Raw genomic sequence first — 115343 nt, forward strand, 5'->3', positions numbered from 1 at the left:
GGCCGTGGCTACTACCGTCACAGTGGCCGTAACCGGGGCCGACGTAGTGTTGGTGGCCGTAAAAGCGCCGATATTGCCCGTACCCGTCGTAGCAAAACCCACATTGGTGCTGCTGGTGTAGCTGAAGGTAGCACCCGCCGTGGGGCTGCCGAAGACAATGGCCGGGGCGGCCGCTCCGTTACAGTAGGTTACACTGCTGACGGTATTGACCGCCGGACTGGGATTCACCGTCACGCTGAAGGTCTGCACCGGTCCGGCACAGCCGTTGGCTATGGCCTGTACCGATACGGTGGCGACCACTGGGGTCGATCCGGTATTGGTCGCCGTGAAGGCCCCGATGTTGCCCGTGCCGGATGTACCGAAACCCACATTGACCGAGCTGGTGTAGCTAAACACGGCACCGGCCGTGGGACTGCCGAAGACAATGGCCGGAGCCGATGCACCACTACAATACGTCACGCTGCTGACGGTATTAACTGTCGGGGTGGGGTTGACCGTGATGGTAAAAGTCTGCGTAGGTCCGGCACAGCCATTGGCGGTGGCCTGCACCGTCACGGTCGAAACAACCGGTGTTGAGCCGGCATTCGTTGCGGTAAACGCAGGGATGCTGGTTACGTTGGTACCGATTGTAGCAAAGCCTACATTATTGGTAGCGGTATAGCTGAACACGGCCCCCGGCGTAGCACTAGTAAACGGAATAGCCGGGGCGGCCGCTCCGTTACAATACGTCAGGCTGTTGATATTACTGACCGTTGGGCTCGGGTTCACCGTAATGCTGAAGCTCTGCACCGGTCCGGGGCAACCATTGGCGGTAGCCTGCACCGTTACGGTAGACACTAGCGGGGTTGAGCCGGTATTGGTTGCGGTAAACGCCGGTATACTCGTGCCGTTGGTAGCAAAACCCACGTTCACCGAACTGGTATAACTAAAGGTAGCACCCGTGGTTGTACTACTAAAGTTAATAGCCGGAGCCGATGCGCCGGCACAGTAAGTTACACTGCTGACGGCGTTGACGGTAGGACTGGGGTTAACTGTCAGCACAAACGTAGTAGCCGGTCCGGTACAGCTCCCGAGTGTGGCCCGCACCGTCACGGTTGTACTGACCGGGGTGGTACCGGCATTCGTCGCTGTGAAGGCCGGAATACTGGTAACGCCGGAGCCGGTAGTCCCGAACCCAATATTGGTGGTGCTGGTATAACTAAAGGTCGCACCGGGGGTCGGGCTGTTGAGCGGAATACCCGATACGGCAGCACCGGCACAATAGGTGGCGTTATTAACCGTACTGACAGACGGTATAGGATTCACCGTTACGGTAAATGTCTGCACCGGCCCCGCACAGCCATTCGCGGTGGCCTGTACCGACACGGTTGCTACCAATGGGCTTGAACCGGTATTAGTAGCCGTAAAGGAAGGAATACTCCCCGTACCGCCGGTTCCAAAGCCCACGTTAACCGAACTGGTGTAACTGAATGTTGCACCGGACGTCGGGCTGCTGAACGAAATGGCCGGGGCCACCGTTCCGGCGCAGTAGGTCACACTGCTGACGGCATTAACGGTAGGCGCGGGATTAACCGTTATGGTGAACGTACGAGCCGGGCCTTGACAACCATTGGCGGTAGCCCGCACGGTTACGGTAGTCGTTATGGGTGCCGTCGTCGTATTAGAAGCCACAAACGAGGCAATATTACCGGTACCCGTTGTCCCGAAACCTACATTTGTCGAACTGGTATAACTAAAGGTTGCACCGGCGGTGGGACTACTGAACACAATAGTCGGTACAGTCGCTCCGCTACAGACAGTCTGGTTATTGACGGAGTTGACTGTTGGGCTGGGAAAGACCGTATAGGTAAAAGAAGTAGGCGTTCCGGAACAACCGTTGAATACCGGAGTGACCGTCACAACAGCCGTTTGTGTGGTGGTGCCGATATTGGTTGCTGTAAATGAAGGTATATTGCCCGTTCCGCTGGCCGCCAATCCTATGGAAGGATTCGAGTTGGTCCAGTTATAAACAGTACCGACCTGAGAGCCGGTGAAGGTAACAGCCGCCGTGGGTGAGCCGTTACAGACCGACTGACTGGCTACCGCATTTATTATAGGTATTGGGGTGGAGGTTAGTACTATGGTATCAGCGGATAAAACATTACAACCAGGGTAGATTCGCCCCTGCGTAATATAAGTACCCGGGGTAGCTACTGTGATTTGATTACCCTGGGTGCCCGTGATAATTCCGCCGTCGGTTGAAAATGTATTATAAAGCAGAATATTGGCTTCGCCGGTTATAATAGACTGGGCCGTTAAGACATACGGAAACTCATTGGCGCAAACGGCCAGCGTAGGCGGGCCAAAGTCCGTTACCGCGCTTGGGAAACCGATAAAATCAAAAGGTCCTACAAAGTCCTTTAAGGCAGAGGTAAACGAACCCGAGGAGCGCGTTTTCGACATAAACCTCTGAAAAGCCGGTTCGCAGGCATTTCGTCCGGGAATGGTTGAAGGATCTACTCCCAGGGCTGATAAGTTCAGCGAAAATTCGAGTAACTGGTTGGGCTGGTAATCCGTAACATAGTTATTAGCCTGGCCATAATACCCCCAGGGGGCCGCAGGCGTGACTGCTGTATTTACAAAACCCGTATAGAAAACAGTACCAGACGTTCTGGGGACAATAGAGGCATAGCCAAATGTCGCGTTCGGGTTTGGTTTATCATAGGCACCGGTTAAACTGAACGCCTGGGGCTGGGTAGTCGTAGTCAACCGGTTAAAATCCGTCTGGCTAATCCAGATACGAACGTCCAGTTGAGTTAAACCGGTGTTATCGAAACTGGCGGCTACAATCAGGTCACCAGGTCGTGTAACAGCGCCTGTTGAACTAAATAACCAGGCGGTGTGCCCCGCATCCGGCCCTTCACCGGTGAAGGCGTTACCTACCCTGGTCAGACGGGTCTGGAAAAGCTCAAAGTCGAAATAGCTGGCCCCGGTAGTTCCATCGGTAACCACTCCACCAACCAGCCACAATGGATCGTTAACTGTAGTACCATCCCGGCGGGCGTGAACGTAGGAGTCGATGATATCGTTCTTGGGAGTTACCTGTGTAACACCAGAGGTCCAATTGGCTGGGTTGTCCCCATTTTTGTTACTGGTAGCAAAAGAAGTAGAATCAGTTTTGGTGTTATCTCTGGCGTAAACGGCATCCAGCCAGAGCCTGTTGTTAACAACCGTATACAACGGAGTCGACATCCGACGCGTAAACGAGATATTCCGGTTATTCGCCGTGTTTTGATAAAACGCCCGCAGGGCAGCCGCCCCGGTGGTATCAATGACATTTCGACCTACGCCAGGGTAAATAGTCCGGAAAAACCAGTCATCCGTTCCGGCCGCGGTGAAGGTACCCGCCTGCCGGAAGTTGGCATACAAGTCGGCCTCAACACCAAAGTTGGCAATGACGGTGGGCTGGGTTGTCTGGGCGAAGGAACTTACTATAGACAAAAGCAAGAAAATGCACGTAACGGCACACCTTACTCCTACTCCGTAAGTTTTTGTATTCGCCCAAAAATTTTCTGGAACGTATAGTTTTTTCATCAGCTCCCGAGGATAGTTCTACTCCGAGCCTGTTTTCTTGCAAGAAGTATACCAGTGAGGGAGGAAGAAGTCAGTATCTAATTAAGTGGCGTAAAATCTTATTTATTTTGGAAAACTCATTTTGACCCTTACGCTAAGAAAAACCCCTAAGTAGGTGAAATACATAAATTAACTCTCATTTAAAGGACAAAAGCAGGAGACATGGCTACTACTTTATCGAAAAGATGATCTTCAAGTAAAAGCATTCAAAACAAATATTTTATCTTCTTGAAACCCTCCATCATAAAAAATGCCAGACTTTAAGCTATCTGTTGACTCGTACCGATTCACTAACGACGTATAGCTTAATACGTTAAGGACCCGGTAAATTGTAAATTTTGTTGAACAGATAGCGATAGCCGTACGTTGACGCTTTATCTTTACTCGGCTTTTCTCATAAGCACGTATTCAATGCATACTCAGCCTCAGCCTGGCAAACGGTACTGGTTTTCCTGTGCTGTTTGTTAGCTGACGGGGTCAACGGCGCTACACACGCTTCGGAGTAGCCTTTGTAATTGCCCCCGCCCCGGTGAACACTGATGAGCGCCTGACCCCGCTGGGACTTGAAATAATCCTGAAAGCCGCCGTCCGGCACCCTAATCTGCGTCCTCGGCGCACAGGCAGCGGTTACCAGGAGAAGTACAATAATGAGCTTTTTCATACTCTTGGATAAAACGCGTGATAGAACGCGGATGACGCAGATTGGGCCGCTCCGGCGTACCGGGATTTATACATATTTTATTTAGATTTTATCCGTGAAAATCCCGGTACGCCGGAGCGGCCCAATCTGCGTTATCAGCGTTCTATCTCCGCGTTCCATTAAACAACAACATTCACAATCCGCTTCGGTACCACCACTACTTTTTTAGGGGCTTTGCCTTCCAGCCACTTCTGCACCGTTTCATTGGAAAGTACCTCTTTTTCGATTTCGGTCGGAGCGCGGTCAATGGCAAAGGAGATCGTGGTACGCACTTTTCCGTTAATCTGGATCGGATACTCAAACGCATCCTCAACCAGATACTTCTCCTCAAACGCCGGAAAGCCGGTTTTGGTGACGGTGCCCGGCTCATTACCCAGCACAGCCCACAACTCTTCTGTAATGTGCGGAGCAAACGGCGACAGAATAACGACCAGGTCCTGCAAAATGGCCCGCTTGCTGCATTTCAGACTGGTCAGCTCATTCACGCACACCATAAAAGCAGGCACCGTTGTGTTGAATGACATAGCCTCAATATCGTCCTGCGTCTTTTTGATTGTCTTGTGCAGAACCTTCAACTCGGCCGGCGTTGGGGCGTCATCCGTAACGATCCACTTGCTGGTATTATCGGCTTTTTCTTCGTAGAACAACCGCCAGAACTTCCGGATGAAGCGGTATACGCCATCAATGCCGTTGGTATTCCAGGGTTTAGCCTGCTCCAAGGGGCCGAGGAACATTTCGTACAGCCGCAAAACGTCGGCTCCGTAGCGCTCTACGATATCGTCGGGGTTCACCACGTTATATTTCGACTTCGACATCTTCTCGATCTCCGCTCCACAGATGTACTTGCCGTCTTCCAGGATAAACTCCGCCGGAATACCATCGGGGCTTTCGGTCAGATCGGGTCGCGACTTGCGAAACGCTTCGATATCCAGTACATCATTACTGACAATGTTCACATCGACGTGTAAGGCCGTTACGGCCATAGTTGGCCAATCGGAACTCTCCAGCAACCCGGCCGAGACAAACACCGGTGCTTTGCCCTCGCCGACGGATTCTTTTACCCGGTACACAAAATTGGACCGGCCCTGAATCATACCCTGATTCACCAGTTTTTTGAACGGTTCCTCCTCGGGTACATAACCCCGGTCCTTCAAAAACTTATTCCAGAAACGGCTGTACAACAGGTGGCCTGTTGCGTGCTCGGAGCCGCCGACGTACAGATCCACATCGCGCCAGTAATCAACTGCTGCTTTCGACGCGAACGCCTGGTTATTGTGCGGGTCCATGTAGCGATACCAGTACCAGCTTGAGCCGGCCCAGCCAGGCATCGTACTCAGTTCATACTCGTATTCACCCTTATACTTCCAGTCTTCGGCCCGGCCCAGGGGGGGCTCTCCGGTTTCGGTAGGCAGGTATTTATCAACGGCCGGCAACTCCAGCGGCAGGTCAGTTTCGTCGATCAGGTAGGGGAGCCCGTCTTTGTAATAGACCGGCACCGGCTCGCCCCAGTAGCGCTGACGACTGAACACGGCGTCGCGCAGACGGTAGTTGGTCTTGGCCTTACCAATACCGTTTTCCTCCAAAAACCGGATCAGCACCGGAATGGCCTCCTGATAGGTCAGGCCGTTGATAATGCCGGAGTTTACATAGCGGCCGTCCTTGGTGGCATCGGCCTGTGTATCGAGGTCTTTCTGGGCATCCAGAATCCGAACGATCGGCAAACCAAAATGCGTAGCAAACGTCCAGTCGCGCTGGTCGCCCGACGGAACCGCCATAACCGCACCCGTACCATAACCAGCCAGCACATAATCGGCCAGCCAGATGGGGACCTTCTCGCCGTTGAACGGATTGATGACGTAGCTGCCCGTAAACACGCCCGACACTGTTTTCACATCAGCCATCCGGTCGCGCTCCGAACGCAGCTTAGCCGCATTTACGTATGCTTCTACGGCCTCGCGCTGCTCCGGCGTAGTCAGCTCCGGCACCAGCTCATGCTCCGGGGCCAGCACCATGAAGGTAACGCCGTAGATGGTATCGACGCGGGTGGTGTAAACTTTGATCGTCTCCTCCCTATTCTCAATCTGAAACGTCACCTCCGCCCCGACCGATTTGCCGATCCAGTTACGCTGCTGCTCTTTCAGCGATTCCGACCAGTCGATCTGATCCAGGCCGTGCAGCAACCGGTCGGCATAAGCCGTAATGCGCATCATCCACTGGCGCATTTTCTTTTGCTCCACCGGATAGCCGCCCCGCTCCGATACGCCGTCTTTCACCTCGTCGTTGGCCAGTACCGTGCCCAGGGCCGGGCACCAGTTCACCACGGCATCGGCCACGTAGGTCAATCGGTATTTCAGCGTCATATCGTACTGCTCCTGTTCACTCATTGCCCGCCACTGCTCAGCGGTGAACGTTGGCGTATTGTCATCGCAGGGAGCGTTTACCGACTGATTGCCGTTCTGCTCAAATTTAGCGACCAGCGTTTCAATGGGTTCGGCCCGGTCGGCTTCATTGTTGTACCAGCTCCGGAACAGCTCCATAAAGATCCACTGCGTCCATTTATAGAAGCCAGGGTCGGAGGTGCGGACTTCGCGGCTCCAGTCGTAACTGAAGCCGATATTCTTTAACTGCTCAATGTACCGGATAATGTTACGCTCGGTGGTCACGGCCGGGTGCTGCCCCGTTTGAATGGCGTACTGCTCCGCCGGTAGCCCAAACGAGTCGAAACCCATGGGGTGCAGCACGTTGAAGCCTTTTAGCCGCTTGTAGCGGGAGAAAATGTCGGAGGCAATATAGCCCAGCGGGTGCCCCACGTGCAGCCCCGCACCCGATGGATACGGAAACATATCCAGCACGTAGTATTTAGGTTTCCGGGAGTCGGTCTCCGTTTTGTACGTTTGATTTTCTTCCCAGAAGCGTTGCCACGTCTGTTCGACCTCGCGGTGGTTGTATTCAGCCATACGTCTGTTCATACGGACCTGCCTAAGTCAGGCAGCAACCGCACAGTTTAGATTTTTTGCAAAAATAGCCGTTCCAAACGACTTTCAACTCCTCTTTTCCATCTACTCCGCCGATGGCCGCACTAAGCCCTCCCCTTTAGTATCCTTCCTGTCTTACCTTTCCCCCCTACTCGGTTCCTACCATCTCTCTTCGTCTTTTCTCCCGGCACTTTTCACCCCCATTTTTCGTTATTATCCAGCGACCGCTTCGGCGGACCGATAAAAAGATTAAAAAATTGCGCTGGAGACTTTTTTCAGCCACCCTCCTGAAAGCAGGACTACTGGCTGCATTAGTAAGCTGTGAAACCGACCGGGTGGTAGAGCCCGCGAGTGACTGTCTGGTGAAAGCCTCGGACCGCAACGGTCAGGTGGTTGCCGGCTCCTACATTGTTACCTATAAACCGGATGAAGCCCTGCCCGCTGCCCCGAACGCCCGCGTAGGTGCCGTGGTGGAGCGTTTTCTGGCTAAAAACAAGGTAGCCGACACGGATGCCGACGTTTTGTTTTCGGGCAACCACACGGCGTTTGTTGCTCACCTGAGCCAGGCCGAAAGCGAACGGTTGCGGCAGGACCCGGCCGTAGAAATGGTAGAACCCGACCGCATCGTATCGATGTGTAGCTGCGTGGATGTGGTGACGCCCACCGCCATTCCCTGGAACATTCAATTCACCGGCTACGGCCGTGGCGATTACAAAGATCAGCTTACCAAAACGGTCTGGGTCATCGACACCGGCATTGACCTGGACCACCCCGACCTGAACGTCGACAAAGACCGGAGTGTATCGTTCATTACCGGCAAAACGCCCGACGACGAGAACGGCCATGGCACGCACGTAGCCGGCATTATCGGAGCCCTTAACAACAACATTGGTGTACTGGGCATCGCGTCCGGCGCTAAACTGGTGTCACTGCGGGTACTCGATCAGGTCGGCGAAGGCCGCTTGTCGGGCATTATCTCGGCGGTCAGTCATGTCGCACGCAACGGCAAGGCGGGTGATGTGGTTAATATGAGCCTGGGCGGAGAAGGCACATCGGCCACGCTGGAACGTCAGATTCAACTGGCCGCCGACAAGGGCATTTTGTTTGCGATTGCCGCCGGCAACGAAGGCGAAGCCATTAAATCATCTCCTGCTCGTTTTAACCACCCCAACGTGTTTACCGTATCGGCAATGGACCGAAGCGAGAACTTTGCCTCGTTCTCCAACTACGGTCCGGAGGTCGATGTCTGTGCGTTTGGCGTACGGGTGCAGTCGACCTACAAAGACGGCCGGTACGCTACGCTCTCGGGTACGTCGATGGCGGCCCCCCACATAGCCGGTCTGCTGCTCATACGGGGGACTAAAATCCCGAAGCGGGGCTTTGTTAAGAATGATCCCGACGGCCAGGCTGACCCTATTGCCGGTGAGTAATAAACGGGCATTGGCCCGATAAAAACGCCTGCTTCCGGTACACGAGCAGGCGTTTTTTGTATATTAGAGGGAGTATCAATTCTGAGCTGCTATGTCTGTACGTGCCGATGTTGCGATTAACCTGACTAATCTGGTACTGGAAACGGAGCGTATGCACCTGAAATCTATTCAGCTGTCTTACGTCGACGACATTTTCAGGGAGTTCACGCCGGAAGTTGCCCGGTATATGTACCCGCGCCCGGCTACAGTTCGCACCGAAACCGAAGCCTTTATTTTAAGCTCCATACAGGAAAATAGAGATCAGACCAGCCTGACGGTGGTCCTGACCAACAAAGCTACCGGAGCGTTTCTGGGCTGTGCCGGTCTGCACAAAATTGATACGCCTGAGCCGGAGTTTGGTATCTGGTTACGCCGGTCGGCGCACGGGTTCGGATTGGGCCGGGAAGCCATTCACGCGCTGAAACACTGGGCCGACGAAACACTCGATTACGATCGGCTGATTTACCCGGCCGACGAGCGCAACCTGCCGAGCCGGAAAATACCGGAGTCGCTGGGGGGTAAAATTGCCCGGCGGTACGGAAGTCAAAGCGGACTGGGTATGGCATTACACATTGTTGAGTATGTCATAGATTAGCTGGATACGTGGGCCTCAAAATCGGAATTTTCCTAAATTATTAGTAGTCAGCCGCTATTTTTCCAGAAAAAGTATAAAAATCTGTTTTTATTTCGTTACCTTGATGAATTATTCATAAAAACACACGGTTTATGTCACTTAACCCCACGGTTAATTATCTCAAATCCCGGACTTATAAAGGAGCTAAGCCGGATATGGCTGAGAAATTTCCTTATCTTGTCAAAGGACAAGGCAATACTATAAAATACCTGACCGCCAAACAGGCCGCCGACCGCGATGATATTATTCCGCAGTTCAACCAGCAGCAGGTAAATTCGAAATAAAGCAGGTTACGTGCAAAGCCCAAAGCTCTCTTTTGAACGACGCAGGTTATTCAAAAGAGAGCTTTGGGCTTTGGAAAGGCGGAACAGAAGAGAAAATCAACGCAATGAGCCGTTATTTACTCCTTCCTGTTACATTTGTTAAATGCCCAGCGTCTATGGAAACAAAGACCGCAAAACAACAACCTGAATCTCCTCTGGTACCCGGCTATCTGATTAAAGAAGTGCTGGACGGTAAACCCGTCTATTACAATGGGTATAAGGCCGTTTTGAGCGGGGGTAAAACGATAGACGAAATCATGGGCAGCAGCAGTTTACAGCGCCTTATTCTCTGGTATCTGTCCCGTATTGTACTAAGTAGCAAAAACCTCGACGACAGCCAGTACTTTGTTTTTACGGGTGAGCCCGGCCTTCATGTAGAGAAGAGAAACAACCTTTCGGGTGATTTAATGATTTACGACCGCAGTCAGGTATCGCTGTTCAACGTTCATTATTTCCAGACGCCCCCGCTGGTCAATGTCGAAATTGACGTAAACATCGATAACAGCACCTTCTCCGATTACGAGTATATTCAGCGTAAGACTTCCAATCTGCTTACTTTCGGTGTACAGCGTGTCATCTGGATTCTTACAACCTCGCAGCAGGTTATTCTCGCCGAACCTGCCAAAGACTGGCTGGTCATCGACTGGCACAAAGACATTGAACTCTTCAACGGTATTACGTTTAATATCCCGGCTTATTTCGAGCAGGAAGGATTGAGCCTCTCTCCTGAACGCGAAGCTTAAAAACAACAAAGCCGCCCCGGTTGAATTTAGGGCGGCTTTGCGATTAGCCGCTCGTCCGCGACTGTATCGCGAGACGGGCGAGGTTCGCGTTTGTAGCGCGACTGGTTATACTCTCCTTAATCGCGTTACAAACGCGGACGAGCAACAGACAGTTTTGCGATTGGCTAAAGCTTCTTACGGCTTCATCAGCTTCTTCACCTGGCTCTGCGCCGGTGTACTCACCCGCAGCAGCAACACACCCACCGGGGCCTGCCCAAGCTCCAGCCGCTCGGTATGGTCCGGCGTCACTACCTCCAGGCTGCGTTCAGTCACCACCCGGCCTGTCAAATCCAGCACCTGCATCGTGATCGGCTGCTGTGCCGCCCCCCGAATCTGCACCCATACCGTGCCCGACTGCACCGGGTTAGGGAACACCTCCACCTGTAAAGACCCTGGCACCTCGGGTGCTCCCATCCGGGCCCCATCGGCGGTGGTAATCAAAGCTGCCCCGTTGCGCACCTCCAGGATAAAACTGGCGGTAGCTGTTCCGCAGTCGCCGGTTACCACACAGGAGTAGCTGCCAGAGGCACTCGTTTTCACGTTGCTTAGCTTGAGACTCGCGGAGGTGGCCCCTCCAATTTTACTCCCGTCTTTATGCCATTGGTACTTCAGGTTGCTCCCTACTGCTGTTACCGACATGGTCACGGTAGAGCCTGGCGCTACGGCAGTGGCGCTGATCTGCTGAGCCGTAATGACCGTAGCCGGCAGGATGCTAAGGGTAGTAGAGTTGGACGTAACGCTACCACAATCTCCCCGAACCACGCATAGATAGATACCAGCCCGGTTAGCAACCTCCGGTCCCAGCGTCAGCGTAGCCGAGGTCGCCCCGCTGACCTGACTACCGGCGACCGTGCTGCCTTTGTACCACTGATAGCTCAAGCCGCTACCGCTCGCCTTCAGGGAGATACTGACCGGACTCTCCGGACAAACCGACAAGCTGGCCGGCGGCTGAGTAGTAATGGTTGATGCCGGTGCAATGGACAAACTAAAGGGCGACGAATTGACCGTAATGCCGCAGTCTCCACTCACCGCACAGACGTACGACCCGGCCTGAGCCAATTGTACCCCCGTCAGCACCAGCGTGGCCGACGTAGCCCCATTGATGCGTTTGCCGTCTTTATTCCACTGGTACTTCAAATTAGTACCGGTAGCCGCAACGGCAAAGGAGACCGCCCCCCCGGCACAAACGGCGGTAGCGGTGGGCGGCAGGCTGGTAACGACTGGTCCGGGGTTAATGCTTAGTGTAAAGCCATTAGAAATTACCTGGCCACAATCACCAGTTACCACGCAGGAGTACGATCCCGCCTGAGCCGCCTGCACATTGTTGAGCGTGAGCGTGGCTGAGGTTGCTCCCGTAACGATGTTGCCGTTGGCGGTGCCATCTTTATACCATTGGTACTGCAAATTGGTACCGGTAGCCGTAACAAACACACGCACCGTGGTAGCCCCGGCACACACCAGCGAGGAAGCCGCCGGTTGGGTTGTAATCACCGGAGCCGGGTTGACCGTTACAGCGGCAGTAGCCGTATTTGAACAACCGCCTGTAGCCGTAACGGTGACGGAGTACGCTGCTGTAGCGGTGACACTAATGCTCTGGGTAGTTTCACCGGTACTCCACAAATAGGAGTTTCCGGCCGATGCTGCTAACGTAGCCGTCTGACCAGCGCAGATAGCGGTGCTGGACGGCGTGATGCTAACCGTAGGCAGCGGACTGACCGTTACGCTAGCGGTAGCGGTACCCGAAGCACTGCTCGCATTGGTCACCGTTACCGATACTGTTCCTCCAACAGTGGTGGTAATACTTTGGGTGGTTTGGCCCGTACTCCACCAATAAGTGAACGGTCCGCCTTCGGGGCTGTGGACAGCCGTCAGTAACGCAGGCTGACCCGCGCAGACAGCCGTAGTGCTGGGGCTAACGCTCACCGCAAGAGCCGCTGCCGGATTCACCAGCAAACTAACGCTGGCGGTTTGGGTGATGGTGCCATCTGTGGCCGATACGGTGATGGTGTACGGCCTTGGCGCAGCTACCGTAGGGGCCGTAAAGCTGGGAGTAGCCCCGCTGCCGCTGAAGCCGGCCGGCTGGCTGCTCCAGGTGTAGACTGTTGGCGTAAAACCGGTAGCGGTAGCCGTCAGGCTCAGGCTACCGCCCGATACCACAGCCGCCGGATTAGCCGGGTTAATGATGACCGCCGGCTGAGCCGCACTGCAATTGAGCAACAGCGATACATTATTGCCGTTAAAATTGGTCACGGCTAAATCGCTCTTACCGTCACTATTTAAATCGCCTATGGCTATGCCAAACGGATTACTACCGACGCTATAATTGATGGCATTACTGAAAGTGCCGTCTCCTCTACCGACCAGCACCGATATATTGTTGCTGTTGTAGTTAGTGATGGCCAAGTCACTTTTCCCATCTCCATTCAAATCCCCTACCGCAATCTGCGTGGGAAAAACGCCAATGCTGTATTCGGTGGGCAAACCAAAGTTGCCATTGCCGTCGCCTAATAAAACCGATGCACTACTGCCGTAGTAATTGGCTGTAGCTAAATCGAGTTTACCATCGCCGTTGAAGTCTCCCACCGCTACAGAATGGCAAAGGTTACCTGCTGTAAAGTTAGTGGCAGCGCTAAAGCTGCCGCTACCGTCACCTAGCAGTATCGAAACATCGTTGGTGTAATTATTGGCAACAGCGAGATCAGGTTTACCATCACCATTAAAATCGGCGATAACCACTGAACGAGGACCACTACCAACCGCATAGTTTGTGGCGGGGCTAAAACTTCCATCACCATTATTAAGTAGTACTGATACGTTGTTCGTTCCCCAATTAGCCGATACCAGGTCAGGCTTACCATCCCCATTGAGGTCGCCGATTACAACTAGGCTTGGGTATATACCCACACCATATGTAGCCGGAGTGCCGAACCCGCCATTGCCATCACCCAGCAACACCAACACATTGTGGTCATTGTTATTGGCTACGGCAAGGTCAGCCTTGCCATCTCCGTTCAGGTCACCTATAGCTACAGAATAGGGGCCGCTGCCCACCGAATAATTTACAGCCGCCTGGTAACTACCATTCCCGTTGCCCAGCAAAACTGAAACGTTATTTCCAGTATAGTTTGCTACTACTAAATCACTCTTCCCGTCACTATTGACGTCGCCGACCGCTACAGAGATTGGGTTGCTGCCCACCGGTAGCGAGAGATAAGAAAGGTCAGAGGAATTAGGTAGACAAAGACCTTCTTTTAGCTCATAAATTGATACAACAGCACTATTCGAGCACCCTGAGGCTGCTGTGACAGTAACTGAATACACGTCAACTGTATTAACCGCAATTGCTTGGGTAGTCTCACCCGTACTCCATTTATAAAAACTTCCAGCAGTAGCCGTCAGCGTAATCGCCTGACCAGGACTAATAGCTAAAGCCGAGGCCGAAATACTAACCGCAGGCAACTGGTTAACTTCTACATTGGCGGTAGCCGAATTAGAACACCCTCCAGCCAGCGAAACAGTTACGGAGTAGCTTCCGGTTGCGGTGACGCTAATACTTCGCGTGATTTCACCTGTACTCCAAAGATAATTGGTTCCTTCTGTTGCCGTCAGTGTGGCCGTTTGACCGGTACAGATGCTAGAACTAGAAGGTGTTATTGCAGGCAAAGGGCAATCTCCGGTAGAGAAGAGTTCAGCCCCGACTTCCGGAGTATAACCTTGAAAAAAATATTTACCATTAAACTCGCCTGACCGTCTCGTGTTGTAAGAAATGACAAATCCATCTCCAATACCGGGATTGAGGTCTTGCACCAGTTGTGTGCCAACAGAAGTTCCATCACTTTTCCATACTTCAAAGCCGTGTACCCCATCATCGGCAGGGAAATAGCAGTTGTCATTAATGACAGTCAACTCAAATGGTTTAGAACCTTCACTACCCGATCGAATATCTTTAATCAAAAAGGTTCCGGCTTCGGTTCCATCACTTCGCCACAGTTCACGCCCATGAACAAGGTCAATCGCCGGAAAGAAGAAAATGTTTTGGTATTCTGTGAATTGGGGGCTTCCAGGATTCGGGTATCGAAAATCATTAGGAATATCTCCGTCTATAATTTTGATTCTCCAAGCTGAGGTCCCATCCGTTTTCCATATTTGATTGTAAGTAGACAATCCGTTCTGATTGGACTGGCCAATAAAATATAACCCATCGGCTGCCGGGTAAAGGGTTACAGTATTACCGAACGCAAAATACTTATCGCTGTTTTCAAACGGACTGTCAGATACTAAGGTTGTAGATGTAGGGCCAGATAGCTTTATAAGGGATTGGATTCCCCCTTTACCCTCAATAAAATATAATTCATTCTTCCACAAGGTAAATGCATAAATATTTTGGCCACTTCGAATATGCGTGGTACCTTCAGCGGTTCCATCCGTTTCGTAAATTCCATCCGGATTTAACAGGTATGCTTTAGTACCTGTAGATACTACACTTCGGATAAAGCTTATATCAGAACGTATTAGAGACGTTCCTGTTGGTGTACCATCACTCTGCCAAAGCCCGTCTCCGTTATTAGTAAATAACAGCTTCCCGTTTACCTCCACCATAAATGAAGGACTTCCGACAGCTTCGGTCAGGAGTTCATCGGCCCCTGTTGTTCCATTGATGCGCCGAAGGCCATTAGCCGCATAATACAAGTGTCCTCCTACTTCTCCACGGCGTTGAACATATCCATCAAATTGATTAGAAGTCACCAACGATGTGCCGGCAGCCGTACCATCAGTCCGATACATACCAGGACTACAGCCCTGATTAACAATATTATTGAAATACAGGTAATTGTTAAACCTAATAAAATTGTTAGGTGCGCTACTATTTTGACCTGGACATAGGTCCTTTACAATGTGAACCTGTGCCCTAGCGGAACTGACTATCATTAATTCAGCGAGGCAAAATAGGATTCGAAGCGTAAATCGGTATACCATTTTAGTAGAGATTTGGGTAGAAATACATATAGCTTTTCCCTCAAATCTCTCTGGTTAGCTCCGCCTATGCCATCCCCCAATTGGGTGATTTTTACTATACTTAGGTTTATACGTTATTTGTGGTAAACGCTGACAGAATGAGACGGCTGGCCTTTTTGGGACTTTTGCTTATTGCCTGTCCAACGGCTCGGGGACAGCACATCCTCATGCCTAAACTCCAGCGGCTTCAGGTAATCGACTCTCTCAAGATTGTACTTAAAAACCTCAATCAGCAGAAACCAAGCTTCAGACGCGACACGGCTCTCTTCTACACCCTGGACCGCTATTTCTATCACTACTCTCAAATCAATCACCCCCATTATGAACTAGCCAAAGTTCAAGCACTATTTGCGGATTCTTTGTACAGAATCGCCACTCGTACCCATTGGCAACCAGGTATCGCCATTGCTACGGTTTGGGGAGCGGAGGCATTGCTCAATCGGGAAAAAGATGAACTAGCGTTTACGGAATTCATTAAAGCGGAAGAATTATGCGAAAAGCAGCAGTTGGCCGCTGAACAGGGCCTGGTACTTATTCACCTGGCAGCCTGCCTGGTCTATCGAAAAGATAATACGCAACAGCAGTGGGACAAAGCCATGAGCTATATGAAGAAGGCACTGCATATAGCGCAACAGCACAACCTGCCTGTCATTTTCCACCAATACCACAATTACATGGGTGATTTTTATGTCATCCGCCAACAGTACGCTGAGGCCCTTCGATTTTACCAGGCCGAAGAGCCGTTGTTTGTCAAATACCCCAACCTGTTCGGAAAAGCCACCAATACGGCCTACCTGGGTATTTGTTACCTCCACCTGGGCTATGACCAAAAAGCGCAGCATTATTTCGACAAGTTTTTCAAGCTGGTAAACCCCGACTACGGCACCTACGCCAATTATCTCTACCACACCGTCCTGTCCGAAATCGGCAATTACTACCTGCACAACCGCAAAGACTACCACAAAGCCCTGTTCTACCAGGCAAAATATGAACGCATTCTACCCGAACGTCCGTTGTTCCAGCAAATGACGCACTACGAGGCTATGTATCAGATATATGAAGGCCTCGGCAACCACAAACAGGCGCTCCGCTATTACCAGAAGTTTGCGACCCTGCGGGCTCAGGCCAAAACGGATGAGGTCAATCACAAGCTGAAAGAAATTGAAACCCGTTTTAACGTGCAACAGAAAGAAGCCCAAATCCGCACCCTTCAGAATCAGCAGCTACAAGCCGAAAATGACCGGCAACGTACCGAACAACTCCTGTTATTCACCCTAACCGCTTTGCTCATACTGTTTCTGGCCTTTCTGCTCCGCGCCAACCGGCTGGCCCGAAAAGCCGCTCAGGCTGAATTACGCTTATCCGAAGCTCGTGAAGAAACCACCGTCCGCACGCTCGAAGCGCAGGAAGCCGAACGCCGTCGACTGGCCACTGACCTGCACGACGATATCGGCACTTCGCTGGTGGCGCTGTGCGGACAACTGTCGGCCAACGAACCCGCCCGCCAACTGCTCAACACAATCATTACCGATGTGCGCACCGTCTCCCACAACCTGATGCCCACTGAACTGCATGACCTGGGCCTTACCGATGCGTTAGACGAGGTGGCCCGGCGGCTGGAGACGGCATCGGGTATCCGGTTTCTGTTTCTCAGCGCCGGGCAGCCGGTCGCCCTCAGCCCGGCGGCCGAACTGACCCTCTACCGGCTGGTGCAGGAGTTGATGACCAATATTGTCCGGCACAGCGGGGCTACCGAGGCAACGGTGCAGTTTGTTTACCACGAAAAACACCTGAATATCACCGTCGAGGACAACGGCAAAGGCTTTGATAGCGAATCGACAAAAGGCGGCAGCGGCATAGGCCTGAAAAGCTTATCGTCACGAGTAGCGTGGCTGGAAGGCCAGGTTGCTATCGACTCCGGCGCTACCGGCACCACCATCCGGCTGGATATTCCGTATACGCACAAGGGCTAATTGTTAAAAAAGCGTTTGCCCTTTTGGCTTGCCCTTACAGGGCAGAGAGTGCATTCGAGATTGGTGACGTAGCTATAAACCGCTGACCCCTCCGGGGTAATTTATGGTATCTTTATACCCCGGAGGGGTCAGCGGTTTATAGCACCAGCCGTTCGCACCCTGCTCTCTGCCCTGTAAGGGCAAGCCTATTTTGCTCGCTTGATTATTTAAGATCAATATCCCTAATTCGGCGCTGTTCGGAGTAAGCCCTCGGCTGCCAAACGCGGCCAAATGGTATTAATGTCGACCACCCGAATGCCCGGCCGGAAGGGGTAATCCCCGGCAGATGGGGTTACCACCAGCAGCGGTACCCCACCCATATCTTCCTGGGCGATAGTAACCCCGCGACTGAGCGTTGGAGAATTTGACAGCTTTACCTCTACGGCCAGGATCGGCGCATTACCCCTGACCAGGACCAGGTCTAATTCTGCTCCCTGCTGGGTCCGGTAAAAATAAGGGGTAACATTATCGGCTAACTGGTTGATGATTTGCTCAATTACATACCCTTCCCAGGAGGCCCCTACTTGAGCGTGTAAAAGCAACGCATCGGGCGAAGCCAGGTTTAGCAGGTGGTGTAATAAGCCACTATCGCGCAGGTAAAACTTAGGGCTCTTTGTGAGTCGTTTCCCAATATTGACGAAATACGGTTCCAGCCGGCGTACGATGAAGGCTTCTTCCAGCAGGTCGATGTAATTCCGTACCGTGGTGACACTCACCCCCAGCGAGCCGGCTAGCATCGAATAGTTGAGCAAGGCCCCCTGTATGGTCGTCAGCATCCGCAGTAACCGGCTTAGCAAGCTAGCGGTAACCGAAACCCCCAGTTTGCCAAGCAGGGGCAGGTCCCGCTCAACATAGCTTTGAATAAAGGAACGATACCATTGTGTACGGATGCGGTCCGAGTCCATCAGAAAGGGTTCAGGAAAGCCACCCCGGAACCAGTGTGTCTGATAGGGCGTATCGGCTACTTCTGTCCGCAGAAACGGCGTGAGTTCCAGGAAGCAAATACGCCCGGCCAGGGTTTCTCCACTTTGTGCCAGTAGATCGGGGGATGCCGAACCCAGGAGAATAAAGCGGCCCGGCACCCGATGGTCATCGATGAGTGCCCGGAGTTGCGGAAAAAGCTGGGGCATGCGCTGAATTTCATCCAGCACGACGGTATGGTCGGTATATTGCTCCAGTAGCCAGGCGGGCCGGTCACCCAAACGGGCCTGGTCTTCGGTTCGCTCCAGGTCCAGATACAAAGTGGGTTTGGGTAGGCCGGCGGCTAAGTGGTGGGCCAGCGTCGTTTTTCCCACTTGACGAGGGCCAACCAAGGATACCGCCGGGAAGTACTGAATGGCTTCTAACAAGGCGGGGGTTAATAGGCGCTCTACTCCGTTAACCATGTAAATCGAAAATTTTTTTTTCAATTTACCTGGTTAATCTAAAACTTGTGGCAGCTTTTGTCTAAAAAGTTTATATTCACAGGTAAAGTAGCTGGACGACCAAGTAGGCATCGACACCTTAATCCTGGTACCGGGATTTTTAAACGGCCAATACCCCGGCCGGTTGATACCCGGCCGTCGCTGCCGCTAACTGGCAAACTGTTTTAAAAGTAAAAGCGTTATTGTTTAAACGTCGCGCGTATGGTACTGACTAATCTGCAAATAGAGTTGCTGAAAACCTTTGCTTACTCGCTGCCGGAGGAACAGATACAGGAGATTCGTTCCCTACTGGCTGATTATTTTCTGACTAAAATGGATGTCGAACTGGAGCGGCTCAGTCAGGAAAACCAATGGGATGAGCAGACGTTCGAGGGGTGGGCTAATGAACATAATCGTAGTCCTTATTCGCCTGGCCCTCATGCGAATCGTCCTTGATACCAACGCGGTTCTGGCTGCCCTGCCCAAATCGTCTCGTTATCGTCTCATCATTAACGAACTTGTTGAGCATAAATTTGAACTGGTCGTCAGCACCGCAATTTTATTGGAATATCAGGAGGTAATCAGCAATAAGACCAACGACTCTGTAGCCTTTAACTTTCTCGAATTTCTCACAAAGCAGCCTTCCGTAATACAAGTCGAACCACCTTTTTTCTGGTGGCTGATTAAAGCAGACCCTGACGACAATAAATTTGTGGATGCGGCTTTGATTGCGGGTGCAGATTATATTGTAACCAACGATGCTCACTTCAAGGTGCTAAAGGACATACCTTTTCCGTCAGTCAATGTGATTAGTTTACCTGAGTTTTGGGCTATGCTAAACACCCAATAACCCAATGACCGAAACCCGGAAGATACGCGTGCTGCTGGCGGATGACCATGCGTTGTTCAGCGATGGGCTGGTGCTGCAACTCTCGGCCGGAAACTCGCCGGTAGAGGTGGTTGGGCAGGTATTTCGGGGTGAGGATGTGCGGCCCGCCGTGCTGCGCCATGCGCCCGATGTGGTGCTGCTGGATATCAACCTGCCGACGCTGAACGGCATCGACTGCGCCCGGCAACTGCGCAAAGACGCGCCGACCGTCCGGCTGATTATGCTGACGATGTACGCCTACCGCAAGTTTATCGACGAATGCCGGCAGATGGGCGTATCAGGGTACCTGCTGAAAAGCGAACGGGCCGACGTGATTATCGGCACTATCTGCCGCGTGCAAAACGGCGAAACCGTTTTTCCGGAGATGCCAAATAACCATGCTCACGACAAGGACGAGTTCGTCCGGCGGTTCAAGCTTACCCCGACCGAAGTAAAAATCATCCGGCTGATCCATCAGGGTTTATCGAGTCAACAGATTGCGGAGCGACTCTTCGTCAGCTTCGATACCGTTCGCTCTCATCGCAAGAACATCTATCGCAAACTGGAAATCAACCACTTATCGGAGCTGTTAACATTTGCCGGCGAATTTGGGCTGGTAGCCGATACCGGCAAGACAGTATAACCGTTGGTTATTGTCCATAACAAATAGTAATCGGAATTCCGGAAAAGCGGGAACAGTTTCGGGACTATATTTGTCTGGTAAATAACCATTCACAACGCCGGAATCGACCGGCGTTTTGCACAAATAAATAGTCTTTTAACTCTATAGACTTTAGTATATTATGTCAGTGCAATTCACCGAACAGGTTAGCGCGGCCGCCCGTCGCGATATTCTGGACCTCGAAAAGAAGATCAGCGCGTTCACCACCGGGGAGATGACCGACGAGCATTTCCGGAAGTTCCGTCTGGCCCGTGGGGTGTACGGTCAGCGTCAGCCGGGTGTGCAGATGGTCCGGATCAAGCTGCCCCACGGCCGCATTACCGCCGACCAGCTTGTTCGAATTGCCGACATGTCTGACCGATACGCCACCGGTAATCTGCACGCCACCACCCGACAGGATATTCAGCTTCATTTTGTGAAACTGGCCGACACCCCCCAGCTCTGGGCCGAACTGGAAGACGCCAGCATTACCCTGAAAGAAGCCTGCGGCAATACCGTGCGGAACGTAACCGGCTCGGCCAGAGCGGGTATCGACCCGGAGGAGCCCTTTGACATTACCCCATACGCCTACGCCATTTTCGACTATTTCCTCCGCAATCCGATCTGTCAGGAAATGGGCCGGAAATTCAAAATATCGGTTTCGTCCAGCGAGAAAGACTCGGCCTACGGCTATATGCACGACGTAGGACTGATTCCCCGCATTCAGGACGGCAAACGCGGCTTTAAAGTGCTGGTGGGTGGCGGTCTGGGTGCCCAGCCTTTTCCGGCCCAACAGGCTTTTGAGTTTATACCGGAAGAAAAAGCCATTCCGTTTATCGAAGCCGTTATCCGGGTGTTCGACCGCTACGGCGAGCGCACCAAGCGCCATAAGGCCCGGATGAAATACCTGCTGAACGACATTGGTCTGGACGAGTTTCTGAAGCGCGTGCAAGAAGAAACCCCGGCGCTGAAAAACAAGACCTACCAAATTGAGGATACCTCGGTTGAAGTTCAGCCTGAGCGGCCGGAGGCATCCGGCTTCCAACTCCAGACGGAAGATGCGCGGCTGAATGCCTGGTTTAAAACTAACGTATTTGAGCAAAAGCAAAAAGGCTGGTACGCGGTCCAACTGCGGGTGCTGCTGGGCGATATGCCTTCCGACACAGCCCGCAAGCTGGCCGATGTTGTGAAGCGCTACGCGGCCGACGATATCCGGGTAACCGTCAACCAGGGTTATATCCTCCGGTACATTCGTCCGGAAGACTTGGAGGCTCTCTACCACGAACTGAACGCCCTGGGCTTAGCCGAACCGGGCTTTGATACCACCGCCGACATTACCACCTGCCCCGGCACGGATACCTGTAACCTGGCTATTTCGAGCAGCTACGGTATTACGCGGGTGCTGGAAAAAATGATGAAGGAAGAGTTTCCGGAGATCATCTACAACAACGACATCAAGATCAAGATTTCGGGTTGTATGAACGGTTGCGGCCAGCACTCCGTCGCCAACATCGGTTACCACGGCAGTTCCCTGAAAAACGGGGCGCTGGTGCTGCCGGCCCTGCAGGTATTGCTGGGTGGTGGTTTCAACGGTAAAGGCGAAGGTTTGATTGCCGATAAAGTCATCAAAGTACCGGCCAAACGCGGCCCCGATTCCTTACGCCTGCTGCTGAACGATTACGAGGCTAACGCCTACGAAGGCGAATACTACAGCGATTACTACGGCCGTCAGGGTAAGAATTACTTCTACCAGTTGCTGAAGCCCCTGGCCGACCTGAAAACGCTCCAAGACAGCGACTACATCGACTGGGATCATACGGAGCAGTTCGTGACCGAAGTTGGCGTCGGCGAGTGCGCCGGCGTTATGATCGACCTCGTGGCTACAACGCTGTACGAAGCCGACGAAAAGCTCAACTGGGCCTACGACACCCTGGCGAACGGCAGCTATGCCGATGCCATCTACCACGCCTACAACACCTTTATCACCGGTGCCAAAGCGGCTCTGATGACCAAAGACGTACCGACCAATACGCAGCATGGCATCGTCAGCGACTTCGACAAGCATTTCGTCGGCGAGTTTGGCTTCCACCAGGCAGAAGGCGAGTTTAAGACGGTGGTGTTCTCGATCAACAAAAACGAGCCGACAGAGGCTTACGCCCGTGAACTCGTCGGTCTGGCAGCCTCCTTCCTGGAGTCAGTCAAAGCCTACCGCCAAAATCAGCTTCTCATTGAAGGCATGCCCGCTCTGCGAGAGCTTACGCAGGCGCAGGACAGCTAAATTTTAAGTTAAGAATTAAGAGTGATGAGTTAAGAGTTATGTGTGTTAGGTTATTCAAACACTCATTGCTTTTAATTCTTAACTCTTAACTCATCACTCTTAATTTACATGAAATTAACCCTCGTTGGAGCGGGTCCCGGCGACCCGGAACTTATATCACTCAAAGGTGTGAAGGCGCTGCAGCAGGCCGATGTGGTCATGTACGACGCGCTGGTACACCCTGACTTACTCAACTACTGCCGGCCCGACGCCCTGAAGGTGTATGTTGGCAAGCGGCTGAATGAATACTCCTGCACGCAGGAAGAAATCAATCCGCTGATTGTTCACTACGCCCGCACCTACGGCCATGTGGTCCGGCTGAAAGGCGGTGACCCGTTCGTCTTTGGGCGTGGTTACGAGGAAATGGAATACGCCAGGGAGCACGGCATTGAGGCCGAGGTCATTCCGGGCTTGTCGAGCAGCTACACGGTGCCGGCGATGGCGGGTATTCCGCTGACGACGCGCGGTATGAGCGAAAGCTTCTGGGTAGTAACCGGCACCACTAAATCCGGCAGTTTGTCCACTGATTTACCGCTGGCAGCCCAGTCCACGGCTACGGTGGTTATCCTGATGGGCATGCACAAGCTGGCGGAGATCATGCAGCTTTTCGGCGAATACGGCAAAGAAGACACGCCCGTTGCGATTATCCAGAACGGTACGTTGCCGGAACAGCGGGTGCTGGTTGGCCAGGTTAGTGACATGGTGGAGCGGGTAGCCGACAGCGGTCGCACCGGCACACCTATCAGTTCACCGGCCATTATTGTAGTGGGCGAAGTAGCCCGGCTAGGAGCACAAGTAGCGGCAGAGTTGATTAATCAGGCTCAGATGCGGAGCTAATTCGACTAATTGATAAGATAATTGGGCCCAAATACGTTTTATATAGCGTTGTTTGGGCCTTTTTTATATGTTTGGTTCCGACGTTGGTCAGCCTGACAGTCTATGCGTAAACACCTTTTGTTCTTTCTGCTTCTTTTTACTGTTTTCCATACCTGCACGCGCGCCCAGCATCCGCCTAAACGAGAGTTTCGGGGGGCCTGGATCGCTACCGTTGCCAATATCGACTGGCCCTCGGCAAAAGGGTTACCCTCCTACCAGCAACAGGCCGAGTTCATTACCATTTTAGATCAGTTTCAACAGACCGGTATCAACGCAGTGGTGGTTCAGATCCGCAGCGTGGCCGATGCCCTATACCCCAGTCCGTATGAACCCTGGTCTGAGGTGCTCACCGGACAGCAGGGCATTGCTCCTCAGCCCTATTATGATCCGCTGCAGTTTATGATTACCGAGGCTCACCGGCGCGGTATCGAGTTCCACGCCTGGTTTAACCCCTACCGGGCCGTCAGCAACATTCAGACAGCCAGGCTGGATTCCAACCATGTCGTTAATCAGCATCCCGACTGGCTGCTGAGCCAGGGCAATCTGCGCATCCTGGACCCTGGACTGCCTGAAGTGCGGTCGCACGTTATCCGGGTGATTATGGATGTGGTTCAGCGATACGACATTGATGGCGTTCATTTCGACGATTATTTCTACCCCTATCCGCAGGCCGGTGCCACGTTCAACGATGATTCGACGTTTGCGCTTTACAAGCGCGGTTTCACAAACCGGGCCGACTGGCGACGCGATAATGTGGACCTCCTGGTAAAGGCCGTTTCAGATAGTATCCGGTTGACGAAGCCCTGGGTTAAATTCGGTATATCGCCCTGCGGTGTGTGGCAGAACTGGTCCCCGGCGCAACCGTTGGGAAGCGAAACTCGCGGGTTGCAAAGCTATCATACGCTTTACGCGGATTCCCGTAAATGGCTACAGCAGGGCTGGATCGACTACATTGCCCCGCAACTCTACTGGCACATTGGCAATGCCTCTGCCGACTACAGCGTGCTGCTGCCCTGGTGGGCTAACAATACCTTTGGGCGGCATCTGTACATCGGACAGGGTGTTTACCGGGTCAATCCTACCGGCGACAGTAACTGGCGCAATCCCTCGCAGAAGCCAAATCAGTTGCGGCTGAACCGGCAGTTCTCCACCATTCAGGGCAGCATCTGGTACAATACCAAATCGCTGCTGCGCAACCCGCTGGGTATTCTGGATTCGCTGGAAACTGACTTTTATGCTTACCCGGCTCTATTGCCCGCTATGCCCTGGAAGGATAATGTGCCTCCCCAGGCTCCCACGAAGCTGATGACGACCACGCACCCGCAGGGCGTTGGCTTGTACTGGCAGCAACCCAAAACAAAGCCCGGGGAGCTAAACCGGATTCGCCAATACGTTGTCTATCGCTTTGACGAAGATGAGCCGGTCAATCTGGCGAAAACAGAGGCTATTCTGAGCATTACGCCCACGGATACGTCGGCCTTTGTGGACGAGACGGTGGAGGTTGGCCGCTCGTACCGGTACGTTGTTACTGCCCTCGACCGGCTGCATAACGAGAGTCCGGCTTCGAATTTGGTGACGTCGAAACCGGCACTGGGTACGTTGGCCACCAATGAGCCGCTTATCATTCATACTGAATTGAAAAAGAGTGCGCCGAACCTCATCCGGATTCAGAGTCGCATCCGGTATCGGGTGCCGCAGGATGGCTTTGTGGTGCTGACGGTGATGAACGCCTACGGCTGGGAAATATCTACGCTGGTAGAAGAGAAGCAGAAGGCGGGCGACCATACGGTCATTTTCCAGGCCGAAAACTTTCCGGCCGGCACCTACTACGCAGTCCTGCGCACGGGCGACGGCCGGGAAAGCCGGAAAATGCTCTTACAGTTGTGATGGTGAGAAGAGGCTAATCAATTCATCGGCGGTCTGTTTCTGCTGCTCACCGCTGACCATATTCTTGACCGATAGCAACCCGGTCTGTACTTCCTCGGAGCCGATCAGTACCACGTATGGTATATTTTTCTGGTTGGCGTAATCGAGCTGCTTTTTAAGCTTCGTTATGTCCGGGTAGGCTTCGGCCGTAACGCCTTCCTGCCGCAGACGGCTCAGTAAGGGTAAACCTACCGCTCTGGCCTCAGCGTCAAAGTGTACAATGAGCACCTGTGTGCTTTGCTGAGAGCCGGCCGGAAACAGGTTCAACTCCTCCATGACATCGTAAATCCGGTCGACGCCGAACGAGATACCCACGCCCGACAAACCGGGCTGCCCGAAAGCACCCGTCAGGTTATCGTACCGACCGCCCCCGCTGATGCTGCCGATCTGCACGCCATTGGCTTTTACCTCGAAGATGGCACCGGTATAGTAGGACAGGCCACGGGCCAGCGTCACATCGAGTTCCAGCTGCGAATCGGTCAGGCCATACTGGTTTACCAGTTGCCACACCTCCTCCAGTTCGGCAATACCCTTTTGCGCAGTGTCAGAAGACGACAACCAGCTTTTCAGGCTTTGCAGCATCTCCGCGGCCTCTCCGCTAAAACCAAAGATCGGCTGCAGGCGGTTAATAGCGTCCTCTGAGAAGCCGCGTTCGCGCAGTTCGTCAAGCACTTTCTCCTGACCAATTTTATCCAGCTTATCAATCGCCACCGCCAGCACTCCCTCCTGCCGACCCGTCGGACCGCCCGGCATACCAATAATCTCCGCAATACCTGTTAAAATCTTGCGGTTATTAATCTTCAGCGTAAAATCCTGAATACCCAGATTGCGCAGTACCTCGTGTACCATCAGCACAATCTCTGCTTCGCACAGCAGCGAATCGGTACCGACCACATCGGCATCGCACTGGTAAAACTCCCGGTAACGGCCCTTCTGCGGCCGGTCGGCCCGCCAGACCGGCTGCATCTGGTAGCGCTTAAAGGGCATGGGCAGGGCGTGGCGGTTCATGACCACGTAGCGGGCAAACGGCACCGTCAGGTCGTAGCGAAGGCCCTTTTCGGCGATTTTCTGGGTGAGTTTTTTGGCGCCGGCCTGCCAGTCGGCTTCGGTCAGGCCACCGGCAAAGTCGCCGGAATTCAATATTTTAAACAGCAGTTGGTCGCCCTCCTCGCCGTATTTCCCCATCAGCACCGACAGGTTTTCCATAGCGGGCGTTTCCAGCGGCTGAAAGCCGTAGCGCTGAAACGTCTGCCGGATGGTATCAAAAATAAAAAGCCGTTTGCTCATCTGCTCCGGCCCAAAGTCGCGTGTTCCCTTCGGAATACTCGGTTTCTGCATGTGTGTTTCAATTGGTGGCGCAAAATTAAGCCTGCCTCCGGAAATTTTGGCGATAACGTTTACAATTTCAGCGGAAAAGCATTAATTTTGCGTTCCATTTTGAGAAACGACTAAAAGACATACAATATCATGGGAATAACGGAACTAAAGCGGAAAGGCCGGAAGAATCGCGCCAGAGCTAACAACGCCACCAACCGCATTAAGCAACTGACGCGTAAGCCGGAAATCCGGAATGTAGATGTCGAAGCCATCAAGGCTTCCTTCGCCGAGAAGAAAAATAGTTAATTGGTTCATTCGTTGAATGGTTTATTAGTTTGCTAATTGTTAGGCAGACTAATGAACCAATTAACCAGTTAACCGATCAACAGATAAACTACCCTAAGCCTCGTTCCGGTTACCGAACGAGGCTTTTCGTTTTTGGCGGCTTTTTAGCTCCTTTTTTAACTGCCGCCGAATGATCTGCCGTGTATCCATCATTACCCGCAACCGGACAGCATGACCGAACAATGAAATACCGCCGTTGATCAACACCAGACTGTACGTTCCCAGAATAAACCACTGCGAAAAAGGTTGCCCGTTATGCATGGCGTTTGCGGCCCCGCTAAACACACAAAGACCGTAGCCAATCAGCATCAGGCTGAATGGTGCCAGCAGGAGCCACTTTGTACGAGTGCTCATGCGCTTCAGCAATTTACGACCAGGTGGTTTTGCAGGGTTCGCCATAGATTATCTCCAAAAAAGCCAATACAATTTTAAACGTATATAGGTTAGATTCCTAATTCAATGCACTTTTTCAGGAAGGATAGTCCATATTGACGCCGGATTCCCGATGTGTTTTCGGTTCCCGTAGCCGCTTCCAGCCTTCACTTATAAAGCCGACACCATAAGCGATCAGCTGGATGAAAGCCGCAACGACACTGAGCAACCCTACCTGCATGTTTTTCTCTTGCCCTGTAGCATCTACGAAAATCAACACCGAGAAAAGGACCAATATACCAATTGCCGGCCAGAATAACAAAGGACTGATGAGCGCCCAGACCGGAACAGACAGCACGAACAGGGTGAACAAAGCCGGAAATGTGTGCACCAGTTTTAGCTGAGACGGATAAAACCGGGAAATATTGATCCGTGCCCGCCCAAAGAACCGCAACTGCCGGAAGAACTGACCAAAATTTGTCCGGCGCTTATGATAAATAAACGCGTTGTGTATCAGTCCTGTTTTAAATCCATTCTCGATAATTCGGATGGCAAACTCAATATCTTCGCCCATGCGGCTGATGCGGTATCCGCCGATGGTCTCCCAAACCTTCCGCGATAAACCCATGTTGAAACTCCTCGGATGGAACTGCCCTCCCAGGTTCTTTTTACTACCCCGAATACCGCCGGTGGTGAAAGGCGACGTCATGGAGTAGCTAATAGCCTTCTGAATCGGCGTAAAGTCCGGATGGGCGGCATCGGGTCCGCCGTAGGCATCAAGCCAGTCAGTAGCCAGATGCCGCGCTACCGTTTCAAAGTAATGCGGAGGCACCAGGGCATCGGAGTCGAAAATTACAAAGTAATCGCCGGTAGCCCGCTCGAAGCCGAAGTTGCGGGTGAATCCCTGGCCGGTATTTTCTTTAAAAAAATAATGGATATTAAGCTGGTTACGGAACTGCTCAGCTACCGTATCTGCTTTAATTCCGGAGCCGTCTTCAATCACCAGCACTTCATAGGGTTTTAGCGTCTGCCGGGTGAGGCTGTCCAGCAGTTCATGCAACTCGTCGGGGCGGTTGTAGACGGGGATGATGACGGAGAATCTGAGCATTTTTTATGCGTTCATCACTTCCCCCAAAGCCTCCTCATTCGCCCGAATCACCTCATCCACCAACTCATCCGTCAGCGCCGTAGATAAGAACAGGCTTTCAAACTGCGCGGGAGCCAGGTACACCCCCCGCTTCAGCATGGACTGGAAATAGCGCCCGAATAAGGCCGTATCGCAGGATTTAGCCGATCCATAGTCCGTTACCACCTTATCGGTCATAAACAGTGTAAACATAGAGCTAATGTGGTTGATGGTGAAGTTCAGCCCCAGCTTTTCCAGACTGCTCCGGAAGCCGGTTGTCAACTTCTCGCCAATAGTATCCAGCCGCGTGTACACCTCCGGATGCTCATTCAGGTAACGCAGCATAGCCAGACCCGCCGACATGGCAATAGGGTTGCCCGACAATGTACCGGCCTGATACACCGGCCCGGCGGGCGATACCATGTTCATGATGTCGGCCCGGCCACCGTACGCGCCAACGGGCATACCGCCCCCGATGATCTTCCCCATTGTGGTCAGGTCGGGGCGGATATTGAAGCGCTCCTGCGCTCCGCCTTTAGCCAGCCGGAAGCCCGTCATCACCTCGTCGAAGATGAGCAGAATATCGTGCCGATCGCAGAGGTCACGCAGCCCCTCCAGAAAGCCGGGCTGGGGCAGCACACAACCCATATTGCCGACTACCGGCTCCAGAATGATGGCCGCAATCTGGTTTGGGTTGGCGTCAATTAACTGTTCCACAGCCGCCAGGTTGTTGTACGGAGCCAGTAGGGTATCATGGGCCGTAGCGCGGGTAACACCGGGGCTGTCGGGACTGCCCATCGTCATGACTCCGCTGCCGGCGGCAATCAGAAACGAGTCGCCGTGGCCGTGGTAGCAGCCTTCAAACTTGATGATTTTGTCGCGTCCGGTAAAACCCCGTGCCACCCGGATGGCTGCCATCGTGGCTTCGGTGCCGGAATTGACCATGCGCACTTTCTCCACCGACGGCACCATATCAATAATCAGTTCGGCCATCTCCACCTCTTTGCGGGTCGGTGCGCCAAACGAAAACGAATGCTGAATAGCCTCCCGCACCGCTTCCTCCACCGGCTCAAAGGCATGGCCGAGGATCATGGGTCCCCAGGAGTTAATTAGCTCAATGTAGCGGTTGCCGTCTTCATCGTAGAGGTAAGGTCCTTTGGCTGATTTAATAAACAAGGGCGTGCCACCCACCGCCCGAAAGGCACGGACGGGCGAGTTTACGCCCCCAGGCATCAATGTTTTGGCTTTCTCGAAAAGTTGTTCGCTGGTCGTCATCTGGTCTTCGGTAGTCACTAATTTACTTTAATAAACCGCCCGTCGTTGAATTTGACGATCGGCACGATCTCGTTTTCATTTGAGTTGCGATAATCAAACCCAGAGAGCAGGTAATCATCGCCCTCGGCTCGCAGGGTGGTCCGGCGCTGAATCTGAGGGCCGTTTTTGGCTAACTGCCGGCCGAAAAACAGCATCATATCGTAGCCCTGAAAGGTAAATACTGACGGAATAATATTCCGTCGGCCCAGGTAGGCTTCCTGAAACTGGTCAACCTGTTCCCGGCTGAAATCAACATAGTCCGGATACAGCAGGTAAAGTTCGCGCCGGCCAAACGTACTGGACGAGTTCTTATACATATCAAATGCCGAGGCTGTAACAATGACCGGAGCCGTAATGCGAAGTCGGCTAAGAGCTGCCAGGAAACGCGAACCATCATCGTCGCTGCTGCTGGAGAAAAAGACATGATCTGGTTTATTCAGCTCTGAAATACGCATGATAGCCGCCATAGATTCGGCGGTGCCGCTCAGCTTCTTCCGGTCTATCACCTGAAAGCCGGCCTCTCTCAGCCGGGTCTCGTAAAGGCTTGCCAGGGTAGAATCTTTCCGGGAACTGCCATAATAGATAGCCGCTTTTCTGGAGACACCCAGCGACCGCACAAAGGCCAGCGTTTTGTCGGCCTGCTTCTCCAGCGACGGCTGCGCCAGAAAGGCCAGCGGCTGCTCCTGAATCAGATCACTGCTCGTCGCCAGCGGATTCACCAGTACCATGCCGTTCTCACCGGCGAAGCTGGTCACCACCTTGTTTGGCTCGGCATACAAGGGACCAATAACCAGATCACTTTGGGCAAAGCCTGGATTGGTGATCAGTTCCCGCGCCTTTTCCGCATCATTATCCAGGTCGTAGGCAAAGACGTTTACGGTTATACCCTCCGACTGCAGCTTTGCTTTTGCCATCTGAATACCGTTGTACAGATCAATGGCGTACTGATTAGTACGCGCCCGCCGGTTAGCATCAAACTCATCGATCCGGAACGGAAACAGCACAGCCACGTTGAAATAGCCTTTGTTCCGGTTTCGTTCCGTACGGACTGCGGCTGCGGTTTGACCCGAACCCGTTGTGCCGGGTACCCCAAACCGGTTGGTCAGCCGGTCCGACAGCTCCAGATCCGCCTTGTCGGATGAGGTACGCTGAATAAGTGATACCAGGGCAAGCGCCAGATTGCGGTTTTCGGGAAACTCCCGCTGCAGTTGCTTCAACTGCCGCAGGTCGGTTATCTGCCCGAAGAAATGCCGTTCCAGCTTATCGACATCGTTGCGCAGGGAGGCATCGCTGATGCGGCTCAGGTAGCTCAAAGCATCCTCATACTGACCGGCTTCCATAGCGGCACTAGCGTAGAGGTAATAGGCATCCTCCATCTTTTGCCAGTCCGGAAAGCGGTCAATCACTTGCTTCAGCATATTGCGGGCCTGGCCGTAGTTTTTCTGCCGGAAAGCGGCTACGGCATAATAATAATAGGCGTAGGGCGCCAGCCGGTTGCTGCGATCCATCAGCGACTGCAGTTCTTTTTTGGCCTGATCGTACTGACCGGTCTGCACCAGCCGGACGGCCGCTTTATATCGTCGCTCGTTGGCATCGCCGGACGTCTGCCCGTACGATGGCTGCCAGAGCAGGCAGAGTATCAGTCCGACAACTGGCCTGTGTCGATTGAGGAAAATTTTCATAGGACAAAACAACTAACAATACATTTAACACACAAAGAGCAACGTCCGGACGTTGCTCTTTGTTGAAATCATACCAAAAACCAAGGCAATGCAGACGCCGAAATCCAGCAGTAACTGCTTTGGCAGGGATCGGCAGGTAATACACCAACCAGCCGTTATTTTTTCTGCTTAGGCCGCTGCTCGGCATTCCGCTTGGCTTCTTCGGCCTGCTTACGGGCTTCTTCAGCCGCACTCAGTGACCGCTGGAGGATCGACTGGAATTTTGACTTCTTCCCCTCTCCTTTCTCGAACTTCTTCCGGTTCTCTTCCAGCACCGCCTTGATCTTATCTTCATCCACAAACTTCCGGATAAGCTGCTGCTGCGCGATGGTCACTACGTTGGACACAAAATAGTAGAACGTGAGACCGGCCGGGAAGGAGTTTAGCACGAACATGAACATCAGCGGGAAGATGTAGCTCATGGCCTTCATATTGACCGGTCCAGGCTGCGTCGGCGTCATCTGGTTGTTATACCAGGCATAAGCAATACTGGACGCGGTCATCAGCACTGTAAACAAGCTCAGGTGGCTGCCCAGGAACGGAATGGTAACCGGAAACTGCAGGAAGGCATCGTAGGTCGACAGGTCATTGGCCCACAGGAACGGCTTCTGCCGCAATTCGATCAGGTTGGGAAACAGAAAGAACAGCGACATCAGGATCGGCATGGTGGCCAGCACCGGAATACAGCCGCTCAAGGGGCTTACACCTACCTGCTGGTAAAGCTTCATCTGCTCCGATTGCATCTTGGCCATATCGTCGCCTACCTTCTCCCGAATTTCGTTAATCTCCGGCTGCAGTACCCGCATCTTGGCCATACTCACGTAAGACTTGTACGTCAGCGGAGTCAATACCAGCTTCACAAACACCACCAGACAGATAATCAGTAAGCCGTAGTTGGAAATAAATCGCTCCAGCAGGTTGAATACCGGCACAAAGAAGTATTTGTTGATGGGCTTCAGGATTGCATAACCCAGATAGACGTTCCGGTCGAACTCCGGGGCCACGCCATCCACAATCTGGTAGTCATTGGGGCCGAAATAGAATCGGTAGTTGCCTTTCCCCTGCTTCACATCGGCCATCGGCAGCGCAACGTCAGCAATACCGGTTTTAACGAACTCGGTATCATTCGGATCGACCAGGGTTTTCAGCGAGGCATTTTGCAGCGGACTGTTTTTGGCAATGAATCCAGCCAGAAAGTACTTGTGCTTCAGGGTATACCACTGTAGCGGCTCCTGCAAAGAGGCTTCGTGGTTCCCGCTCGCGTCGAGCGACAGATTATCAAAATTGCCGTCGGCGGTCAGGTAGTTGATGGTGGCCGATTTTCGGTTCTCGGTCAGGTCGTTCTCGAACTGCCGCATCTTATCCAGCCACAAAAACCGGATGTTATCGTTCCCTACGTTGGTGAGGCCGTTCAGCCGGAGATCATAATCGATTACATATCCTTCAGCCGGAAAGGTATATACCTGCTCAACCGACTGACCCGGCGCTACCTCAACCCGGAAGACCAGTTGCCGGGGTCCGCTGCGCACCATCCCCCCCTGCGCGTTTGTTTGGTAATAAAGCTTGTGCAGGTCGACCTTACCCCGACTGGTGGGTAATTCGAGTATGGTCTGAGTACTTTGTGGATCGACCAGCACCACCGGCTTGCCGGTATACGTATCATATTTTTTCAGCAGCACCTCTTTCGGCCGGCCCCCATAGGTGCTGAACGTCACTTTCATCTCGTTGTTTTCGACCACAATATCCTGGGCCTGACCCGTGCCGGCTGCGGCAAAGTCACCATACTGTGCCCGGGCGGCTACCGAATCGAGCGTTGGCGGAGCGGCCTGTGCCTGCGCCTGATTCGCGGCAGTAGTTGTTGGCTTGGTGGTTTGTGTCTGTTGAGCGGGAGCCTTTTCGGGAGCCGGTTTGGGCACCAGCAGTTGGTAGCCTACCAGCATCGCCAGAATCAGCACAATTCCAATAATCTGATTACGATCCATTATTTAACGGTTTCAAGTTTATACCTCCAGGTCCCCAATTTTCTTTTCAAGCTGAAACCCTGTTGTATAAACTATTTTCTGACAAAACAGGCCGTTGGAAAACGGCCGTTTTTTGGGTGCAAAGGTACGATGAATTAGCTGCTTAACCAACTATAGTGGGGAGCGGCACGGACGCGGTTTCAGCGGATGGTTCTGCTTCTGAGCGTTTCCGCTGGGCATAATCCAGCGCAGCTTTCACAAAATAGACAAATAGCGGCTGCGGGTTCATCACCGTACTTTTCAGTTCAGGGTGAAACTGCACGCCCACGAACCACGGATGATCGCGTAACTCAATAATTTCGACCAGTCCGGTCTCCGGGTTGATTCCGGTAGCCCGCATACCGGCTTTCTCATACTGATCCAGAAAGGCGTTGTTGAACTCATACCGGTGCCGGTGACGCTCACTAATCTGCGTTTTGCCGTAGATCTGATGCACAAGCGAATCTTTTTTGAGCTTACAGGGATACGCCCCAAGCCGCATGGTGCCGCCTTTATTGGTCACTGCCTTCTGGTCTTCCATCATATCGATGACCGGATAGGCGGTATCCGGGCTCATTTCTGTGGAGTGGGCCTCTTCCAGCCCCAGTACATTCCGGGCAAACTCAATAACGGCACACTGCATACCCAAACAGATGCCAAAGAATGGAACGCCATTTTCACGAGCGTAGCGAATGGCATTGATCTTCCCCTCAATACCCCGCTCTCCAAAGCCCGGCGCTACCAGCAGTCCGTCCAGTTCACGAAGCCGGTGTACACAACTCGCGTAATCGGCCAGCGTTTCCGACTGAATCCATTCAATCGTCACCTTGCATTCGTTCTGCGAACCGGCATGGATAAACGATTCGGCAATGGATTTATAGGCATCGTGTAATTCAACATATTTCCCGACCAGGCCAATAGTCACGGCGGCAACGGGGTTTTTCAGGCGACCCAGAAACGTTTTCCAGACATCCAGGTCGGCATCCTGATCGTTGTAGAGATCCAGCATATACAGCGCCCGCTGATCCAGCTTTTCTTTCCTCATCAGCAGCGGCACATCGTAGATGGTTTCGGCGTCGATGGCTTCAATCACCGAATTGACCTGTACATTGCAGAATAAGGCAATTTTCCGACGAATATCCGGCGGCAGCGGGTGCTCAGTCCGGCAGACGATGATATCCGGCTGCACCCCGGCTTCCAGCAACATCCGTACCGAGTGCTGCGTCGGCTTGGTTTTCAGTTCACCGGCCGATTGCAGGTAGGGCACCAGCGTCAGGTGCACAAACAGTGTATCGTTTTCGCCCAGTTCAAATTTCAGTTGCCGGATGGCCTCGATAAACGGCAGTGACTCGATGTCACCAACGCAGCCCCCTACTTCGGTAATGATGATGTCGTACTCACCGGTTTCGCCCAGCAGCCGGATGTTGCGCTTGATCTCGTCGGTGATGTGCGGCACTACCTGAACGGTTTTCCCCAGGAAATCACCCCGTCGTTCGCGGGTGATGACGTTGTAGTAGATACGTCCCGTAGTGATGTTATTGGCCTGCGAGGTCGAAATATTCAGAAAGCGCTCATAATGGCCGAGGTCGAGGTCTGTTTCAGCCCCGTCGTCGGTAACGTAGCACTCGCCGTGTTCGTAAGGATTAAGTGTTCCGGGATCGATATTGATGTACGGATCGAACTTTTGGATCGTCACCGACAAGCCCCGTGATTGAAGTAATTTGGCCAGCGAAGAGGCAATAATGCCCTTGCCGAGAGAAGATGTCACACCGCCCGTAACAAAAATGTACTTTGCGGTTTTCTGACCGGATGAAGCCATGTCTGAAACCTGTTTTGGTCGTTACGGGATATAAAGGTACGAAGTTTTTCGGGGAAACAGGCCAACTTATAGAGGAAAAAACCAAAGATTTGCGGTAAGTAGTTGGTACTCAAAAAAGACACCGATATTTGTAAGCAGAACATTATTAGCACGTAGCAACTCTTCCATGCAGGTACAAACCTTTCCTTCCTACGACGATCTTTCCCGGCATACCGCCGAACATATCGCTGATATGGTTCGACAGAAGCCTACGGCTACCCTTTGTCTGGCCTCCGGCGAAACACCCATCAGCACCTTTCATCACCTGGTAACGCTGGCTCAGTCCGGTCAGGTCGATTTCAGCCGGTGTACCTTTATCGGCCTTGACGAATGGATTGGTTTCGGGCCGGAAGATGAAGGCAGTTGCGCCTACTATCTCTACCGCGACTTGTTCGGCCCGCTGAGCATCCGCCCGGAGCAAATTCACTACTTCAACGCCAAATCCATCGACCTGCCTGCCGAATGTCTGCGTATTGATGCGGCCATTGCCGAATGCGGTGGGCTCGATCTGATTCTGGTGGGCATTGGCATGAACGGCCACATTGCCCTGAACGAGCCCGGTACATCGTTCAATCTGTACGCCCACGTGAGCGATTTGGCAGAAGTAACAGTGCAGGTAGGCCAGAAGTATTTCACGCAGGCAACGCCCTTATCGAAAGGTATTACGCTGGGCCTCCGGCACCTGATGGAGGCCCGCGAAGTAATCCTGATGGCGAGCGGTTCCCGGAAGGCGGCCGTTATCCGCCACGCCCTGCAAGGCCCTGTCACGGAAGAACTACCAGCCAGCATTATTCAGCAGCACCCCAATGCTCACGTCTGGCTTGATGCCGAAGCGGGGAGCCAGATCTAAGTACTGTATCGGCATCATGATTCAAACCGTATCCGACAAAAAGGTTACTTCCCGGCGGACCGAAATCCTGGCTGGCGTCTCTACGTTTCTGGCTACCATGTACATTATCGTGGTCAACCCGGCTATTCTGAGCCAGGCAGGGCTGCCATTTAGCGGGGTGCTGACGGCCACGGTGCTGCTGTCGTTCTTTTGCAGTCTGATGATGGGTCTGTACGCCCGTAACCCTATTGTGGTAGCGCCGGGTATGGGGTTGAACGCCTTTTTTACTTTTTCGGCCGTCAAGGGTATGGGTATTGCGCCTACGGTAGCCTTAGGTGCTGTTTTCTGGGCGGGCATCCTGTTTCTGATTTTGTCGCTGGCCAACATCCGCACGGCCATAGTCCGGGCCATTCCGAAGCCGCTGCGGTATGCCATATCAGCGGGTATCGGGTTATTTATTACACTGATCGGGTTTGAGAACGCCCGCTTTATCGTAGCCAATCCCGCCACGCTGGTGAGTATTGCCAGCCTCAGTGACCCAATCATTCTGACCTTTATCCTGGGGCTGCTATTAACCGCTGTGCTGGTGGCTCGTCGAATAACAGGAGCCATTATTGCAGGAATCACCCTGACCACCCTGGCTGCTGTGCCGATAGGCCGGCTCTGGGGCGATGCATCAGCCGTTACTTTCGGGCAGAAGACGCTCGTCAATTTCCAGGGGTTGTTTGCCGCTCCGGATTTTAGCCTCATCGGCCGCCTGGATCTGTTGGGTGCCCTGCAATGGTCACTCTGGCCGGTGATTTTCGCCTTTGCCTTCACCGACCTGTTCGATAGCCTCTCCACCTTTGTCGGCGTAGCCGAAGCCGCCGACCTGTACGACGAAACGGGTGAACCGCGCAACGTAAAGCAGTCCCTGCTAACCGATGCCGTGGCTACCACTTTAGCCGGTTTTTTGGGAACCAGTCCCGGAACGGCGTATATCGAATCGGCAGTGGGTATCGAGCAGGGTGGCCGTACGGGCCTAACCGCTATTGTGGCCGGGTTATTATTTCTGCCGTTTCTTTTTTTGTCGCCCCTGCTGTCGGTTATCCCGGCCATTGCCACCGCGCCGGCGCTGGTGCTGGTCGGTTCGTTTATGATGCGGCCCGTCACAAAGATCAACTGGGGTGAGCTGGATGAGGCCATCCCGGCATTTCTGGCGCTGGTATTAATCCCGTTTAGCTATTCCATCACGCAGGGGATTATCTGGGGCTTTCTGTCGTGGACGGTGGTTAAAGTGGCCGTGGGTAAATTCCGCGAGGTGCCGGTAGGGTTATGGGTGGTGGATGTGTTTTGTGTAGTATCTTTGGTGGCTGGACATTGACTATGCTAAGACTACTGTTTTTCCTGTTATCCATTCAGGCCGCCCAAGCGCAGCTCTATAAACCGAAGCCGGTTACAGCCCTGCTGGGCGCGTTTGATGAAGAGGTAAAGCTGGTGCAGCAGTCCCTGACCAGGCCTAAAACGGTAATCCACAATGGCATCCGGTTTACTACCGGCCGCATTGGCAACCGCAGGGTAGTGGTAGCCGAAACCGGTATCGGGAAGGTAAATGCGGCCATGACTACAGCCCTGGTAATGGCGTATTTTAAACCGCAGCAGGTCATTTTCACCGGTATTGCCGGCGGTACTAACCCGGACCTCCAGCCAGGCGACCTGGTGATTGCCCGTCAGACCGCCCACCACGATTATGGGTACATTACCTTCAGTCAGCAGAAGACCAATCAAACCCGCAACGCCATTACCAAACAGTTTAACCCAACGTACTTTCCCGGCGACTCCCTGCTAATGCAGAAGGCCCTGGCAGCCGCCAGAGTGGTAACGTTTGAATCAATTCCCTCAACGTCGCGCCCCCCGTCGCTGGTGGTCGGAACGGTAGTAACAGGTGATGTGTTTGTGTCTTCAGACGAGAAAGTACAGAGCTTACGGAAGGAGTATAATGCCGATGCCACCGAAATGGAAGGCGCTGCGGTAGCGCAGGTTTGCTACCAGCAGCAGATTCCCTGTCTGGTCATTCGGAGCCTGAGCGATAAGGCTAATGCCAATGCCCGGCAGGATATGCTAACGTTTGTGAAGATTGCCGCCCGCAACTCCGCCAACCTCGTTATGGCTATTGTCCGCCAACTCCCCTAACCTCCTTATCTTCTACTCCCTTCCTCCTTTTCTCCCTTCTTCCTGCACAAGTACCTTCCCTGCCCGCTCTGCCATCCACTTCCGGATAATCTGGCTAAGCGGTTTAAATTCAATGAGGAAGCCGTCGTGGCCATACAGCGAGTCTATTTCCTGGTAAACGGCATCGGGGATATGACGGGCCAGAAACTGCTGCTCCGACGGCGGGAACAGAATGTCCGATTTAATTCCAACACTGAGAGTGCGGGCTTTGATCTGCCCCAGCGCGTTGAGAATACTGCCCCGGTTGCGGCCCACGTTATGCGAGTCCATAACTTTGGTCAGTGTCCAGTAGGTAAACGCATTGAACCGGCGCACCAGTTTCTCGCCCTGGTATTGCTGGTAGCCGGCAGCCTTGTACCCATCCAGTTGTTCGTTGTTGTCCAGCGCCTGCGTAAAACCGTAGGTATCGTAGTTGCGGTAGGAAATCAGGGCCATTGCCCGGGCCGCCTTCATACCCGCCTGTCCGGCGTCGGGCCGGCGTTCGCGCCAGGTGGCATCGGCTTCAATGGCCATGCGCTGTGACTCGTTAAAGGCAATACCCCAGGGAGAGAATACCGCATTGGAGGCCAGCAGCACCAGATTCTCAATCAGATCGGGTTGCATAATCCCCCACTCCACGGCTTGCTGCCCACCCACAGAACCGCCAATGCAGGTATGTATCCGATCAATACCGAGCTCCTGCCGCAGCAGGTCCAGGGCACCCACAATATCCCGAACGGTTATCGTTGGAAAATCATGAAAGTAAGGATCCCCGGTTTCCGGATTGATCGACAGCGGACCGGTAGAGCCATAGCAGGAGCCGAGAATGTTAGCGCAGACAATAAAATACTGCTCCGGATCATAAAACCGGCCCGGCCCTACCATACCGCTCCACCAGTCGCCGGGATCAGCATTGCCGGTCAGGGCATGACAAATCCAGACAACATTAGAACCATCGGCGTTTAACGTTCCGCGCGTGGTATAAGCCAGCCGAAAGCCGGGTAGTGAGGCCCCCGCTTCCAGCGAATAGGTGTACTTGTAATCGAAATACTGCAATTGTGAAATGGGTTTGAGGTTTGAGCCGGCCGCCCGGCTCAAACCTTGAACTAAATTTCAGGCTAACGCCGGCTCGGCTATTTTGGCAAACGCCTGTTCCAGATCGGCTTTGATGTCATCGATATGCTCAATACCGGCCGAAATACGCAGCAGACCGGGCTCTACCCCGGCACTGGCCTGCTCATGCTCCGATAACTGCTGGTGCGTGGTAGCCGCCGGGTGAATAATCAGCGTTTTGGCGTCGCCTACATTAGCCAGGTGACTCACCAGTTTCAGGCTGTTGACAAACTGCTCGGCAGCCTCACGACCGCCTTTAACCTTGAACATAAACACCCCCCCAAAGCCGCGTTTCAGGTATTTCTTCGCCAGCTCGTGGTATTTGCTGCTCTCCAGACCAGGATAGTTTACGTACTCGACCTGCTCGTGCTGCTCCAGCCAGCGGGCCAGTTCCAGCGCATTCTGCACCGTCCGATCTACGCGCAGCGACAGGGTCTCCAGGCCCTGCAGCAGCAGGAACGAGTTAAACGGGCTCATACTCGGACCCCAGTCCCGCAGCCCCTCTACCCGGGCGCGGATGATAAACTGGATGTTGCCAAACGGACCGTTCACCCCAAACACATCGCTGAACACCATGCCGTGGTACCCTTCGGCCGGCTCAGAAAATTGCGGGAACTTGCCATTGCCCCAGTTGTACTTACCACTGTCTACGATAACCCCGCCGATGCTTGTGCCGTGGCCGCCAATCCACTTTGTGGCCGATTGAACCACTACGGCTGCACCATGCTCTATCGGCCGGAACAGGTAACCGCCGGTGCCAAAGGTGTTATCCACAATCAGCGGAATATCATACTTCTGCGCCAGCGCGGCAAAGGCCTCAAAATCCGGAACATTGAATTCCGGATTGCCGATGGTTTCCAGGTAGATGGCTTTGGTCTTCTCATCAATCAGCCGCTCAAAGCTCTCCACCTTATCGCCGTCGGCGAAGCGGGCCTCCACGCCGAGTCGTTTGAAAGAAACCTTAAATTGATTATAAGTGCCGCCGTAGAGGTAGGATGTAGTGACAAAATTATCGCCGGTCATCAGGATGTTGTTCAGGGCGATAAACTGAGCCGCCTGCCCCGATGCGGTTGCGAGAGCAGCCACCCCTCCCTCCAGGGCGGCCATACGCTTCTCAAACACATCGGTAGTGGGGTTCATAATCCGGGTGTAAATATTGCCGAACTGCCGCAGCGCAAACAGATCGGCCCCGTGCTCGGAGCTGTTGAATACGTACGACGTAGTCTGGTAGATAGGTACGGCCCGGGCGTTGGTGGTGGGGTCGGTTTCCTGACCAGCGTGGAGCTGCAGGGTTTCAAAATGCAATGAATCGGCCATGACGTTTAGAAAGGTGAAAAGGTGAAAAACTGAATGAAGATAGCATCTTCTGAAAACCAGAAGGTTAGGTAGTTATTATTCGGCAAAGCAGGAGCCTGCCCGGCAGGAGTGGGTCGGATAAAGCATGTGTAGTGACAGACGCAGAAAGCGCCCGTCCATTCGGCGGAGGTACTGGCGTGTAAGCATGAGGTTGTGATTTATAGGCCCTAAATTGCTTTAGGTGGGAATTAGCACCTTGTCCCAGGTATACAGGATAGGTTGCCAGAGGTTCGCAGAGCCCAGTCTCTCCCCTCTTCTGTATAAATCAACGCGTGATCCGACCCGGCATAGCGGTCGGCGGAGCTATTGACTTGATGCTGCAAGTATACGACCAAAACAGCCGACACGCAACTATCGTCCGGTATTTTGGCCGGAAACGCTGAAAAATAAATAGTGTGTAAATGGGCTTTACTCCTTGCGCACCGTTGCTTACTTTTGTAGGAAGACACCTCCACTATGAACAATACCTACCGTCCCTATAAAGATACGGCCCGCAAAGCCGGCATCACCACGCTTAAAGATGCCATTGATCAGATGCTTAAGTCGTATCAACTACAAAGCCGCTTCAATGAGACGTACCTGGAAGCGTTCTGGGGGAAAATGATGGGTAGTGCTATTGCCTCCCGCACCAACCGGCTATACGTGCGCGACAACATTCTTTATATTGAAATTGCCTCAGCCCCACTCCGCAACGAACTGGTTACGGCCAAGCACAAAATGATTCAACTCATCAACAAAGACATTGGAGCCGAGGTAATCCGGGATGTAGTATTTATCTGACCAGTTCCGGTACGCCTGGTGCCGCGTTGAAGGTGTGTAGCACCAGGAAGGCTTATTGGGTTACCAGTTGATGTGACAAAAGGGAACAAGCTACTTTCTGCATAGTCTGAAAATCACCATGTTCTCCCAGAAAGCGTAATAGATTTTCGGTGCGGTCGAGCAGCCGCTCGTTGGAGTACCGGCGCACAAACGGCGCAATCCGGCTGTATTCAGATAAGTCGGTAAACTCCCAGGGATGCACATAGAGGTTTAGCAGACCATCGTGCCGGAGGGTTTGCAGGCATAACCGCTTATAGAGCGCAAACGGAAAATTCTTCAGACTCAACCAGAACAGCGGTATCCGGAGCCGGGGTGTCACCGAAGCCGGCATCTGCAATACACCATTCTCCACAAACGGCGTTCGGGGTGCCCGCAGATTATTGTATTTACCGGGCAGAAATGTCGGATGCAACGACGAGTTATAGACATAGCCTGCAGCCGCCACATCGCCGGCATCCACCTTCGCCATATTAGCCATTCGAAAACCAACCACCGGGTTCCCGGTGAGGTTTTCCAGAACAGCTTTTGACGACGCCAGATCAGCCGGCTCAAACGTCCAGTGGTGGTAGCCATGAGAAGCAATCTCATGTTTATGGGCCAGTCGCCGGATCAGCCGGGGTTCATGGAGAGCATAGTTGGCGGTGGTAAACAGAGTAGTACGGGCGTCTACTACTTCAAACCGTTCGGCCAGCAAGAATAGACCACGGGTTGAGACCGCGATCTGTTCGCTCATCGGAATGTCGTACCCGTACCGGAGCGCGGTATCAAACTCCTCCACGTCGACCGTAAACAGGATGCTTCTTGTCTGGTGTTGCATTACCATCCGGCTACTACAGTTTCTTCAATATCGCTGGTATGCGCAATGATATAAGGCGGACGCTGTTTTACTTCCATAAACGTCTTACCCAGATAAACACCGATAATCCCGATTACAATAAATTGAATGCCCCCAATCAGTACCATCAGGAGAATAATGGAAGTCCAGCCCGAAACCGTAGCATTGGTGAAGTACTTTTCGTACAATACCTCCATACCGAACAGACAGGCAAACAAGGACATGGCAAAGCCCAGCAGCACCGACAGATACAGCGGACGGGTTGTAAAGGAGGTGATCCCCATCGTGGCCAGTCTCAGCATCTTCCCAACCGAGTATTTGGTCCGGCCGGCGTACCGGGCCGCCGGTTCATACAGGACCCGACATTGCCGGAAACCCATCCAGGAGATAGTACCCCGCAAAAACAAATCATTTTCCTTAAATTGCTTTAGGGCGTCGATCACCTTCCGGTCGAGCAGCCGGAAATCGGCGGCTCCGTCTTCCAGTTCCAGGTCAGAGGCTGCCCGAAGCAGGCTATAGAAGCCCTTGGAGGTTTTGCGTTTGAACCAGGACAGGTTGGGGTCGGGCCGGCGAACAGTATAAATCACGTCGTAGCCTTCCCGCCATTTGGCAATCAGCGTGGGAATCAGCTCAGGCGGATGCTGCAGATCGGCGTCGAGGCTGATGACGCATTCGCCACGGGCGTGTTCGTATCCGGCCCGCAGCGCCATCTGATGGCCGAAGTTACGGGAAAACGACAGGTAACGAACAACCGGATACGCCTGCGACAGTTGGCTGAGTACAAACTGAGTCTGATCGGTACTGCCGTCGTCAATAATCAGAATTTCATAATTACGGTAGGGCTCCATAACGGCCATCAGGCGATGGACCAGAACAGGGAGGTTTTCTTCTTCATTGTACGCCGGAATTACCAGGGAAATCTTCTCCGGGGCTCTCATACGGTACGGTTAAGTTTCAAAGATGGATTGCAAGGCTAAGATACAGCAAGTACAACTACTTACTTTCAATTTCTTTGTAAAACTATTTATATCCTATGCTCATCTAATTTAAAAGGAATTAAAATCAACTTAGAATTGTATTAGATAGACTAATTTGAGCGCATACGGCACTATGCAGAGCAAAAACCTGTTGAATCAATCGGCAAAGTCTGATTCGAAGCCAGGCAAAAAAGGAAGCTTTACCCTGGGACAGCGAAGGCCGGGGGGCCAACACAACAGTACGCTGGTCGAGCAGGAAGAGAAAAGACAGGACCTGGGATTCGGCACCCGAATCAATGACTCTTATTCGCGGCTCATCAATAAAGACGGCAGCTTCAATGTCAACCGGGTTAATGAGCCGTTCTGGCACCGGCTCAATCTCTATCACCGGCTTATCACAATGCCCTGGCCAAAATTTTACCTCCTGGTTGTTGCTGCTTACATTACCACGAATGCCTTATTTGCCTGTTTATACCTGCTGGCGGGGAAAGAGCATCTGAAAGGACTGTCCGAAAGTGATACCGGCAACGGATTCTGGGGGGCTTTCTTTTTCAGCGCTCAAACCCTGACTACGGTTGGTTACGGCCACGTAAGTCCCTCCGGCTACCTGACCAGCGCTATTGCCGCTTTTGAGTCGATGATCGGGCTGCTGGCGTTTGCGCTGGCAACAGGTTTGTTATACGGTCGGTTTTCGCGGCCGGTGGCACATGTACGTTTTTCCCGTCACGCCGTCTTTGCCCCTTATCTGGACGTCAACGGCTGGATGTTCCGGATTATCAATGAGCGCTCCAATCAACTCGTTGATGTAGAAGTTGAAGTGTCTCTTTCCCGGCTGGAAAACAAACCGGATGGTACGCCCTATCGACGCTACTACAACCTGAAGCTGGAGCGCAGCAAGGTAAACTTTTTTCCGGCCAACTGGACGCTGGTGCATCCCATTACCGATAGTAGTCCGCTCTACGGCTGCACACCCGGGCAGCTGGACGAATCGGATGCCGAATTTCTGATTTTGTTGCGGGCCGTTGATGACACCTTTTCGCAGATGGTACACGCCCGGATGTCGTACCGCGCCGATGAAGTATTGTGGGGCCGTAAATTCAAACCCCTGTTTGACACTAGTGACAACGGTAATTATTGGCTGGATATGAATAAACTGGATGACACCGAGGAAATGCCGCTAAACTTGTAATTTGCCGGCTCTATTAACCCGCACCAGCATAGCGGCTGGTACTGATATGGTATGATCCAACCACCTTTTCTGTGTGCCGGCGATACCGTCGGCGTAGTAGCTCCGGCCAGTCGTTTTTCGTATGCTGATTTACTCCCCGGTCTTGCCGTTCTGCGGGATCAGTGGCACCTGACTGTCGTGGAAGGCGAGAGCCTGAAAGCCCGGCACGGCTCCTTTGCCGGCACCGATGACCTGCGCCGGGCCGACCTCCAGCGAATGCTTGACGCCCCGGCCATTAAGGCTATTTTTGCGGCCCGTGGCGGCTACGGCTCCACCCGCCTGGTTGACCAACTGGATTTTACCCAGTTCCTGAAACAGCCAAAGTGGCTGATCGGCTTCAGCGACATTACCGTGTTGCACTGCCACCTGCATCGGATGGGGGTAGAAAGCCTCCACGCCATCATGCCTAAGCTTTTCGGTGCCGACGATGTGAGTGAAGCGATTGAAACGCTGCGGAAATGGGTCTTTGGCGAACCAGTCGGTGCGTACCGTACCTCTCCCCACCTGCTGAACCGCGCCGGCCAGGCTACAGGTCCGCTGGTTGGGGGTAATTTAACACTGCTCACCCACATTATCGGCACGCCTTCTGATCTAGCCCTGGACGGTAAGATTTTGTTTATTGAAGACATTGAAGAATATCTGCATAACCTGGACCGGATGCTGCGGCAGCTTCAGCGGGCAGGCCGGTTTGAGAACCTGGCCGGGTTGCTGATCGGCCAGTTTACGGATATGAAAGATAACCCATCGCTACCCTACGAGCAGTCGCCGTACGAAATTGTGGCTGAAGTAATCGCCAATTATGACTTTCCGGTTTGCTATGATTTTCCGGTCGGGCACGTAGCCCGCAATCTGGCCTTACCGGTAGGGCATGACGCTATGCTGGAGGTAACCAGCGAAGGCGGTATTTTATCATTTACCAAAGCAGAAACCATTATTTAGTAGGCAGTGCCCACTGAAAATTCTAAGACTATGTCTGTTTTCGCCCAAAAAGTAGTTTGGATTACCGGCGCGTCCTCCGGCATCGGCGAAGCGCTGGCCCTTGAACTGGCCCGGCAGGGAGCGCGGCTGGTGTTGTCGGCCCGCCGGGCAGATGAATTGCAGCGGGTGGCGGGTCTGACCGGTTTGCCAGCTTCGGAGGTGCTGGTGCTGCCAATGGATGTGATCGACATTGATACCTTTTCCGGCAAGGTCCAAACTGTGCTCCAACGCTTTGGGCGCATCGATTATATGGTCCAGAATGCCGGTATTACGCAACGGGGTACCGTAGCCGAGACAGAATTTGCGGTATACCGGCGGCTGATGGAGATCAACTTCTTCGGGGTGGTGGCTCTGACCAAAGCGGTGCTGCCCTATATGCTCCGGCAGCAGAGCGGGCATTTTGTGGTGACCAGCAGCGTAGCCGGTAAGATCGGCGTTAAGCAGCGGTCGGGCTACTGCGCCAGTAAGCACGCTCTGCAGGGCTTCTTCGATTCGCTCCGCGCAGAGACCCATGCGCAGGGCCTGCGGGTGACAATTGTCTGTCCGGGTTACATCAAAACGCCGATTTCACTCAGCGCCCTCAACGAAAAAGGCGAAACCTACAACCGCATGAACACCAACCAGGCACAGGGTATGGACGCGAATGTGTTTGCCCGCCAGGTAGCGCAGGCCGTGGCCGATGGAAAGGAAGAAGTGTATATCGGCGGCAAAGAAATTGGGGGTATTTACCTGAAGCGCTTTTTCCCCGGCATTATTTCCCGCCTGGTACGCAGCCGGGCGGCTGAGTAATAAAACGAAAGCGTCCCGCAACCGTAGCCCGGAACGCTTTCGTATATGTATTCCCGTTGGTGTTACCGGGCACTGGCGGTCGACTTAGAGGTGCGCTGCTCCATATAATCAACGGTCAGGTGGCAAAGTGCCTTAACGCCCAGGGTAAATCCGCTCTCGTCGATCTGGAAATCCGGGGTGTGGTGCGGGGCAGCCTCTTCCAGCTTTTTGCCTTTCGCCATACCGCCCAGGAAAAAGAAAAAGCCGGGCACCTTCTGCTGATAGAATGAGAAGTCCTCAGCACCGGTCCAGGCCGGCGTTATCACCACTTTATTTTTACCGGCTACGGCCTCCAGCGTAGGCACCATCTGATCGGTCAGTTTGGGATCATTATAGGTTACCGGGTACATGACGTCGATCTTAACATCGGCTTTGGCCCCGGCGCTCTCGGCAATATGACCGGCAATTTCGTTGATGCGCCGGTGAATGGTTTGCTGCATATCGGGTGTAAACGAGCGAATGGTCCCGATCATGTTTACCTCTTCCGGAATGATATTTTGCCGGATACCACCATGAATAGCACCCACCGTTACCACCGCAGCCGCATCGGTCAGCGGCAGATTCCGGCTGACAATAGTCTGTAGGCCCATAACAATCTGTGACGAGGTCACGATAGGGTCAACGCCCGACCAGGGGTTAGCCCCATGAGTTTGCTTGCCTTTTACCTTGATGCTGTAAGAGTCAACAGCCGCCATGATGGCACCGGGCCGGTATTTGATGGTACCCACTTCGGTTTGGGAGTTAATATGCAGGCCAAAGATGGCGTCTACCTTCGGGTTCTCTAACACACCTTCTTTCACCATCAGTTCGGCACCGCCTTCTTCGCCTTGCGGAGCACCCTCTTCAGCCGGTTGAAAAATGAATTTAACCGTACCTTTCAAATCACTTTTGACGGACGCCAGCACCTCGGCCACGCCCATCAGAATGGCCACGTGACTGTCGTGCCCGCAGGCGTGCATGACGCCGGTTTTCTGGCCATTGTATTCCGTAGAAACCGTTGACTTAAAGGGTAAATCGACTCGTTCGGTCACCGGCAGGCCGTCCATATCAGCCCGCAGCGCTACTACCGGGCCGGGCTTTCCGCCTTTCAGAACACCGACAACGCCCGTTTTGGCCACGCCGGTTTTTACTTCAATACCCAGCGAGTGCAGATGAGCAGCAATTTTAGCGGCTGTCTGAAACTCCCGGTTACCCAGTTCCGGGTTCTGGTGAAACTCCCGGCGCCAGGTAATCACCTTTTTCTCCAGCCCCTCGGCCAGTTTATCCATTCGGCTGTTCAGCGGCTGAGGCTGAGCCATCAGGCTGGGAATCGCCAGCGCGATGCCGAACGTAGTTGCTAACGCATACTTGATAGGTGTCATATAAAATAGGTTAGTACGAGAAGAGCCAAAGATAATAGTCAAATTTTGCCGATAACCAGTTTTAATCAATTTACCGCCAGAATCAGGTCAACAGGGGGCAAAGACCTGTTAAAAATACTTATTAATCGGTTCGACTCCGCACCGGAATCAGGCCATTTCCTGTAAAGTACATCTTTTTTCTGAAGGGTTCAAATCCAAATAAAATTTGGTATTTACCGAATAATAAAAACAGTACGAATTTTGACTCTTAAAAGTAAATTTTAAATTAAAAAATCATTAAAGCAGGATTAGAGCTCCTAGATTCGTTGATTTCGTCATAAAGAATTTACACAAATGGTTAAAAATTTAAAATGAAAAGCCATATACGTTTAAAATTTACAAAAAAACTCATATCAAATTTCTTGCCAGAGTTTACCGGCGCAAGTCCGAAATTTTATTATCGAATTTTCCTTTTGTTAACTTTCGCATTATTTTCGCACCCGTTTTCTTACTTAAACAAAACTTTATACTAATTCTATGAGAAAACTTTTATCGGGTTTCTGGCTCTTGTGTGTGCTGACACTGCCCGCCCTGGCCCAGGACCGTACCGTAACTGGTAAAGTCACTTCATCAGACGACGGCACTCCCCTACCGGGTGTCAGTGTGCAGGTAAAAGGTACGACCCGTGGAACGTCGACCGACGCAGAGGGAAACTACCGGATAAACGCGGCCGAGAATGCACGGCTTGTATTTAGCTTCATCGGCTTTAACTCGCAGGAAGTGGCTATTAGTAACCGGTCTACGGTAAATGTCACGCTCCAGAGCAACACCACAGAGCTAAGCGAGGTTGTTGTAACGGGTTATGGCGGAACACTCAGCAAACGCGAAATCACTGGCTCTATCTCTAAAATTAAAGGTTCTGACATCGAAAATATGCCGATTCAGAGCTTCGATCGCGCGCTACAGGGCCGGGCGGCTGGTGTGCAGATTTCTTCAGCCAACGGGGTACCGGGTGGTGCCGTACAGGTACGTATCCGGGGTGTTGGCTCTATTGCCGCCGGTACTGATCCGCTTTACATTGTCGATGGTGTGCAGTTGAACAGCAACCGAACCTCCTCGTTTACGAGTACCAACCCGCTGTCGTTCCTGAACCCGAACGATATCGAGTCAATCGAAATATTAAAAGATGCGGCTGCGGCTTCCATCTATGGTTCTCAGGCTGCCAACGGGGTTGTACTGGTAACCACCAAGAAAGGAAAAGCCGGCAAAACTCAGTTTAATCTGAATACATATTATGCCTTTGTTGAGCCGGTAAAATACCTGGATGTTCTGAACACGCAGCAGTGGCTCCAGATGCGTACGGAAGCTGTTTTCAACCAGACGGCTGCTACCAACCCGGCTTATACTGTTGATCAGGCTCGCCGGGCAGTACTGTCGTCGGTACGTCTGAACCCTGAGCTTTCAGAAGCTGAAATCGCTGCCCTGCCAACCTATGACTGGCAGAAAGTGGGTATCCGCAACGGCCGTGGTCAGAACTACGAATTTTCGATGAACGGAGGTAGCGACAAAACCACCTTCTTTATTTCAGCCGCTTACAACGATCAGGATGCCAGCTTGTTGAACGTCGACTTCAAGCGCGGTACCAGCACTGTCAACCTGACACATAAGATCAACAACCGGCTGACACTGGAGCAGAAACTGAACCTCAGCACTATCACGCAGCGGGGGCAGTTTGGCTCGCCTAACGGCGGTTCGTTCCTGGGTGCAGCCGCTTTTGCCGGTCCGCTGATCGTGCCGGTTAACCCCATTTATAACCCGGACGGCAGCTACTACGGAACACCGGCCACCGGCGGTATAGCAGGGATACTTAACCAGAACCCGCTAATGGTTAGTGAGCTGAACGATATTCGGGCTACTACCAACTCGGCGGTGGGTAACCTGAGCCTGACGTACCGGATAACGGACCACCTCACGCTGAAGCCGTTTGTGGGTATAGATTATCGCATGACCAAAGGCCGGAACTTCAGTGATCCGCGTACGGCCGACGGTATAAACGTACGGGGTCGTATTCAGAACCAGTTCGACGAAATTACCAACTTTATCAGCAACGTTACGCTGAACTACAACCGGACATTTAATTCAGTACATAACGTCGGCTTCCTGGCCGGTGCCGAGTACCGTAGTGACATTCGGCAGGGTATCAGCATCGTTGCCGAGAACTTGCCGACGCCCGACTTCCGCTACGCCAACTCAGCCGCTAACCCGATCTCTACGGGTGGTTTCTGGACCGGCTTCCACAAAGACGCGTTATTTGCCAACCTGAAGTATGAATATGGGGGCCGGTACGTACTGAACCTGATTGGCCGGTACGACGGTTCGTCGCGCTTCGGTCGCGAAAACCGCTACGGTTTCTTCCCGGCAGCCGCTGCTTCGTGGTTAATCTCGGAAGAAGGCTTCCTGAAGGGCAGCACGGTGGTAAACGCGCTAAAGCTGCGTGCCAGCTATGGCTCTACGGGTAACGACCAGATCGGAAACTTCCCCTCGCTGGGTCTGTTTGAAGGTGGCTTCGGTTACAACAACCAGGCCGGTATGGCCCCCACTCAGTTGTCGAATCCGAACCTGAAATGGGAGCAAAACATTACCGCCAACTTTGGTTTGGACTTTGGTTTCTTTAATAACCGGATCAGCGGTGCCGTTGATGTGTTTGAGCGTCGGAGCAAAGACCTGCTGCTGTTCAAGCCGGTTCCGTTCGTAAACGGTTTCAGTGAAGTTGCCCAGAACGTAGGAGAAGTCAGAAACCGCGGTATCGAGTTCGAGATTACTACCACAAACGTTGACCGGGGTGGTTTCAAATGGTCAACCAGCCTCAACTACACGTTTGTAAAGAGCAAGGTAACGAAGCTGTTCGATGGTATCCGGCCACTGGCTACGCCGGATAGTCTGGTCGCCCTGCCGGGTAATACGAGTGTCATCATCGGCTACCCGCTGGGCACAATCTTTACGTCACAGTATGCGGGTGTTAACCCGGCTACCGGCCGCGGTATGTGGTACGACGCCAACGGCAATATCACCTACGCTCCGCGTAACCCGGCCGACTTTAGAGTGATGGGGTCTAACATTCCAACAACCTTTGGAGGTTTGACCAACAACTTCTCCTACCGTGGTTTCGACCTGAACGTACTGTTCCAGTATGAATTTGGCCGGAGAGAATTTAACAGCCAGGGCAGCTTCCTGTCGGAGAATGGTGGTCGTCTGTTTAACACGTTGACCGACGTATACAACCGTCGCTGGCAGCAGCCGGGTGATATCACCGACATCCCTCGTCCGTACAACGGCAACGCCGAAATTCGGGGTTCCAGCAACCTGTCCGGTACCCGTACGCTGGAAGATGCGTCGTACATCCGTCTGAAGCAGGTTGATTTTGGCTACAACATTCCGGTTACGTTTGCCAAGCGCGTACGGGTATCAAGGGCTCGGGTGTATGCCCAGGCCGTTAACCTGATTACCTGGAGCAAGTGGACCGGCTACGACGCCGAGTTCCTGAACCTGGGTGCCGGTAACAATGGTGTTGTACCCATCTCACGTACCTACACAGTTGGTATTCAGTTAGGCTTCTAAATTTTTGATTGACCATCATGTTTCTGAATCATACATATCAGTTTTCCAAATGGCTGCCGCTGGTAGCTCTCCTTTCGCTGAGTGCCTGCGACCAACTGCTGGATGTGCAGCCCCGGCAGTCGATCAGCTCTTCTACCGCGCTGAGTACCCCTGAGGGTATCGATGCGGCTCTGAACGGTATATACGACCGCCTGCAAAGCCCCCGTCTGTACGGTCGGGATCTGATTGCCATTCCGGAAGCCTTGTCTGACAATGGGCGGGCTACCAATAAATCAGGTCGTCTGAACGCCGAATACCTGAACCAGGTAGGCGCTCATTTTGCCACCTGGCAGTTGTCCTACTACGCCATTAACCAGGCGAACCTGGTGCTGGAGTCCCTCCCGAACATTACGGATGAGGCCACCCGGGACCGGTACGAAGGTGAAGCCAAGTTCCTGCGGGCGCTGCTGTATTTTGACCTGATGCGGGCGTATGCCTATGAGCCTGGGGTAGAGGTAGCCGAATACAACCGGGGTGGTGTGCCACTGCTGGTAAAAGGAGTTTTGACCCCCGACCAGATCCAGTTCCCGGCCCGTGCTCCCATTGCCGACGTGTACAAGCAGATCTACGAAGACCTGACGGTAGCATCGACCAAGCTGAACAACGCCCGCGGCCAGTTCTACGCGAACCGGGGTGCCGCCCTGGCGCTGTTCTCCCGCGTAGCGCTGTATAATAAGGATTATGCCAATGCGGTGAAATACGCTACCGACGCGCTGGCTGCTGGTCCGGCCCGGTTCCTCGACCGCGACAGTTACCTAAGCGGCTGGCGGGCCAACCGTCACCCGGAATCGTTCTTCGAGGTTACTTACACCACGCCGGAGAACATCGGGGTAAACGAGTCCCTGCAAACGACCTATACGACTCTGGTAGCGCTGGGTGACCGTACGCGAACGGGTGGTTTTGGCGATCTGGTCCCGTCAGCCTCTTTGCTGACAGCGCTGGAGGCCGAAAAAGGTGCAAACAATCAGGTGCTTGACATCCGCCGTCAGTTGTACGAACTGGGCACAACCGGCCGGGGTACTGCCGAAATCGAGACTACGAAGTTCTTTGGTAAGAACGGGGCCGTAAACCTGGACAACGTTCCGGTAATCCGCGCATCAGAGATGTACCTGAACCGCGCCGAAGCCAATTACTTCCTGGGTAAGGAAGCAGAGGCCCTGGCCGATGTAAACGCCATTCGGACCCGCGCTGGTCTGCCGGCCCGGACCGACCTGAAAGGCACTGATCTGCTGACCGAGATTCTGAGACAGCGTCGCATTGAGCTGGCTTTTGAAGGACAACGCTGGTTTGACCTGAAGCGCCGGGGAGTAGATATTGTGAAGACACCAACCACGGTTCCTTACATCGACTTCCGCTTACTGGCCCAGATTCCGGTTCGGGAAATCACCAACAATCCAAACCTAAGACAAAACTTCGGTTACTAATTGCAGAGACATAAAAACTATGAAGAATATTTTAGGCTTTGCCGTAGCGCTCCTGATGCTGTTCGGCATGACCTCGTGCTTTGAGGATCTGGACAAAACTTTTGACGAAAAAACGGTAGTTGAGTTCCAAACGGCTATCACGTCGACCCCCGCCGTTGGCCGTACATACCCGCTAATCAGTGCCGGTAACTCCGCCACGGCTGTTACCCTTACTCAGCGCATTAACCTGGTTGGTAAGCAACGGTCTGCTGACGAAACCATCAAGGTTTCTGTGGATAAAGAAAACAGCACGGCTGTAGAAGGCACTCATTTTACGCTGGCCAACGGGGGCAACGTGGTTATTCCGGCCAATTCCAGCTTCGGAACGGTTACAGTTACGGTTCCTCGTGGTACCGCAGCCGCCAGTGTACCGGCCGTTAACCTCGTGCTTGTAATTGAAGGAAATGGCAGAGATATACTGCCGAGCGAAAATTACAAGCGCGTCGGGTTTAGCATCCGGCCTTAAAAACCGCTTCAAAAAAAAGCCCGTCCAGATCTGGACGGGCTTTTTTTGTATAGGCTTGAATAAAGACTCTTCTACTCAACAAAAATAAGTATATAACCCAACCGGCTTTCTTTAGATTATTCAAATCAGACAATTCGTATAGCAGCTTGGCTTCGTAAAAAATCCCTAGAAGTGCAGTAGAGATACAAATTAAAATTTACTTAAAAAACAATTAGAGTGCCAACTATTTTATTATTTCTTACAATAATACCCCCAAAATATTGAAAAATTATCAAAGATAAGCCCCATCCTAAAATAATTTCATAGCACTATAATATAGGTACGTATATAGAGCATTTACAGGCTTAACTAATTTTAAAATACAATTTTCACTTTTACACTTTCACCTTATTTTAGCGACCGTTTTAGTACTTAAACCAAACATTCTCCTATCCAATGGGAAAATTTCTATTTAGTTTTTGGCTTTTGTGCGTGCTCTGTATGCCCGCACTGGCCCAGGACCTCACTGTAACTGGTAAGGTTACTACAGCCGACGACGACACCCCGCTGCCGGGTGTTAGTGTTCAAATTAAAGGCACCACCCGTGGTACCACCACCAACGCCGACGGAGCCTACCGCATCAGTGTTCCGGCAAATGCCCGTCTTGTTTTCAGTTTTATCGGCTATACGTCGCAGGAAATAGCCGTCAACAACCGCTCAGTGGTTAATTTAAAACTGGAAACCAACTCTTCTGTGCTGAACGAAGTGGTAGTTGTGGGCTATGGTACCCAGAGCAAAAAGACTATTACGGGTGCAGTAACGTCGGTGGCCGGCGATGTGATTGCCAACAAGCCGGTCCAAAGTTTCGATCAGGCCTTGCAGGGCCGGGCCGCCGGGGTCAACATTGTTACGCCCAACGGCGTGTTGAACAATGCACCGGTGATCCGTATCCGGGGCGTATCGTCCATCAACGGTAGCTCGTCGCCCCTGATTGTGGTGGATGGGCTGCCCATCAATTCCGGTGATGTGTCGGCTGGTGGTTTTACGGTGAACAACCCACTCGGTGATATCAACCCCGCCGATATTGAATCGCTGGAAATCCTGAAAGATGCATCGGCCACGGCTATTTATGGCTCCCGGGCTGCCGCCGGGGTTATCCTGATTACCACCAAAAAAGGGAAAGAAGGGAAGGCTCAGGTAAGCTACGATGGCTGGGTAGGAGGCACGCAGGCGTTCCGGTTCTTCAAGATGCTGGACGCGCAGCAGTATATGGATTACAAGAATGAGGCCGCCCGAAATGCCGGTCTGCCGAATCAGTTCTTCCCCACACTTAATCCGGACGGCAGTGTTGTTAATACCAATTGGTATGACCTGATTTACCGCACCGGACTATCACACAGCCACAACATCAACGTCAACGGCGGTACTAAAGACACTCGCTACGCCTTCTCGCTGGGCTATACCAATCAGGAGGGTATGATCCAGAAGAACGACTTTAGCCGTCTGACGGGTCGGATGAATATTTCGCACCAACTGAACAAAGCCGTCAAGCTGGGGGCTAACATGACGCTGGCCAACAGTTTCAACCGTTCACCCAATACAGGAACTACGGGGGCATTCAGCACGGGTGGTCTGGGACGTCTGCCGCTGGTACTGGCTCCGAACCTGGCTCCGCGCAATCCCGATGGCTCCTACAACATCAACCGGGCGGCCAACGCCATGGGCCTGGGCAATAACCTGACGGGACCGGGTGGCTATTACAACCCCCTGCCCGACCTGGATCTGAGCAAGTTTACCTCGGAAAATAACCACCTGCTGGGTAACGTGTTCGCCGATATTAACCTGTTAAAGGGTTTGTCGTTCCGGACCTCATACGGCATCGACAATACCACGGTCGAAGACATCGACTTCCGGAACAGCATTCACGGCGAATCCGGTAACAACGGTCTGGCGGTAAATATCTATACCAACATCAAACTGTGGAACTGGCAGAACTACTTCACCTATAATCTGGATTTCGGCAAGAATAACTTCACCCTGACCGCCGGCTCCGAAGCACAGAAGTACACCATCAACCGCTGGGGCGGCTCGCGGCAGGGCCTGACCGATCCGTTCTTTACCTCCTACCAGGGCAACTTCACCACCAACAATCCGCCGGCCGGTAATTTCCAGAGCCAAAACGGCTTCCTGTCGTACTTTGCCCGTCTGAACTACGATTTCGACCAGAAATACCTCATTACCCTGAACTTCCGTCGTGATGGCTATTCGGCCTATGCCTCGGGTCGCAAGTACGGTGACTTTCCGGGTGGCTCGGTCGGTTACCGGATTTCGCAGGAAGATTTCTGGAAGAATTCGGCCCTGGGTAGCATTGTCAACGAGTTCAAGCTGCGGGCAAGCTGGGGCCGGGTTGGTAACGTAGGGGTGGGGGATTTTGCGTCCCTGAGCCTGTTCAACTCTGGTCTGTACAGCACGGTGCCGACCTTCGTCTTTGCCCAGGCCGGTAACCCGGACCTGCGCTGGGAAAGCAGCACCAAAACTGACCTCGGTATCGCTTTCGGCCTCTTTGGCGACAAGATTACGGGTGAACTGACCTACTTTAACAACAAAGTAACCGACCTGGTACTGCCTGAGCCGCAGGCCCCGTCGCGGGGTATTCCCGGCAACAGCATCGCCACCAACGTAGGTTCAATGGTAAACAAGGGAGTTGAATTTGCGATAACGTCCACTAACATTCAGTCAGGGCCATTTAAGTGGACGACCAGCTTTAACCTGACCACGCTGAAGAACGAAGTCCTGGCGCTGGCGAACAACAACGCCGATATTCTGGCGCAGACCGGTGGTCTGGAAAGTTCCAACATCGTTCGGGTAGGCGAATCCATCGGTAGCATCTTTGCTGTGCGAACGGTAGGTGTAAACCCGGCTAACGGGCAGCGGATCTTTGTGAACGCCAAGGGTGAGCAGGTGCAGTATGACCACTCAGCGGCTCCGGCCCGGCGGTGGACCTATGTGCAAACCGGCGAAGTTGCGCCCGCCATTACCGGCTCCGACCGGGTGGTAATTGGAGCGGCCATTCCGAAGTGGTATGGTGGTCTGGACAACACGTTCACCTACGGTAACCTCGACCTGGGCATCTTTCTCCAGTATTCGGGCGGCAACGTAATCTACAACGGTACCAAAGCCGGTCTGCGCGATCAGCGCCCCTGGAATAACCATACCGACGTGCTGAACCGCTGGCAGAAAGCGGGGGATGTGACCAATATTCCCCGGCCTGTGCTGAACGATAATATCTCCAACGGCTCCGCTACCCCCATTTCGGAAAACGTAGAGAAAGGTGATTTCATCCGGGCACGCAACATCTCGCTGGGCTATAACTTCAAAAACGCGCTGCTGCGTCGGGCTAATATCTCGTCGCTCCGCGTATACGCGCAGGTGCAGAATGCCTTCCTGATTACGAACTATACCGGTGCTGATCCGGAAGTTTCGACCAACCGGAACTCCAACATTGCGCCGGGTGTCGACCGGAACTCTACTCCGCAGGCTCGTTCGTATACGCTGGGTGCCAGTATCAATTTCTAATCACAACTTCCGAAACAACCGTAATGACTATACTTACTTCCTTTCACGCTCCAACCCGGCGCACATTGCTGAAAGCCGCCGTGATGGCCGTCTTGTTTACACCCCTGGTTACATCCTGTAACGAAAAAGAACTGCTGGAGCCCAGTCCGCTGACGAGCCTATCGGACCGTGATGCCTTTGCAAACCCGGATCGGGTGCTGGCGCAGGTCAACGGCTTATACGCCAGTACCAAATCCGGTCAGTTTCTGGGTGGCCGCTACTATGTGTATGTCGATGTACGGGGCGAAGAGTTCCTGAACGTCACCAATAACGGCGTTACGGCGCTACAGACCTGGAACCACTCGAACAACTCACAGTCCAACGAACCAACAAACCTCTGGAACGCAGCCTACCTGGCCATCAACCGGATAAATCTGTTTCTGGCGGGTCTGGACGCCAATCCGAGCGTGGTAGAGGGCACGCTGGCCAACCAGTACCGGGCCGAAGCCCGGTTCCTGCGGGCGCTGTCGTATCTGAACCTGGTACAACTGTACGCGCAGCCGTATACCAAAGACAACGGTGCCAGCCCCGGCCTGCCCCTGCGACTGAAAGGCGAAGTGGGCAGTGGCAATAACGACCTGGCCCGGAGTACGGTAGCAGAGGTGTATAAGCAAATTCTGGACGACCTGAATTTTGCCGAACAGAACCTGCCGGCCAACTACGCCACCGCCCTGCTGAACACCACCCGCGCGCACAAAAACACGGCCATTGCGCTGAAAACCCGCGTGAACCTGATTATGGGCAAATGGGCCGATGTGGTTACCGAAGCCAACAAGATTGTGTCGGCAGCGACCCCCTTCCGGGCCGCTACCGGGGTAGCTCACCAGTTGCAGGCCTCTATCGGTACGGTATTTACCAACTACACCACCACCGAGTCGATTCTGTCGATGCCGTTCAGTGACAACGACCTGCCGGGCACTCAGAACGGGCTGGCCAGCTATTATATGCCCGTTATCGGGCCGGGTGACTATAGCCTGAACCCGAACGGTATTCTGGCCAATACCGCCTTTACGGCCACCGATGCCCGCCGGACCAGCCTGATCCGAAATGATATTGCCGGTGATGCCGGTCGGTTCCGGTTGGCTAAGTTCCCGACCGGTCCGGTTCATAAAGACTTTGCGCCGGTTATCCGCTACGCCGAAGTGCTGCTGAACCTGGCCGAAGCCAGGGCCCGCCTGGCTACTGGTGTTGATGAGCAGGCGCTGGCGCTGCTGAACGCCGTACGCGGCCGGTCGGCCCCGAACGCGGTTTATAAAGCCGAAGACATTGCCGGCAAAGATGCATTAGTCAATGCCATCCTGCTGGAGCGCCGGATTGAGCTGCTGGGCGAAGGCTTCCGGTCGAACGACTTGCTGCGTCTCAATCAGCCGCTACCGGCTAAGGGTACCATACAAGCCGTGCCGGCTACAGCCTCCGTATATATCTGGCCAATTCCGCAGGGCGAAATCAACGTTAATAAGCTAATTGTGCCAAATCCATAACAAAGCGGCTTTTGAAGTAGCCGACAAGCGTCTGACGTTTGACCCCGAAACACGGATCGACGGTCAGAACGACCTGCCGGTACCGGTAACGAAAATCGTAACGTTCGGTCTGAACATTGGTCTGTAAATTTAGGGTGACCGGCTGTACGATCTGAGCCGCCTGAAGCGGCCGATTGAGCGAGGCACTCGGTATCCGGCCGCTTCGTGGACTATCTCAGCCACTTGATGCCCGCCGAATCATGCCGATTCCGCAGGTTGAGCTGGATGCCAACCCGAAGATTCAGCAGAACAACGGGTACTAATCTTATAATTTTTTGTGCAAAAAAGTCCGGCCCACAAGGTCGGGCTTTTTTGTTGGCCGAAATCCATGTATATACAGAAGTGCCCGTACTTTTTACGTAAATTAGCAGTAGTTTCTTTACTGTTCCCTTTTTTATTACTGCTTACGTATCAAAGCATTTATGAACAAATTTACCAAACGTATATTGACTTTCGCCATCATACTGGTTGTGGTTAGTATGGCCTTTTACCCAAAGCTGAAATCGCTGAGGAATGAGGAGTCAGCGGGGAGCAATGCCAGGGCGGAGTCCAAAGACGTTGCCGGTACACTGACCAAAACGGTTTCGCAGACCGGACCGGCCGTAGGGGCTGCTACCCCGGTAGAGGTGATGGTGATAAAAGCTAATATACTGAATGAAAAAATCCTCACCACCGGCACCATTATTCCCAACGAAGAAGTTGATGTCCGCAGCGAAATCGCGGGCCGCGTTACCGGCATCTATTTTCGCGAAGGTGACTATGTGCAGCAGGGCGCGGTGCTGCTGCGCATCAACGATGCCGACTTACAGGCGCAGTTACAAAAACTCAACTACAACAAAAAACTGGCCGAAGACAACGAAGCCCGCCAGAAACGCCTGTTAGAGAAAGAAGCCATCAGCCGGCAGGAGTACGAAATCAGCCAGACCAACCTGAACAGCATCATGGCCGATATTGAGAATCTGAAAGCCCAGATCGCCAAAACAGTTCTCCGGGCACCCTTCAACGGCACCATTGGTCTGCGGTATATCAGCAACGGCAGTTACATCTCCCCTACCTCCCGCATTGCCACGCTTACTAACACCAACCCCGCCAAGCTGGACTTTTCTATTCCGGCCAAGTATGCCTCCGTCGTTCGCAAGGGCAGCCGTATCCAGTTTATCGTAGAAGGGTCGGACGATCCGCATACCGGCACCGTCTACGCAGTTGAACCCAAAGTCGACCCTAATACCCGAACCATGCTGCTCCGGGCTGTCAGTCCCAACCCGAATCAGATGCTGGTGCCAGGGGCCTTTGCCCGGATTGAACTGGTGCTGAACGCCAGGAGTAACGCCATTGTGGTACCAACAGAGGCAGTTGTTCCGGAAGTAACCGGCCAAAAGGTATTTGTAGTACGCAATCATAAAGTAGAATCGGTAGCGGTAGAAATTGGTACCCGCACCGACCGGAACGTTGAAATTCGCAAAGGCCTTCAGCAGGGCGATTCCCTGATCACGTCCGGCATTCAGATGGTGAAACCGGGCAGCGAAGTGGCAATCAAAAACATACTGTAATGCATGGCTACATTATCTACCACCAGTATTAAGCGGCCGGTGCTGGCCGTGGTTATGTCACTGCTGATTATGGTATTCGGCGGCATTGGTTTTTATTACCTGGGCGTTCGTGAGTTTCCCAGTATTGAATTACCAGTCGTTACCGTAACGACCAACTACACCGGGGCCAACGCCGATATTGTGGAGTCGCAGATTACCGAGCCGCTCGAAGAATCGATAAACGGTATTGCCGGTATCCGCACCCTGTCCTCTTCCAGCCGCGATGGCCGGAGTACCATCAACGTCGAGTTTGAACTAAGCGTCGATATCGAAGCAGCTGCCAACGACGTGCGCGACCGCGTATCCCGCGCCGTGGCCCTGCTGCCACCCGAAGTAGATCCGCCGGTTGTTGCCAAAGCCGACGCCGACGCCAGCCCAATTTATTTTCTCCAGCTTTTGTCTGAAAAGCGGTCGCTGATGGAAGTAAACGACATTGCCGTCCGGCAGTTTAAAGAGCGATTCCAGACTATACCGGGCGTGAGTGGCGTTCAGCTCTGGGGCGAAAAAAAGTTTGCCATGCGCCTGCGCATCGACCCGGTCAAGCTGGCATCGTACCGGCTCACGGCCGTGGATGTAGCCAATGCACTCAGCCGGCAGAACATTGAATTGCCATCGGGTAGTGTAGAAGGCCAGACCACTGAACTAACGGTACGGACGCTCGGACGCCTGACCACACCAGAGGACTTTAACAACCTCATTCTGAAGGAGCAGGCTGATCAAGTGGTTAAATTCCGTGATGTTGGTTACGCCGAGTTGGCCCCCGAAGCCGAACGGACATTGCTCAAACGCGACGGAGTCCCTATGATCTCGGTAGCCGTGATTCCGCAGCCAGGGGCCAATCAGATCGAGATTGTCGATAATCTGTATAAAAAGCTGGAACAGATTAAACGGGATCTGCCTCCGGATATAAAAGTGGTAATGGGTTTCGATTATACCCGATACGTCCGGCGCTCGATTGAAGAGGTACAGGAAACGATTCTGATTGCGTTCATTCTGGTTGCCCTGATCATCTTTATCTTTCTCCGTGACTGGCGCAGTACGCTTATTCCGCTCACTGCCATTCCTGTTTCGCTGATTGGTGCGTTTTTTATCATGTACGCTTTTGGTTTCTCCATCAACGTACTCACGCTGCTCGGTATCGTACTGGCCATTGGCCTGGTGGTCGACGACGCCATTGTGGTGCTGGAGAACATATATACCAAGATAGAAGAAGGCATGTCGCCGTTCCAGGCAGCCGTGAGCGGCTCAAAAGAGATCTACTTTGCCGTTATTTCCACTACCGTTACCCTAGCTGCGGTGTTTCTGCCGGTGATCTTTTTGCAGGGTCTTACGGGGCGTCTCTTCCGTGAATTTGGTATTGTAGTAGCCGGATCAGTCATTATCTCGGCCTTTGTGTCGCTCACCCTAACGCCGATGCTATCGGCGCGGCTGCTTAAGACCCGCCACCGGCAGCCCTGGCTATACCGGGTAACCGAACCCTTTTTTGAATGGGTGGTGGCCGGTTACGAGAACTCGCTCAGCAGCTTCCTGCGCGTTCGCTGGATGGCCTGGGTACTCATGGCCGGCTTCATCGGAATTATTTATCTGCTCTTCAGAACAAACGCCATTCCGTCTGAACTATCTCCGCTCGAAGACCGGGGTAGCTTCCGGATTCAGGTTACGGCCCCCGAGGGTTCTACCTTCGAGTACATGCTGGAGTATACCGACAAGGTAGCCAAATATATGCGGGATATGTTCTCAACGAATGAGATAACGGGCGTTACAGCCATTACCTCCCCTACTTTTGGCTCAGGCGCTACCAATACCGGAGCATTCCGGATCATTTTGAATGAGAAACCACTGCGCACTAAATCTCAGCAGGAAATTGTAGACGAACTGACGCCCGTAGTGAAACAGTTTCCGGGGGCGAAGGCCATTATAGTACAGGAGCAAACCATCACAACGGGTACCCGCGTTGGCGGGGGCGGTGGCTTGCCGGTTCAGTTTGTGATTCAGGCCAGTAAGTTTGAAGATCTGCGCCGGGCTGTACCGGAGTTTATGAAGCAGGTACAGGCATCGGATAAATTCTCGGCGGCCGATGTCAACCTGAAATTTACCAAGCCTGAAATCAAACTGGAGATCGACCGGGAGAAAGCCATGAACATGGGCGTTTCGGTGCAGGATGTAGCCCAAACCCTCCAGTTGGGGCTTTCGGGCCGGCGGTTTGGGTACTTTATCAAAGCCGGTAAACAATACCAGGTGATCGGCCAGATCGACCGGCCCGACCGCAATGATTTGACCGACCTGCGTTCGCTGTTTGTCAAGAGCAACCGGGGCGACCTGATTCAGCTCGACAACCTGGTACGGATGAGCGAGCAAAGTACGCCACCACAGTTATACCGTTACAACCGCTACGCTTCTGCTACCATATCGGCCGGTCTGGCAAAGGGCGTTACCCTGGGCGAAGGTATTGAGGAGATGGAACGCATTGCTAAGGAAGTCCTCGATCCATCGTTTTCGACCGCTCTGGACGGCACCTCCAAAGAATTTCGGGAGAGTTCGTCGTCGCTGTACCTCGCCTTCGGTCTGGCACTGCTGCTGATCTACCTGATTCTGGCCGCACAGTTCGAGAGTTTTATCGACCCTATTATCATTCTGTTAACAGTACCGCTGGCCCTCTGCGGAGCCCTGGTTTCGCTCTGGGACTTCGGTCAGACGCTGAACGTCTTCAGCCAAATCGGAATTATTACGCTGGTGGGCCTGGTCACCAAAAACGGAATTCTGATCGTTGAATTTGCCAATCAGCGCAAAGAGCAGGGACAGAATCGGTACGAAGCCGCCCATGATGCGGCCGTTTCCCGCTTCCGTCCCATTCTGATGACCAGCCTATGTACGGTGCTGGGCCTGGTACCCATTGCCCTGGCGCTGGGAGCCGGCTCCGAAAGCCGGGTATCAATGGGTATTGCCGTAATTGGTGGCCTGCTGTTCTCTACCCTGCTGACGCTGTATATTATTCCGGCGGTATACACCTACCTGTCTAAGAAAACGATTGAAAAAACACCGGAAGAGCTGACGCTGGAAGCAGAGGAAGAAGTTGCCTGATCGGTTTCCCTTCTCACAAAAAAGCCTGTTTGCACGTGAAGGCAAATAGGCTTTTTTGTGAGAAGGGGGTACGCCTTACCACTCTGCCTCGCGCTTATCTTTCCAGAACTTACCCGTTTCGGTCAGGGGAGCCCCGGTAGCCAGCCAGACAATAGTTTCCGCTCCGCTTTCAACCGGCCGGGGTGCGTGGGCTCCGCCCATATCCGTCTGCACCCAGCCGGGATCAACCGAGTTGACGGCAATGCGCCGGTCATGCAGGCAGGCGGCAAACTGGCGGGTCACCGCATTCATAGCCGTTTTGGAGATACTATACGCCGGCGCATACGTTCGCATCCGATGCAGAGAACCGGCTCCGCTCGATACGTTGATGATACGGCCCCCCTCAGGACTTTTTTCCAGATAGGGCAAAAAATCCTGTATAACAATAATGGGTCCGTAAACATTGGTCGTCATCGCCCGTTCGAGTGCCTCCACGTTCATTTTGGTGATGGGCACCTCGGCATTTTCCAGGATACCGGCATTATTCACCAGCACATCGAGGTGGTCGGCTTTCTGGGAAAACGTACCCACGGCGTTTTTGATGCTAAGCGGGTCGCTAACGTCCATGTGCAGAAAAATAGCCTCGTGCCCCTGGTTGCAGAGTTCTTCGGCAGCCTCACGGCCGTCGTGCATGTCTCGCGAGGCAATAAAAACGGCAAAGCCCTGCCGGCAAAGCTGCCGGGCTACCTCGTTGCCAATGCCCCGGTTTGATCCTGTCACAACGGCGGTTTTAGAATGATTGGTTGTCATATGCAGGGTTGAGATGATACACCTATAAGCGGTTAACGGCTTCGGTTGTTTACGCCTTTTTACCGATAAATCAGTTGGCATACCGCTTCCTCAGCCATTAGTTGATAATTACCGGGTTTCTCGTCACATTTGCCTAAAAGCCAATTAACCCAGGTCAATGAAACACACGCTTTGTCTTATCCTGATAACCTGTAGCTCCGGGCTATTGCCGGCGCAGCCCAGGCTGTCATCTGCCACAGCCCGGCCGACTCCTTCGGCGGCCAAAACGCCCGCTCGCTCACAAGCGGTAGCGCCAACCCGGCCCATAGCCGGCCGCTCCGGTTTTAGCGTCGGTCTGCGGGGGGGTGTCAACCGCAGTATGGTAACCCGGGAAGACCTCAACAATATTGAGGGGGCGCAGCAGGAATATACCCCCGGTTATCACGCAGGCCTGGTGCTGAACATGGGGGGGCCAGTGTTTTCGGTGCAACCCGAAGTCTTACTCAACCAGTATAATTTTCGCTATACGCTGAGCCAGGGTAGCCGAAGCGGCTTTGCCGAGGGAACCATCAACGCGCTGGAGGTGCCGGTGCTGCTGAAAGCTTCGTTCGGCGGACGTACGCTCCGGTTCTTTGTCAACGGCGGAGCCTTTGGCACGTATTTCCTGAACGGCCGGGTCAAGGGTGTAGCCACGCTGAACAACCTGGCGATAGACCTCTCCGGCCCTATTGAGCGGGAAGGCTTCAGCGAGCGGTTCGGCTACGGGGTTACCGGCGGGCTGGGATTATCGGTCCGGTTAGGCCCCGGCAACCTGCTGCTGGAAGGGCGCTATAACTACGCCATCGATAATACCCAGCGTACCAGCGAGGGGGAGACCAAAGCCAGGTTATACATGGCCTCCCTGGGCTACCTGATTCCTTTAGGTGGCCGGTAATTTACGTGAACAGTAGTGTTTATGATACGAATAGTGACGGCTTATGGCCGTCATCTATTTTTTCAAGCGCCCCGGTAATTTGGTGACTTTGCATCCGGCTTTGCCGGCAAAAAAGACAATCTAGCCTAGGATATTACCTGCCCATCAGCCCTGAAACGCCGGCGCAAAGTTGGTACGGGCAAAATCTTCCAGTTTGATTTTTTCGAGGGTGGTGCGGTTCTGCCAATAGTCTTCCTGCATAATGCCGGTCCGCATGGCCGCACCCATCTCCGTATAACTGCGGGCAACCTCTTCGTTGAGCCCGGCCTGTAGCAGTCCCTGTAGGTTTTGTTCATCGGAAAACACGATCCAGGGGATCTCCGGCTTGCCGATAGCCTCGCCTAATACCCTGGCGATTTCGTCGCCGGTGCGTTCGTCACCCACGATATAGCGAACACGCTTACCGGTAAAATCGAGATTCAACAGTTCGTGCAGGGCTACTCCGGCAATATCGCTGGGGTGGACCAGCGCCACTTTTTCTTCCGGGTTGCCAAAATTACCGCCCAGAATACCCGCATTCTTTACCATCGGAATCAGCGACATGAAGTTGGGCATGAAATAAGCCGGACGCAGAAACTTAACGTTCAGCGCATCAATGGTTTTCAGCTTTTCTTCCAGATCATGCAGGCCGCTTATTGGCCCAACCCCTTCGCGGTGAGCGCCGATGCTGCTGAGCACAACCGCAAACCGGATGTCATTTGCCTTAAGGGCTTCAACATAATTGTCGTTAATGACATTTTGCCAGGCGCGCCAGTTGGTAGGGTTCCAGTTAGGAGGTACCATCAGGTACACGGCATCAGCGTCGGCAAACGCCTGCTTCACAAACGCGCCGTCTTCCAGGCTACCCACGGCGGCTTTTGCCCCCAGGGCTTCAATTTCGCTGGTGTTTTCGGCTTTGCTGGTAATTACCGTAACGGAATGCCCGGCCTTAACCAAGCCTTCGGTAATGGGTCGGCCGGTATGGCCCAGTGACCCGGTGATGGTGTAGTTCATGTGTGTAGCGTAAAACGGAGCGGATCGCCGAAGCGATTATATTCCGTTTAGAAACGATCCCAAATGAAATATAATTCCGTTTTACTTGCGTGGCAGATGCACTTCCGCCATCATGCAGCGGGCAGAGCCTCCGCCATTGCCTTCAATCGTTCCCAGGTCGAAATGCAGCAGGGTAGCGTAATCGTTGAGGGTATCAATCTGGCGGAGGGTCAGCGATTTATAGGCCTGGGTAGACATAACCAGCAGCTTCTCCCCCTTCCGATTATGAATCAGCAGCATATTACCGGCAAAACTGGCCATCTGCTCCAGGGATAGCTCAATGATGTCTTTACCGAGCTTCTCCAGTTCGTGACGTACCAGTAGCCGCTCATCCAGGTCTTTGATGGCCCGCAGGCAGATAACGGCAAACGTGTCGCCCATGCACATCACCACATTGGTATGGTATACGGGCATTCCCCCGACATCATACGCGTGGAAAGGCACTACCCGGTAACCGGTTCGCCGGCTGAACTCCATGAGCACGTCCTCGTGCGTGCGGGCCGACAGGCAGGCGAAGGCCACGCGGTTCATCCGGTCGAGCACCAGGCTGCCTGTTCCTTCCAAATACTTCCCCTCCTGCTCAAACGGCGTGAGGTCAACCACTTTAGACACATGGAACTGTTGGCTGAGGTCGTCGATAATGTCGTTGCGCCGTTCGAGCCGCCGGTTTTCAGCCTGCATCGGGTACAGTACGACCGTACCGCTGGCGTGAAAGGAGATCCAATTGTTGGGAAAAATGGAGTCCGGGGTATACGGCTCCTGGAGATCTTCATACACAATCACATCCACACCGAGCGCGTTCAGATGCCGCACCATTTCGTCGAACTCCCGAAGGGCATTTTCCTGAGCATTATCTTTTGTCTGAACCGCTACAACCGGGTCCTGAAAGGCGTTGGTTCCTGCGGTTTGCTCGTTAAAAGCAAAACAAACCGGGCGGATCATTAGAATGCGTGAAGTGGCTTGCGATTGCATAACGTTCTTTACAGTTCGGGGGTTAATCAACTAATCTGGCCTCAATTTACGACAAAAATTGCATTTTGGGGCTATAGCTCATCCCGGAGCAGGGGCAAACTCATGCAGTGTGACCCGCCACGCGCCCGCGACAACTCAGCCGACGGCAGCATAATGAAGGTATTTTCGATGGTTTCGGGCGACGATTCGCCCCGTTCAAACCGGTCGAGCAGATCGGCAGCCGACACCACATCGAAACCGGCCTCCCGGAAGGCTTCGGCGGTTTTGTCGTTGCGGTCGTAGCCAATCACTACGCCATCTTTCAGAGCCAGCAGGTTGCAGGAGTCGGTCCATTGCTCCCGTGCGCCAAACGGGAATTCGTTGTTCCCCGAATAAACAAACTGAACCGGATCCTTACAGCCCAGATCGTTTTTGCTAATGTCGGCCAGCAGATCTTCCAGGTTCTCCATTTCAATAGGCTTATGCTCCAGCCCTTTGATAAACTGCAGAATCCGAAGGTCTTCCGACACATCTTTAGGCGCAAAAAAGTGAATCACATCCCGCTGTTTAGCCTCGTCGCCCAGGCGGCCCAGCGAGGCCAGCAACACCCATACATTCCGCTTTACCTGCGTAAAAATGGTGTCGATATGCATGTAATCCCGCTTTTTCGGAATCCTGATGATCGTCACCGTATCCACCAGATTTTTTTCGAACACAATCCGCATCACCTGCTCAGCCGCATAGAGCGTGGTACGTTCGCTGCAGCCGATCAGCAAATGACGCTTTGAAATCATCATCACATCGCCCCCTTCCAGCGTCGAGCGGGTCAGGTCTTTGTTAGCCTCCCCGTCGGCCATCAAGAAGGCGTGTTCGTTATCGGGTATCTCAATAATCTTGTCCTTATAATCGGCAAAGATCGGGTGATTAAAAAAGATATACTGTGCCAGCAGCGCTTCGCGGGTGCGGGCCAGTTTGGCAGGCTTGTTGAGCAGGATATGGTCGTTGATAACAATGCCAATATCGCGGGTAAAGATGAAGTTAGGTAGAGGAGCAAACAGCATGGTCCGGTCCGGCAGCGAGCCTGATATCAGGATTTTAGCCAGCTCTACAGGGTCAAACTCCTGCAGCAGTTGCTGCGTTTTGACGGAGGCACGCTCTACGGCGCAGATGGATGCAATCAGCTTGATCCGGATCAGGTTATCGGTCAGAATGTCTGACAGCAGGCACTGTAAATCGATAACCTTATCGGACTTGAAGTATTCCGGGTGGTCGGGCTTAAAAAACGCCCGGTCTTTGGTTGGTGCCAGATCGGCAATACGGCCCCGAACCTTGTCGGGATCCAAAAAGTACAGCAACAGTTTTACGTAAAAATCATATTCATCCCGGCGCATCATGTCGATATGCACGATGTCTTCAAACAGCCAGTCCTGAGCCTTGGAGGGAATTACTTTGCCCAAGCCCCGGTCGGGGCTGTGGATCAACAAACGGCGGAGCGTTCCGATTTCCGAAGAAACCTGTATGGGCTGAGTAGCAACAGATAGTTTTCCATTACGCATAAAAGCAGGTGGTTATTAGATTCGCAAAATACGGTACTACTTTACAATTAAGTGCAGGGGCCATCAACTTTTAGCGGGGCAATATTGTTATCTTACAAGGTACATAAGTATTCATCTGTTACCTTTGCAGCGTTAATACAGCCGTTACAATTAACCTACTATGCTTTCTATCAGCAATTTACAAGCCTCAATCGGCGATAAGCAAATATTAAAAGGGATTAACCTGGACGTAAACGCCGGCGAAGTTCATGCCATTATGGGTCCGAACGGTTCCGGTAAAAGTACGCTGGCTTCGGTATTGGCCGGCCGCGAAGATTACGAAATTACCGAAGGCAGTGTCCTGTTCGACGGCAAAGACCTGCTGGACATGGCCCCGGAAGAGCGGGCAGCCGAAGGCATCTTCCTGGCCTTTCAATATCCGGTCGAAATTCCGGGGGTCAGCACGACCAACTTCCTGCGCACCGCGCTCAACGAAATTCGTAAATACCGGGGACAGGACCCGCTCGACGCCGTGCAGTTCCTGAAACGGATGAAAGAAAAAATGAAGCTGGTCAATATTGACCAGTCGCTGCTCAGCCGGGCTCTGAACGAAGGGTTCTCCGGTGGCGAAAAGAAACGGAACGAGATCTTCCAGTTGGCCATGCTGGAGCCGAAGCTGGCTATTCTCGACGAAACGGATTCGGGTCTGGATATTGATGCACTGCGGATTGTGGCCGAAGGCGTCAACAAACTGCGCTCTCCGGAGCGGGCAACCATTGTGGTAACGCACTACCAGCGTCTGCTCGACTACATTGTGCCTGACTTTGTACATGTGCTTTACAAAGGCCGTATTGTGAAATCCGGCCCGAAAGAACTTGCCTACGAACTCGAAGAAAAAGGATACGACTGGATTAAAGCCGAAGTAGAAGCAGCATAAAAATATCGTTTGAGGTTTGAGGTTTGAGATTTGAAGTTTAAAAACGCCCAAACATATGGAGCGGTTACAACTTCAAACCTCAAACTTCAAACCTCAAACTTCAAACGCAAATGACTCCATCAAATCAATCCTATAACGATCTGAAGAACCGGCTGGTGACGGCGTTCCGCGAAGCAGAAGAACGCATGAACGGCGAGAGCAAAACGCCCCTGCATCAGCTACGCCGGCAGGCGCTCCAACAGTTCGACCGGCTGGGTTTCCCGACCGTCAAGCATGAAGAATGGAAATATTCCAACGTCAGCGGGCTTACCAAAGAGGTATTCGACTTTAACGCCGACGGTACGCTGGAAGCCGATGCCCTGGAGGAACTGCAAATCCCCAATCTGGAAGGCAATATTCTGTATTTTGTCAACGGCACTTACCATCCGGAGCTGTCGCGTGTGGTTAGCTCCTCCTCCCAGTTGCAGATCCTAAGCTTTGCCGATGCGGTAAAAATGGACCCCGAACTGGTGGGTAGTTACTTCGCCCGCTACGCCGACTACCAGGACAATGCCTTTACGGCGCTGAACACCGCTTTTGCCAACGACGGCGTGGTGGTGTGGGTACCCGACAACACTACAGTGGAAACGCCGATTATTCTGCGGTATATTAACGACGCCCGGCAGAAAAACGTAGCGGCCCAGCCCCGTAACCTGATTGTGGCCGGCCGTAATTCGGAGGTTATTGTGGCCGAATCGTACCGGACCCTGGGCGACCGGGCCAGTTTTGTCAATACAGTGACCGAGATTGTGCTGGCGCAGGATGCCCGCGTGCAACACTACAAAGTACAGAGTGAGTCTGACAAATCGTACCATATCGGTACTACCCAGGTCAATCAGGCGGATAACAGCCATTTTTACTCCGTTACGGTTACGCTGAACGGCAGCTTTGTGCGCAATAACCTGAACATTGTTCTTGACGGGCAGCATTGCGAAGCGTTTATGTATGGCCTGTACCTGCCCGATGGCCGGCAGCATGTGGATAACCACACGCTGGTTGACCACGCCAAACCGAACTCGTACAGCAACGAACTGTACAAGGGAATTCTGGAAGACCGCTCTACCGGTGTTTTCAACGGCAAAATCTTTGTACGCCCCGATGCCCAGAAAACCAACGCTTACCAGTCGTGCAAAAACGTGGTACTGTCGCCCGACGCGTCCATGAATACCAAGCCGCAGCTGGAGATCTTCGCCGATGACGTGAAGTGCTCACACGGTACTACTACGGGCAAGCTGGACGAAGAAGCGTTGTTCTACCTGCGGTCGCGGGGTATCCCGAAAGCCGAAGCGCAATCGCTGCTGATGTACGCCTTCGCCGAAGACGTTCTCAGTCAGATCAAGATCGGCCCTATCAAAGAATACCTGGAGCGCATTGTGGTGGAGAAACTCTCCAAATAATGATGAATGATGAATGATGAATGATGAATGTTTATGCGCCAGCCCATTCATCGTCTATCATTCATCATTATTAATGCACCTTTCCCCTACCATTGTTGTTGTATTTCTGTACAACTTACTCGACTTTTCATGCAGACGGCAACGGATATATTAGACATTCAGCGGATACGGAACGACTTCCCGGTGCTGCATCAGCAAATCAACGGCAGACCTTTGGTCTATCTCGATAACGCAGCTACCACGCAGAAGCCGCGCCCGGTACTGAATGCCCTCATCCACTATTACGAAGGATATAACGCCAACATTCACCGGGGTATTCACCACCTGGCCGAGAAAGCTACGGCTGCGTTTGAAGCCTCGCGTAAAAGCATTCAGCAGTTTCTGAATGCCGCGCACCCGGAAGAAATTATTTTTACTTACGGCACCACCGACGGCATTAATCTAGTAGCCCAGTCTTTCGGCCGCCGGTTTCTGAAAGAAGGCGACGAGATCATTATCTCTACGCTGGAGCACCACTCCAACATTGTGCCCTGGCAGATGCTGTGCGAGGAGAAAGGCTGTATATTAAAGGTTATCCCGGTTGATGATGCCGGCGACCTGATTCTGGAGGAATACGAGCAACTGCTGTCGGAGCGGACCAAGTTTGTGTCGGTGGTTCACGTCTCCAATGCCTTAGGTACGATTAATCCGGTGCAGGCTATTATCGAAAAGGCACATGCCGTCGGAGCCGTAGTCCTGATTGATGGCGCACAGGCTACCTCGCATATCGACATCGACGTGCAGGCGCTGGATGTTGATTTCTATGTGTTGTCGGCCCATAAACTGTATGGCCCTACCGGCATGGGAGTTTTGTACGGCAAGAAAGCCCTGCTCGAAGCCATGCCGCCGTACCGGGGTGGTGGCGAAATGATTAAGGAAGTTACGTTTGAAAAGACAACCTACAACGATCTGCCTTATAAGTTTGAAGCCGGCACACCCAATATTGCCGACGTTATTGCCGTAAAAGTGGCTCTGGAATATCTGGAAACGCTGGGCAAAGCCAATGTAGCAGCTCATGAGACTGACCTGCTTCGGTACGCCACCGAACAACTCAGCGAGATCGAGGGGTTGCGGATTATAGGTCAGGCTAAAGAAAAGATCAGCGTGGTTTCGTTTGTGATGGATGGCATTCACCACCAGGACATCGGCGTGATTCTGGATCAGCAGGGCATTGCCGTCCGGACGGGTCACCACTGCACGCAACCGCTGATGCGCCGGTTTGGTCTTACCGGAACTACGCGGGCGTCTTTTTCGGTTTATAACACCAGAGAAGAGATAGACCGGCTGGTGCAGGGCCTGCACCGTGTCCGGAAAATGATGTTGTAGTAGTCAGTAACGTCTTAGTGTTTATGTTGAGCACAGCAAAAATTTACGAAAAGGCAATCGAGGCTGCCGAACGGGGTACTGTACACCTGCACGAAGATGTCATGAAGGAGGCTCGTCATTGGCTACAGCAATAACGTAGCTTGATGAGGCTAAAGAAGATTTTCGTGATGTAATTCATTATTTATCCCGTTCATCGCTGGCTTATGCTCAACGGTGGGCAACTATCGTGTTCTGTACATATACATCAATTTCACGATAACAATAGCGGCAATCAGGCATACAGCAACGCCCTTAGGAAAACTTTAATAATGACCATTAACGAGAAGCAGGACGAAATTATCGAGGAGTTTGAGCTATTTGACGATCCGCTCGATAAAACGCAATATATCATTGATTTGGGCAGGAAGTTGCCTCCGCTGCCTGAGCAATACAAGCAGGACGACAATTTGATCCGGGGTTGTCAGTCGCAGGTATGGCTAGGTGCCGAAATGCATGGCGACAAACTGCACTTTTACGGTGACAGTGAGCCCACGGCCCAGATTTCGAAAGGCCTGATTAGCCTGCTGATTCGAGTATTGTCGGATGAGAGCCCGGAAGAAGTAGCAAAGGCAGACCTGTACTTTATCAATAAAGTAGGCATGAGTAATCTGGTAACGTCAAGGCGGGCCGGTGGTCTGGCCTCGATGATCAGCCAGATGAAACGGTATGGCGCTTTGTATGCCGGTCAGCAATCTAACGTCTAATGTCTCTTGTCCATTTGCTAAAACCATGACAGACGAACAATTGAAAGAAGAAGTGATAATGGCTATAAAGGGCGTATATGATCCGGAAATTCCGGTGGATGTGTACGAACTGGGCCTTATCTATGATATTAAGATCTTTCCGGTCAACAACGTTTATATTCTGATGACGCTGACCTCCCCGTCCTGCCCCTCGGCGGGTACGATCCCGACCGAAATCGAAGAAAAGGTACGAGCCATTGAACGCGTCAATGATGTGAGTGTGGAACTGACGTTTGATCCGCCCTACACCACCGAAATGATGTCGGAGGTAGCTAAACTTGAACTTGGATTTATGTAGAATAGTAAAAAGGTAACCAATCAACCAATTAACTAAAAAACTGATATGTATCCTCCTCAATTAGTTGCTCCTATGAAAGCGGAACTGCTGAATGCCGGTTTCGAAGATCTGGCTACCGCCGGGCAGGTGGTAGACACCATGGAGAACGCCGAAGGTACTATGCTGGTGGTGGTAAACTCGGTTTGCGGGTGTGCCGCCGGAGCCGCCCGTCCGGGTGTGCTGGCTGCCCTGCAGCGCAGCGAGGTAAAGCCTGATAAACTGGTAACCGTTTTTGCTGGTGTCGATCAGGAAGCCACGGCCAAAATGCGGGAATACCTGCTGCCCTATCCACCGTCTTCACCGTCGATCGGTATTTTCAAGGATGGTGAGTTGGTACATTTTATCGAGCGCCACCATATTGAAGGTCGTTCGGCTCAGATGATCGCCCAACACCTGGAAATGGCATTTGAAGAATTCTGCGACGAAGCAAAAGCCTGATAAGCCAATGAAAGAAGAAGCCCCACTGTATGGTACAGTGGGGCTTCTTCTTTCATTGATCTCTATTTTTACCAGTAAAGAACTTTATACTTTACGGCACCATGTAGCCGCCAGTATACCGACAAAAACGGCTTAGCCAGCGCCGTAGCTACTGCGTAGGTAAGGTGTTTCGGGTCGGCACCTTCTGCTGCTACCCGACCCATAATCAGGGTGAGCGCCAACATAAACCAGAGGGCAAAACTAAGTCCGGCAACAAAAACATTACCCATCATCAACGCCATCAGCCCAATCAGCACGCTACAGACTGAGGCATAATAGCGGACGATCTGACTACGATACATTGGAATCCGCTGCCTGAACAGCTCAGGATGGCGCTTGTACAGCAAAGCATCGTAACTCTGTTTTCGCTCCTCTTTCAGGCTGGTCCACCACGACGACTGCTGGATCGGATGGATAATCCGAACATCCGGACATTTTGTAATGGGAACCCCCAGTTGAAGCAGCTTAAACTGCAGGTCGCTATCTTCGCGCCAGGCAATATCAAACTGCTCTTCAAAGCCGCCCACCCGCTGCAGAATGGACCGCAATATAAAGCAGTTGGTCGTCACAAAACTAATAGAATCGGCAAAGGTAACACGCTCATGATTAGTGGTCCGATCTTTAACCGGAACCCGAACCTGGCCTGATATAACTTGAGCTCCCCGCTTGAAAACAGCCAGAGCGTTGCTCAGCCAGTCAGGTTGCGGCAGACAATCGTCTTCTGTAAAGGCAATAATGCGTCCACGGGCAGCCTTCCAGCCTCGGTTACGGGCCGCTGCCATACCCAGGCGCTGCGGTTGAGCCAGATAACGTGTTTCAATACCCGTGGTCCGAATAAATTCGGCTACCGTCTCGGCGGTAGCTTCATCCTTGGCGTCGTCAACTACAATTATTTCGAATTGTCCGTATGGGAGTCGTTGCTGACTCAGGGCATCCAGGCAATTCATTAGTAAATCAGGTCGGTGATACGTCGGTATCACAACAGTTATTTCGGGTGTCATACTTGTGCGGATGCTAGTCCGGTATAGTTTGTTCGATAGATAAAGCGAGTAAACGTGATGGCATTTCAGTTACTATACCAACAAATTTGAGGCCGGATTTTGCGGTTGAGCACCAGCTGTTTATTATTCGGTTACAAGCGCTGAGCAAACGGTAAAAGCACCTGTATATGAACACCATACACTACCAGCATAGCTCCGCGTGTACCACCGAATGCCTCCTCAACTCGTAGAGTTATTACACAAATGTGGAAGATTAACCTCAGGCCGGCCCGATAGTTTGGGTATTTATCGGTAGTCATACAAATGCAGAATACCACTATTTTTACGGCCGTACATATTGACCCCTATCCCTCACAGCTATTATGTCTCGTATCGCCCTGATTACCGGCGCATCCTCGGGTATCGGCCGGGCCACCGCCGAAGCCTTCGCTAAACTCAACATCCAACTGATCCTGTGCGGACGCCGGCAGGACCGGCTCACCGAATTACAGAATCAACTCAGCCAGTCGGTACCGGTTACTACCCTGACGTTTGATGTCCGGGACCGGCAGGCTGTAGAGGCCGCCATTCAGTCCCTGCCGGACGCGTGGCAGGCCATTGACATTCTGGTGAACAACGCCGGCAACGCCCACGGACTGGCTCCTATTCAGGATGGCGACCCGGAAGACTGGGACCTGATGATCGACGGCAACGTGCAGGGCCTGCTGTACGTATCGAAAGCCGTGATCCCCGGCATGGTAAGCCGGCAGCGGGGGCATATTGTCAACCTGAGTTCCATAGCCGGCAAGCAGACTTACGCTAACGGGGCCGTGTATTGTGCGTCGAAAGCCGCCGTAGAAGCCCTGAGCGAAGGTATGCGGCTGGATCTGACCCAGCACGGCATTAAAGTCACCAACATTGCACCGGGTGCCGTAGAAACGGAGTTTTCGATGGTACGCTTCAAAGGGGATGCCCAACGGGCGGCAAAGGTGTACGAAGGGTTTGAACCCCTAACCGCCGAAGACATTGCCGATACGATCGTGTATGCCGTAACCGCCCCGGCCAGGGTCACCATCGCCGACATAACGATACTGGCCGGGGCTCAGTCAGCCGCCACGACCATTCACCGCAAATAAGCCGCTTACCGACGGGACTGCGTAGCCAGTTGTTGCAGGATACCCCGATCAACCGAGTGAGTGCCGTTGTAGGCAATGACCTGCATCGCCGGTACTTCCTGTTTCAGCCGGTTAAGGTAAACGGCGGCATTGTCCATCTGTTCAATGTACTCGTCGCGGGTGCCGTAGATGTAGGCGGTATCTACGCCCGATAGTTTAGCGGGGTCAATGACATCGGCTAGCCCTTTCGAGAAAAATCCGGCCCAGAGCAGCAGCCGGTCGCAGCGGATATGACCGGCATTGAGCCAGCGGCAAACGGCCGCGCATCCCTGCGAAAAACCCATCAGGTTGATGGTAAGGCTATTGGTATCGTAGCCCTGCAATACAGCATCATAAAGGGTATTCAGGTAATTGAGGGTATCGCTGATCTCGTTGAGCCGATCCTCCCGGGTCATCCAGGAGGCTCCAATGCGGCTGTACTGCGGGTCCAGGTACAGCCGCGACAGCCCTTCCGGTGCTACTATGTACCTTTGGCCGTCGTCCAGCACGTCAAATTTCCGGATGAAGTACTGCGCCAGTTGGCCGTAGCCGTGCAGCACAAACCAGACGTGGCGCGTCTGATCATTAAGTGTGCCTAACGTATAATACCGGGCTGTACGGGTAACTTTCAGGTGGTGTTCGTGTGCCATATTTGTACCCCGGAATGGAATTCCGGATGTCGAGGACAAAAACCGGACCGGGTCGCCGGGCAATGGGATTCCGTTCTACTTACCGACCGGAATGAGATTCCGGTTTACGGTACGTCGTGACCTTCTTCCGGTAAATATACGCGTCTACTATCGTCTTCAGCACCGGCATGGTTACCGTACCCTGGGCCAGCAGCTCATCGTGAAATTCGCGGATATCGAATGCAGCGCCCAGTTCGGCTTCGGCTTTCCGGCGCAGTTCTTTGATTTTCAGTTCCCCGATCTTATACGAGAGCGCCTGCCCCGGCCAGGAGATATAGCGGTCGGTTTCAGTGCGGCATTCGTGGAGCGAAAGGGCAGTATTGTCCTGAAGGTACTTCATCGCCTGATCCCGTGACCAGCCGAAGGCGTGAATGCCGGTATCGACCACCAGTCGGCAGGCCCGCCACATCTCGTAGGTCAGCCGGCCGAAATCGCTGTAGGGGTCCTGGTAAAAGCCCATTTCGCGGCCCAGCCATTCGGTATACAGCGCCCAGCCTTCCCCGAACGCGTTGACGTAGAGGTTTTGCCGGAAGGCCGGCAGATCCGTCAACTCCTGCGCCAGCGCCGTCTGCAGGTGATGACCCGGCACGGCCTCGTGGAGCGTAAGCGCTTCCAGCGTGTAGAGGGTACGGCTTTTCAGGTCATAGGTATTCACCCAGTAATAGCCCGCATTTTTGCTTTTGATGGACGCCCCGCTGTAGCGTCCGCCCGTGTACTTCGGAGCCAGGTAATCCGGCACGGGCGCTACGCCGAACGGCTGCCGGGGCAGTTTACCGAAAAAGGTCGGTAGCTGCGCTTCGGCTTGTTTGGCGATATAAGCCGCTTCTTTCAGCAGGTCTTTCGGTGTCTTGGGGTAGAATTGCGGGTCAGTACGCAGAAAGACTAAAAACTCAGCGAAAGACCCTTTGAAGCCACTCCTGCGCATGACGCTGTCCATTTCGGTCCGTATCCGGGCAACTTCTTTTAAGCCCAGTTCATGCACCTGCCGGGCGGTCATGGGCAGGGTAGTATAATACCGCACCCGTTGTTCGTAATAATCCAGACCATCAGGCCAGTTGGAAACGCCTATTTTCGTCGGAGCCTTTGGCAGGTACTCGGTATCAAAAAAGGTCTTCACCATCCGGAAACCGGCAGCCACACTGTCCATGATCGCCCGGCGACCATCGGCCAGCAGCCGGCTTCGCTCCGACTCCGGGAAGGTAGCCGGCATACGGCTAAATGGTCGCCAGAACTGGCTTTTCTCAGGCTGATCGACAATGTGTGGCTCGTAGGTTGTTTCGTAGCCTTCCAGGATTACGGCCGGCTGGGCAATACCCAGCGTCAGTCCTTTCCGCATCAGGTCGATATGCTGACGCACATAGCGCGGAAAGTCCCTGAGCTTCGCGAGATAGTTTTCAAATTCCTGTACATTCGCCGGAGTTGCTGAGGCATTACCCACGAAGCCGATGTGAAAGCCGTAATCGACCAGAATCGGGTTCAGGTAGGATTTATACCGTACCTGCTCCACCTCGTTCTGAAACACAAACCGGAGCAGTTCGGCCGTAATCCGCTCATCGGCTGGTAGCGAGCGGACGTCGATGGCCGTTACCTGTTTCAGCAGGTTTTCGTATGAAGCCCCCCGCCGGATATGATCGGCTTCCGAAAAAGACCCTAAAGGGTTAGTTGTCCGGCCTGTCCCCCGTCGGGAATACTCCTGCCCCTGAAACTGCTGGTAGGCTTTCAATACCGCATTGAGTTGCTCCGTTGCCAAGTTGGTTGCAGCCGGTTGTGCCGTCGCCGGACGGTTCGGTCGTGGAGCCGTTCGGGGCTGGGCAAGGGCACTAAGGGTCAGCAGCAGGCAGGGGATCAGGGGCAGCATCTTCATGGTTATTCAAGCTGGTTACGGACCCCTGAATCTACATATTTCTTTCCTGCAATGCTCAATTGTTTCCCACCAATTGGGTAAACTGTCAACCAGCGTCCTGTTCGCTCCCGCACATCCTGTGCGCAATCGCACACTTCCCGAAACCAATCAATCAGTTAACCATCTACGAATCAGCAAGTTAGCACCTGGCACGGCTTTTGGCTTATTGAGAGCAAACCCACACCACTACCATGGATAGAGAACTTGCCCCCGAGATTGCCAGACAGAGCCGCAACAAAGGCGTAGTTGTGGGCTTAATTGCCATCACCGCCCTTGTTGCAGCCATCTGGCTATTCCGCAATGTATTGAAAACCTCCGTCGACAGCGCTAAAATCCGAACGGGGGTAGCCGAAGTTGGCAGCGTAGAAAACACGCTGAATGCCACCGGCGAAGTGATTCCGGCCTACGAGCAGATTATTACCACACCGATCCGGGCCGGCATCAAACGCGTGCTGCTGACACCCGGCACACAGGTGAAACCCGGTCAGGCCATTCTCGAACTTGACAAATCGCTGTCGCTGATTGAGTATGAGAAAATGAAAGACCAGCTTTCGCTGAAGCGCAACGGCATCGACCAACTCAAAATGAAGCTGAACAAAAACCTGTACGATGCCGAAATCAACGACAAAATCAAATCGCTGAACATCAACCGCCTGCGAGCCGAGTGGGAAGATACCAAACGGCTCCAGAAAGTAGGCGGCAAAACGCAGGAAGACGTCACCCGCGCCGAAAACGCCCTGCGCATTGCTGAGCTGGAGAAAAAGCAACTCGAAAACGACCTCAACTACAATCGCCAGTCGATGGGGGCCAGCGTCCGGGAGTCTACGCTACAGGCCCAGATCGAAGAAAAAAACCTCCAGGAAATGGAGCGTAAGCTAAAGCAGGCCGACATCCTGACCGACCGCGCCGGGGTGCTGACCTGGGTCAACGAAAACATCGGCTCGGCGGTGAACGAGGGCGAAATGCTCGCCAAAGTAGCCGACCTCGCCAGCTTCCGCATTGAAGGTTCCTGCTCCGACGTATACGCCGATCAGGTAAAAACCGGGTTGCCGGTGGTGGTGAAGGTGAACGAAACTACCTTACGGGGCATCATCACGCAGGTAAAGCCGTCGGTGCAGAACGGCGTTATTCAGTTTACGGTGCAGTTGGACAACAACCGCCACGCATCGCTCCGGCCTAAAATGAAAGTCGAGGTATTCATCGTGACCGAAAGTGCCGCCAAAGCCGTGCGGGTACCCAACGGGCCGGCCTTTAAAGGGAAACGGAAACAGTATGTATTCGTGCTCGAAAACGGAGTAGCCCAACGTCGGGAAGTTGAAGTTGGCCTGAGCAATTTCGATTACGTCGAAATCAAAAGCGGCATTCAGCCGGGGGAAAAAGTCATCATTACTGATCTGAGCCAATACGAGCATTTACAGGAGCTGACCATCGACACCGACAGCCAGTAACGTCTTCTATTCACCATCCACGCCACCATGAAAACACGTTTAACACTCTTGCTGTCGGCCCTGCTGGGAACTGTCTTTTCTGGCTTCGCCCAGACGGAGCCGGTCACCCTGCAGGAGGTGGTAACCATTGCCCGGCAGCAGTCCATTGCCGCCAAGCAGGCCACGACGCAGCAGCGCACCAACTACTGGAAGTACCGCACGTTTCTGGCCGATTTTAGGCCGCAACTGGGCGTAAACGGTACGCTTCCCGGCTTTACCCGCTCGTTTATCGAAGTTATTCAGCCCGACGGCACCATTGCCTTTCAGCCGATTTCAAACAACAACTCGGTGGTCGCGCTGTTGCTGAGCCAGAATATTCCGCAGACGGGTGGCAGTATCTTCGTGCAGAAGCAGATTCAGCGGTTCGATAATTTCCGCGATAACAACACGCTGTACAACGGCATTCCCTTTGGTATCGGCCTCAGCCAGCCGCTGTTCCGGTTCAACCAGATGAAGTGGGACCGCAAGATTGAGCCGCTGAAATACGCCGAAGGCAATCAGCAGTTTGTGGAGTCAATGGAAGAAGTAGCCCTGAACGCTACCGGGTTCTACTTTGATCTGCTGGTGGCGCAGGTGAATCTCCAGATTGCCGAGAAAAACCTGATGAACAACGATACCCTCTACAAAATAGCGCTGAAGAAGCTGGAGTTGGGCCGCATTTCGCAAAACGACCTGCTGCAACTGGAACTGAGTGTGCTGACGGCCCGGAAAGACCTGGCATCGGCCCAGCAAACCGCCGAGGTAGCCTCGCTGAAGCTGAGAACGTACATGGGTTACCGCGACGAGCGCCGGCTGGACCTGGCCCTGCCCACTCAGATTGTGCCGTTCCAGATCGATATACAAAAAGCGCTGAACGAAGCGTTTGCCAACCGCTCGGCCTCCATTGCTTTCCGGCGCCGGCTGCTCGAGGCCGAACGGGAGGTAGACAAAGCCAAAAAGGAAAACGGGCTGAATGCCAGCCTGAATGCGGCTTTCGGCTTGTCGAACCGGGGTGCCCGGTTCAGCGATGTGTATGTACGCCCGCAGGATCGTGAGTTTGTGGAGGTACAGTTTTCGGTACCCATTATGACCTGGGGCCGGGCGCAGGCCCGCACCGAAACGGCCCGCGCTAATCAGGAGCTGGCCAGGCAGTCGGTGGAGCAGGATAAGCTGACGTTTGAGCAGCAGATTTACACCCAGGTGACCCTGCTGCAAATGCTCCAGAAGCAGGTGAAGCTCACCTCAGAAGCCGACCAGATTGCGCAGAATCGCTACCAGATTGCGCAGAACCGCTTTCTGCTCGGAGACCTCAGCGTTACCGATTTAGGCATTGCCATGCAGGAAAAAGACCGTGCCAAGCGCGATGCCGTCCTGGCCCTGCGCGATTACTGGCAGACGTATTACACTCTTCGCCTGCTGACGCTGTACGATTTTGAACACGACCAGAAAATTAATTACTAACTCTACTACATCATGATTCAACTGACCAACATCGAGAAAGTCTACCGCACCAGCACCATCGAAACGCTGGCGCTGAACAACATCAACCTGACCATTCGGAAAGGGGAATTTGCCTCCATCATGGGGCCGTCGGGTTGCGGCAAAAGTACGTTGCTGAATATCTTGGGCCTGCTCGACCAGCCGTCGAAGGGGACTATTTCCATTGACAACCAGCCGGTAACGAGCTACAAAGACAAAGAACTGGCCCGGCTGCGCAATCAGAAGATCGGCTTTATCTTCCAGAGTTTCCACCTCATCAACGACCTGTCGGTACTCGATAACGTAGAGATTCCGCTCCTGTACCGGAAAGGTGACACCACCGGCAAGTCGCGCCGGGAACTGGCCAGCGAAGCGCTGGAGCGGGTAGGGCTCAGTAACCGCATGAAACATTTCCCCAGCCAGTTGTCGGGTGGGCAGAAACAGCGGGTGGCTATTGCCCGCGCTATTGTCGGCCAGCCGGAGATCATCCTCGCCGACGAACCAACCGGAAACCTGGACAGCGCTATGGGTAGCGAAATCCTGAGCATTCTCCAGCAGCTCAACAACGATGGCAGCACCATCCTTATGGTAACCCACGACGAAGCCATGGCCAGAAAAACGCACCGCCTGATCCGCCTGTTCGACGGCACGCAGGTAGCCGACTCACAATTAGTAGCAAACGATGAGCGGTTAATGCTAAACGATTAATGTGCGGTGCCTCCATTTATCGTTCATCATTCATCATTATAAGCACACACCATGATCCTGAATTACATCAAAATAGCCTGGAAGGTCCTGCTGCGGCACCCCTTCTATACGTTCATTACGCTCTTCGGCATCAGCCTGACCCTGACGGTGCTGATGGTGCTGACCTCGTTTATCGATCACCTGGTTGGCAGCCACTACCCCGAAAACCGGCGCGACGAGTTGCTGTATATTCAGCGTCTGGCTCAGCGGGATTCATTGCGGCAGTCGGCACGGATGGGACCGGTCAGCTATAACTTTATCAGGCAGTATGTGCTGCCGCTAAAGACTCCTGAGAAAGTAGGGGTCGCCAGCATGTTTAGCTTTGCCAATGCGTACGTAAACGGCCAGCGCCTAAGCCTGCAAACCAAACTAACCGACGCTGGTTTCTGGGAGGTTACCGACTTTGAATTTCTGGAAGGCAAGCCATTCAACGAGCAGAACATCGCGAATAATGACCATGTGGCTGTCATTACGGATGATCTGAAAAAGCAGTACTTTGAGGACGATACCCAGCCGGTGGTGGGGAAAACTATTGAGGTCGACAACGAAACGTACCGGGTTATTGGCGTGGTTCGGGGGGCACCGGTCACGCGACCGGTAACGGCGGCTGACATTTATTTCCCGTACAACATCCGGAAGAGCAATTACAAATCGTCCGGCCTGAACGGCAATTATGTGGCACTGGTAAAAGCCAAAAGTGCCGCCGATTTCCCGGCCATCAAAGAAGAGTTTAATCAGACGATCGCCAAAATTCCGTTGCCGCAGGAAGACGATGGCTTTAAGTATTACATTCTGGAAACCTCGGCCGACACCTACGTAGAAGCCTGGCTGCACAACTTTTTCGACCGGCCGGCCAGCAGTATTTTCTACTCCGTCATTGCCGTATTCATGCTGCTGTTTATGGGTCTGCCCGCTATTAACCTGGTCAACGTAAACGTCAGCCGCATTATGGAGCGGGCATCTGAGATCGGCATTCGGAAGGCATTTGGTGCCCCGTCGAAGACGCTGATCTGGCAGTTTATCATCGAGAACCTGTTTATTACCCTGATCGGTGGCCTGATAGCCTTAGGTCTGGCGGGTATCACTGTTTACCTGATCAACCAGAGCGGCTGGATTGCCAAAGCGGATTTGACCATCAACTTCTCGGTGTTCGGTATTAGCCTGCTGGTCTGCCTTGTCTTCGGCCTGCTCTCCGGCGTCGCCCCCGCCCTGCGCATGGCGAAACTATCTATCGTCGACGCCCTAAAAGCCAGCTAACCAATCAACCATTCAACCAATTAACTAATCAACCACACCCATGTTACAGCATCTCTTCCGACTCATGTGGAATAAAAAGCGGGCCCATACGCTGCTGATTGTGGAAATCCTGGCTTCTTTTCTGGTCCTCTTCGGTGTAACGAGCCTTATCGTTTATAATATGCGTAACTATACCCAGCCGATTGGATTTGATTATCAAAACGTCTGGACGATTGACTTCAACACCCGCGACCAGCCCGACTCCTTAGTTACCGAGGTGATGCAGCGTATCAAAGAGCGCACCAAAACGTACCCGCAGGTTGAATCGGTCACGCTGTTCGGCAGCAACGCCCCTTACTCACAGAATACGCACAACTCGGGTATCATGTACGACAAACAGTTCAGCATGACGCATATCTTCAACACCGATCTGGACATGCCCCGTACCCTGAACGTGCCGATTGCAGAAGGACGCTGGTTTGATAAATCCGACCTGGTAGACGAGGTCAAGACAATCGTTATCAATCAGCCGTTACGGAAGAAATTCTTTGGCGATGGACCCGCCCTGGGCAAGTTGTTACAGTTCGGATCGCCTGATCACCAGGAGGGCAAGAAAGAGTACTGGAAAGTAATTGGCGTTACCGGCAATTTTAAATCGCATGGTGAATACCAAAGCAATATGGAGGGAACCTTTCAACTACCTAAAGGCGAATCCCGTTCCTGGATGCGGACCATGCTGGTAAAGGTGAAGTCCGGCACTGATGCCAACTTTGAGGCCCAGTTAACAAAAGATCTGGGTTCTATGACGCAGGACTGGAATATCGATGTGTCGTACATGGAGAACCAGCGTAAGAACACGCATAAAATCACACTGATCCCCATTATCATTTTCCTGGTTGTCAGCGGCTTTCTGCTCATCAACGTGGCATTAGGGTTGTTCGGCATTCTGAACCTTAGTATTGCCAAGCGCCGGTCAGAAATTGGTCTGCGCCGGGCCCTGGGCGCTACCGAGTCTGGCATCTCTACCCAGTTTGTTGGTGAGATCTGGGTGTTGGCTACCTTCGGCTTACTTATTGGCCTGCTGTTTGCCGCTCAGTTTCCGCTCATGAACGTCTTTGACCTGGAAGCCGGCATTTACGTAACCGCCATTCTCATCTCCATTGTCGTCATTTACCTGATCGTCACCCTCTGCGCGCTTTATCCGAGTCGTCAGGCCGCTTCAATTCAGCCGGCGATGGCGTTGCATGAGGAATAGCGGGGGGCTTGGGGCGAGGGGCAGGGGGCCAGAGGAAAAGAGCAGATGGCATGGGGTTAATTTGCTATTTTTACAGCTTAGGCAAATACAAAGTTTTTGATGAAGCGTAGTTTTCGTTTTGAAAATTTAGAAATATGGCAAATGGCTATTCAGATTGGTGACGAGCTTTTCGACATTGCTGATAGTTTAGAACAAAGAAAGCTATACCGATTTGCAGAACAGTTGCGTGGTGCTGGAATGAACGTATCCAATAATATCGCAGAAGGTTCTGGCTCAGTTTCCAAAAAGGAATTCTACCAGTTTCTCAACTTTGCCCGTCGATCCCGTTATGAATGTGCTAATATTTTGATCATTCTGGAACGTCGCCAGCATATCACAGAAACTAACAGACAAGCCCTGTTCGGACGTTTAGATGAGCTAAGCAGAAAGATTAACAACTTCCAAAAAGCTCTTTTACCCCCAACGCCTTAACCCCTGCCTTCGCACCATGCTCCCTGCTCTCTGCCCTTTACCCCCTGCCCCACACCCCTAGCCCCACGCCCCAACCCCCATGCTGTTAATCATTGACGACGATATAGCCGTTCAGACCTCGCTCTCGCTGCTGCTGAGACGGGAAGGGTTTGTTGTGAAAACAGCGGCCTCACCGGCGCAGGCGTTTGATATACTGGATGAGGAAACGCCGGAGCTGATGCTGCTGGATATGAACTTCTCCATTGAAACGTCGGGGGAAGAGGGGCTGCGGACACTCACGGCCATCCGGCGGCAGCAGCCGGATGTGCCGGTGATTCTGATTACCGGCTGGGGCTCCATCGACCTGGCGGTGCAGGGTATGAAAGCCGGGGCGAAAGATTTTATCACGAAACCCTGGCAGAATGAGTACCTGCTGCAATCAATTCGCACCATTCTGAATCTGTCGCAGCAGAAGCCGCAGTCGCCGAGCCGGCGGAGGCTGGATCAGCAATACCATTTTGAGCATATCGTGGGCGAAGACCCGAAACTGCTCGATGTGCTGGAGACCATCGGCCGGGTAGCGCCAACCGATGCGCCGGTGCTGATTACGGGTGAGAGCGGTACCGGAAAGGAACTCATTGCCGAGGCTATTCACCAGAACAGCAAACGCAAAGGCAAGCCGTTCGTGAAGGTAAACCTGGGGGGCATCTCCTCTACTCTGTTCGAAAGTGAACTGTTCGGGCATGTACGCGGAGCGTTTACCGATGCCAAATCGGACCGCATCGGCCGGTTTGAACTGGCCAACAAAGGCAGCATTTTTCTGGATGAGATCGGCGACCTTGACCCGTCCAGTCAGGTAAAGCTGCTGCGGGTGTTGCAGGACCGGACGTTTGAGCCGCTCGGCAGCAGCAAGAGCCGGACGGTGGATGTGCGGGTTATCTGCGCCACCAACCGCCATCTGGAAGAAATGGTCGCGAGGGGTACGTTCCGCGAGGATCTGTTCTACCGCATCAACCTGATTACTGTGAAGCTGCCCTCTTTGCGGGAGCGGCCGGGCGATATACCCATGCTGGTAGAGTATTTTGTGAACAATCTGCGCACCATCTACGGCCGTCCTAATTTGCGTGTCAGTGCAGCAGCCGCCAAATGGCTGAAGAACCTCGCGGTGCCGGGCAACATCCGCCAGTTGAAGAACATCGTCGAGCGGGCCGTGCTGCTGTCGAATAGTGATGAACTGGAGGTTGCCGATTTTCAGAAGCACATTCCTTTAGCGGCTGCCTTGAAAGACCCTTCCCACTTACCGGAGGTCGGCACCATGACGCTGGAGGAAATTGAATACCAGATGATTCGGCGGGCGATGGCGTTCCACCACAACCGGGTGTCCAAAGTGGCGCGGGCGCTGGGCATCACCCGTTTTGCGCTGTACCGGCGTTTAGAGAAATTTGGCATTCCCTACACCGCCGAAGACTGACCGGCTTCTTTGCCAGCAACTCATGAAACTACCGCTCCGGATCCAGTACGCCCTGTTTATTACCTTCATTCACCTGGCGCTCATCTACCTGATCTTCCGGTGGCTTGGCGAAAACAAAGTCCTGTTTATTGTTTCGGAAGTGTTTGTCCTGATCTCCATCCTGGTCGCCATACGTATATACCGGGCGTTCGGACAACCCTCCGAGTTCATTTCGTCGGGCATTGAAGCCATCAAAGACAAGGATTTTACAATCAAGTTTGTGCCTACGGGCAACAGCGAAGTCGATGAACTGATCGATGTATACAACCTAATGATTGACCAGTTGCGTACCGAGCGCACCAAACAGATGGAGCAGCAGTTTTTTCTGGAAAAGCTTATTGAAGCCTCCCCCATTGCCATTCTGATTCAGGATTTTGACGACCGCATCGCCCTGGTCAATTCGAAAGCGGTCGACCTGCTTCAGCGCCGGCCGGCGCAACTCCAGGGCCGGACCCTGGCAGAGGTAAACCACCCGCTGCTGGAACAACTCACCGACCTGGATACCGACGCACCCCAGACGGTAAAAATCAGCGGTATTGAAACCTACCGGGTGTTCAAATCGCATTTTATCGACCGGGGCTTCCGGCGCTCGTTTCTGATGCTCGAAGAGCTGACCAGCGAGATTCTGGAAACCGAGAAAAAAGCGTACAGCAAAGTAATCCGGATGATGGCCCACGAGGTCAACAACTCCATAGGGGCGATAAACTCCATCCTCGACGTTACGCAAACGTACCTCCGGGATAGTGATTATGTCGAGTTAAAAGATGCCCTACACATTGCCATGGAGCGCAATCACCGACTCAACCACTTCATGCGCCGGTTTGCCGACGTAGTACGCCTGCCCCTCCCCCAGCGCAGTTTGGCCGACCTGAACGAACTGACCCGCAACGTAACCCGGCTGATGCAACCGCAGGCCGAAGCCCGAGGACTTACCGTCCGGTATTCAATGGCAGCTTACCCTATTGAGAAAGCCATTGATGTGGAGCAGATGGAGCAGGTACTGGTCAACGTGCTGAAGAACGCCATCGAAGCCTGTATCCCCGGCAATACGGTAGAAGTAATCACAAACGACCGGCAGCTTATCATCCGCGATAACGGCCAGCCCATCAGCCCCGAGCTGGAAATGAAGCTGTTCGATCCTTTCTTCAGCAGCAAACCCGACGGCCAGGGTATTGGTCTCACACTCACCCGCGAAATTCTGCTCAACCACGGTTTCACTTTCTCGCTCAAAACCAACGCCGACGGCTGGACGGAATTTGGGATTAGGATTTGAGGGGGAGAAAACGACGAAAAAAAGGGAATCCCAAACCGGGGAGGGGTTCGGGATTCGGGCAGAGACACCTGCGCTTACCGCTGTGTTTAGGGAGCGTAGGTATGAGCGTGGCCGTCAGGCAATCTGGCGCTTAGCGAGCTGGGCAAACAGCGAGTCTTTCTCCATCAGCTCGGCATACGTGCCGCATTCGACAATGGTGCCCTTGTCCAGCACATAAATTCGATCGGCATTTCTGATCGTACTCAGCCGGTGGGCAATGATAATCCGGGTGGCCTGAAGCTTATCCAGACTTTGTGATACCAGGCTCTGCGTCCGGTTGTCGAGCGCGCTGGTGGCTTCGTCCATAAACAGTAGTCTGGGTTTATGCACAATGGCGCGGGCAATCATGAGCCGTTGCCGCTGCCCACCCGAGAACGTACCGGCCCCTTCGCTCACCACGGTATGCATTTCCATGGGCATGTGCTTGATGTCTTCCTCCATTCCCGCCATGCGCGCAGCCTCCCAGGCATCGTCGAGGGTCAGCTCCGAGTTACCAATGATGTTCTGGAAAATACTGCCCGACATTAGGGCCCCGTTTTGCAGCACAACCCCGATCTGTCGGCGAACCAGTTCCTTGTTCATCAGCTCAAACGAGTTACCATCGTAGTAAACAGAGCCCGCTTCGGCCTGTTCGAAGCCCAGCAGCAACCGCATAATGGTTGACTTACCCGAACCCGACGCGCCCACAAAAGCGACCATCTCACCGGGTTTGATCTTGAACGTGACGTTATTCAGTACCAGCGGCTGATCGTCCCGGTAGCGGAAAGACACCGAGTTCATTTCGATTTCGCCCGCCAGTTCGCCGGGGTCAACGCTTTGCTCTACCGACTCGGTCTCTTCTTCCAGAATGGGCTTTACCCGTTCGTAGAGGGTAACTACGTTCAGCGAGGTAATCAGGGCCATACTCAACCGCAGGCTGTCGTTCAGAAACTGGTTGAACGAAGTAATGAACGCCATAAACACCCCGACCGAGAGCATACCCGTGACCGCATCGGCATTCTGAACGGTGTAGTACAGAAACGAGAAAAAGAAAATACTGGTCAGCAGCGGATACGAGGCATTGAACACTTCCACAAAATTCTGGTAGGTGCCCGAGTTGAAGCCCAGTTTCTTGAGGGTCGAAAACTTATCGGCCCATAGCGCAAACACGCGCCGTTCGCCACCGGTTATCCGGATTTTGGCAATCCCGGACAGAAACTCGAACAGAAAACCCTGGATTGTGCCCTGGTAAGTAGCTACCTGCCGGTCGTATTTCAGCTTGAGCCAGCCGATACCCACCATAAACGCAGCCGCAATGAGGCCCAGCCCCACGCCTACCCAGGCCAGTTTGGTGTCGTAATAGAACAGCAGCACCAGGTTAACCGACGAGAAAGCACCGCTCAAAACGGCGGTCATCAGCGTGCTGGATACAATCTGCCGGATAGTGTTGATACTCAGCACCCGGTTGGTCAGATCGCCGGCCGTGTATTTCTTGTAAAATGTCACCGGTAACCGCAGCATATGATCCATCATGCCGGCCTGTAAATTGATACTCGACTTCGACTCGACCCGGAGCCGCAGCGCACCCTCTACCAACTGCAAGCCCGCCTTTACCAGGGCAATCATCACCAGAATACCAAATACCTCCAGGTGCAGGGAGCGGTCGGCCGTAGGCACCACTTCGTCGTACATGATACCCGACAGCACCGGCACCAGCAAACCAAGCAGACTACCCGCCAGCGCCGACAGCATCAGCCATTTAACATCGAACTCGACCCCTTTGAGCGCAAACGAAAGTACCTTCTTTACGGACGTCATTTTGCCGTCGAAACCCGGAAAGAACATATAGCTGATCGGCTCCAGCGACATGGCAATCTCCTGATTAACCACGCCCTCCTCGCCCGTCGACACGTTTTTGAACAGGTAACTGCTGGACGTTTTCTGCAGGAGCGCAACGGGCGTTTTGTCTTTTTTGGTAAAAGCCAGCAGGGGCCCGCATTCTTCTTTCCACCAGGTATCGCGCAGAATGATTTTGCGGATGCGCAGTTTCGAGCTTTTAGCAATCAGGTGGAGCTGGTTGGTAACATTGTTCTGGTGCGACTCAACGTATTTGGGATCTTCCAGCGTAAAGCCAATCTGATCACCAATGAGTTGACACGTCCGGAAAAGCAGGTTCTGCTGGTTGCGCTTGCCGTTTACCCCGGGCCCCTGCCCGCTGCCGTTACCCGCCACCACCGCCTTTATTTTAGTCAGGGTCGTCTCCAGCGCCAACTGGTCGGTCACGCGCTTTTCCGACAAATGCGCGATTTCTTCCGACTGCTGCGTGTCTATAATCAGATTAAGCTGGGCATAGAAATACGCTTCCAGTTTGCGCAGGGCCAGCAGAAAATATACCTCCTCCTGCAACAGCATTTCGCGGGTACTCAGCACGCGCACGGCCGTGTTATCGGCCAGCGATTTCAGCCACAGTTTGTTGGATACCGGTGCCAGAAAATCGGGGTACTGCGCATGGCTCACCACGGTGCTTTGGGCAAACAGACTAACCTCGCCCCGCAGCAGTTGTATCCAGTTGATACCCGTCGACGGAAACGCAAAGGTATTGGCCTCCAGGGCAACTTCCTGGTAATCGTCGAGGGGTTTATACACCCTCGGCGCATTGGCCGTACCGACTACCGATGAAGTCTTTGCGATCCATTTGTCGATCATGTTCTTTAAAAAGAAATGATCCACATTAAGCAGGTCGGCTTTATCGATAGCCAGCAGGGTAGCCTCGCCCGAGAAAGCAATAAGCCGCGTAGCTTCGGTAACGGCCGGGGCCAGCAGGCTAAACAGCACCTCCCCTTTTTGGGCCGTGTACAGAAACGTTAACCGATTGGTATAGTTTCCCTGTTTATCAATTCGGGTATAGAAAACGTTCACCTCCCCGGAGAGCACCAGCCAGAACCGGTCTGTGCTCTCCAGCACCAGCGGATTTTCGGCACAGATATGGAGTTTTTCTTTACTAGCTGACATAGACATACCGGTTATTTGGTTTCGATCAGGCGGGCGTACACGCCGTTTTTCTTCATCAGTTCCTGGTGGGTACCCCGCTCTGCCACCTTGCCGTATTCCATCACAATAATTTCATCGCAGTCGATGATGGTGCTAAGCCGGTGCGCTACAATCAGGCAGGTACAGCCCCGTTTTTTGATGTTATCCATCACCATTTTTTCGGCCGTAGGGTCCAATGCGCTGGTGGCTTCGTCCATGATCAGGAGAGAGGGGTTGTTGGCCAGGGCCCGCGCTATTTCGAGCCGCTGCCGCTGCCCGCCACTGAAATTGGCCCCACCCTCCATTACGGCGCTGTCGTAGCCGTCTTTCCGCACCGAGATAATGTCGTGAATGGCGGCATCGCGGGCCGACTGAATGATGTGTTTGTCGGGAATGGTAGCATCCCAGAAGCTGATATTCTCTTTGATCGTGCCGTTGAACACCAGCACCTCCTGATCGATAACCGCCAGCGAGCTGGTGATGATATGCCGGGGAATTTCGCTCTTCGGCTTACCGTCGAACAAGACCTCGCCACTCCAGATCGGGTACAGGCCGGAAGCAATTTTGGCCACAGTGGATTTGCCGCTGCCCGAGCCGCCCACCAGCGCCACCCGGCTGCCGGGCTTTACCTTCAGGCTGAAGTTTTCGATGAGCGGGGGCATGGTGGTGTTGTACCCGAAGGTTACGTCTCTCAGTTCGAAGTAGCCCGTCAGCTTAGTATAGACCCCCGTCGGCTGCGCATCGGCCTGCAAAGCCACCGTCCGAAACTGCTCGTCTGTCTCGTAGTTCATCACATCGTCGATCCGCCCCATATCGCTTTCGGTTTCGTGCAGCATTGTCCCGACCGAAATCAGCTGGTTAACCGGGTTGATAAAATTGCCCATCAGGTAGGTGAACGATACCAGCGCGCCGAGGGTCATTTCGCCATCCATAATCCGGAGGGCACCCAGCCCCAGAATCAGCGTGGTGGTAAGCGAGGTAATCAGGGGCGGCAGAATGTTGAGTCGGATGGTGAGCCAGCCCAGTTGCTGCTGCGCATTCATTACCTTGGCCAGGTAGCCGATCCAGTTGGTAAAGAAATCGTTTTCGCGGCCCGAGGCTTTCAGCGTTTCGATCATGCTGATACCCGAGGTAGTAGTACCCAGCAGCTTACCGGTTTCGTTGCCCAGCAGCCGGCTGCCATCTTTGCGGGCTCTGGATACAAACCGGAGCGCCACCACGTTCAGCCCTGCCATGCAGATACCGATCAGGGTCAGCGTAACATCGTACGAAAACATCAGACCCGCGTAGAACAAGACGATGATCACGTTCAGGACCGCATTGGCCAGATCGCCACTGAGCAGTTTGGCCACCTTATCGTTGAGCGAAACCCGGTTGCCGATCTCCCCGCTGTAGCGCTGCGTAAAAAACGAGATAGGCAGATGAAAGACGTGCCAGAGAAATTTGCTGGAGGTAGTAAGGGCCAGCTTGGTTTCCAGTTTCAGCAGATAATACTGCTGCAGATACACCAGCACAGCGTTTAGGGTCAGCACCGCCCCCATAATCAGCAGCAGGGGCATCACAAAGTCGGCATGACCGTTGACGAGGTATTTGTCGATAAACACTTTGATGAACGACGGAATCACCAGGCCCGGAATGACCAGAAAAAGGCTTGCCAGCAGAATATAGGTAATACTGAGTTTGGAGTTGGCAATGCGGGAGGCCAGCGAAGCCGCCAGGCCCTGTTTTTCGTTGCCTTTTTCGAAGTGTTCGTTCGGTTTAAAGGTAAGCACCACGCCGGTATAGGCTTCGTCGAACTCCTCGTAGGTAACGGCGTAGCGGCCCTGGGCGGGGTCGCTCAGGTAAACTTTGTCTTTGGCAAAGCCCTCCAACACCAGAAAATGGTTAAAGTTCCAGAAGATAATAGCCGGCGTTTCGATCTGCATCAGCTTCTCAACCGACTTGGCGTAGCCTTTGGCCTCCAGCCCAAACTGGCGGGCCGCTTTGATAATATTGGTCGCTTTAAGGCCATCCCGGGACACACCACAGGCAATGCGCAGCTTTTCTAAGGGCACAAATTTTCCGAAATGGCCTAAAATAATGCTCAAAGCGGCTGCCCCGCATTCTACACTCTCCATCTGTAAGACGGTGGGCACTTTAACAGGCCGGGCTTGTTTCCCAATAGGAAAGGTTGTTTTGGTCGCCATCTTGCCAGTGAGTATCAGTATAAATCGAAGAATTTCTTAAAGGCGGGGATCACGATTGAAATCGGATTCTCCTGTTTGATCGTGATCTGACCCATACAGGAGGTACCTTCCTTGATGTCGATATCGGGACCTTTGGCCGATGTCCACCGGAAGCCGCTGTGCGATTGGGCGTCTTTCTCAAAGGCAACATGGACCTCAAAAAGAGGCCCCATGGCCAGCAACCCTTTGGCCAGTTGGTCGTTTTTGACCGAGGTCAGCATCCCCTGCTGAGTAATCGGGAAATCAGAAATATAGGTAACCCGCCCTTTAATAAAACCGTACTCCTGCGGCTGCACGGTCGAGGGCACCACAAAAGCCTCCATATCGCGCTTGATCTTTTTGCCGTCCTGTGAGGGGATATACAGGACCCCTTTCAGGCTGGTCAGTTGCCCTTCTTTCTGGTTTTTCAGTTTGAAAAGGGGCGTTCCGGGTCCAACCACTACGCCTGCATCGGTCAGCACCTCAACCACCTCACCACTGTAGGGGCTTTTAATGTTCGACTGGGTATCGTAGCGCTCGGTCAGAAACTGGAGGTTTCGTTCGGCTTCGGCAATCTGCTGTTTCTGAGCCGCAATGCGCTGTTGCAGCGAGTAGCCCGCATCGTGCTGGCGGTTAGAGACCTCGGCCAGTTGCACTTTCAGGCGCTCTATCGTATTTCTGGACGCATCGATCTGCTGCTTGGTGTTGGCGACCTGCGCCTTCACAATCAGCCCTTTTTCGAGCAGACTAACCTCCGATTCGAGCTGGTTGGTGAGAAAAGCCAGCTTCTTTTTCTCGGCCTCGATTTCACCCAGAATGCTTACCCGGTTCTGGCTCATCAGCTCGCCTTCCAGCAGGGTGCCTTTGTTGCCGTACGAAATCAGCCTGGTCAGTTCGTATTTCCGCTCCGATAAAGTGGCTCTGGCGTTTTCAATCTGCTGAACCAGCTCCGGCTGCTGCACCGTGGCAATTACGGCTCCGGTCTCTACCTTGTCGCCAATTTTAACCTGGAGCTTTGTGAGCTGGCCGTGCGAAGTGGCCACTACCTCGTGGACTTCGCCCCCCAGCACCACCCCGGTTACGTTCAGTTTGGTGCTCACCCGCCCTAAAACCGCCCAGGCAATGCCCGTAGCGAGGGCGGCAAAAACCACCGAAAGAGTTATCCAGGCTTTGGGGCTGGTTACTTTAATCAATTGATCGAGCTTTTCGGGAGTCGACAGCTTTTCCAATGCTGCCGGCCTAAAAAAACCTGCTGCCATGACGGTATCGGTTAATGGTTAGATGTATCAGGAATGGTATAAAATGCGTTTCTGTCGATGACAAAGCCTTTACTATCCGGGACGATCAGCGTTCCGGTATCGTGCCGGAGGTTCAGTATGGCCTGGGCAAACTGGCGGTAAGCCTGCAAATACCGGAGCTGCGAGGTCATCAACCGCTCCTGAAACAGAATCAGGCTCAGGAGGGTGGTTAGGCCCGCCTGAAACTTGACCTGCTCATCCCGAAATACCACCTGGTTATAGTTGAGAACCTCTCCGGCCTTCTGGAGATTAGCCACGCTGTTTTCGAGGTAGTTCAGGTCGTTGCTAACGTCCAGTTCGATAAGCCGCTGAATGTTGCCGACCACCACATTCTGGTCATTCAGGGCCATGTAGCTTTTGGTGAGGTTCCCTTTGGCCCAATTGTTATTAACCGGAAACGTGAACGTCAGCCGGGCCCCGGTGCCGATACTCCGGCTTTCGTTATTGGCGAAAGAAGCCATTACGTCGCCCAGGCGGTTACCGGTACTGGCGCTGCCGTACCCCACAAAGCCAGTCAGATCCAGTTGGGGTTTTGTGTTGTTGCGGGCCAGCAAAAACTGCTGCTGCAGGGCTTCGTGGCCGTGCCGGGCGGCCATCAGATCGGCCCGGCGCTCGCGGGCCATCCGGATAAAATCAGCTTTATCCAGCCCTGACGTAAACGCCGATTCGGCAATGGTCGGGAAGGCGTTTTCGGGCACATCGATCTCCAGACTCTCTTCGGTGCTCAGACCAATCGCTTTGCCCAACTGAATGCGGGCAGCATACAACTCCTGGCCGGCCATAATGGTGAGTTTCTCCTGGTTGGCCAGGTCCGACCGGATCTGGGTTAAATCGCCGGCCGGTTTTTTATCGCCCTTTACCAGCTCTTCGGTCACGGCCAGTACGTTCCGGATCCGGTCTTCGCTCTGTTTGTAAATCTCCAGATTCTTATAGGCCGTGTAATAATTCCAGTAAGCCTGCCCGATCTGCCAGATTTCGTACGAGGTCGTAAACTCGTTACCGCTTTTGGCGTTCAGCAGGTAGAGGTAATTGGCCCGCTCCAGCGCCGTGGCAATGGGCCGTGCTCTCCCTCTGAGCAGGGGCTGGGTCAGCGAAAAAGTAAACCCGCTGGTGTTAGTACCGAGGTACAGATTTATGGGCTGATTAAAGCTGTTGAGCGGGTAATTGTTGTTGGCAAAGCCGTAATTCAGGCTGAACTCAGTTAGCTGCCCGGTCCGAAGCCGCTTGCGCAGGCCGGCCGACAGACCGAGTACGTTGTTGCGCAGAATGCTGTTCTCCACGTAGGCTGTTCGGGGATCGGCTCCCGGCAGGGTGTACTGGTTGTTGCGAAACGATAATTCGGAAAACGAGTTCAGGTCGAACACGCTCCGCTGGATTTGCAGGTCAGCCTCGGCGCTCCGGATCATGTAACCGCTCCGCAGCAGAGTCGGATTTTTATCGAAGGCCTTCCGGGCGATTTCGATCAGGTTTCCCTTCACCTGGGCGTATACGTCGCTGGTCAAAACCGTCAGGCCTACCAGCAGGGCAGATAAACAGTGTCTCATAGCCGGTCGAGTTGCGCTGGTTAGACCTCCGAGAACCGGTTCAGAATTTTTACGAAGCGGGAGCCGGCCTGAGCCACCCCGTCGAGCACGTTGGCGTCTACCAGATCTTCGTCTTCGGGGTTGCCAAAGCCAAGCTGGCCCGTGGTCTTGCGCAGGCGATTCGACAGAAACAGGGCGAGGGCGTAGTAAAAATTGGCCCGGAATTCAGAATTGGTCAGGAGCCGCAGATTAATCTTTTCGCGGGAGATCTGGTAAATCACCGAAGGGGCCGTAACGATCACCGAAACCGCAGGGGGAGTCGACTCCAGAAAAGACATTTCGCCCACCACCTCGCCGGCTTCGAGTTTGGCGATACACTCGTTAAAATTGTTATTGGCGCAAACGGCCAGTTGGCCCGATAAAACAATGTATAAACTATCCACAGCCTGGCCTTTATTAATCAGCCGGTCGCCGGTTTCGAGCGTTAATTTGGTGCCGTTCTGGAGCAACCACTCCACATCTCTATCGTTCAGATGACCTAAAAAGTATAATACACGTTTCATAAGTATGAATAATTTTTAATATATGTTTTTATAGTTTACACAAACGTATCAGGGCCGGCACCGATAAGTTTGCCAAAAAAGCCGTCATTCCGGACAGGTATAGCGTGACAGGCCCGGCCAGGTAGGCCCGGACTACCGTAAAGAGCAGAGTAGCTTCCGGGGCGAAATGCTGTACTGCTCCGCAAAAAGCCGGGAGAAATAGTGCACATCGGTATAGCCGACAGCATGGGCAATTTGCGCTACCGACTGCTGCAAATAAGTATCAATCAGTTGTTTGGCTCGGTGCAGACGCAGAATCCGGACGTATTTGTTGGGGGTGAGGTAAACCAGATTCAGAATTTTGCGATGCAACTGCCGTTCGCTGACCGCCATTTTATAAGACAGCTCACCAAGATGGAGATAATCCTGCCGGATATTGCCGTACACTTCTTTTTCCAGGTTCACAAGCCAGTCCTGATCAACTTTAGCCACTTTGTGGGGGAGAATCTCCCTGGCACACAGCTTTCTAACATACTCGTTCGACGCATAGATACCAAAAATATCCGGGTGGTTATGGTGAGTCAGGCTCAAGGCATTGGTTCGGGCTTTCTGGATGATCTCCTCTACAATATCGCTTATTTCTTTACTGCTGGAGAACAGAATGCTTTCGAGCTTATAGTTATCATAAGTGCCACTGTTTTGGCTCACCTGCATAATGTTCTCCAGCGGGTTTTTTATGCGCTGAGCAAGCTGTTCGAGCGCGTTGGGGGCATTCCAGTCGATAACACTTTGTTTACCTGTATGCATCTTTCTATAGCGAATAGTTTGAGGATAAAGAAAAAAACGGAGAGCCGTACCAGCAGAAGCAGACAGAAAGGCAGCACAAACAAATGCGGGCAGGTAGATGCAATAGCACATACAACTGCCGAGTAACACGCGATCAGGCAGACCTGCATGGAGCGGAGGCAGAACCCAGCTATGTGGCAGGCCGCAGAGGAGACGAGAGTAGCCCCGGCGTATCAGAGGGCGGTTTTCCGGGCGTTGAGCTCCTGTCTGATTTTCTTCAGACTGACGATGTTTAAGGCGAGGATGGGTAGCAACCCAAAAGGAACAACCACCAGGGGCGTAAACTTATCCTGAGCCGTCAGATAAACAATCATCACAAAAAGTACAGTAAGTATCCCCGCAAAGGCAAATGTTGCGACTAAGGCTGTTTTTTGCAATTTGAGCAACTCTTCGGTGCTTTTCTCTTTGATGCTATTTTTTTTCATACTAGTAGAATGTATTTTACTAATTACTAACTGAATCCAATCGTGAGTTAATCCCGTCTATCATAACAGCGATCTTTACGTTCTTAGCCGTACTGAGAAAATTCTCCTTCTTACAAAGTTCGTCAATTGTAAGCTCAGCCAGTGGTTCAGCATAAAAGATACGCATTGTAGGTTGGAATTCTTTTATTTATAGTAGGAATAACTAAAGTCTGCACCAGGCCTGGATGACTAGGTTCGCTCACTTACCATTAAATTTTCTCCTTTTTAAGAAGAACAGAATGATTAATCTAATAAACAACAAAATAAATAGGAAAAAATAGAATTTAGTCAACGCATTTTGGCCTAAATTATAAAAATATGTACCAAAGAAAAGCAATGGAAATAATAAGACCCACTGATAAATTTTAGAATACTTTATCATTTTCTTAATATTAAAGATATTGTAAAAATTTAAATCAACAACAGTTAGGACTAAATATTAACCCATTTTCTTATAAACCGTATTTGCTCTTCTTTATGAGCGTCCGAAAGGAGATCTATTCGATGAAAAATATTTTGAATACAATTGTACTCGAATATCTTGATCAACTTATTATCTACTAGAAAATCATCTTCACTCTTCAGATTAAAAATAGGTATATCGCCATTTAGCATTTGTTTTACTTCATAGTCAAGTATAAACTTATAATCTTCTCTATTTTCTCCTTTAAAAGCCTTTGACAATAAATCGTACAACGTAGATTGATATACTTGATAATTTGCCATAAAAGATCCCAACCTCAAATACTTTAAGATTTTAAAATAAATAAAGGTAGGCCGCCAGACATAACGCATTTCATTGCTTATAAAAAACTTTAGTGGAGAATTTCCAGACTTCAATTCTACTTTCGAACTTAAAAACACATCATACGCTACAGAAAAACCATCAATAAAATTCTCCTTATAATCATTCACAAAATGATATTTACCCTTAAACACAGGAATATTTTTTCTTCCAATTTTCCTCGTAGTAACGCGAGTACTTATTTTAGAATATAGGGTATTAGGGTTTATAACCACTCGATCAAGATCTGTAACGTCAACGTGCCCCAACACACCATACCCAACATTATTTAATGGTGCCCCTGTATCTTGATTCACAATCAAAACGCTTTCTAACACCGAAAAATCCGGTATGTTAAATTGACTATTCCATGAACGAAAAGATTTATCATTAAAAACTGGTTGAATGATAGTTTCATGATCAATTATGACAGGATTTTTACCAGATGCAATTAAATTCTCATGATGACAATCTTTACTACCTAAAAGTAAAGTAACGGCTAATAAAACTCCTGCTTTATAGTAGTATTCTCTTAAATCATCTTCAGAGCTAACCGGTTCGTAATTTACAAATTCTATCCAGCCATAACCACCACAATCCAACACGTTAAATGTCTTCAAATCTGCCTTTACCTTGCAGTTAACCCAATTAATAAAAGAATTATACGAATGCGTTATTCCTACATTCCTCGGCTTATAGATCAGCTTCGTTCCATCTGACAAACTCACGGAGGAAGTACCTTCACCATTGTGCATATCTCCAATACATAAATCAATATCTACAATCTCAATGCTTTTTAAGTTGAATGTTGATTCTATACTTTTGACATCCTTCTGAAAACGCGTAATAATATTATGAATATGATTAGAGAAATTACGAGACTTTACTCTAAGCTTCTTATCTAAAACAGGATAATTTGTTGCTAATGATAAAACCATTCTCTCTACAAACTGCTCAAAATCAGTTTCACCACTCGCAATAAATTTATTTAATTCTGCGTATAAAGTAACCTCTGCTGTATAACTTAGCTCTTCCAGTAATTTGCATTCTAATTTATCCTGAATCCAGGGCAACAGTTTTAAATCAGCTTTACTTATAAAGAATTCTGTATAGGGTAAAACAATTTCCACAAACGGAATTGCCTTTAACTGTTCTTTGATTTTATACGGGGCCTGATTCATCGTGTTTCTGCTTAATTATACCTTATCCGGATAAGTACGTAATTAATCCACAACTTTAAGCAATCCACCTCTGACAAGCCTTTTTGCTAATTTTAATTTATTCTCGTCATTCAAAAATGGAATATCTTTAACCGAGAATACACCCTTCTGTTCAGAAATAAATGCTAAGGTACCCACAATTTGTGAAGGGCCTTTTATGGTATTCCCCTGGAATAAAATCCTAGCTCCAGTAGCACTATTCGTAACTTTTGAGACCAAACCTTCTCGTTTCGAAAGCTGCGAATATAAATCAATATGATTCAATTTATCTAAACTTGAAAAGTGGCCATCTGGTCTTGGTTGCTCTTTTGTCCTAAACTCTTCTTCTAAAATGTTCAAAGCCCCAGCGATATTATCCTTGCTAAAGACCTGTTGTAAAATATTAATAAAGTCTAATTCTGCGTCAGCGGATAATAGGTTTTCATCATCAGAATTCAAGAAGCCAACAGGAAGTGCTCTACGCAATTCTATATGCTTTTGGCTTAGATTTAACAATGATTTCGTAATAAAATCAATCCATTGTGTAGATTGTATACCTATAGTAATGTGTATAGAGGATCTGTCAGTTGTGTATGCCTCATGAGGAACACCCCGTGGCATATACAAAATATCTCCTGCACGCAGGGTAATTTCTCTTGCACCGGTAAGTTGCTCTCTCTGAAAAGTAGGTTGGTAACTATTCAAAAGAGGGGTCTTGAAATGAGTATCGTTATACAATATCCAATGCTTTTCACCTGAGATTTGTATGGCAAAAACATCATGCGAATCATAATGAGGAGAGAATGCCTTCTCGTTTTCTGGTGTTAAATAAAGGTTTGCACCAGCATTATGACTTATTTGTTGACGAATATTTTCTATAAGACTTTTGAGAGGCCCCCAAAAACGATGAATTCCATTCACAATAATAGAATACCCATCAGCGTAAGCAGTATAAAGTTGGTTTAAGTTTAAGCTTCCATCCTGATTTTCGTAAACAGTTGGGTTCATCGGCTGATTACTTTTCACAACCTTTAAGCTCATACCTTGTGGACGACTATATTCTAAGACCTTATCCAGGTCTTTAATTGACAATAGCGAAGAAAAAAAATCAGAATTGTTTCTTGAAACATGCAACACTTTTCTTTCCCAATAATTAGCCTTAAAATCTTCTATACTTATTGGATGAATTAAATCGGAAAAATTATTTAATTCTTCTTGAATTTCAATATATGTTTCCATTTGCTAAAAATTAAAATTAACAATAAATATTATCAGATATTTAGGCTAATATAAACCAATCAAACGAGTTGCTCAAAAATTATAAATCTGATTTTCTGCTTTCTAATTCTTTATTTATAGATCTGACCTGGCCATAGACCATGAACAAAATGGGTAAAGATACAATTGGCAGAAAAAGTAAAGACGTAAAACCTTTATTAACTGTCTGAAATATAGTAATTATAAACAGTGCAATTAAAGCTCCCGCTAATAAACCGGTAACGAAAGACACAGATTTCTTCTTTTTCATTAAATCTTCTGTTGTCATTTGGCTAAAATTGTCTTTTGTGAATTCCACTTTCATAGTGCTATTACTTTTTAGTACTGATTAGAAATATTTAATACTATAATAAGCTAAAAATTGATATTGGAACAACAGAACTTAATAATTTTGTAAAATTATTATTAACCAAATAAATTAGTTAATAATAATTTTACAAAATATATCTTCTGACCAATAACTATTATAAGGCCTTACCTAAAAAATAACCACCTGCGACTACTACTACACCAACAATTATACCACCAATTAGATCTGTACCGCCTGCAACCATTTCTAATTGTTCGTCTGACAATTCTAACTCAGAAATTTCGACTCGTCTTGGGATGTTCAAATATATTTTTGAAGTATCTGTTTGGTCGTCTACTATAATATTAACACCTGATTGAACCTTCTGTCCAGTGACTGATTCAATAGTAGTGATCGGATTTTTTATTAACTGCTCTTTAAAGGTCGAGCTTTCCCATGCTTTATGCGCAAGAGTTTTCAACAATTCTGCACCTTCTTTTTGTTGTTCTTGAGTTATCATAATTGTAAAGCTTTAAAATTCATTTATTTTGATTGTGATCCTGCAATAACCGCAGCTGCAAACGCAGCACCTAATGTTACACCACCCCAGAAAAGAACATCAGTTCCACCAGCAACCATTTCTAATTGCTCATCCGTCAATTCTAAGTTTTCGGCATCTATCTTCTGGGGAATATTTAAGTAGATAGTAGATTTATCGGTTTGATCCGCTACAACAAATTTTTGTCCTTCTGATAAATTTAATGTATAACCAGTAAGTTGTTCTATTGCATCAATAGGATTTGCCATCAGGTGTGCTTTAAACTCAGCATCTTCCCAAGCTTTTTGCACAACTTGTGCATACATTTTCTGTTCTTGTGTAACTTCCATTGCTTTTTAGTTTTTAAAATATAAATGGTTATTAATTAGTAAAAAATAATTTTAATCAATATTCAACAGTTGGAATTGGGTAAGTAGGTAATGTTGTAAGAATAGGTAAAGTAAAGATCGGCCAAATAGTAGTCCCTCCGGCTACGGCTTCGAGTTGCTCTTCATTTAGCTCTACATCCTCCGTGTTGGGTTTCGCCGGAATATTGATGTACACGGTACCTGCCTCGGTTTGGTCGCGTACTACCAGCGTCTTACCTTCAGGCAGGTTTAGTTTTTGGCCGGTCAGCTTTTCAATGGCGGCTACTGGATTGGTAACCAGCTCTGCTTTAAACTCAGCATTTTCCCAGGCTTCATTTACAACCTGACCATATAGCTTTTGTTCTTGTGTGAACTCCATGTTATTTACTTTTTTATATGACTGTAAAGTTCAATACGACCACTATAAATCACTTAAAACGTAGTTAAAATAATATCACCTGGCCATGGTGTTTTTGGTTTGAAAATATCAGGATAAGGAATACATCCATCCGGGCCATCGATTCCCCCCGCTACGGCTTCAAGCTGATCTTCGTTCAGCTCTACATCTTCCATGCTGTGCCGTGCCGGAATATTGATGTACACGGTGCCCTCATCCGTCTGATCGCGTACCACCAGGGTTTTACCCTCGGGCAGGCTGAGCTTTTGACCGGTCAGCTTTTCAATAGCGGCTAAGGGGTTAGCAACCAGCTCTGCTTTAAACTGGTGATCTTCCCAGGCTTTCTGTACGATCTCTCCGTACAGCTTTTGTTCTTGTGTGAACTCCATAGTTTGATTTGTTTGGTTTATTATTTAATTAAAGGGTAATGCAATCTTTTAAATTGGGGAATAGATTATTTACAAAATCGCTCCAGATACGCTGCCCGCCACCGGCTACCGCTTCGAGCTGCTCTTCGGTCAGTTCCATATTTTCAATCTCAGGCTCGGCAGGTATGTTTACGTATATTTTGGATTTATCAGTCTGGTCGGTAATCACTAGCGTTTTGCCCTCCGGCAGCTCTACCTTAACGCCCGTAAGTTTTTCAATTGCTTTTATTGGGTCGGCTATCAGCTCCTTCCTGTAGATGTTATCTTCCCAGGCTTTGGAGATAACGGCTTCTATTATTTCCTGTTTTCGCTGTTCCATATCTCTAATCTTATGATACAAAGTTGAATTCCTATTTTTCTATATGCCTGCCATTATATCTGCTAAAATTGACGAATGAGCGTAGATCGATAAACAGTTATACCATCACTTAACACTATTTCGGTGTCTAATTTCTTCTTCTATGCTTTTTTGTTTCTTGCTATAGTTACTACCAATTACAAGCGCAGAAGCCAGTAACCCTACTGTAAGAAAGAAACTCCCTTTACTTACAGCCGACCAGATGGCGACCCCTACAAAAAAGCCGATTAGCAAAGCGGGTATAAACTTTTGTGAGTTCAATTTTTGCTGGGCCGATACTAACTCGTCAAGTGTCATTTTTGAATAATTTTTATCCAGAAACATAGTGCAATCTGATTAAAATAGCTTTAAATTAGTGACCAACCGGGTTACACAACCTTTTCAACAAAATACATTCCTATCTCTCCTTTACCTTTCGCATGAACCTGCCCTCTGTACTCGAACAAAAAGCCATTTTCGTGCTTTATAAATTCGTATAAGGTTTCACTGATATTTACTTTTCCTGGTATCCCACTACTTTCAATCCGGCTGGCGGTATTTACCGTATCCCCCCATACGTCGTACTGAAACTTTTTGACCCCTACAATTCCGGCCACTATTGGTCCGGCGTGGATACCCAGGCGCATCTCAAAGGCGGGGCGCCCTACACGCTGGTTCTCGCCGACCCTCTGTGTCATAAACGCCTGCATCTCCAGGCCGGCCAGCACAATGTTCGTTAGCGAACGATCATCTGCATGCGGAATGCCGCCGGCCGCCATATAGGCATCCCCGATTGTTTTGATCTTTTCAACCTGGTACTTCTCGGCAATCAGGTCAAAGGCCTTGAAACAGGTATGAATCTCTTCGACCAGTTGCTGGGGCGTCATTTGTTCGGCGGTCTGCGTAAACGACTTGAAATCAGTAAACAGAATCGAGACCAGGTTGTACTCTCTGGCATTTACGTGGCCCTTTTCTTTCAGTTCTTCCGCAATTTCTTCCGGCAGAATATTCAGCAACAAGGCTTCTGACCGATCTTTTTCGACTTTCAGGGCGGCCCTTGATCTCCTGACGTAGTTGAGTTGCCACCCCAGGCCGGTCGCCACCAGCAGAATAAAGCCCAGCGATATAATAATCAGATTTCGCTGCTTTTCTTTTTGCTGCACCTCTTCTTTATGCTTCAGTTCAACGGTGTGCGCTTTCCTGACATAGGCAATGCTGTCGACCAGTTGTTGCTTCTGAAACTCCATGCTCATCACCTGATTGGCCGTTGCTGCCAGGTTCAGGCTGTCGTCGAGCGTGTTGGCCTGCTCGTAATATTGCAACGCCTGCCGGGGATTGCCTAAGGCTTTATACGATTGATACAGGCAATCGCAACCCCGTTTTTTTAACGAGACAGAACCCACCTTTCCGGCTAATTGTAAGCCATTCCGGCATTTGGTTACTGCATCTTTATGATTCGCCAGTTGATGCCGTATCCTGCCAATAGCAATTTGTGATTCTGCCTGGCTCTGCAGGCTGCCTATCTCATTTGCATAAGCCAGACAGCGCGTATAGTACGGTAGCGCCTGGGTGTATGCTGACTGCTCAAAATATAAATCCCCGAGGCTGGATAACGCCATTATTTGCAGTTGCTTGTCCTGCTTTTTATCGGCAATCTGTAATGATTTTCTGAAACTTAAGAATGCTTTATTGTACTTACCCTGCTTTAAATAAACATCGCCAATTGCATTTACCAATTGAGCGGTTCGCTCCTGGTTTTTTTCTTTTTGATATACAGCATACGCTTTGTCGTAGTACTTCATCGCATTGCTGTAATCTTTTGCTCTGGCATATATAGACCCAATATTATGGATTGCCACAGCCAGATTTCCGGTATCTCCTATTTCCTCAAAAAGAGCAGCCGCCTGCTTATAATGAGCCAATGCGTTAAGATAACTTCCCTGGCTGTTATATACATTACCAATATTATTCAGCGTTGAAGCCAGTCCTTTTTTGTCCTGTATTTTTTTAAACGTTTCAGCTCCTTTCTGAAAAGAAGCTACCGCTTTTGAAAAATCTCCGAGGTAAAAGTAGGTAATTGCCATGTAGTTAAAGCAATCCCCTACTTTCTTCCCGTCACCAATTTGCTGGTAGAGTTTTAAGCTTTTTTCGTACAACACCAAAGATTGCGGATAAACCTGCGTATCCTGGTAGTGAGTAGCCACATTAAAGAGACTATCGGCTACTTTCCTGTTAAGCGTCTCGTCTCTGTTTTCGGCTATCGTTACTTTCTGTGTTACGGTGGTTTGTGCATACAGCTTTACGGCTAATCCATTCATCAGACACAGCGTCAGCCATATGCACATCCACGGTTTCATCATCCCCTCACAAATGGATTAGAGCCATCACCCCCGCCCGATATAATATCCAACTGATCTTCGTTTAGTTCCACATCCTCTACGGACTCGGTAGGGAGGCTGGTCGCAACAATTGCAGCATCTTCCTGGTTGGCGATAACCGTTTTCTTGTCTTTCCGATCGTTTTGTAGTTCCATGATTTTTGTCTGTTTAAATGGTTTTTGCAAAGCAAAAATGCTCACGTATTCAATGAGAAAACTGACAAAAAAACTGACAAAACAGCACGTTCGCTACAGGTCCAGCCTTACTGTTGAGGCAGCTCCCCCGCTATAGGCACGGGGGAGCACTCCTGTCTTCTTACGCTACTATAATATATATTACTATGGATTTTTTTCCGGGGCAGCTATGGTGCTACGCTCCGGCTATCTACTACTATAGGTACTATGAGCACGCGTTTGTATACCTTATATCTAGCTATCGTGGCTTTCGGCGCTATTTATGCCGTAAAACTAGTTGTGGCTGCCAGCTATATCAATAACCTCAGGTTATACTTTATTCCCTCAGGTTATAAGCGCAGGCTTACCTCAGGCGGCTTCCTCCTGCTGCGGCAACGGCTCGTCTGCCGGCAGTTCCATACCGTTGAACAGGTCACCGGCCGAGACGATCCAGTTGTCGTCGAATGAGCCTATTTCGTCGGCCATCGAGTTATTGTCGTTGTTGATCCACACCTCAAAAGAGAACTCAGACTGGATGCGCTTTTTCATAATCGTACTTGTTTAAGGATTCATTGTAAATTGTCTTTTTGATTGATTTAGTGATTCAAAGTTGGTCGGTTATACGCCCGATTTCAATAACCGTTCGTTATAGTTTACTCCTTTTCGGCATACTTTATTCCCCTGCGTTATAAGACCTGAAAAAGCCGCCAAACACGGGGTTTGGCGGCTTTTTCAGGTCTTCAATCAGGCTGGTTACACTCAAGTCAGGATAAATCATGGTTGGGCTTACGCTTTCTGGCGGGCGCGTACCGACTCATAATGCCGGGCCAGGCAGTGGTACAGAACCAGTTCGTAGGCCCGCTGCTTCGACGGAAACAGCCGGTTTACCAGCATATGAATCAGGCTGGTAAGTATGGCGTAATGCTGCCGGGGCATAGCCGCGTGCGCCGTGGTCAGTTGATGCAGCAGACCGGCCTGTTCCTGAAAATACGGTTGCAGCTCCGACCCCGCCATAAACTCGTCGGTCAGGGCTTGTGCCAGCAGCACACGGTAGGTTCGGTATTTGTCGTTGAGTTGATGACGCAAGGCCGGTTCGCCCCCGAACTCATCAAAAAATTGTTCTTTCAATTGTTTCATCACGCGCAGCCTGTCGTGGGTCGACAGGCCGGCTGCGGCCAGCAGGGTATCAATTTTTCGGATGGCAAAGGCTACCCGCAGGTTTTCGTCGAAAGCGTCTCCGGTTTGGGCCAGAAACAGCAGCGTAGACAGACTGTCGGCATGAAACAGCGATTCGCACAGACCGATATGTTCCGTACTATAGCGCTCCAGTTCGCGCTGGTAGGTGTCTACCTGCACCCGATGCACCACGCCCGTTTCGATATCCTCGTGTAACCCCTCGGTCATGGCCCGCACTATGTACTGGTAAAACTCTACGTGCGGATTACCCCGGAAGCGCAGCCGCAGGTGCGGCTCGGGGTCTTTATACCGGACAAAAAAGAACTCCTGGATAACCCCCGACTTCAGCAATTGCCGGACCATCGGAAAAATAGTTTGCACCAGCAGGGCATCTGAGGTCTTTTCGCCGGTGTATAATTTCAGATAAAACCACTCGCTGCCCACCGAAAACCGCCGGGTGGGGTATCTCCCCTCAATGTGGCTCAGACCCGGCAGGGCCGGTGCCTGTGGATTGGTGAACGGGATAATGACCTCGTGGGTGAAGCGTTCGCCTTTTTGGCCCAGTGGGCAGCCGTCGGGGGTATTCAGAAACTCGACCAGCCGAATCTGAGGGTGTTTTTTTACCTCAGCCGCCAGGAGTTCGAGCGAGGCCGGTATGTGCAGCGAAATATACAGTTCGTTATCGCCCTGAGCCAACTGAAACTGCTGGGGCAGGCCGGCGGCTGTTAACTGCGATACCAGTTGCAGGGGGTTGTCGGGGGTGAGGTCGCGGCTCTGCAACTGCCAGGTCGCCCGGCTCAGAATCACGCTTTTATACTGTACGCGGGGCAGATACGGCTGCGTGTGCAACACGCCCCAGTTCCAGGCTATGTTCAGTTGCGCATCCTGATCCTGTAAATCGCACAAAAACCGGTAGATGGGTAGTCCGTTGGTGAAGTTATGGGCGGTGGTCAGGCGCGGAATAACCCGGCGGTTCAGCCGTTTCGAGCGTAGAATTATCGTATCGTTCCGGACCGAAATCATCAGGTCCGACAGCGGAATCTGGTAGTCGGTCGGTACCGACGATCGCCCCATATACGGAATTTCGTAGGTGTGGATGGTGGGGCGGGTTAGTATGTTACCCACGCGGTCTTCGGGCAGGTGCACAATTTCGGCAAAGATTACCTCGGGATGATGGGCTTCTTCGGCCAGGGCGGCCTGCCGAATCTGCTGCGCCAGTTCGGGACTACCCCCACCAAAACGGCCCATCAGATTCAGGGCCGATGGCCCCCTACAGGCCAGCAGCTTGAACAGAAAGTCGCCTTCTTCGAGGGCACTGGCCGAGCCGGTCACAAACGTACCGAATACGTAAAAGCTACTGGGCAGCGGTACCGCTCCCGTTTGCCGGCTTTCAATATAGCGCAGGTCGGCATCGGTCAGGGTAATTTCCTGGCGACCGGTACGCAGGGCATCGGCGTATTTATCCATCACAAACCGCTGCCACCAGTCCCAGCGTGTGGTATGAACCGTTTCGGTACTGCCAAACGTCAGGTCATCAATAAGTGGGGCATAACCTACTCCCAGCGTTGAGTTGGTACCGTAACCTACGCCAAACTCACCGTCGATAGCCGTAGCCAGAGGGACTTCTTCGTCTTCGTACCGGTTATAAAATCGTCGTTTGAACTCATCGAGGTCTGGGCTGTGGCTGGGCTGGTTCAGCACCATCAGTTTGCTCAGGTCACGCTGTAACTGCTCCATAGGCCGGTCGCCCAGCCGCAGGTCGGGGTTATCAAAGTACGTGTCGACCTGTACGATATCGGTGCTGGTGAGCGGTATGCCCTGCCCGGCAAACCACGCCCGAATGGCTGCGTAGGTCTCCAGGCGGTCGGGCTGGTCGAGCAGCGTTTGTAACCGGCGGAGAACGTCGGCCGCCGGCTCCGCCCCCGGCAGGCCGGCGATGTGGTGGGTCAGCCAGCTCAGGTAGTGTGTTCCCGTTACGGTCGGTTCAATCTCAAAAACCAGCAGTTGGCTTTCAATCAGTTGTTCAACAAATTCTTCGGCTTCGTCAGCATAGGCGCCCATATCCATCAGCAGGGTAGCCAGATCATGAATGGTAGCGCCTGCGCGGGCGGCATCCAGGGTAGTGGTCAGGTACTGATTGGCCTCCACAACACTGATAAAATAATGCCCTCCGTCGGGTTCGACCTGCTGCTCAACGTATCGAAGGGCTGCGCCAACCGAATAGATGGATGAGTTGGGAAACAGCCGCAGTTGCAACCGGATGGCCGGCTGGTTGAGGAGCCAGCTTCGAATAGCCAGCAGGTAATACATATCAATGCGGGTGTGGGTCCGCATGGTCTGGGTGGTACCCGCCCGGAGGTTTGTCTGCCCCCCTAAGGTACCGACCGAACAGCCGGCAAAAAGACCATATGGGGTTGGTCGGCTACACATCCTGACAAAATACTTGTGCAGCGTAGCGATTAGTTTATCCGGGTCCGAGACGGTGTTTCCGGTCAGCCATTGCTGCAGCCGCTCGTAGAGCGCGGGCGAGGCCACCCATATAGCCTGCTGGGCAACAGGCTGTAGGTAATGCTGCCGGAGGAGACTTTCCAGCGACTTTTTGAATACCTGATTGTAGAAATAGGCAAGATGAGTAACAGGAAAGGTGGGTTGACGCAACACAAAGAAACCCTTTGGCTTGAGCATGTGAAGCAGTTTTAGAAATGACTCTATATTGACCCTAAAGCAGTGTGGATAAAATAGTTATCAAAACTTCGGGCCAAGCAGCTATGATACAAAAATTTCTACCCAACACAAAAAAGTGTGCAAACAAAAAGTTTTTGATAGTATAAAAAAAGTATCTCCCAACTTAAAAATGATTAACTAAATCGTGGAGGTTCCAAACACAAAAGCCCCCAACCGACCGGCTGAGGGCTACTGAAAGGGTAGTGGCAGGCAACTATCCGAACTGCTCCACGTAGCGTTCCATACTCTGGGCGAAACGCTCAAACGAAAACGGTTCGGTCAGAAAATCGAATGGTCGCAGGGCCAGATGGCGGTATAGGTGTGCTGGATAGGGTGAGGTAACAATAACACCCGGGTGCTGCCGCAGCGTGACCAGAAATGACTGGGGTAAATCGGTATCCGGGTCGGGCAGACGCAGGAATACCGGCGCGCAATCACCTGATGCCAGATACGTTAGCATCTCTCCCGAAAACGAACCGGCCTGTCCCAGATTCAGCCAGCCGGTTCGCTGGAGGTAATGAACAAGCTGACTTTGGCTCGCTTTAGAATAGTTTATAATAAGATAGGTCCGCAACGTTTTATAGTAAGGTGAGCCAATCACAAATTTTGCTTGAATCGCCAATGTTACGTTGTCTGGCTGGTTTTGTCTTCAGACTAACAATTCGCTCTTTTTTCAGCATGATACGAGAAACAGAAGTAGTGGCTTGCTTTTTCATGATTAACTAAAATTATACGTTTGGATGGAATGTTGCTATAGACTTTTATCCTGGCTGGATGGTATCAAAGATAGCCCCTGCGGTAAAGGCAATTCAACTAATTTAGACAAATACTACCCTGTATTTCGACCAGTGAGCTGTTTTTTTCGACCAATTTCGTCATCAGGTATTGGCCGAATCAGTTGGTCAGCGTCACGGTTAGCTCAACCCGGTAGGTTTGCTCACCGGCAGTGACCGATAAAGCATAGGCCTTTGGGTGCATAGCGTCTAACCTGCGTTTTACGTTCGTTAAGCCAACCCCGCCCTTTCGCTTACTGTCCACCGGCTGATCCGCCCAACGGCGCTGGGGTGGAACGCTGTTCTCGACCACAAACCGAAGTTTATTGGCCTGAATAGCCGCGCTTACCTGCACAAAAGCTGGTCCACCGGCTCCTTTGATGCCGTGCTTAAACGCATTTTCAACAAAGGCGATCAGCAGCAGGGGCGCAATCTGGTACGATGCCGGATCGCCCTGCTGCTCATACGCAATTTGTACCGCTTCGCCCAGCAGGCGGTTGCGTTCCAGATCGAGGTAGTTCTGGATATATGCCAGTTCTTTTTCCAGGCTAATGCGTGGCACATCGGCCTCATAGAGGTTGTACCGCATCAGTTCCGACAGGCGCAGTACCAGATCGGCGGCCTGTTCGTCGGTCTCGAAAACGCGCCCGTAGACGCTGTTGAGGGTGTTGAACAGAAAATGGGGGTTAACCTGAGACTTCAGAAAACTTAACTCCAGCGCGTATCGCTCACGTTCGGATATGCGCAGGCGCTGCTGATACCTGAAGACATCACTCACGGCTTTGATGAACAGAATAATGGTAGGCACAAAAAAACTGTAGGCATAATTCCAGAAAAATACGCGCAGGCTGGTGAAGCAACCGAACCAGCCTGCCTCGGTGAGCATCGCTGCTATCTTCGGAACATACGCATCGGAACGAAAGGGAGGGCCGCCCGATAAGGTCACCAAAAACGTAAACTGAACGCGATTAGTCTGATAGATCAGGAGAAAAATTACGCCCAGAATCAGCAGAAACACGCCGTAGCGTTTCCGATAAAGGAATTTAGGATAAGCAACGTAACCGACAGTGTAATAAATGGCTAGCGTTTGCAGAAAAGACGATAAAGATGCCCAGGCCACAACGGTTTCATTGGCTTTCAGCAGACTTGGGCTGAAATAGTACCGTTCAAAGGCGTACAAACTTAGCCACAACAGCACATGGGTACCGACCCTGATAACTCGCCGGGGAAAGTTATTAATCATAGGTTCTGCTACATTGGTCGAAAAAAACAGAGCATTGGTCGAAATAAGTTTTAGGGAGCGCCGGTGTCAATTTCTTTTGTATCCGTCGAACGACCCAACTCTGATAACTAGCTCTGACATGAATCCGATTGCACTCAAACTCCGCAAACTCCGCGAAATTCACGGCTATCCGCAGGAATATGTTGCCTTTCACCTGGGTGTGAGTCAGGCCGCTTACAGCAAAAAAGAAACCGGCCGTACCGAACTTACCCTGAGCGTGCTACAGCAGGTATCGGCTCTGTACGGCATCAGCCTGATGGACCTCATCAACCTGAACCTACAGGAACTGGTTATCACGGCCGTTCAAAAGCAGGTAGCCTGAGGTACAATACACTTACAATCTGTTTTTTGTCAGCTTCTCAATAACGGATTCGCGGTAGGTCACGCCAATCTGTACGCGTTTTTGCCCGTCAATGGTGGTAATCAGGTTCCCGTCGATTTCTTTGATGGCCTGCATGCGCACAATAAATGACCGGTGCACCCGCAGAAACTGCGAAGGGGGCAGCATCTCCTCCAGCCGGCTCATGGTCATATGGGTGATGAGCAGCTGATCGGTAAGCTGTAGCCGGATATAATCTTTCATCCCCTCGGCAAAGACAATATCGGTAGGGGCCACACGAACCAGCTTTTTATCAGTCTTAATCAGGAAATACGGTACGTTTTCGCGGGGATCCGTATTTTCCATCAACTGCCGTTTGGCGGGCGGGCGTGTAGGTATGGGCGCGCTAGGGTCTACCACAAAGCCCAGCCGTTTGGTCACGCGGTTGATAGCCTCCAGAAATTTATCGAAACCGGCAGGTTTGAGCAGGTAGTGTACTACCGACTCGAAGCCGTAGGTCTCGGCGGCAAACTGGGGCGAAGCCGTAACCATAACCACCACCGGATGCGGTTGCGGCAGCGACCGCAAAAACTCAACACCCGTCATATAGGGCATTTCAACGTCCAGAAACAAAATATCAGGCCGGAGTTCCTGCACCTTATCAAGGCCTTCGAATGGGTCCGTGCTTTTGCCGAGCAAATTCAGATACGGCACCCGCTCAATGTATTTGGTCATGATATGGTGGGCGCTCCCTTCGTCATCAATCAGATAGCAGGTAAGTTTTTCGGACATAAACAAATAGCAAGCAGGAACAATCCATAGCGTCTGTTCACCAGCGGAGAAACCGGGACAAAAAACCTTTGCCGGCTCAGGAGCGGCCGTTGCCCGACTGTAGAATTTGTAAGATCAGATCAACTTTCTGACTTATTCCATTTACATCCTGCCGCAGTTCATTCATATCCTGCAGCAGTTCAGCCTGACCCTGCCGGAGTTCAGTCACGTCCTGCTTCAGTTCAGTCACGTCCTGCTTCAGTCCAGTCACGTCCTGCTTCAGTCCAGTCACGTCCTGCCGTATCTCGGCAACTTCATTTAGCAGAAACTGAATATGATCGCTTTGGGTCGTAGCAATATCGATCACCTGACCCAGGGTTACCTGCGTATGGCGAACCTGCGCGGAAACCTGCCGCACCTGGGCAGATACCTGGTTTATCTGAGCGGAGTGCTCATCCTGCTTGGCTAGTATCTCGGCAATTACCGGCTCCAGTTGGTTCAGTCGTTGTTCGGGGGTCATGAAAACAAATATAGTAAAATTCAGGCCAACCGGATGATTCATGCGGCAAAACCGGTTATTCAGTACGTATAAATATCCTCTGCTCCGCCTGACAGGATATACTTATACTTTTCGCAAAAAATGTATAACTTTAGGACTGATTTCTGTTTAAAACGTAGCCAGCACCAGGTGTGTGTATTGACTGACAACGGGACATACTGTCCGGCTGCCAATTTATGATTAGTGCTGACCAGGATTTTATTATACGGCTTACCGAATACGTTGAGGCTAATCTGGAAGACTCCGCGCTGTCTGTTGACACTCTATGCCGCCAGATGGGGGTCAGCCGTACGCAGCTTCACCGGCTGGTCAAGGAGCAAACCGACTTGTCGACCACGCATTTTATCCGCAAAATCCGGCTCGATCAGGCTTATCGGCTCCTGACCACCACCGATCTGCGCATCGCCGAAGTAGGCGACCGCGTGGGCATCGGCAACCCGCAGAACTTCAGCAAATACTTTACCCAGCAGTTTGGCGTCAGCCCCTCCGCCCTGCGCCGGAACCGACCCGAGTCCGACCTGGAAATTCCGGCCAGCCCCGAACTTACAACCGACCCGGAACCCGTCGGCAACGTACCGATTGAGTCGGAAATGCCCGAGCCGACCATTCAGGCACCGGAACTACTGACCAAGCCCGCTCCCCCCGTCGGCCCACCATCGGCCCACCAGGCCATCAGCCGCCGGTTCTGGTGGGTAGGGCTGACCCTGCTGGCCATCCTGGTTGGATGGCTGGGTAGCCAGTTTCTGCTACAGCCACCGGCCGATGGGTCTCCGACCCGGTCCGGCAACTCCATTGCCGTGCTGCCCTTCCGCAACATGGGTCCCTCGGATACCGACTACCTCGTCGACGGCATCATGGATGACCTGCATACCGAGCTGTCGCTGGTCGATGGCCTCAAGGTGATTGCCCGCACGTCGTCCGATCAGTACAAAGGCGCAAAAAAAACGGTCTGGCAGATCGGCGACGAACTCCAGGTGGCCCACCTGCTGAAGGGCAGCGTGCTGAAGAACGGCGACCAGCTACAGGTAAAACTGGAGCTGCTCCGCACCCGCGACGATATCCGGCTATGGTCAAAAACCTACGAGGGCACCTACAACGATCTGTTCCGGATCACCAGCCGCATGAATCAGGAAGTGCTCCAGCAACTCAGCCGGGCCGCGCTAGGCCAGCCTACCAACCGGACCGTCCCGCGCCGGCACACCACCAGCCTGGCCGCCTACAATGCGCTGTTGCAGGGCCGCCAGTTGCTGGCCACCCGCGCAGAAGCCAAAATCCGGGCGGGTATCGTAAAACTGGACGAAGCGCTGACCTACGACCCCAACTTTGCCGAGGCCTACGCCTACAAAGCCTCAGCCTGTGAGTTGCTGGGCAACCTGGGTTATACCACCAATCCGGCCATTTACCGACAGGGCCTGCAGTA

At 52.0% G+C, this 115343-nt stretch carries 94 protein-coding genes and 1 riboswitch (1 of these 95 running past the window's edge); of the genes, 46 read left to right on the forward strand and 48 right to left on the reverse strand.

Features of this window, described 5'->3' with window-relative positions; translation table 11 throughout:
- The 3 genes from ABD931_RS22315 to ABD931_RS22325 all read right to left on the reverse strand — a co-directional run.
- Positions 1–3480, reverse strand: a 3480-nt coding sequence (locus ABD931_RS22315) for a beta strand repeat-containing protein (protein WP_345270198.1), incomplete at its 3' end; no start/stop codon positions are given.
- Positions 3481–4006: 526 nt separating this feature from the next.
- Positions 4007–4273, reverse strand: a complete 267-nt coding sequence (locus ABD931_RS22320) for a hypothetical protein (protein ID WP_345270199.1) — start codon at positions 4271–4273, stop codon at positions 4007–4009.
- A 158-nt stretch (positions 4274–4431) separates the two neighbouring features.
- Complete coding sequence (locus tag ABD931_RS22325) at positions 4432–7269, reverse strand: leucine--tRNA ligase (RefSeq protein ID WP_345270384.1); 2838 nt, start codon at positions 7267–7269, stop codon at positions 4432–4434.
- 275 nt (positions 7270–7544) lie between these two features.
- Here ABD931_RS22325 and ABD931_RS22330 point away from each other — a divergent pair, with 275 nt between their 5' ends.
- The 4 genes from ABD931_RS22330 (at position 7545) to ABD931_RS22345 (ending at position 10456) form a co-directional block, all read left to right on the forward strand.
- A complete protein-coding gene (locus ABD931_RS22330; RefSeq protein ID WP_345270200.1) occupies positions 7545–8717 on the forward strand; it encodes a S8 family peptidase in 1173 nt (390 codons plus the stop codon).
- Positions 8718–8808: 91 nt separating this feature from the next.
- Positions 8809–9351: a GNAT family N-acetyltransferase gene (locus ABD931_RS22335; RefSeq protein ID WP_345270201.1), complete on the forward strand. Its 543-nt coding sequence runs from the start codon at positions 8809–8811 to the stop codon at positions 9349–9351.
- A gap of 131 nt (positions 9352–9482) precedes the next feature.
- Positions 9483–9674 (forward strand): hypothetical protein, encoded by a 192-nt coding sequence (locus ABD931_RS22340; RefSeq protein ID WP_345270202.1) that lies wholly within the window; start codon positions 9483–9485, stop codon positions 9672–9674.
- 155 nt (positions 9675–9829) lie between these two features.
- The gene (locus tag ABD931_RS22345) at positions 9830–10456 is read left to right on the forward strand and encodes a Uma2 family endonuclease (RefSeq protein ID WP_345270203.1); all 627 of its coding nucleotides are present in this window, start codon (positions 9830–9832) and stop codon (positions 10454–10456) included.
- Positions 10457–10630: 174 nt separating this feature from the next.
- Here ABD931_RS22345 and ABD931_RS22350 read toward each other — a convergent pair whose 3' ends face one another.
- The gene (locus tag ABD931_RS22350; RefSeq protein WP_345270204.1) at positions 10631–15472 is read right to left on the reverse strand and encodes an FG-GAP-like repeat-containing protein; all 4842 of its coding nucleotides are present in this window, start codon (positions 15470–15472) and stop codon (positions 10631–10633) included.
- Between the two features lie 137 nt (positions 15473–15609).
- On the opposite strand from ABD931_RS22350, the gene ABD931_RS22355 reads away from it, so the two are divergent.
- A complete protein-coding gene (locus tag ABD931_RS22355) occupies positions 15610–17484 on the forward strand; it encodes a tetratricopeptide repeat-containing sensor histidine kinase (protein WP_345270206.1) in 1875 nt (624 codons plus the stop codon).
- Positions 17485–17705: 221 nt separating this feature from the next.
- Here ABD931_RS22355 and ABD931_RS22360 read toward each other — a convergent pair whose 3' ends face one another.
- Positions 17706–18908, reverse strand: a complete 1203-nt coding sequence (locus tag ABD931_RS22360; RefSeq protein WP_345270207.1) for an ATP-binding protein — start codon at positions 18906–18908, stop codon at positions 17706–17708.
- A 240-nt stretch (positions 18909–19148) separates the two neighbouring features.
- Here ABD931_RS22360 and ABD931_RS22365 point away from each other — a divergent pair, with 240 nt between their 5' ends.
- The 6 genes from ABD931_RS22365 (at position 19149) to ABD931_RS22390 (ending at position 25535) form a co-directional block, all read left to right on the forward strand.
- Entirely contained in the window at positions 19149–19382 is a 234-nt protein-coding gene (locus ABD931_RS22365) for a DUF8507 family protein (RefSeq protein WP_345270208.1), read from the forward strand.
- A complete protein-coding gene (locus ABD931_RS22370; RefSeq protein ID WP_345270209.1) occupies positions 19366–19776 on the forward strand; it encodes a putative toxin-antitoxin system toxin component, PIN family in 411 nt (136 codons plus the stop codon). Before ABD931_RS22365 ends, ABD931_RS22370 begins: the two co-directional genes overlap by 17 nt.
- 4 nt (positions 19777–19780) lie before the next feature.
- Positions 19781–20437 (forward strand): response regulator, encoded by a 657-nt coding sequence (locus ABD931_RS22375; RefSeq protein WP_345270210.1) that lies wholly within the window; start codon positions 19781–19783, stop codon positions 20435–20437.
- Positions 20438–20597: 160 nt separating this feature from the next.
- Positions 20598–22733 (forward strand): ferredoxin-like domain-containing protein, encoded by a 2136-nt coding sequence (locus ABD931_RS22380; protein ID WP_345270211.1) that lies wholly within the window; start codon positions 20598–20600, stop codon positions 22731–22733.
- A 108-nt stretch (positions 22734–22841) separates the two neighbouring features.
- The gene (gene cobA / locus ABD931_RS22385; protein ID WP_345270212.1) at positions 22842–23609 is read left to right on the forward strand and encodes a uroporphyrinogen-III C-methyltransferase; all 768 of its coding nucleotides are present in this window, start codon (positions 22842–22844) and stop codon (positions 23607–23609) included.
- A gap of 102 nt (positions 23610–23711) precedes the next feature.
- Positions 23712–25535, forward strand: coding sequence for a glycoside hydrolase family 10-like protein (locus ABD931_RS22390; protein WP_345270213.1), 1824 nt, complete (start codon positions 23712–23714; stop codon positions 25533–25535).
- Here ABD931_RS22390 and hisS read toward each other — a convergent pair.
- Positions 25524–26912: a histidine--tRNA ligase gene (gene hisS / locus ABD931_RS22395; protein WP_345270214.1), complete on the reverse strand. Its 1389-nt coding sequence runs from the start codon at positions 26910–26912 to the stop codon at positions 25524–25526. The two genes, ABD931_RS22390 and hisS, sit on opposite strands and share 12 nt — an antisense overlap.
- 129 nt (positions 26913–27041) lie before the next feature.
- Here hisS and ABD931_RS22400 point away from each other — a divergent pair, with 129 nt between their 5' ends.
- Positions 27042–27197: a hypothetical protein gene (locus ABD931_RS22400; protein ID WP_345270215.1), complete on the forward strand. Its 156-nt coding sequence runs from the start codon at positions 27042–27044 to the stop codon at positions 27195–27197.
- 93 nt (positions 27198–27290) lie between these two features.
- On the opposite strand, the gene ABD931_RS22405 is transcribed toward ABD931_RS22400, so the two are convergent.
- From ABD931_RS22405 to pyrG, 6 genes are all read right to left on the reverse strand, one after another.
- A complete protein-coding gene (locus tag ABD931_RS22405) occupies positions 27291–27590 on the reverse strand; it encodes a hypothetical protein (protein WP_345270217.1) in 300 nt (99 codons plus the stop codon).
- A gap of 115 nt (positions 27591–27705) precedes the next feature.
- Positions 27706–28716 carry a glycosyltransferase family 2 protein gene (locus tag ABD931_RS22410; protein ID WP_345270218.1) on the reverse strand — a complete coding sequence of 337 codons (1011 nt, stop codon included), beginning with the start codon at positions 28714–28716 and terminating at the stop codon, positions 27706–27708.
- A gap of 3 nt (positions 28717–28719) precedes the next feature.
- On the reverse strand, positions 28720–30009 hold the full coding sequence (hemL, locus tag ABD931_RS22415) for a glutamate-1-semialdehyde 2,1-aminomutase (RefSeq protein ID WP_345270219.1): 1290 nt from the start codon (positions 30007–30009) through the stop codon (positions 28720–28722).
- A 17-nt stretch (positions 30010–30026) separates the two neighbouring features.
- Positions 30027–31730 carry an ABC transporter substrate-binding protein gene (locus tag ABD931_RS22420; protein WP_345270220.1) on the reverse strand — a complete coding sequence of 568 codons (1704 nt, stop codon included), beginning with the start codon at positions 31728–31730 and terminating at the stop codon, positions 30027–30029.
- A 155-nt stretch (positions 31731–31885) separates the two neighbouring features.
- Entirely contained in the window at positions 31886–33751 is a 1866-nt protein-coding gene (yidC, locus tag ABD931_RS22425) for a membrane protein insertase YidC (protein ID WP_345270221.1), read from the reverse strand.
- A 142-nt stretch (positions 33752–33893) separates the two neighbouring features.
- Complete coding sequence (gene pyrG / locus ABD931_RS22430) at positions 33894–35588, reverse strand: CTP synthase (protein WP_345270223.1); 1695 nt, start codon at positions 35586–35588, stop codon at positions 33894–33896.
- Between the two features lie 166 nt (positions 35589–35754).
- Between pyrG and ABD931_RS22435 the strand changes: the two genes are divergently transcribed.
- The 3 genes from ABD931_RS22435 to ABD931_RS22445 are packed head-to-tail and all read left to right on the forward strand — an operon-like array spanning position 35755 to position 38628.
- Positions 35755–36477, forward strand: coding sequence for a 6-phosphogluconolactonase (locus ABD931_RS22435; RefSeq protein ID WP_345270224.1), 723 nt, complete (start codon positions 35755–35757; stop codon positions 36475–36477).
- Positions 36478–36493: 16 nt separating this feature from the next.
- A complete protein-coding gene (locus tag ABD931_RS22440; protein ID WP_345270225.1) occupies positions 36494–37819 on the forward strand; it encodes an NCS2 family permease in 1326 nt (441 codons plus the stop codon).
- A 2-nt stretch (positions 37820–37821) separates the two neighbouring features.
- On the forward strand, positions 37822–38628 hold the full coding sequence (locus ABD931_RS22445; RefSeq protein ID WP_345270226.1) for a 5'-methylthioadenosine/adenosylhomocysteine nucleosidase: 807 nt from the start codon (positions 37822–37824) through the stop codon (positions 38626–38628).
- Positions 38629–38640: 12 nt separating this feature from the next.
- On the opposite strand, the gene ABD931_RS22450 is transcribed toward ABD931_RS22445, so the two are convergent.
- Together ABD931_RS22450 and ABD931_RS22455 are read right to left on the reverse strand one after the other, a co-directional pair.
- Positions 38641–39702: a homoserine O-acetyltransferase family protein gene (locus tag ABD931_RS22450; protein ID WP_345270227.1), complete on the reverse strand. Its 1062-nt coding sequence runs from the start codon at positions 39700–39702 to the stop codon at positions 38641–38643.
- Positions 39703–39759: 57 nt separating this feature from the next.
- On the reverse strand, positions 39760–41076 hold the full coding sequence (locus ABD931_RS22455; protein ID WP_345270228.1) for an O-acetylhomoserine aminocarboxypropyltransferase/cysteine synthase family protein: 1317 nt from the start codon (positions 41074–41076) through the stop codon (positions 39760–39762).
- A 194-nt stretch (positions 41077–41270) separates the two neighbouring features.
- Positions 41271–41382: riboswitch (SAM riboswitch) on the reverse strand.
- A gap of 189 nt (positions 41383–41571) precedes the next feature.
- Between ABD931_RS22455 and ABD931_RS22460 the strand changes: the two genes are divergently transcribed.
- Positions 41572–41895 carry a DciA family protein gene (locus ABD931_RS22460; protein WP_345270229.1) on the forward strand — a complete coding sequence of 108 codons (324 nt, stop codon included), beginning with the start codon at positions 41572–41574 and terminating at the stop codon, positions 41893–41895.
- Between the two features lie 52 nt (positions 41896–41947).
- Here the strand turns inward: ABD931_RS22460 and ABD931_RS22465 are convergent, their stop codons facing one another.
- Entirely contained in the window at positions 41948–42751 is an 804-nt protein-coding gene (locus ABD931_RS22465; protein WP_345270230.1) for a polysaccharide deacetylase family protein, read from the reverse strand.
- On the reverse strand, positions 42751–43707 hold the full coding sequence (locus tag ABD931_RS22470) for a glycosyltransferase family 2 protein (protein WP_345270232.1): 957 nt from the start codon (positions 43705–43707) through the stop codon (positions 42751–42753). The genes ABD931_RS22465 and ABD931_RS22470 overlap by 1 nt, the downstream gene beginning before the upstream one ends.
- 172 nt (positions 43708–43879) lie before the next feature.
- Between ABD931_RS22470 and ABD931_RS22475 the strand changes: the two genes are divergently transcribed.
- From ABD931_RS22475 to ABD931_RS22485, 3 genes are read left to right on the forward strand one after another with little or no spacing between them, the layout of a single operon-like run.
- Positions 43880–44935 (forward strand): ion channel, encoded by a 1056-nt coding sequence (locus ABD931_RS22475; RefSeq protein WP_345270233.1) that lies wholly within the window; start codon positions 43880–43882, stop codon positions 44933–44935.
- A gap of 51 nt (positions 44936–44986) precedes the next feature.
- Positions 44987–45913: a S66 peptidase family protein gene (locus tag ABD931_RS22480; protein ID WP_345270234.1), complete on the forward strand. Its 927-nt coding sequence runs from the start codon at positions 44987–44989 to the stop codon at positions 45911–45913.
- A 30-nt stretch (positions 45914–45943) separates the two neighbouring features.
- Complete coding sequence (locus ABD931_RS22485; RefSeq protein WP_345270236.1) at positions 45944–46741, forward strand: SDR family oxidoreductase; 798 nt, start codon at positions 45944–45946, stop codon at positions 46739–46741.
- 62 nt (positions 46742–46803) lie between these two features.
- On the opposite strand, the gene ABD931_RS22490 is transcribed toward ABD931_RS22485, so the two are convergent.
- The gene (locus tag ABD931_RS22490) at positions 46804–48078 is read right to left on the reverse strand and encodes an amidohydrolase (RefSeq protein WP_345270385.1); all 1275 of its coding nucleotides are present in this window, start codon (positions 48076–48078) and stop codon (positions 46804–46806) included.
- A gap of 579 nt (positions 48079–48657) precedes the next feature.
- On the opposite strand from ABD931_RS22490, the gene ABD931_RS22495 reads away from it, so the two are divergent.
- The 9 genes from ABD931_RS22495 (at position 48658) to ABD931_RS22535 (ending at position 63490) form a co-directional block, all read left to right on the forward strand.
- Positions 48658–51738, forward strand: a complete 3081-nt coding sequence (locus ABD931_RS22495; protein WP_345270237.1) for a SusC/RagA family TonB-linked outer membrane protein — start codon at positions 48658–48660, stop codon at positions 51736–51738.
- A 17-nt stretch (positions 51739–51755) separates the two neighbouring features.
- Complete coding sequence (locus ABD931_RS22500) at positions 51756–53201, forward strand: RagB/SusD family nutrient uptake outer membrane protein (RefSeq protein WP_345270238.1); 1446 nt, start codon at positions 51756–51758, stop codon at positions 53199–53201.
- Positions 53202–53220: 19 nt separating this feature from the next.
- Positions 53221–53706, forward strand: a complete 486-nt coding sequence (locus ABD931_RS22505; protein WP_345270239.1) for a DUF4843 domain-containing protein — start codon at positions 53221–53223, stop codon at positions 53704–53706.
- 480 nt (positions 53707–54186) lie between these two features.
- Positions 54187–57261: a SusC/RagA family TonB-linked outer membrane protein gene (locus tag ABD931_RS22510; RefSeq protein WP_345270240.1), complete on the forward strand. Its 3075-nt coding sequence runs from the start codon at positions 54187–54189 to the stop codon at positions 57259–57261.
- Positions 57262–57284: 23 nt separating this feature from the next.
- The gene (locus ABD931_RS22515; RefSeq protein WP_345270241.1) at positions 57285–58781 is read left to right on the forward strand and encodes a RagB/SusD family nutrient uptake outer membrane protein; all 1497 of its coding nucleotides are present in this window, start codon (positions 57285–57287) and stop codon (positions 58779–58781) included.
- Positions 58765–58908: a hypothetical protein gene (locus ABD931_RS22520; protein WP_345270242.1), complete on the forward strand. Its 144-nt coding sequence runs from the start codon at positions 58765–58767 to the stop codon at positions 58906–58908. The genes ABD931_RS22515 and ABD931_RS22520 overlap by 17 nt, the downstream gene beginning before the upstream one ends.
- A gap of 46 nt (positions 58909–58954) precedes the next feature.
- Complete coding sequence (locus ABD931_RS22525; RefSeq protein WP_345270243.1) at positions 58955–59083, forward strand: hypothetical protein; 129 nt, start codon at positions 58955–58957, stop codon at positions 59081–59083.
- 159 nt (positions 59084–59242) lie between these two features.
- Positions 59243–60370 carry an efflux RND transporter periplasmic adaptor subunit gene (locus ABD931_RS22530; protein ID WP_345270244.1) on the forward strand — a complete coding sequence of 376 codons (1128 nt, stop codon included), beginning with the start codon at positions 59243–59245 and terminating at the stop codon, positions 60368–60370.
- A 3-nt stretch (positions 60371–60373) separates the two neighbouring features.
- The gene (locus ABD931_RS22535) at positions 60374–63490 is read left to right on the forward strand and encodes an efflux RND transporter permease subunit (protein ID WP_345270246.1); all 3117 of its coding nucleotides are present in this window, start codon (positions 60374–60376) and stop codon (positions 63488–63490) included.
- Positions 63491–63565: 75 nt separating this feature from the next.
- Here ABD931_RS22535 and ABD931_RS22540 read toward each other — a convergent pair whose 3' ends face one another.
- On the reverse strand, positions 63566–64279 hold the full coding sequence (locus tag ABD931_RS22540; RefSeq protein ID WP_345270247.1) for an SDR family oxidoreductase: 714 nt from the start codon (positions 64277–64279) through the stop codon (positions 63566–63568).
- A gap of 157 nt (positions 64280–64436) precedes the next feature.
- On the opposite strand from ABD931_RS22540, the gene ABD931_RS22545 reads away from it, so the two are divergent.
- Positions 64437–65192, forward strand: coding sequence for a porin family protein (locus ABD931_RS22545; protein WP_345270248.1), 756 nt, complete (start codon positions 64437–64439; stop codon positions 65190–65192).
- Between the two features lie 144 nt (positions 65193–65336).
- On the opposite strand, the gene ABD931_RS22550 is transcribed toward ABD931_RS22545, so the two are convergent.
- From ABD931_RS22550 to ABD931_RS22560, 3 genes are all read right to left on the reverse strand, one after another.
- Positions 65337–66224 (reverse strand): NAD(P)H-binding protein, encoded by an 888-nt coding sequence (locus ABD931_RS22550; RefSeq protein WP_345270249.1) that lies wholly within the window; start codon positions 66222–66224, stop codon positions 65337–65339.
- An 81-nt stretch (positions 66225–66305) separates the two neighbouring features.
- Positions 66306–67235, reverse strand: a complete 930-nt coding sequence (gene ctlX / locus ABD931_RS22555; RefSeq protein ID WP_345270250.1) for a citrulline utilization hydrolase CtlX — start codon at positions 67233–67235, stop codon at positions 66306–66308.
- Positions 67236–67306: 71 nt separating this feature from the next.
- Positions 67307–68770 carry an arginine deiminase family protein gene (locus tag ABD931_RS22560; protein WP_345270251.1) on the reverse strand — a complete coding sequence of 488 codons (1464 nt, stop codon included), beginning with the start codon at positions 68768–68770 and terminating at the stop codon, positions 67307–67309.
- A 160-nt stretch (positions 68771–68930) separates the two neighbouring features.
- Here ABD931_RS22560 and sufC point away from each other — a divergent pair, with 160 nt between their 5' ends.
- The 6 genes from sufC (at position 68931) to ABD931_RS22590 (ending at position 74044) form a co-directional block, all read left to right on the forward strand.
- Positions 68931–69686, forward strand: a complete 756-nt coding sequence (gene sufC / locus ABD931_RS22565; RefSeq protein WP_345270252.1) for a Fe-S cluster assembly ATPase SufC — start codon at positions 68931–68933, stop codon at positions 69684–69686.
- Positions 69687–69796: 110 nt separating this feature from the next.
- The gene (sufD, locus tag ABD931_RS22570; protein ID WP_345270253.1) at positions 69797–71122 is read left to right on the forward strand and encodes a Fe-S cluster assembly protein SufD; all 1326 of its coding nucleotides are present in this window, start codon (positions 69797–69799) and stop codon (positions 71120–71122) included.
- Positions 71123–71251: 129 nt separating this feature from the next.
- Positions 71252–72487: a SufS family cysteine desulfurase gene (locus ABD931_RS22575; protein ID WP_345270254.1), complete on the forward strand. Its 1236-nt coding sequence runs from the start codon at positions 71252–71254 to the stop codon at positions 72485–72487.
- A 308-nt stretch (positions 72488–72795) separates the two neighbouring features.
- Entirely contained in the window at positions 72796–73230 is a 435-nt protein-coding gene (locus ABD931_RS22580; protein WP_345270255.1) for a SufE family protein, read from the forward strand.
- Between the two features lie 25 nt (positions 73231–73255).
- Positions 73256–73567 (forward strand): DUF59 domain-containing protein, encoded by a 312-nt coding sequence (locus ABD931_RS22585; RefSeq protein ID WP_345270256.1) that lies wholly within the window; start codon positions 73256–73258, stop codon positions 73565–73567.
- 45 nt (positions 73568–73612) lie between these two features.
- Positions 73613–74044: a BrxA/BrxB family bacilliredoxin gene (locus ABD931_RS22590; RefSeq protein ID WP_345270257.1), complete on the forward strand. Its 432-nt coding sequence runs from the start codon at positions 73613–73615 to the stop codon at positions 74042–74044.
- Positions 74045–74112: 68 nt separating this feature from the next.
- Here the strand turns inward: ABD931_RS22590 and ABD931_RS22595 are convergent, their stop codons facing one another.
- Complete coding sequence (locus ABD931_RS22595; RefSeq protein ID WP_345270258.1) at positions 74113–75084, reverse strand: glycosyltransferase family 2 protein; 972 nt, start codon at positions 75082–75084, stop codon at positions 74113–74115.
- A 362-nt stretch (positions 75085–75446) separates the two neighbouring features.
- Between ABD931_RS22595 and ABD931_RS22600 the strand changes: the two genes are divergently transcribed.
- A complete protein-coding gene (locus ABD931_RS22600; RefSeq protein ID WP_345270259.1) occupies positions 75447–76199 on the forward strand; it encodes an SDR family NAD(P)-dependent oxidoreductase in 753 nt (250 codons plus the stop codon).
- Between the two features lie 5 nt (positions 76200–76204).
- Here ABD931_RS22600 and ABD931_RS22605 read toward each other — a convergent pair whose 3' ends face one another.
- Together ABD931_RS22605 and ABD931_RS22610 are read right to left on the reverse strand one after the other, a co-directional pair.
- Positions 76205–76867 (reverse strand): alpha/beta hydrolase, encoded by a 663-nt coding sequence (locus tag ABD931_RS22605; RefSeq protein ID WP_345270260.1) that lies wholly within the window; start codon positions 76865–76867, stop codon positions 76205–76207.
- Between the two features lie 79 nt (positions 76868–76946).
- Complete coding sequence (locus tag ABD931_RS22610) at positions 76947–78770, reverse strand: DUF885 domain-containing protein (protein WP_345270262.1); 1824 nt, start codon at positions 78768–78770, stop codon at positions 76947–76949.
- A 230-nt stretch (positions 78771–79000) separates the two neighbouring features.
- On the opposite strand from ABD931_RS22610, the gene ABD931_RS22615 reads away from it, so the two are divergent.
- The 8 genes from ABD931_RS22615 (at position 79001) to ABD931_RS22650 (ending at position 88225) form a co-directional block, all read left to right on the forward strand.
- The gene (locus ABD931_RS22615; RefSeq protein ID WP_345270263.1) at positions 79001–80257 is read left to right on the forward strand and encodes an efflux RND transporter periplasmic adaptor subunit; all 1257 of its coding nucleotides are present in this window, start codon (positions 79001–79003) and stop codon (positions 80255–80257) included.
- Between the two features lie 27 nt (positions 80258–80284).
- Positions 80285–81736 (forward strand): TolC family protein, encoded by a 1452-nt coding sequence (locus ABD931_RS22620; RefSeq protein WP_345270264.1) that lies wholly within the window; start codon positions 80285–80287, stop codon positions 81734–81736.
- Between the two features lie 12 nt (positions 81737–81748).
- Positions 81749–82462, forward strand: coding sequence for an ABC transporter ATP-binding protein (locus ABD931_RS22625; RefSeq protein WP_345270265.1), 714 nt, complete (start codon positions 81749–81751; stop codon positions 82460–82462).
- Positions 82463–82513: 51 nt separating this feature from the next.
- Positions 82514–83758, forward strand: coding sequence for an ABC transporter permease (locus tag ABD931_RS22630; protein ID WP_345270266.1), 1245 nt, complete (start codon positions 82514–82516; stop codon positions 83756–83758).
- Positions 83759–83798: 40 nt separating this feature from the next.
- Positions 83799–84992 carry an ABC transporter permease gene (locus ABD931_RS22635; RefSeq protein ID WP_345270267.1) on the forward strand — a complete coding sequence of 398 codons (1194 nt, stop codon included), beginning with the start codon at positions 83799–83801 and terminating at the stop codon, positions 84990–84992.
- Positions 84993–85091: 99 nt separating this feature from the next.
- Complete coding sequence (locus ABD931_RS22640; RefSeq protein WP_345270268.1) at positions 85092–85463, forward strand: four helix bundle protein; 372 nt, start codon at positions 85092–85094, stop codon at positions 85461–85463.
- A gap of 79 nt (positions 85464–85542) precedes the next feature.
- Complete coding sequence (locus ABD931_RS22645) at positions 85543–86913, forward strand: sigma-54-dependent transcriptional regulator (RefSeq protein WP_345270269.1); 1371 nt, start codon at positions 85543–85545, stop codon at positions 86911–86913.
- Between the two features lie 22 nt (positions 86914–86935).
- Entirely contained in the window at positions 86936–88225 is a 1290-nt protein-coding gene (locus ABD931_RS22650) for a sensor histidine kinase (protein ID WP_345270271.1), read from the forward strand.
- 114 nt (positions 88226–88339) lie between these two features.
- Here ABD931_RS22650 and ABD931_RS22655 read toward each other — a convergent pair whose 3' ends face one another.
- The 22 genes from ABD931_RS22655 to ABD931_RS22760 all read right to left on the reverse strand — a co-directional run bounded on the left by ABD931_RS22655 (position 88340) and on the right by ABD931_RS22760 (position 112235).
- Positions 88340–91255: an NHLP bacteriocin export ABC transporter permease/ATPase subunit gene (locus ABD931_RS22655; RefSeq protein WP_345270272.1), complete on the reverse strand. Its 2916-nt coding sequence runs from the start codon at positions 91253–91255 to the stop codon at positions 88340–88342.
- Positions 91256–91266: 11 nt separating this feature from the next.
- Positions 91267–93459: an NHLP family bacteriocin export ABC transporter peptidase/permease/ATPase subunit gene (locus ABD931_RS22660; protein ID WP_345270273.1), complete on the reverse strand. Its 2193-nt coding sequence runs from the start codon at positions 93457–93459 to the stop codon at positions 91267–91269.
- Between the two features lie 14 nt (positions 93460–93473).
- The gene (locus ABD931_RS22665; RefSeq protein WP_345270274.1) at positions 93474–94736 is read right to left on the reverse strand and encodes an NHLP bacteriocin system secretion protein; all 1263 of its coding nucleotides are present in this window, start codon (positions 94734–94736) and stop codon (positions 93474–93476) included.
- A gap of 11 nt (positions 94737–94747) precedes the next feature.
- On the reverse strand, positions 94748–96319 hold the full coding sequence (locus ABD931_RS22670; protein WP_345270275.1) for a TolC family protein: 1572 nt from the start codon (positions 96317–96319) through the stop codon (positions 94748–94750).
- Between the two features lie 20 nt (positions 96320–96339).
- Positions 96340–96861: a cyclic nucleotide-binding domain-containing protein gene (locus ABD931_RS22675; RefSeq protein WP_345270276.1), complete on the reverse strand. Its 522-nt coding sequence runs from the start codon at positions 96859–96861 to the stop codon at positions 96340–96342.
- Positions 96862–96993: 132 nt separating this feature from the next.
- The gene (locus tag ABD931_RS22680) at positions 96994–97647 is read right to left on the reverse strand and encodes a helix-turn-helix transcriptional regulator (RefSeq protein ID WP_345270278.1); all 654 of its coding nucleotides are present in this window, start codon (positions 97645–97647) and stop codon (positions 96994–96996) included.
- A gap of 212 nt (positions 97648–97859) precedes the next feature.
- Positions 97860–98111, reverse strand: coding sequence for a redox-active disulfide protein 2 (locus ABD931_RS22685; RefSeq protein ID WP_345270279.1), 252 nt, complete (start codon positions 98109–98111; stop codon positions 97860–97862).
- 471 nt (positions 98112–98582) lie between these two features.
- Positions 98583–100115: a type 2 lanthipeptide synthetase LanM gene (locus ABD931_RS22690; protein ID WP_345270280.1), complete on the reverse strand. Its 1533-nt coding sequence runs from the start codon at positions 100113–100115 to the stop codon at positions 98583–98585.
- Between the two features lie 42 nt (positions 100116–100157).
- The gene (locus ABD931_RS22695) at positions 100158–101372 is read right to left on the reverse strand and encodes a cupin domain-containing protein (RefSeq protein ID WP_345270281.1); all 1215 of its coding nucleotides are present in this window, start codon (positions 101370–101372) and stop codon (positions 100158–100160) included.
- Positions 101373–101451: 79 nt separating this feature from the next.
- Positions 101452–101715, reverse strand: coding sequence for a redox-active disulfide protein 2 (locus ABD931_RS22700; RefSeq protein WP_345270283.1), 264 nt, complete (start codon positions 101713–101715; stop codon positions 101452–101454).
- 160 nt (positions 101716–101875) lie between these two features.
- Complete coding sequence (locus ABD931_RS22705; RefSeq protein WP_345270284.1) at positions 101876–102220, reverse strand: NHLP leader peptide family RiPP precursor; 345 nt, start codon at positions 102218–102220, stop codon at positions 101876–101878.
- 23 nt (positions 102221–102243) lie between these two features.
- A complete protein-coding gene (locus ABD931_RS22710; RefSeq protein WP_345270285.1) occupies positions 102244–102588 on the reverse strand; it encodes an NHLP leader peptide family RiPP precursor in 345 nt (114 codons plus the stop codon).
- Between the two features lie 55 nt (positions 102589–102643).
- Positions 102644–102985, reverse strand: coding sequence for an NHLP leader peptide family RiPP precursor (locus ABD931_RS22715; RefSeq protein ID WP_345270286.1), 342 nt, complete (start codon positions 102983–102985; stop codon positions 102644–102646).
- Positions 102986–103038: 53 nt separating this feature from the next.
- The gene (locus tag ABD931_RS22720) at positions 103039–103392 is read right to left on the reverse strand and encodes an NHLP leader peptide family RiPP precursor (RefSeq protein WP_345270288.1); all 354 of its coding nucleotides are present in this window, start codon (positions 103390–103392) and stop codon (positions 103039–103041) included.
- A 28-nt stretch (positions 103393–103420) separates the two neighbouring features.
- Positions 103421–103750: an NHLP leader peptide family RiPP precursor gene (locus ABD931_RS22725; protein ID WP_345270289.1), complete on the reverse strand. Its 330-nt coding sequence runs from the start codon at positions 103748–103750 to the stop codon at positions 103421–103423.
- Between the two features lie 105 nt (positions 103751–103855).
- Positions 103856–104113: a hypothetical protein gene (locus tag ABD931_RS22730; RefSeq protein ID WP_345270290.1), complete on the reverse strand. Its 258-nt coding sequence runs from the start codon at positions 104111–104113 to the stop codon at positions 103856–103858.
- A 44-nt stretch (positions 104114–104157) separates the two neighbouring features.
- Positions 104158–106128: an adenylate/guanylate cyclase domain-containing protein gene (locus ABD931_RS22735; RefSeq protein ID WP_345270291.1), complete on the reverse strand. Its 1971-nt coding sequence runs from the start codon at positions 106126–106128 to the stop codon at positions 104158–104160.
- Entirely contained in the window at positions 106125–106301 is a 177-nt protein-coding gene (locus ABD931_RS22740) for a hypothetical protein (protein WP_345270292.1), read from the reverse strand. The genes ABD931_RS22735 and ABD931_RS22740 overlap by 4 nt, the downstream gene beginning before the upstream one ends.
- 387 nt (positions 106302–106688) lie before the next feature.
- Positions 106689–106868 (reverse strand): hypothetical protein, encoded by a 180-nt coding sequence (locus tag ABD931_RS22745; RefSeq protein ID WP_345270293.1) that lies wholly within the window; start codon positions 106866–106868, stop codon positions 106689–106691.
- 237 nt (positions 106869–107105) lie between these two features.
- The gene (locus ABD931_RS22750) at positions 107106–110180 is read right to left on the reverse strand and encodes a lantibiotic dehydratase (RefSeq protein ID WP_345270294.1); all 3075 of its coding nucleotides are present in this window, start codon (positions 110178–110180) and stop codon (positions 107106–107108) included.
- 253 nt (positions 110181–110433) lie between these two features.
- Complete coding sequence (locus tag ABD931_RS22755; protein ID WP_345270296.1) at positions 110434–110841, reverse strand: response regulator; 408 nt, start codon at positions 110839–110841, stop codon at positions 110434–110436.
- 272 nt (positions 110842–111113) lie between these two features.
- On the reverse strand, positions 111114–112235 hold the full coding sequence (locus ABD931_RS22760; RefSeq protein ID WP_345270297.1) for a sensor histidine kinase: 1122 nt from the start codon (positions 112233–112235) through the stop codon (positions 111114–111116).
- 118 nt (positions 112236–112353) lie between these two features.
- On the opposite strand from ABD931_RS22760, the gene ABD931_RS22765 reads away from it, so the two are divergent.
- Complete coding sequence (locus ABD931_RS22765; RefSeq protein ID WP_345241978.1) at positions 112354–112596, forward strand: helix-turn-helix domain-containing protein; 243 nt, start codon at positions 112354–112356, stop codon at positions 112594–112596.
- A gap of 12 nt (positions 112597–112608) precedes the next feature.
- Here the strand turns inward: ABD931_RS22765 and ABD931_RS22770 are convergent, their stop codons facing one another.
- The gene (locus ABD931_RS22770; RefSeq protein ID WP_345270298.1) at positions 112609–113385 is read right to left on the reverse strand and encodes a LytR/AlgR family response regulator transcription factor; all 777 of its coding nucleotides are present in this window, start codon (positions 113383–113385) and stop codon (positions 112609–112611) included.
- Positions 113386–113461: 76 nt separating this feature from the next.
- Positions 113462–113926, reverse strand: coding sequence for a hypothetical protein (locus ABD931_RS22775; protein WP_345270299.1), 465 nt, complete (start codon positions 113924–113926; stop codon positions 113462–113464).
- A gap of 173 nt (positions 113927–114099) precedes the next feature.
- Here ABD931_RS22775 and ABD931_RS22780 point away from each other — a divergent pair, with 173 nt between their 5' ends.
- Positions 114100–115343, forward strand: partial view of a helix-turn-helix domain-containing protein gene (locus tag ABD931_RS22780; RefSeq protein ID WP_345270301.1) — the 5' portion only. 730 nt of this gene lie beyond the right edge of the window; 1244 of the gene's 1974 nt are visible here — the first part of the coding sequence; the start codon lies at positions 114100–114102; the stop codon falls past the right edge of the window.

Source organism: Nibrella viscosa (assembly GCF_039541875.1).
In the GTDB taxonomy this organism is placed as follows: domain Bacteria; phylum Bacteroidota; class Bacteroidia; order Cytophagales; family Spirosomataceae; genus Nibrella; species Nibrella viscosa.

Coding starts and splice junctions, on each gene's coding strand:
- ABD931_RS22320 (WP_345270199.1), bottom strand. CDS start 4,273: ATGAAAAAGCTCATTATTGTACTTCTCCTGGTAACCGCTGCCTGTGCG.
- ABD931_RS22325 (WP_345270384.1), bottom strand. CDS start 7,269: ATGGCTGAATACAACCACCGCGAGGTCGAACAGACGTGGCAACGCTTC.
- ABD931_RS22335 (WP_345270201.1), top strand. CDS start 8,809: ATGTCTGTACGTGCCGATGTTGCGATTAACCTGACTAATCTGGTACTG.
- ABD931_RS22340 (WP_345270202.1), top strand. CDS start 9,483: ATGTCACTTAACCCCACGGTTAATTATCTCAAATCCCGGACTTATAAA.
- ABD931_RS22345 (WP_345270203.1), top strand. CDS start 9,830: ATGGAAACAAAGACCGCAAAACAACAACCTGAATCTCCTCTGGTACCC.
- ABD931_RS22350 (WP_345270204.1), bottom strand. CDS start 15,472: ATGGTATACCGATTTACGCTTCGAATCCTATTTTGCCTCGCTGAATTA.
- ABD931_RS22355 (WP_345270206.1), top strand. CDS start 15,610: ATGAGACGGCTGGCCTTTTTGGGACTTTTGCTTATTGCCTGTCCAACG.
- ABD931_RS22360 (WP_345270207.1), bottom strand. CDS start 18,908: ATGGTTAACGGAGTAGAGCGCCTATTAACCCCCGCCTTGTTAGAAGCC.
- ABD931_RS22365 (WP_345270208.1), top strand. CDS start 19,149: ATGGTACTGACTAATCTGCAAATAGAGTTGCTGAAAACCTTTGCTTAC.
- ABD931_RS22370 (WP_345270209.1), top strand. CDS start 19,366: ATGCGAATCGTCCTTGATACCAACGCGGTTCTGGCTGCCCTGCCCAAA.
- ABD931_RS22375 (WP_345270210.1), top strand. CDS start 19,781: ATGACCGAAACCCGGAAGATACGCGTGCTGCTGGCGGATGACCATGCG.
- ABD931_RS22380 (WP_345270211.1), top strand. CDS start 20,598: ATGTCAGTGCAATTCACCGAACAGGTTAGCGCGGCCGCCCGTCGCGAT.
- cobA (WP_345270212.1), top strand. CDS start 22,842: ATGAAATTAACCCTCGTTGGAGCGGGTCCCGGCGACCCGGAACTTATA.
- ABD931_RS22390 (WP_345270213.1), top strand. CDS start 23,712: ATGCGTAAACACCTTTTGTTCTTTCTGCTTCTTTTTACTGTTTTCCAT.
- hisS (WP_345270214.1), bottom strand. CDS start 26,912: ATGCAGAAACCGAGTATTCCGAAGGGAACACGCGACTTTGGGCCGGAG.
- ABD931_RS22400 (WP_345270215.1), top strand. CDS start 27,042: ATGGGAATAACGGAACTAAAGCGGAAAGGCCGGAAGAATCGCGCCAGA.
- ABD931_RS22405 (WP_345270217.1), bottom strand. CDS start 27,590: ATGAGCACTCGTACAAAGTGGCTCCTGCTGGCACCATTCAGCCTGATG.
- ABD931_RS22410 (WP_345270218.1), bottom strand. CDS start 28,716: ATGCTCAGATTCTCCGTCATCATCCCCGTCTACAACCGCCCCGACGAG.
- hemL (WP_345270219.1), bottom strand. CDS start 30,009: ATGACGACCAGCGAACAACTTTTCGAGAAAGCCAAAACATTGATGCCT.
- ABD931_RS22420 (WP_345270220.1), bottom strand. CDS start 31,730: ATGAAAATTTTCCTCAATCGACACAGGCCAGTTGTCGGACTGATACTC.
- yidC (WP_345270221.1), bottom strand. CDS start 33,751: ATGGATCGTAATCAGATTATTGGAATTGTGCTGATTCTGGCGATGCTG.
- pyrG (WP_345270223.1), bottom strand. CDS start 35,588: ATGGCTTCATCCGGTCAGAAAACCGCAAAGTACATTTTTGTTACGGGC.
- ABD931_RS22435 (WP_345270224.1), top strand. CDS start 35,755: ATGCAGGTACAAACCTTTCCTTCCTACGACGATCTTTCCCGGCATACC.
- ABD931_RS22440 (WP_345270225.1), top strand. CDS start 36,494: ATGATTCAAACCGTATCCGACAAAAAGGTTACTTCCCGGCGGACCGAA.
- ABD931_RS22445 (WP_345270226.1), top strand. CDS start 37,822: ATGCTAAGACTACTGTTTTTCCTGTTATCCATTCAGGCCGCCCAAGCG.
- ABD931_RS22455 (WP_345270228.1), bottom strand. CDS start 41,076: ATGGCCGATTCATTGCATTTTGAAACCCTGCAGCTCCACGCTGGTCAG.
- ABD931_RS22460 (WP_345270229.1), top strand. CDS start 41,572: ATGAACAATACCTACCGTCCCTATAAAGATACGGCCCGCAAAGCCGGC.
- ABD931_RS22465 (WP_345270230.1), bottom strand. CDS start 42,751: ATGCAACACCAGACAAGAAGCATCCTGTTTACGGTCGACGTGGAGGAG.
- ABD931_RS22470 (WP_345270232.1), bottom strand. CDS start 43,707: ATGAGAGCCCCGGAGAAGATTTCCCTGGTAATTCCGGCGTACAATGAA.
- ABD931_RS22475 (WP_345270233.1), top strand. CDS start 43,880: ATGCAGAGCAAAAACCTGTTGAATCAATCGGCAAAGTCTGATTCGAAG.
- ABD931_RS22480 (WP_345270234.1), top strand. CDS start 44,987: ATGATCCAACCACCTTTTCTGTGTGCCGGCGATACCGTCGGCGTAGTA.
- ABD931_RS22485 (WP_345270236.1), top strand. CDS start 45,944: ATGTCTGTTTTCGCCCAAAAAGTAGTTTGGATTACCGGCGCGTCCTCC.
- ABD931_RS22490 (WP_345270385.1), bottom strand. CDS start 48,078: ATGGCTCAGCCTCAGCCGCTGAACAGCCGAATGGATAAACTGGCCGAG.
- ABD931_RS22495 (WP_345270237.1), top strand. CDS start 48,658: ATGAGAAAACTTTTATCGGGTTTCTGGCTCTTGTGTGTGCTGACACTG.
- ABD931_RS22500 (WP_345270238.1), top strand. CDS start 51,756: ATGTTTCTGAATCATACATATCAGTTTTCCAAATGGCTGCCGCTGGTA.
- ABD931_RS22505 (WP_345270239.1), top strand. CDS start 53,221: ATGAAGAATATTTTAGGCTTTGCCGTAGCGCTCCTGATGCTGTTCGGC.
- ABD931_RS22510 (WP_345270240.1), top strand. CDS start 54,187: ATGCCCGCACTGGCCCAGGACCTCACTGTAACTGGTAAGGTTACTACA.
- ABD931_RS22515 (WP_345270241.1), top strand. CDS start 57,285: ATGACTATACTTACTTCCTTTCACGCTCCAACCCGGCGCACATTGCTG.
- ABD931_RS22530 (WP_345270244.1), top strand. CDS start 59,243: ATGAACAAATTTACCAAACGTATATTGACTTTCGCCATCATACTGGTT.
- ABD931_RS22535 (WP_345270246.1), top strand. CDS start 60,374: ATGGCTACATTATCTACCACCAGTATTAAGCGGCCGGTGCTGGCCGTG.
- ABD931_RS22540 (WP_345270247.1), bottom strand. CDS start 64,279: ATGACAACCAATCATTCTAAAACCGCCGTTGTGACAGGATCAAACCGG.
- ABD931_RS22545 (WP_345270248.1), top strand. CDS start 64,437: ATGAAACACACGCTTTGTCTTATCCTGATAACCTGTAGCTCCGGGCTA.
- ABD931_RS22550 (WP_345270249.1), bottom strand. CDS start 66,224: ATGAACTACACCATCACCGGGTCACTGGGCCATACCGGCCGACCCATT.
- ctlX (WP_345270250.1), bottom strand. CDS start 67,235: ATGCAATCGCAAGCCACTTCACGCATTCTAATGATCCGCCCGGTTTGT.
- ABD931_RS22560 (WP_345270251.1), bottom strand. CDS start 68,770: ATGCGTAATGGAAAACTATCTGTTGCTACTCAGCCCATACAGGTTTCT.
- sufC (WP_345270252.1), top strand. CDS start 68,931: ATGCTTTCTATCAGCAATTTACAAGCCTCAATCGGCGATAAGCAAATA.
- sufD (WP_345270253.1), top strand. CDS start 69,797: ATGACTCCATCAAATCAATCCTATAACGATCTGAAGAACCGGCTGGTG.
- ABD931_RS22575 (WP_345270254.1), top strand. CDS start 71,252: ATGCAGACGGCAACGGATATATTAGACATTCAGCGGATACGGAACGAC.
- ABD931_RS22580 (WP_345270255.1), top strand. CDS start 72,796: ATGACCATTAACGAGAAGCAGGACGAAATTATCGAGGAGTTTGAGCTA.
- ABD931_RS22585 (WP_345270256.1), top strand. CDS start 73,256: ATGACAGACGAACAATTGAAAGAAGAAGTGATAATGGCTATAAAGGGC.
- ABD931_RS22590 (WP_345270257.1), top strand. CDS start 73,613: ATGTATCCTCCTCAATTAGTTGCTCCTATGAAAGCGGAACTGCTGAAT.
- ABD931_RS22595 (WP_345270258.1), bottom strand. CDS start 75,084: ATGACACCCGAAATAACTGTTGTGATACCGACGTATCACCGACCTGAT.
- ABD931_RS22600 (WP_345270259.1), top strand. CDS start 75,447: ATGTCTCGTATCGCCCTGATTACCGGCGCATCCTCGGGTATCGGCCGG.
- ABD931_RS22605 (WP_345270260.1), bottom strand. CDS start 76,867: ATGGCACACGAACACCACCTGAAAGTTACCCGTACAGCCCGGTATTAT.
- ABD931_RS22610 (WP_345270262.1), bottom strand. CDS start 78,770: ATGAAGATGCTGCCCCTGATCCCCTGCCTGCTGCTGACCCTTAGTGCC.
- ABD931_RS22615 (WP_345270263.1), top strand. CDS start 79,001: ATGGATAGAGAACTTGCCCCCGAGATTGCCAGACAGAGCCGCAACAAA.
- ABD931_RS22620 (WP_345270264.1), top strand. CDS start 80,285: ATGAAAACACGTTTAACACTCTTGCTGTCGGCCCTGCTGGGAACTGTC.
- ABD931_RS22625 (WP_345270265.1), top strand. CDS start 81,749: ATGATTCAACTGACCAACATCGAGAAAGTCTACCGCACCAGCACCATC.
- ABD931_RS22630 (WP_345270266.1), top strand. CDS start 82,514: ATGATCCTGAATTACATCAAAATAGCCTGGAAGGTCCTGCTGCGGCAC.
- ABD931_RS22635 (WP_345270267.1), top strand. CDS start 83,799: ATGTTACAGCATCTCTTCCGACTCATGTGGAATAAAAAGCGGGCCCAT.
- ABD931_RS22640 (WP_345270268.1), top strand. CDS start 85,092: ATGAAGCGTAGTTTTCGTTTTGAAAATTTAGAAATATGGCAAATGGCT.
- ABD931_RS22645 (WP_345270269.1), top strand. CDS start 85,543: ATGCTGTTAATCATTGACGACGATATAGCCGTTCAGACCTCGCTCTCG.
- ABD931_RS22650 (WP_345270271.1), top strand. CDS start 86,936: ATGAAACTACCGCTCCGGATCCAGTACGCCCTGTTTATTACCTTCATT.
- ABD931_RS22655 (WP_345270272.1), bottom strand. CDS start 91,255: ATGTCAGCTAGTAAAGAAAAACTCCATATCTGTGCCGAAAATCCGCTG.
- ABD931_RS22660 (WP_345270273.1), bottom strand. CDS start 93,459: ATGGCGACCAAAACAACCTTTCCTATTGGGAAACAAGCCCGGCCTGTT.
- ABD931_RS22665 (WP_345270274.1), bottom strand. CDS start 94,736: ATGGCAGCAGGTTTTTTTAGGCCGGCAGCATTGGAAAAGCTGTCGACT.
- ABD931_RS22670 (WP_345270275.1), bottom strand. CDS start 96,319: ATGAGACACTGTTTATCTGCCCTGCTGGTAGGCCTGACGGTTTTGACC.
- ABD931_RS22675 (WP_345270276.1), bottom strand. CDS start 96,861: ATGAAACGTGTATTATACTTTTTAGGTCATCTGAACGATAGAGATGTG.
- ABD931_RS22680 (WP_345270278.1), bottom strand. CDS start 97,647: ATGCATACAGGTAAACAAAGTGTTATCGACTGGAATGCCCCCAACGCG.
- ABD931_RS22685 (WP_345270279.1), bottom strand. CDS start 98,111: ATGAAAAAAAATAGCATCAAAGAGAAAAGCACCGAAGAGTTGCTCAAA.
- ABD931_RS22690 (WP_345270280.1), bottom strand. CDS start 100,115: ATGAATCAGGCCCCGTATAAAATCAAAGAACAGTTAAAGGCAATTCCG.
- ABD931_RS22695 (WP_345270281.1), bottom strand. CDS start 101,372: ATGGAAACATATATTGAAATTCAAGAAGAATTAAATAATTTTTCCGAT.
- ABD931_RS22700 (WP_345270283.1), bottom strand. CDS start 101,715: ATGAAAGTGGAATTCACAAAAGACAATTTTAGCCAAATGACAACAGAA.
- ABD931_RS22705 (WP_345270284.1), bottom strand. CDS start 102,220: ATGATAACTCAAGAACAACAAAAAGAAGGTGCAGAATTGTTGAAAACT.
- ABD931_RS22710 (WP_345270285.1), bottom strand. CDS start 102,588: ATGGAAGTTACACAAGAACAGAAAATGTATGCACAAGTTGTGCAAAAA.
- ABD931_RS22715 (WP_345270286.1), bottom strand. CDS start 102,985: ATGGAGTTCACACAAGAACAAAAGCTATATGGTCAGGTTGTAAATGAA.
- ABD931_RS22720 (WP_345270288.1), bottom strand. CDS start 103,392: ATGGAGTTCACACAAGAACAAAAGCTGTACGGAGAGATCGTACAGAAA.
- ABD931_RS22725 (WP_345270289.1), bottom strand. CDS start 103,750: ATGGAACAGCGAAAACAGGAAATAATAGAAGCCGTTATCTCCAAAGCC.
- ABD931_RS22730 (WP_345270290.1), bottom strand. CDS start 104,113: ATGTTTCTGGATAAAAATTATTCAAAAATGACACTTGACGAGTTAGTA.
- ABD931_RS22735 (WP_345270291.1), bottom strand. CDS start 106,128: ATGATGAAACCGTGGATGTGCATATGGCTGACGCTGTGTCTGATGAAT.
- ABD931_RS22740 (WP_345270292.1), bottom strand. CDS start 106,301: ATGGAACTACAAAACGATCGGAAAGACAAGAAAACGGTTATCGCCAAC.
- ABD931_RS22745 (WP_345270293.1), bottom strand. CDS start 106,868: ATGAAAAAGCGCATCCAGTCTGAGTTCTCTTTTGAGGTGTGGATCAAC.
- ABD931_RS22750 (WP_345270294.1), bottom strand. CDS start 110,180: ATGCTCAAGCCAAAGGGTTTCTTTGTGTTGCGTCAACCCACCTTTCCT.
- ABD931_RS22760 (WP_345270297.1), bottom strand. CDS start 112,235: ATGATTAATAACTTTCCCCGGCGAGTTATCAGGGTCGGTACCCATGTG.
- ABD931_RS22765 (WP_345241978.1), top strand. CDS start 112,354: ATGAATCCGATTGCACTCAAACTCCGCAAACTCCGCGAAATTCACGGC.
- ABD931_RS22770 (WP_345270298.1), bottom strand. CDS start 113,385: ATGTCCGAAAAACTTACCTGCTATCTGATTGATGACGAAGGGAGCGCC.
- ABD931_RS22775 (WP_345270299.1), bottom strand. CDS start 113,926: ATGAATCATCCGGTTGGCCTGAATTTTACTATATTTGTTTTCATGACC.